Source organism: Chryseobacterium sp. CY350 (assembly GCF_027945075.1).
GTDB lineage: Bacteria > Bacteroidota > Bacteroidia > Flavobacteriales > Weeksellaceae > Chryseobacterium.
The window spans coordinates 57,672-173,014 of sequence record NZ_CP116034.1; the positions used below are offsets into that span (position 1 = coordinate 57,672).

At 35.6% G+C, this 115,343-nt stretch carries 94 protein-coding genes and 2 tRNA genes (2 of these 96 cut by a window edge); 67 read left to right on the top strand and 29 right to left on the bottom strand.

Annotation, left to right across the window (positions count from 1 at the left end; translation table 11 throughout):
- Positions 1-183, top strand: the final stretch of a protein-coding gene (locus tag PGH12_RS00225) for an adenylyltransferase/cytidyltransferase family protein (protein ID WP_050379853.1). Its footprint begins 252 nt before the window's first position; the window shows 183 of its 435 coding nt (coding positions 253-435); the start codon falls outside the window, past its left edge; the stop codon is at positions 181-183.
- A 56-nt stretch (positions 184-239) separates the two neighbouring features.
- On the opposite strand, the gene PGH12_RS00230 is transcribed toward PGH12_RS00225, so the two are convergent.
- The 5 genes from PGH12_RS00230 to pnuC all read right to left on the bottom strand — a co-directional run bounded on the left by PGH12_RS00230 (position 240) and on the right by pnuC (position 6,094).
- Positions 240-2,747 carry a TonB-dependent receptor domain-containing protein gene (locus PGH12_RS00230; protein ID WP_267597973.1) on the bottom strand — a complete coding sequence of 836 codons (2,508 nt, stop codon included), beginning with the start codon at positions 2,745-2,747 and terminating at the stop codon, positions 240-242.
- 165 nt (positions 2,748-2,912) lie between these two features.
- Complete coding sequence (gene mltG, locus PGH12_RS00235; protein WP_267597972.1) at positions 2,913-3,938, bottom strand: endolytic transglycosylase MltG; 1,026 nt, start codon at positions 3,936-3,938, stop codon at positions 2,913-2,915.
- A gap of 35 nt (positions 3,939-3,973) precedes the next feature.
- On the bottom strand, positions 3,974-4,744 hold the full coding sequence (gene dapF, locus PGH12_RS00240) for a diaminopimelate epimerase (protein WP_267597971.1): 771 nt from the start codon (positions 4,742-4,744) through the stop codon (positions 3,974-3,976).
- Between the two features lie 94 nt (positions 4,745-4,838).
- Positions 4,839-5,420 (bottom strand): hypothetical protein, encoded by a 582-nt coding sequence (locus tag PGH12_RS00245; RefSeq protein WP_267597970.1) that lies wholly within the window; start codon positions 5,418-5,420, stop codon positions 4,839-4,841.
- Entirely contained in the window at positions 5,417-6,094 is a 678-nt protein-coding gene (pnuC, locus tag PGH12_RS00250) for a nicotinamide riboside transporter PnuC (RefSeq protein ID WP_267597969.1), read from the bottom strand. The genes PGH12_RS00245 and pnuC overlap by 4 nt, the downstream gene beginning before the upstream one ends.
- 162 nt (positions 6,095-6,256) lie before the next feature.
- On the opposite strand from pnuC, the gene PGH12_RS00255 reads away from it, so the two are divergent.
- The 5 genes from PGH12_RS00255 to PGH12_RS00275 all read left to right on the top strand — a co-directional run bounded on the left by PGH12_RS00255 (position 6,257) and on the right by PGH12_RS00275 (position 12,538).
- The gene (locus PGH12_RS00255) at positions 6,257-7,900 is read left to right on the top strand and encodes an APC family permease (RefSeq protein WP_271286781.1); all 1,644 of its coding nucleotides are present in this window, start codon (positions 6,257-6,259) and stop codon (positions 7,898-7,900) included.
- Between the two features lie 50 nt (positions 7,901-7,950).
- The gene (locus tag PGH12_RS00260; RefSeq protein ID WP_267597968.1) at positions 7,951-8,955 is read left to right on the top strand and encodes a WD40/YVTN/BNR-like repeat-containing protein; all 1,005 of its coding nucleotides are present in this window, start codon (positions 7,951-7,953) and stop codon (positions 8,953-8,955) included.
- 20 nt (positions 8,956-8,975) lie between these two features.
- The gene (locus tag PGH12_RS00265; protein ID WP_267597967.1) at positions 8,976-9,872 is read left to right on the top strand and encodes a sialate O-acetylesterase; all 897 of its coding nucleotides are present in this window, start codon (positions 8,976-8,978) and stop codon (positions 9,870-9,872) included.
- A gap of 95 nt (positions 9,873-9,967) precedes the next feature.
- A complete protein-coding gene (hemN, locus tag PGH12_RS00270; protein ID WP_267597966.1) occupies positions 9,968-11,326 on the top strand; it encodes an oxygen-independent coproporphyrinogen III oxidase in 1,359 nt (452 codons plus the stop codon).
- Between the two features lie 3 nt (positions 11,327-11,329).
- A complete protein-coding gene (locus PGH12_RS00275) occupies positions 11,330-12,538 on the top strand; it encodes a hypothetical protein (RefSeq protein WP_267597965.1) in 1,209 nt (402 codons plus the stop codon).
- A 10-nt stretch (positions 12,539-12,548) separates the two neighbouring features.
- On the opposite strand, the gene PGH12_RS00280 is transcribed toward PGH12_RS00275, so the two are convergent.
- Complete coding sequence (locus tag PGH12_RS00280) at positions 12,549-13,910, bottom strand: PQQ-dependent sugar dehydrogenase (protein ID WP_267597964.1); 1,362 nt, start codon at positions 13,908-13,910, stop codon at positions 12,549-12,551.
- 215 nt (positions 13,911-14,125) lie between these two features.
- Between PGH12_RS00280 and secD the strand changes: the two genes are divergently transcribed.
- The 10 genes from secD (at position 14,126) to PGH12_RS00330 (ending at position 24,246) form a co-directional block, all read left to right on the top strand.
- Positions 14,126-17,038: a protein translocase subunit SecD gene (gene secD / locus PGH12_RS00285; protein WP_267597963.1), complete on the top strand. Its 2,913-nt coding sequence runs from the start codon at positions 14,126-14,128 to the stop codon at positions 17,036-17,038.
- Between the two features lie 132 nt (positions 17,039-17,170).
- Complete coding sequence (locus PGH12_RS00290) at positions 17,171-18,403, top strand: TCR/Tet family MFS transporter (protein ID WP_267597962.1); 1,233 nt, start codon at positions 17,171-17,173, stop codon at positions 18,401-18,403.
- Positions 18,404-18,468: 65 nt separating this feature from the next.
- Positions 18,469-19,230, top strand: coding sequence for a YHYH protein (locus PGH12_RS00295; protein ID WP_267597961.1), 762 nt, complete (start codon positions 18,469-18,471; stop codon positions 19,228-19,230).
- Positions 19,202-19,774, top strand: a complete 573-nt coding sequence (locus PGH12_RS00300) for a toxin-antitoxin system YwqK family antitoxin (RefSeq protein ID WP_267597960.1) — start codon at positions 19,202-19,204, stop codon at positions 19,772-19,774. The genes PGH12_RS00295 and PGH12_RS00300 overlap by 29 nt, the downstream gene beginning before the upstream one ends.
- Positions 19,746-20,384: an SCO family protein gene (locus PGH12_RS00305; RefSeq protein WP_267597959.1), complete on the top strand. Its 639-nt coding sequence runs from the start codon at positions 19,746-19,748 to the stop codon at positions 20,382-20,384. The genes PGH12_RS00300 and PGH12_RS00305 overlap by 29 nt, the downstream gene beginning before the upstream one ends.
- A 73-nt stretch (positions 20,385-20,457) precedes the next feature.
- Complete coding sequence (locus PGH12_RS00310) at positions 20,458-20,793, top strand: Sec-independent protein translocase subunit TatA/TatB (protein ID WP_267597958.1); 336 nt, start codon at positions 20,458-20,460, stop codon at positions 20,791-20,793.
- Positions 20,793-21,353, top strand: a complete 561-nt coding sequence (locus PGH12_RS00315) for a phosphatase PAP2 family protein (RefSeq protein ID WP_267597957.1) — start codon at positions 20,793-20,795, stop codon at positions 21,351-21,353. Before PGH12_RS00310 ends, PGH12_RS00315 begins: the two co-directional genes overlap by 1 nt.
- Before the next feature lies 1 nt (position 21,354).
- Positions 21,355-22,170 carry a tetratricopeptide repeat protein gene (locus PGH12_RS00320; protein WP_267597956.1) on the top strand — a complete coding sequence of 272 codons (816 nt, stop codon included), beginning with the start codon at positions 21,355-21,357 and terminating at the stop codon, positions 22,168-22,170.
- A gap of 32 nt (positions 22,171-22,202) precedes the next feature.
- Complete coding sequence (locus PGH12_RS00325; RefSeq protein WP_267597955.1) at positions 22,203-22,652, top strand: tRNA (cytidine(34)-2'-O)-methyltransferase; 450 nt, start codon at positions 22,203-22,205, stop codon at positions 22,650-22,652.
- Between the two features lie 112 nt (positions 22,653-22,764).
- On the top strand, positions 22,765-24,246 hold the full coding sequence (locus PGH12_RS00330; protein ID WP_267597954.1) for a hypothetical protein: 1,482 nt from the start codon (positions 22,765-22,767) through the stop codon (positions 24,244-24,246).
- Between the two features lie 39 nt (positions 24,247-24,285).
- Here PGH12_RS00330 and PGH12_RS00335 read toward each other — a convergent pair whose 3' ends face one another.
- Positions 24,286-24,759, bottom strand: a complete 474-nt coding sequence (locus PGH12_RS00335; RefSeq protein ID WP_267597953.1) for a 23S rRNA (pseudouridine(1915)-N(3))-methyltransferase RlmH — start codon at positions 24,757-24,759, stop codon at positions 24,286-24,288.
- Positions 24,760-24,855: 96 nt separating this feature from the next.
- Between PGH12_RS00335 and PGH12_RS00340 the strand changes: the two genes are divergently transcribed.
- The 3 genes from PGH12_RS00340 to PGH12_RS00350 are packed head-to-tail and all read left to right on the top strand — an operon-like array spanning position 24,856 to position 27,280.
- A complete protein-coding gene (locus tag PGH12_RS00340; protein WP_267597952.1) occupies positions 24,856-25,890 on the top strand; it encodes a DUF4421 family protein in 1,035 nt (344 codons plus the stop codon).
- A 3-nt stretch (positions 25,891-25,893) separates the two neighbouring features.
- Positions 25,894-26,922 (top strand): YihY/virulence factor BrkB family protein, encoded by a 1,029-nt coding sequence (locus PGH12_RS00345; RefSeq protein ID WP_267597951.1) that lies wholly within the window; start codon positions 25,894-25,896, stop codon positions 26,920-26,922.
- Positions 26,912-27,280: a hypothetical protein gene (locus PGH12_RS00350; RefSeq protein WP_267597950.1), complete on the top strand. Its 369-nt coding sequence runs from the start codon at positions 26,912-26,914 to the stop codon at positions 27,278-27,280. Before PGH12_RS00345 ends, PGH12_RS00350 begins: the two co-directional genes overlap by 11 nt.
- A gap of 131 nt (positions 27,281-27,411) precedes the next feature.
- Here PGH12_RS00350 and PGH12_RS00355 read toward each other — a convergent pair whose 3' ends face one another.
- The 4 genes from PGH12_RS00355 to PGH12_RS00370 form a co-directional block, all read right to left on the bottom strand.
- Positions 27,412-29,616 carry a RelA/SpoT family protein gene (locus PGH12_RS00355; protein WP_267597949.1) on the bottom strand — a complete coding sequence of 735 codons (2,205 nt, stop codon included), beginning with the start codon at positions 29,614-29,616 and terminating at the stop codon, positions 27,412-27,414.
- A 120-nt stretch (positions 29,617-29,736) separates the two neighbouring features.
- Positions 29,737-30,102: a RasGAP domain-containing protein gene (locus PGH12_RS00360; protein WP_267597948.1), complete on the bottom strand. Its 366-nt coding sequence runs from the start codon at positions 30,100-30,102 to the stop codon at positions 29,737-29,739.
- A 323-nt stretch (positions 30,103-30,425) separates the two neighbouring features.
- Positions 30,426-32,333: an acetate--CoA ligase gene (acs, locus tag PGH12_RS00365; RefSeq protein WP_267597947.1), complete on the bottom strand. Its 1,908-nt coding sequence runs from the start codon at positions 32,331-32,333 to the stop codon at positions 30,426-30,428.
- A 38-nt stretch (positions 32,334-32,371) separates the two neighbouring features.
- A complete protein-coding gene (locus PGH12_RS00370) occupies positions 32,372-32,824 on the bottom strand; it encodes a GNAT family N-acetyltransferase (protein WP_267597946.1) in 453 nt (150 codons plus the stop codon).
- Positions 32,825-33,432: 608 nt separating this feature from the next.
- Here PGH12_RS00370 and PGH12_RS00375 point away from each other — a divergent pair.
- The 11 genes from PGH12_RS00375 (at position 33,433) to PGH12_RS00425 (ending at position 43,528) form a co-directional block, all read left to right on the top strand.
- Positions 33,433-34,323, top strand: coding sequence for an aspartate carbamoyltransferase catalytic subunit (locus PGH12_RS00375; protein WP_267597945.1), 891 nt, complete (start codon positions 33,433-33,435; stop codon positions 34,321-34,323).
- 134 nt (positions 34,324-34,457) lie between these two features.
- Positions 34,458-35,531, top strand: coding sequence for a carbamoyl phosphate synthase small subunit (locus PGH12_RS00380; protein ID WP_267597944.1), 1,074 nt, complete (start codon positions 34,458-34,460; stop codon positions 35,529-35,531).
- A gap of 72 nt (positions 35,532-35,603) precedes the next feature.
- On the top strand, positions 35,604-36,050 hold the full coding sequence (gene tnpA, locus PGH12_RS00385; protein WP_267597943.1) for an IS200/IS605 family transposase: 447 nt from the start codon (positions 35,604-35,606) through the stop codon (positions 36,048-36,050).
- 178 nt (positions 36,051-36,228) lie between these two features.
- Positions 36,229-39,408 (top strand): carbamoyl-phosphate synthase large subunit, encoded by a 3,180-nt coding sequence (gene carB / locus PGH12_RS00390; protein WP_267597942.1) that lies wholly within the window; start codon positions 36,229-36,231, stop codon positions 39,406-39,408.
- A 122-nt stretch (positions 39,409-39,530) separates the two neighbouring features.
- Complete coding sequence (locus PGH12_RS00395) at positions 39,531-40,019, top strand: hypothetical protein (protein ID WP_267597941.1); 489 nt, start codon at positions 39,531-39,533, stop codon at positions 40,017-40,019.
- A gap of 115 nt (positions 40,020-40,134) precedes the next feature.
- Entirely contained in the window at positions 40,135-40,632 is a 498-nt protein-coding gene (locus tag PGH12_RS00400; RefSeq protein ID WP_267597940.1) for a hypothetical protein, read from the top strand.
- A gap of 40 nt (positions 40,633-40,672) precedes the next feature.
- Positions 40,673-41,116: an SRPBCC family protein gene (locus tag PGH12_RS00405; RefSeq protein ID WP_267597939.1), complete on the top strand. Its 444-nt coding sequence runs from the start codon at positions 40,673-40,675 to the stop codon at positions 41,114-41,116.
- Positions 41,117-41,156: 40 nt separating this feature from the next.
- A complete protein-coding gene (locus tag PGH12_RS00410) occupies positions 41,157-41,651 on the top strand; it encodes a hypothetical protein (RefSeq protein WP_267597938.1) in 495 nt (164 codons plus the stop codon).
- 158 nt (positions 41,652-41,809) lie between these two features.
- Positions 41,810-42,415, top strand: coding sequence for a DUF2911 domain-containing protein (locus tag PGH12_RS00415; protein WP_267597937.1), 606 nt, complete (start codon positions 41,810-41,812; stop codon positions 42,413-42,415).
- 11 nt (positions 42,416-42,426) lie between these two features.
- Positions 42,427-42,954, top strand: a complete 528-nt coding sequence (locus PGH12_RS00420) for a GNAT family N-acetyltransferase (protein ID WP_267597936.1) — start codon at positions 42,427-42,429, stop codon at positions 42,952-42,954.
- A 214-nt stretch (positions 42,955-43,168) separates the two neighbouring features.
- On the top strand, positions 43,169-43,528 hold the full coding sequence (locus PGH12_RS00425) for a cupin domain-containing protein (RefSeq protein ID WP_267597935.1): 360 nt from the start codon (positions 43,169-43,171) through the stop codon (positions 43,526-43,528).
- Between the two features lie 285 nt (positions 43,529-43,813).
- Here the strand turns inward: PGH12_RS00425 and PGH12_RS00430 are convergent, their stop codons facing one another.
- The 3 genes from PGH12_RS00430 to PGH12_RS00440 form a co-directional block, all read right to left on the bottom strand.
- A complete protein-coding gene (locus PGH12_RS00430) occupies positions 43,814-44,557 on the bottom strand; it encodes a dienelactone hydrolase family protein (protein ID WP_267597934.1) in 744 nt (247 codons plus the stop codon).
- 63 nt (positions 44,558-44,620) lie between these two features.
- Positions 44,621-45,802: a hypothetical protein gene (locus tag PGH12_RS00435; RefSeq protein WP_267597933.1), complete on the bottom strand. Its 1,182-nt coding sequence runs from the start codon at positions 45,800-45,802 to the stop codon at positions 44,621-44,623.
- A 14-nt stretch (positions 45,803-45,816) separates the two neighbouring features.
- Positions 45,817-46,245 (bottom strand): type I restriction enzyme HsdR N-terminal domain-containing protein, encoded by a 429-nt coding sequence (locus tag PGH12_RS00440; protein ID WP_267597932.1) that lies wholly within the window; start codon positions 46,243-46,245, stop codon positions 45,817-45,819.
- Between the two features lie 8 nt (positions 46,246-46,253).
- On the opposite strand from PGH12_RS00440, the gene holA reads away from it, so the two are divergent.
- The 16 genes from holA to PGH12_RS00520 all read left to right on the top strand — a co-directional run bounded on the left by holA (position 46,254) and on the right by PGH12_RS00520 (position 60,551).
- On the top strand, positions 46,254-47,291 hold the full coding sequence (gene holA, locus PGH12_RS00445; protein WP_267597931.1) for a DNA polymerase III subunit delta: 1,038 nt from the start codon (positions 46,254-46,256) through the stop codon (positions 47,289-47,291).
- Between the two features lie 149 nt (positions 47,292-47,440).
- Entirely contained in the window at positions 47,441-48,382 is a 942-nt protein-coding gene (gene trxB, locus PGH12_RS00450) for a thioredoxin-disulfide reductase (RefSeq protein WP_267597930.1), read from the top strand.
- A gap of 130 nt (positions 48,383-48,512) precedes the next feature.
- A complete protein-coding gene (gene crcB, locus PGH12_RS00455) occupies positions 48,513-48,884 on the top strand; it encodes a fluoride efflux transporter CrcB (RefSeq protein ID WP_267597929.1) in 372 nt (123 codons plus the stop codon).
- 139 nt (positions 48,885-49,023) lie between these two features.
- Positions 49,024-49,108, top strand: a tRNA-Ser gene (locus PGH12_RS00460).
- Between the two features lie 197 nt (positions 49,109-49,305).
- Positions 49,306-50,403, top strand: coding sequence for an XdhC family protein (locus tag PGH12_RS00465; protein ID WP_267597928.1), 1,098 nt, complete (start codon positions 49,306-49,308; stop codon positions 50,401-50,403).
- Positions 50,404-50,427: 24 nt separating this feature from the next.
- Positions 50,428-51,408, top strand: coding sequence for a GTP 3',8-cyclase MoaA (gene moaA, locus PGH12_RS00470; RefSeq protein ID WP_267597927.1), 981 nt, complete (start codon positions 50,428-50,430; stop codon positions 51,406-51,408).
- Positions 51,408-51,989: a nucleotidyltransferase family protein gene (locus tag PGH12_RS00475; protein ID WP_267597926.1), complete on the top strand. Its 582-nt coding sequence runs from the start codon at positions 51,408-51,410 to the stop codon at positions 51,987-51,989. Before moaA ends, PGH12_RS00475 begins: the two co-directional genes overlap by 1 nt.
- A complete protein-coding gene (locus PGH12_RS00480; RefSeq protein WP_267597925.1) occupies positions 51,986-53,170 on the top strand; it encodes a molybdopterin molybdotransferase MoeA in 1,185 nt (394 codons plus the stop codon). Before PGH12_RS00475 ends, PGH12_RS00480 begins: the two co-directional genes overlap by 4 nt.
- Positions 53,171-53,193: 23 nt before the next feature.
- Positions 53,194-53,928: a sulfite exporter TauE/SafE family protein gene (locus PGH12_RS00485; RefSeq protein ID WP_267597924.1), complete on the top strand. Its 735-nt coding sequence runs from the start codon at positions 53,194-53,196 to the stop codon at positions 53,926-53,928.
- Positions 53,929-53,969: 41 nt separating this feature from the next.
- Positions 53,970-54,200, top strand: a complete 231-nt coding sequence (locus PGH12_RS00490) for a MoaD/ThiS family protein (protein ID WP_267597923.1) — start codon at positions 53,970-53,972, stop codon at positions 54,198-54,200.
- Position 54,201: 1 nt separating this feature from the next.
- Entirely contained in the window at positions 54,202-55,323 is a 1,122-nt protein-coding gene (locus tag PGH12_RS00495) for a HesA/MoeB/ThiF family protein (protein WP_267597922.1), read from the top strand.
- Positions 55,307-55,747 (top strand): molybdenum cofactor biosynthesis protein MoaE, encoded by a 441-nt coding sequence (locus tag PGH12_RS00500; RefSeq protein WP_267597921.1) that lies wholly within the window; start codon positions 55,307-55,309, stop codon positions 55,745-55,747. The genes PGH12_RS00495 and PGH12_RS00500 overlap by 17 nt, the downstream gene beginning before the upstream one ends.
- 1 nt (position 55,748) lies before the next feature.
- A complete protein-coding gene (gene moaCB / locus PGH12_RS00505) occupies positions 55,749-56,657 on the top strand; it encodes a bifunctional molybdenum cofactor biosynthesis protein MoaC/MoaB (protein WP_267597920.1) in 909 nt (302 codons plus the stop codon).
- 137 nt (positions 56,658-56,794) lie between these two features.
- Positions 56,795-57,280, top strand: a complete 486-nt coding sequence (locus PGH12_RS00510) for a (2Fe-2S)-binding protein (RefSeq protein ID WP_267597919.1) — start codon at positions 56,795-56,797, stop codon at positions 57,278-57,280.
- Complete coding sequence (locus PGH12_RS00515) at positions 57,273-58,292, top strand: FAD binding domain-containing protein (RefSeq protein WP_267597918.1); 1,020 nt, start codon at positions 57,273-57,275, stop codon at positions 58,290-58,292. Before PGH12_RS00510 ends, PGH12_RS00515 begins: the two co-directional genes overlap by 8 nt.
- A gap of 21 nt (positions 58,293-58,313) precedes the next feature.
- On the top strand, positions 58,314-60,551 hold the full coding sequence (locus tag PGH12_RS00520; RefSeq protein ID WP_267597917.1) for a xanthine dehydrogenase family protein molybdopterin-binding subunit: 2,238 nt from the start codon (positions 58,314-58,316) through the stop codon (positions 60,549-60,551).
- A gap of 41 nt (positions 60,552-60,592) precedes the next feature.
- Here the strand turns inward: PGH12_RS00520 and PGH12_RS00525 are convergent, their stop codons facing one another.
- The 10 genes from PGH12_RS00525 to PGH12_RS00570 all read right to left on the bottom strand — a co-directional run bounded on the left by PGH12_RS00525 (position 60,593) and on the right by PGH12_RS00570 (position 72,537).
- The gene (locus tag PGH12_RS00525) at positions 60,593-61,726 is read right to left on the bottom strand and encodes a cysteine desulfurase family protein (protein ID WP_267597916.1); all 1,134 of its coding nucleotides are present in this window, start codon (positions 61,724-61,726) and stop codon (positions 60,593-60,595) included.
- 170 nt (positions 61,727-61,896) lie between these two features.
- Positions 61,897-62,346: a hypothetical protein gene (locus PGH12_RS00530; RefSeq protein ID WP_267597915.1), complete on the bottom strand. Its 450-nt coding sequence runs from the start codon at positions 62,344-62,346 to the stop codon at positions 61,897-61,899.
- Between the two features lie 437 nt (positions 62,347-62,783).
- Complete coding sequence (locus PGH12_RS00535; protein WP_267597914.1) at positions 62,784-62,915, bottom strand: hypothetical protein; 132 nt, start codon at positions 62,913-62,915, stop codon at positions 62,784-62,786.
- Between the two features lie 112 nt (positions 62,916-63,027).
- Entirely contained in the window at positions 63,028-63,486 is a 459-nt protein-coding gene (locus tag PGH12_RS00540; RefSeq protein ID WP_267597913.1) for an Hsp20/alpha crystallin family protein, read from the bottom strand.
- A gap of 295 nt (positions 63,487-63,781) precedes the next feature.
- Positions 63,782-65,875, bottom strand: coding sequence for a M4 family metallopeptidase (locus PGH12_RS00545; RefSeq protein ID WP_267597912.1), 2,094 nt, complete (start codon positions 65,873-65,875; stop codon positions 63,782-63,784).
- Between the two features lie 85 nt (positions 65,876-65,960).
- The gene (locus tag PGH12_RS00550; RefSeq protein ID WP_267597911.1) at positions 65,961-66,776 is read right to left on the bottom strand and encodes a hypothetical protein; all 816 of its coding nucleotides are present in this window, start codon (positions 66,774-66,776) and stop codon (positions 65,961-65,963) included.
- A gap of 17 nt (positions 66,777-66,793) precedes the next feature.
- A complete protein-coding gene (locus PGH12_RS00555) occupies positions 66,794-67,294 on the bottom strand; it encodes an RNA polymerase sigma factor (RefSeq protein ID WP_267597910.1) in 501 nt (166 codons plus the stop codon).
- 374 nt (positions 67,295-67,668) lie between these two features.
- A complete protein-coding gene (locus PGH12_RS00560) occupies positions 67,669-69,660 on the bottom strand; it encodes a PAS domain-containing sensor histidine kinase (protein ID WP_267597909.1) in 1,992 nt (663 codons plus the stop codon).
- 493 nt (positions 69,661-70,153) lie between these two features.
- The gene (locus PGH12_RS00565; protein ID WP_267597908.1) at positions 70,154-71,647 is read right to left on the bottom strand and encodes a phage tail-like protein; all 1,494 of its coding nucleotides are present in this window, start codon (positions 71,645-71,647) and stop codon (positions 70,154-70,156) included.
- A 596-nt stretch (positions 71,648-72,243) separates the two neighbouring features.
- Positions 72,244-72,537, bottom strand: coding sequence for a helix-turn-helix domain-containing protein (locus tag PGH12_RS00570; protein WP_267597907.1), 294 nt, complete (start codon positions 72,535-72,537; stop codon positions 72,244-72,246).
- 179 nt (positions 72,538-72,716) lie between these two features.
- On the opposite strand from PGH12_RS00570, the gene ccoN reads away from it, so the two are divergent.
- The 3 genes from ccoN to PGH12_RS00585 all read left to right on the top strand — a co-directional run bounded on the left by ccoN (position 72,717) and on the right by PGH12_RS00585 (position 77,836).
- The gene (gene ccoN / locus PGH12_RS00575) at positions 72,717-74,996 is read left to right on the top strand and encodes a cytochrome-c oxidase, cbb3-type subunit I (RefSeq protein ID WP_267597906.1); all 2,280 of its coding nucleotides are present in this window, start codon (positions 72,717-72,719) and stop codon (positions 74,994-74,996) included.
- Positions 74,997-75,018: 22 nt separating this feature from the next.
- Positions 75,019-75,912 (top strand): cbb3-type cytochrome c oxidase N-terminal domain-containing protein, encoded by an 894-nt coding sequence (locus PGH12_RS00580; protein WP_267597905.1) that lies wholly within the window; start codon positions 75,019-75,021, stop codon positions 75,910-75,912.
- Between the two features lie 121 nt (positions 75,913-76,033).
- A complete protein-coding gene (locus PGH12_RS00585) occupies positions 76,034-77,836 on the top strand; it encodes a hypothetical protein (RefSeq protein ID WP_267597904.1) in 1,803 nt (600 codons plus the stop codon).
- A gap of 113 nt (positions 77,837-77,949) precedes the next feature.
- On the opposite strand, the gene PGH12_RS00590 is transcribed toward PGH12_RS00585, so the two are convergent.
- Positions 77,950-79,065 (bottom strand): alkene reductase, encoded by a 1,116-nt coding sequence (locus PGH12_RS00590; RefSeq protein WP_267597903.1) that lies wholly within the window; start codon positions 79,063-79,065, stop codon positions 77,950-77,952.
- Positions 79,066-79,205: 140 nt separating this feature from the next.
- Here PGH12_RS00590 and PGH12_RS00595 point away from each other — a divergent pair, with 140 nt between their 5' ends.
- Positions 79,206-79,628: a winged helix-turn-helix transcriptional regulator gene (locus PGH12_RS00595; protein ID WP_267597902.1), complete on the top strand. Its 423-nt coding sequence runs from the start codon at positions 79,206-79,208 to the stop codon at positions 79,626-79,628.
- 31 nt (positions 79,629-79,659) lie between these two features.
- On the opposite strand, the gene PGH12_RS00600 is transcribed toward PGH12_RS00595, so the two are convergent.
- The 3 genes from PGH12_RS00600 to PGH12_RS00610 form a co-directional block, all read right to left on the bottom strand.
- A complete protein-coding gene (locus tag PGH12_RS00600; RefSeq protein WP_267597901.1) occupies positions 79,660-80,490 on the bottom strand; it encodes a phosphatase PAP2 family protein in 831 nt (276 codons plus the stop codon).
- A 338-nt stretch (positions 80,491-80,828) separates the two neighbouring features.
- Positions 80,829-82,301, bottom strand: a complete 1,473-nt coding sequence (locus tag PGH12_RS00605; protein WP_267597900.1) for a phage tail-like protein — start codon at positions 82,299-82,301, stop codon at positions 80,829-80,831.
- A gap of 232 nt (positions 82,302-82,533) precedes the next feature.
- Positions 82,534-82,938, bottom strand: coding sequence for a cupin domain-containing protein (locus PGH12_RS00610; protein WP_267597899.1), 405 nt, complete (start codon positions 82,936-82,938; stop codon positions 82,534-82,536).
- A 585-nt stretch (positions 82,939-83,523) separates the two neighbouring features.
- Between PGH12_RS00610 and PGH12_RS00615 the strand changes: the two genes are divergently transcribed.
- The 5 genes from PGH12_RS00615 to PGH12_RS00635 all read left to right on the top strand — a co-directional run bounded on the left by PGH12_RS00615 (position 83,524) and on the right by PGH12_RS00635 (position 88,917).
- The gene (locus PGH12_RS00615; protein WP_267597898.1) at positions 83,524-85,668 is read left to right on the top strand and encodes a catalase; all 2,145 of its coding nucleotides are present in this window, start codon (positions 83,524-83,526) and stop codon (positions 85,666-85,668) included.
- A 66-nt stretch (positions 85,669-85,734) separates the two neighbouring features.
- The gene (locus PGH12_RS00620; protein WP_267597897.1) at positions 85,735-86,904 is read left to right on the top strand and encodes a PQQ-dependent sugar dehydrogenase; all 1,170 of its coding nucleotides are present in this window, start codon (positions 85,735-85,737) and stop codon (positions 86,902-86,904) included.
- Positions 86,905-86,909: 5 nt separating this feature from the next.
- Positions 86,910-87,875 carry a gluconolaconase gene (locus tag PGH12_RS00625; RefSeq protein ID WP_267597896.1) on the top strand — a complete coding sequence of 322 codons (966 nt, stop codon included), beginning with the start codon at positions 86,910-86,912 and terminating at the stop codon, positions 87,873-87,875.
- 44 nt (positions 87,876-87,919) lie between these two features.
- Entirely contained in the window at positions 87,920-88,534 is a 615-nt protein-coding gene (locus tag PGH12_RS00630; protein ID WP_267597895.1) for a DUF4142 domain-containing protein, read from the top strand.
- Between the two features lie 215 nt (positions 88,535-88,749).
- Positions 88,750-88,917, top strand: coding sequence for a hypothetical protein (locus tag PGH12_RS00635; RefSeq protein ID WP_267597894.1), 168 nt, complete (start codon positions 88,750-88,752; stop codon positions 88,915-88,917).
- Positions 88,918-88,931: 14 nt separating this feature from the next.
- On the opposite strand, the gene ccoG is transcribed toward PGH12_RS00635, so the two are convergent.
- Positions 88,932-90,395, bottom strand: a complete 1,464-nt coding sequence (gene ccoG, locus PGH12_RS00640; protein ID WP_267597893.1) for a cytochrome c oxidase accessory protein CcoG — start codon at positions 90,393-90,395, stop codon at positions 88,932-88,934.
- Between the two features lie 466 nt (positions 90,396-90,861).
- Between ccoG and PGH12_RS00645 the strand changes: the two genes are divergently transcribed.
- The 12 genes from PGH12_RS00645 to PGH12_RS00700 form a co-directional block, all read left to right on the top strand.
- A complete protein-coding gene (locus PGH12_RS00645; RefSeq protein ID WP_267597892.1) occupies positions 90,862-91,128 on the top strand; it encodes a hypothetical protein in 267 nt (88 codons plus the stop codon).
- Positions 91,129-91,326: 198 nt separating this feature from the next.
- Entirely contained in the window at positions 91,327-93,885 is a 2,559-nt protein-coding gene (cphA, locus tag PGH12_RS00650; RefSeq protein WP_267597891.1) for a cyanophycin synthetase, read from the top strand.
- A gap of 145 nt (positions 93,886-94,030) precedes the next feature.
- Positions 94,031-94,864, top strand: a complete 834-nt coding sequence (locus PGH12_RS00655; protein WP_267597890.1) for a cyanophycinase — start codon at positions 94,031-94,033, stop codon at positions 94,862-94,864.
- Positions 94,865-94,976: 112 nt separating this feature from the next.
- A tRNA-Ser gene (locus PGH12_RS00660) sits at positions 94,977-95,064 on the top strand.
- 250 nt (positions 95,065-95,314) lie between these two features.
- Positions 95,315-96,538 (top strand): site-specific integrase, encoded by a 1,224-nt coding sequence (locus tag PGH12_RS00665; RefSeq protein ID WP_267597889.1) that lies wholly within the window; start codon positions 95,315-95,317, stop codon positions 96,536-96,538.
- Positions 96,539-96,867: 329 nt separating this feature from the next.
- A complete protein-coding gene (locus tag PGH12_RS00670) occupies positions 96,868-97,449 on the top strand; it encodes a TetR/AcrR family transcriptional regulator (protein WP_267597888.1) in 582 nt (193 codons plus the stop codon).
- Between the two features lie 72 nt (positions 97,450-97,521).
- On the top strand, positions 97,522-98,688 hold the full coding sequence (locus tag PGH12_RS00675; protein WP_267597887.1) for an MFS transporter: 1,167 nt from the start codon (positions 97,522-97,524) through the stop codon (positions 98,686-98,688).
- A 731-nt stretch (positions 98,689-99,419) separates the two neighbouring features.
- Positions 99,420-100,478: a ComEC/Rec2 family competence protein gene (locus tag PGH12_RS00680; protein WP_267597886.1), complete on the top strand. Its 1,059-nt coding sequence runs from the start codon at positions 99,420-99,422 to the stop codon at positions 100,476-100,478.
- Between the two features lie 5 nt (positions 100,479-100,483).
- Positions 100,484-105,001 carry an NACHT domain-containing protein gene (locus tag PGH12_RS00685; protein ID WP_267597885.1) on the top strand — a complete coding sequence of 1,506 codons (4,518 nt, stop codon included), beginning with the start codon at positions 100,484-100,486 and terminating at the stop codon, positions 104,999-105,001.
- A gap of 234 nt (positions 105,002-105,235) precedes the next feature.
- The gene (locus tag PGH12_RS00690; protein WP_267597884.1) at positions 105,236-109,540 is read left to right on the top strand and encodes a hypothetical protein; all 4,305 of its coding nucleotides are present in this window, start codon (positions 105,236-105,238) and stop codon (positions 109,538-109,540) included.
- Positions 109,541-109,774: 234 nt separating this feature from the next.
- Positions 109,775-112,666 (top strand): hypothetical protein, encoded by a 2,892-nt coding sequence (locus tag PGH12_RS00695; protein WP_267597883.1) that lies wholly within the window; start codon positions 109,775-109,777, stop codon positions 112,664-112,666.
- Between the two features lie 83 nt (positions 112,667-112,749).
- On the top strand, positions 112,750-115,343 hold the 5' portion of the coding sequence (locus PGH12_RS00700) for a DEAD/DEAH box helicase (RefSeq protein WP_267597882.1). It continues 487 nt past the right edge of the window; 2,594 of the gene's 3,081 nt are visible here — the first part of the coding sequence; it begins with the start codon at positions 112,750-112,752; its stop codon lies beyond the right edge, outside the window.

Sequence of the window (115,343 nt, forward strand, 5' to 3'; positions counted from 1 at the left end):
CTTAAATCTTTTGTAATTGATGTAAGAATCATTGGAGATGATTATATGGACAGAGATTTCACCGGAAAAAAATACTGCGAAGAAAAAGGCATTGAGATTTTTTATAATAAAAGAGATCACAGATTTTCATCAAGCGATTTACGGAAAAGAATTTATGAAGCCGAAATGGCAAAACTGAAATAACAAAATCCCGAAAGTTTACTTTCGGGATTTTTTGTGGTTTATAATGTAATTGATTACTACATAGGACCTTGCTGATCGTCTCCTGTAGCGTTCGCATTAACGTCTTTTTTTCTCTTTGGCTGCTCAATTTTTTCACCTTGCTTAAATCTGTAGGTAAGCGAAACCGCAAACTGTCTCGGCTGCCATTGCATATATGATTCTCTGCTGAAATCTGCAGTTGTAGTGGTGCTTCGCATTGCTCGGGTATTAAAAATATCCTGAATATTAAAACTCACCGTTCCATTACCATCCCAAATTGTTTTCGATGCACCAAAATTTAAAGCATACATATCGTTTCGGGTTTGGTTTTCACTTTTCTGCGCTCCTCTGTAAAATCCTTGCAACTGAAAACTAAATGTTTTGTCAATTTTAAAAGTAGAAGTCAGTCTTGCTCTTGTCGAAAAACCTGAACCTTCAAAAGACAATGGTCTGCCTGATAATTCTGGAGCATCAGATATTCCTGTAGTTTTGTAGCCGAATAAATCAACATTTCCTAAGAATTTTAACCATTTGGTAGCATCCCAATTGAAATTTAAATCTAAACCATAACGGTCATCTGAGCCCAAATTAATAGGTTTTGTATGGAAAGCACCCACCAAATCAGAATATACCAGCATCTTCACATCATCACTAGAATGTCTGTAGTATAATGTAGGATTTACCGTAAATTTCCCTTTAGAAATACTGTATCCAAATTCGTAAGAATCTACATAAGAAGGATTTAGATCAATATTTCCGTCAAAAATATTCTGGTTATCAGTATAGCTGGGATTTGGAATCAAAAACCAAGATCTAGGTCTGTCTATTCTTCTTGAATAATTCACTAAAAACTGGTTGTCTTTTGCAATTTCGTAGCTTAAAAATACAGATGGAAATATGTTATTATAAGTCTTTTTATTGTTGATATTTGGCGTATAATAATCTAAATTTGAATATTTAATGTCAACCTGAGAATATTCATTTCTAAGTCCTAACTGATATCCTAATTTTCCTATTTTGCTTTTAAATTGTAGATATCCTGCATTGAAAATTTCTCTGTAATAAGCATTGTAAGTAAATAAGTTTTTGTAGAAAAAATCGGGAGATGACGGATTTTTTTCTAAAACATCATTATCATATACGTTTTGATTTACGTCTAATCTGTAACCCGCTTCAATTCTTGAGTTTTCACCGATAGGAAGTTCGTAATCAGCTTTACCTACCAAAGTTTTGTTTTTTGTTGTCTGGTTGATAGCGTTGTCAAGTTGAAAAACATTGTCTTCAGTTTGATTAACAAAAGTATCATTATATGATCTGTTACTTTGTAGACTCACAGACAATGATAAATTCTGGCCTTTATCGTCAAACTTATGATCTAAACCAAAATCACCCTGAAACGCGAGATTGTCATTAGAACCATTATTCATTCTTGTGACAAATGAATTCGGATCTTTCAAAAATTGATAGTCGTAATTTATACTCCCGATATTTTCGCTTTCGTAAGTTCTTACGGTAGCAGAAGCATTTACCGACGTTTTGTCTGAAATATCGTACACAATACCAGATGATGCATTGTAGTTGCTGTTATTGCTGTTTGTGATCGATTCCTGACCTGTGAAAGTTCTGTCGCTATCTAACGTAGCATTGAAAAATTTTGCATTATTTCTGTTGGTGTTTTTAGACTCACGATATCCGCCACCACCGTTCAGAAACCATGTGAGATTCCCCTTTCTCCAGCTCAAATTGGTATTTAAGTTGGTCTGTGGTAAATATCCTAAAGTTCCGATTACACTACCGTTGAAACCAGTTTTTTTAGATTTCTTTAAAATAATATTTAAAATACCCGCGGTTCCGCTCGCTTCATATTTTGAGGAAGGATTGGTGATTACCTCGATTCTTTCGATCTGATCTGCGGGAATACTCTGTAATGCATTGGCGCCATCGTCAATCCCAAGAAGGGCAGAAGGTTTTCCGTTGATAAGAAATCTCACATTAGAACTTCCTCTCATTGAAACCGTTCCGTCTGTATCTACAGAAACTGATGGTACATTTGAAAGCACATCCTGAAGATTTCCACCTTTACTTACAATATCCTGAGAAGGGTCGTAGGTTCTTTTATCAAGCTCAACTTTATAAGGTTTGGTCGCAACGGTGATCGTTACACCCTGAATGTCCTGAGTTTTCAGATTGGTAGCTGAAGCTTCTGCCTCAATTGATAAAGCACCAATATTTCCGGCTGCAGTAATTTGCTTATTGGTAACGCTCTTTTTGTAATCGATTGCCTCAAGCGTAATATCGTAGTTTCCGGGAGTCAGCTCAAGTTGATATTGACCTTTTTCGTCAGTAAGGGTAGCATCACTATACAGCTTGTTGGTCTTGTTGCTAAAGGTTACAGATGCGTATGGTACAGGCTGATTGCTTTTATCAACAATAGTTCCTGTAACGCCTACTTTTTCCTGTCCGAATGCAAAAGCTGCCGCAGATAATACAAAAGTCAACCCAAGAGTTTTCTTCGTAATGATGCTCATTATTTCCGTCTGATTCATAAAATATTCTTTAAATGAAATTTTAAAATATTCAATTATAGTTACTAAATTAATAATACTGAATTTTCTAAATTTTCAATAGTTGTTTATTACTTTTAATAGATTGGTCGCGTTTGTGTGCAGAATGTTAATTATTTAATTGTTAAAAAAAGTTAAATATTTTTATTATTTAATATTTTTAGAATTTAGCCAGTCCTGATACGCTTTTGCATTAATTACATGTTGCTCGGCACTTGCTGTAAATTTGTGATATCCCATTCTTGCAGGATCTGCACACATAAAAATATATGAATTGTTTTCTGCATCCAGAACTGCATTCACAGAATTCTTATCAACCACACAAATCGGTCCCGGAGGAATTCCTGCATTCGCGTAAGTGTTGTAAGGTGAAGGAGTTGTGAGATGCTTGTACAAAACTCTTTTAATTGATTCTTTAAAATTGTTCTGTTTATTCATTGCATAAATTACAGTGGGATCAGATTGTAATTTCATACCTTTTCGGTAACGGTTTAGATATAATCCGGCAATGGTTTTCATCTCATCCGGTTTACCACCAGATTCTTTGTATACAATCGATGCTAAAGCATAAATTTGCTCTCTCGTTAAACCAGATTTTTGTTCTTTCTCTTTTCTTTCGACCGTCCAGAAATCGTTATACTGATCTTCAAATTTCTTGAAAAACTCTTTCGGAGTCACCGTCCAAAAGAAATTGTACGTATCGATGAAAAAATATTTTTTAAGATCTTCAGCATTATTGTAACCTTTTTCTCCTGCAATTTTATTTAAATCATTGACAAATTTTAAAGAATCTAGCTCTGTTTTTTTTGAAACTCTACCAACCATCTGATAAATGTCACCAAAATCACCAATTCTGAACGAATTTTCACTTTGATTGCCAGCTTTTATCATATTTACTAAGCTTGTGTTACTTGCACCTTTAGAAAAATGGTAACGTCCCGGCTTAAAATGCTGATCCATTCCCTTATCTTTTGCTACTTCCGTAAAAGATTCTTTATTGTTGACGTAAGGTGAAATAGAATCTAAGATCTGTCGAAATTCTGCACCGTGAGGAATGAGAACATATCCATCTTTCCGGATATTATTGCCGTAATATTTTTTATAAAATTTAAAACCAAAAAATCCTGCCACGGCAAGAATTATAAGGACAATAATGAGAATAGCTTTTTTCATTACAATTTAATAGGGTTAAAAGTTTTTTCTAAAAATTAAAGAATATCGATATTTCCTTTAAAAACCTGCATTGCCGGGCCTTCAAGCCAAATATTCTGAAAAGAATCTCCTTTCTTTTCGGCATAAACTTTAAGATCGCCCCCAAGCGTTTTAACTTTTATCGAAGTTAGATTGCTTTTTTCCAGAAAAGTTAAAGCAGACGCTGTAACTCCTGTTCCGCAGCTGTAAGTTTCGTCTTCAACACCTCGTTCATAGGTTCTTACGAAGATCTCATCATCAGAAATATTTTCAACAAAATTTACATTGATGCCTTTTTCTTTATAAATATCTGAATTTCTAATGCTGTTTCCTTCTGCGAAAACATTAAAATCTGAAATATCTTCTACGTATTTTACATAATGTGGCGATCCCGTATCGAGTATAGAATCATCGCCATCTCGATGTATTGTTTCTACATCACCCATCTTCAATTTAACAATGTCATCGTTGATTTCTGCTTCGTGTAAACCATCAATTGCTACAAAAACTGTCTTATTTTCTTTAAAAATTGAAAGAAAATGTGCGAATGCCACCGAACAGCGGGCTCCGTTTCCACAAAAACTTTTCGATCCGTCAGAATTATAATAGTCGACCTCAAAATCTGCTTTTTCTGCTGTATTTATTTTAATTAAACCATCAGCTCCGATTCCGAAACGTCTGTCGCAAAGTTTCTGAATATTTTCTGTTGAGATATTATTCCATTCTCCGGAACGATTGTCGATCATTACAAAATCGTTTCCTGTTCCCTGATATTTATAAAATTCCATAGTGTATCTATCTTAAAAACAACTTGCAAAATTACTACAATAAATAAGAAAAACGAACAGCCGTCGCTGTCCGTTTACATATTTAGAATGATTACTATCTGAAACCGCCGTTGGATCTCGTTGTGTTATTCTGTGGTGCAGTTTGCGGAGTTGAAGGAGTTGAAGGCGTCGTGCTTCTTGTAGAATTTGTATTATTTCTAAAACCGCTGTTGCCGTTGGATCTTGGTGCAGTCTGCTGCTGCTGTCTTTGGCTGTTGCTGTTTCCCGAATTCCTAAAACCGCTGTTACCACTGTTGCTTCTAGTGCTGTTGTTCCTGTTGGTATTTGTATTATTTCTTGGGTTCGTGTAATTTCCGTTGTTATTGTTAGGAGTATCTCTGAAGCTAGGTGCAGGCCTGTTTGATGTGCTTCTTTTTTCTACATAAACTTTAGTTCGGTTGTTACCATAGTAATATGGTACGCCGTTATCATAATAGTAGCGCATATCATCTCTGTAATAATATCCGTCGTTTCCATAGTAACCTCCGGAATTATAATATCCCTGTGGTGCGTAATATGATCCATCATTATAGTAAGGATCTCCGTAAGAATCTGCGTATCCGTTATTGTATGACATACAAGACGTTAAGCTTGCTGCAACAAATACTGAGAATGCTATTTTTATTAAATTTTTCATGACTTTACTGTATTGTTATCGTTAAAACTTTTTTTCCAGTTGACGTATCCTATGACCGCCATAATGGTAAATACCAAATATTGAACCGAAGTGATTCCTAGTTCTTTGTAAATTAACATGGGTATACAAACTAAATCTCCTAAGATCCAAAAAATCCAGTTTTCAATCCGGCGTTTCGCCATTAGCCACATTCCTACCAAAAATGTTGATGTTACCACTACATCAAGCCAGTTTGCCCAGTCCAGATGATTTAAGCCCAGGTCTGCACCGTCAAACGAAAATTGATTATCAATGAATGGTTTAAAATAATAAATGACAGTCACCATAATGGCACTTAATATAAAAAGTAGTACAGCAAACATCCATTCTCTTTTAGTTGCCCAATTGACCTCCACGTGAATATTGTCATTTGAATTTTTCGACCATAGAATCCAGCCGTATATACTCATCGACGTGTAATAAACATTGATGATGCAGTCTCCGAGCAACCCGAAATTAAAAAGTATATACACGTAAATTAAGGTAGAGATGATTCCCGTGGGGTACACCCAAATGTTTTTTTTGATCGAAAAGTAAACGCTGAGGATTCCAAAAGCAGTTCCGGTTGCTTCCAGCAAAATTTGTAAAAAGGTATATGATTCATACGGTTTTACAAAAAGGTCATATAGATTCATGTCATCAAAAATAATGAAAAAATCAGTTGTTTTGAAATGTTTTAAAACGAGTGTAAATCAGTTTTTTATATTTCGAAATATAAATTAAATGACAAAAGTTTATTAATAAATGTTAAGATCTATAAATTTTTTATATTTTCGTAAATCTTTAAATTAAAAAATATGTCTAAAATTTGGGTTAAGAAACCTATGAGCGCCTATGAAGCAGATATCCAAAAGAGTCAGCTGAAGCGCGTTCTGGGAAAATGGAGCCTTACCGCTATCGGAATCGGAGCAATCATCGGAGGAGGAATCTTTGTATTAACAGGGACTGGAGCATATTACAATGCCGGCCCCGCGTTGGCACTTTCATTTGTTATCGCGGGTATCGCCTGCGTATTTGCAGCTCTTTGTTACGCTGAATTTGCTTCAATATTACCCGTTGAAGGTTCTGCATATGCATACGCTTATGGAACAGTAGGAGAAATTTTTGCATGGATTATCGGTTGGGGACTGATTTTGGAATATGCTATGGGATCAATGACGGTTGCCGTCTCCTGGTCCGGTTACTTTGCCAAACTTCTGAAGATGTTTGGTCTTCACCTCCCGTATTGGATGACCACAGATCCAGGAACTGCAAATAAAGCATTTGGTGAAGCCACAAAACAGCTTGCAGAAGGTACACTTCCGGCAGACAAATTATTAGGTTTTCAGGAAACCATCAATAACTTTAATGCCGCGCCAGAACTTTTTGATTTCAAACTTTTCTTAAATCTTCCGGCATTGGTAATTGTTTTATTTGTGATTTGGATTTTATTGAGAGGAACAAAAGGCGCTGCAAAAGCAAATAATTTTATTGTAATTCTAAAAGTCTCTGCAATTATTTTCGTGATCATTGCAGGATTGTTTTTTATAGATACAGCAAACTGGACGCCCTTTATCCCTGAAGCCACAACGATAACAGAAAACGGAGTTTCGCACAAAGCGTACGGTATTGCCGGCGTTGTTGCAGGAGCATCTGCAATTTTCTTTGCTTATGTAGGATTTGATGCCGTGTCTACGCAGGCTGGTGAAGCGATCAATCCAAAGAAAGATGTGCCATTTGCGATTATAACATCATTGATTATCTGTACAGTTTTATACATTTTGGTATCTCTCGTACTTACAGGAATGATGCATTATACAGACTTTAATCCTTTAGGTAAGTATCCTGATGCCATTAAAGCACCTGTGGCTTATGCATTTGATATTGCAGGTCAGGCTTGGGCTGGTTACATTATTACCATTGCCGCTACGATAGGTTTAATCTCTGTATTAATGGTAATGATCATGGGACAGTCTAGAATTTTCTTAGGAATGTCTAAAGATGGTTTAATACCTTCAACATTCGCAAAAGTAGACCCAACATCTGGTGTTCCTAGAAAAAACCTAATGATATTAGGAAGCGTAATTGCAATCATAGCTTCGCTAACTCCAATTAACGATTTGGCGCATATGACAAGTTTCGGAACTTTATTCGCATTCACAATGGTTTGTGTAGCAGTTTGGGTTTTAAGAGTGAAAGAGCCAAATTTGGTAAGAAGTTTCAGAGTTCCTGCGTTACCATTGATTGCCTGTTTAGGAATCACAATTAACGTTTATCTGATTTTTAACTTAAGCAAAGAAGCACAGATGTATTCATTTGGATGGTTGATTATTGGGTTTATTATCTATTTCCTTTACAGTAAAAAACATTCGAAATTACAGAATGGTGGATACGGTGAAACTTTCAAAGCCGAGCAAGAGCCTTTGCAAGATGTAGATATAGATATCGATAATAAAAAATAATTTTTAAATTCCGCATTTTGCGGAATTTTTTTTGAGATAAAACAGTTGCTATGAAGAAATTAATTACCGGTATAATATTGTTTTTCGGAACTTTTGTATGGGCACAAAATATCATTTTTGAAACGCTCCTAAATGATAAAATAAGCATCCGTGCTTTAGAAATTTACAATCATAAAGTGTGGTACAGCGGAACCGATTCTAAATTCGGATATGTTGATTTAAAAGATTCAAAAAATCGGAAACAGATCAAATTGTCAGACGAAAAACTACAGTTCCGAACTTTAGCTCAGGATAAAAATTCATTTTATGCGATCAATATAGAAAGTCCTGCTTATTTCTTTAAAATTGATAAAGAAAAAATGATTTCTCAAATAGTTTTCACAGATCTAAGTAAGGCTGCATTTTATGATACATTTCATTTTGTAAATGAAGAATTGGCTTTTGCGTTTAGTGATACTGATGACAATAGGCTCAAACTCACAATGTATAAGCATGGAGAATGGAGTTTTTTTAAAAATAATATTAAACTAAACCCGGGTGAAGCAGCATTTGCGGCAAGTAACACCAATATTGCTTCAGGCAAAAATTATGTTTGGATTGCAACAGGTGGAAAATCATCAAGAATTTTAAAATTAAATTTGAATAATCAGCAGATTGAAGTTTTCAACACACCATTCGTTCAGGGAGAGTCTTCACAGGGAATGTATTCTATAGATTTTGCAAACGAAAAATTCGGAATTGCCGTTGGTGGTGATTATACTAAACAGGAAGCTAATATCAATAATATCGCAACGACAAATGATGGTGGACAAACGTGGCAAATTCAGGCTTCCGGAAAAAATGCAGGTTACATGACTTGTGTTAAAATAAAACCGGGTTCAAAAGGCAGAGAAATTATTGCAGTTGGAGATCAACATATCAGTTATTCTTCCGATTTTGGAAAAACCTGGAAGAAGATATCTGATGAAAAAGGGCTTTTTGTCTGTAAATGGATCGATAAAAAAACGGTAGTTTTTGCAGGCAAAGACAGAATTTTAAAAATGAATATTAATTGATCAATTTAAAAATGATTTAAATGAAAAATCTGAAAATATTTTTTTTAATTCTAATGTCGACTTTGTTTTATACACAGAAGTTTAGAGTTTTTATACTTGCAGGACAGTCAAACATGAATGGTTTTGGATATAACAAAGATCTTCCTAACGATTTAAAAACTGTGAAAGATGTTTATATTTTCCAGGGAAATTCTGTTCCCGATGGAGATTTGAATGGCGGAGCAGGAAAATGGGACGTTTTAAAACCAGGAAACGGAACCGGTTTTCAATCAAACGGACAAACAAATACGCTTTCTGACAGATTTGGTTTAGAACTTTCCTTTGCTAAAAGAATGAAAGAACTTTTTCCGAATGATAAGATCGCTTTGATAAAATATGCAAGAGAAGGAACATCAATAGATAGTCTTGCAGCGGCGAATTTTGGTTGTTGGGATGCAGATTTTACCGGAAAAAACGGTATCAATCAATATGATAATTTCCTGATAACTGTAAAGAATGCTCTGGAGGAAAATGATATTGACGGAAATGGAAAAAGAGATGAGATCGTTCCTTCAGGAATTATCTGGATGCAGGGCGAAGGTGATGCAAGTTATGGTGAAGATATTGCCAATCGATATTATGCGCATTTAAAAATATTAATGAATCAAATGCGTGCAGCTTTGCTTACCGATGATCTTCCGGTGGTGATTGGTAAAATATCAGATTCCGGAAAGAACGAAAAAAGGAGAGTGTGGCCAACAGGAGAGCTGGTGCAATATGCTCAGGAAAAATTTGTAAAAGATGATAAAAATGCGGCTATCGTACGATCTACCAAAAAGTATAATTATGGAAATGACCCTTGGCATTATGACAGCGCAGGGTATATTGACTTAGGTAAAAATTGTGCAGAAGAAGTATTTAGATTGATTATAAAATAAAACCTAACATAATTCATGGTCAAAAAGTCGTCTGTAATGGTTATTTTTGTATGATGAAAATCCTTAGAGGATTTAACTTTATATTAAATTTCAGAATGAATTCGTTAATCGACAAATATAATATTCCCGGACCTCGTTACACTTCTTATCCCACCGTTCCTTATTGGGACGAAAGTACTTTCTCACCGGAAAGATGGAGAGAAACTGTGGTGAGATCATTTAATGAAAGTAACGCAAAAGAAGGTATTTCCATTTACATCCACCTGCCATTTTGCGAGGCTTTATGTACATTTTGTGCCTGTCACAAACGTATTACCAAACAACACAGCGTAGAGATACCTTATCTTGAAAGTGTTTTGAAAGAGTGGAAATTATATCTTGAACTATTTAGCGAAAAACCAAAATTAAAAGAGCTTCATTTGGGCGGTGGAACGCCTACTTTTTTCTCGCCTCAAAATCTGAAAACATTATTAGAAGGTATTTTTTCGACGGTGGAAATTGCTGAACATCCGGAGTTTTCTTTTGAAGGTCATCCTAATAATACAACGAGACAGCATTTGCAGACTTTGTATGATTTAGGATTCAGAAGAGCTAGTTTTGGGGTTCAGGATTATGATCCGAAAGTACAAAAAGCGATCAACAGAATTCAGCCTTTCGAAAAAGTAAAAGAAGTGACTGAGATCGCCCGTGAAATTGGCTATACAGGAATCAGCCACGATTTGGTTTTCGGTCTTCCACATCAAAGCTGGGAAGCAATGGAGCATACGATCCGTAAAACAATGGAACTGAAGCCAGATCGACTTGCTTTTTATTCTTATGCGCACGTTCCATGGGTGAAAGGGGTCGGACAAAGAGGATTTGATGAAAATGATCTTCCGAGCGGTGAAGAGAAGAGACGTCTGTACGAAGACGGCAAAAGGCTTTTGGAAAGTCTGGGCTACATAGAGGTGGGAATGGATCATTTTTCTCTCGAACACGATGATCTTTATCAGTCTTTAATTCAAAAAAAACTTCACCGAAATTTCATGGGATATACTTCGAGCAATACCCAATTAATGGTAGGTTTGGGGATGTCTGCGATTTCAGATTCTTGGTATGCATTTGCTCAGAATGTAAAAACGGTAGAAGAATATCAGAAAATAGTTGAAGAAGGGGTGATTCCTGTAGTAAAAGGTCATATTTTAAATGATGAAGATTTACTTGTGCGAAGACATATTTTAAATTTAATGTGTCAGCTGGAAACTACCTTCGATGTTCATAATTCTTTCCCGGAGCTTGAAAATGCTTTTGAAATGTTGAAAGAAATGGAAAGAGACGAGTTGGTAGAAATTCACAATAATCAGATTAAAATTACCGAAAAAGGAAGAGCTTTTACAAGAAATGTCGCAATGGTTTTTGATCTTAGAATGATGAGAAATAAACCTGAGACAAGAATTTTCTCAATGACGATATAGTTTATGAAGAGTCGGTATCTTCTGGTTTTTACTTATCTGTATGCTATTGTTTTCAGTATTTTAAAAACGCTGAGGTTACCAAACGACTGGGCCGAAGCTCATTGGATGCTCGATTACCGATTCGGGTTTATAAAAAGAGGACTTGCAGGCGAGATTTTCGGATTCCTTTCTGAAAAAACAGAATTCAGTATCTTGGTGCTTTCCGGAGGTATTCTGTTAATTTTGTATTTATTTCTGATTTTTACGGCAATCAGAAACTCAATCAAAAACGGATCTGTTCAACAAGTTGATTTCTTTTTTTATACATTGTTTTTTCTATCCCAGTATATTATTTTTTCCGCGCATTTAATTGGTTATATGGATCATTTGATTTTTTTACTGACCATTGCTACTATTTATTTGATCAAAAAAAAGCTGTTTGTATTGTCTTCGGCGATAATGGCTATTGCGGTATTTATTCATGAGCTTTCTTTTTTTCTAATGATTCCGCTTTGTTTTTTTACATTTATTTATACGAATATTTCAGATCAGACACTGTCGATGAAGGATATTTTTAAAAAGATATTTACCATAAAAACAATTGGATTTTTAATTTTACCATGTGCCTCACTTATTGTTCTGTCAATATTTCAGGAATCAAACATAAATGATTTATATTCAAAAATTTACAATTATCTTGAAAATATAAAGTTCATCAGCAGAAACTCGGCAGATTCTGTGGCATCAGCGTACACAGCGAAATTTAGTTACTATTTTTGGCAAGAAAGCAAGCACTTATTTCAGCGCCTTTTCATTTCAAAATGTTCTATTTTATACGGAATTCCGATCCTTTTTATGATGTTTTTGATCTACAAAAAATTTCATAATGTGAATATTTATTTGATGATGATTTTAGGAATCTGTGTGCTTTTTCCATTATTGCTGCATTCAATTGCATATGATACTTTCAGAATATGGTCTTATCCATTTATGACATTGTTTTTAGCATTTTGGATATTAAATTCCAGCAAGAACAACATCGATTCGTCTATTAATCTTTCAAAATTCCATGTCATAATTTTTATTTTTTCTATAGCGTTAGTTTCCCTAAGTTCTAATGTTTTGTTTGACGGCGAAAAGGAGCATTTCACGTTTTTACAAAGAATTCTGCTATTTATTCCTGTTCTTGCCGCCGTATTATTTTATTTAAAAAACCCCAAAAAAATATTTTGAGGTTTATAGTTTACTTGATGATTAATTTCTGACTAAATTCTTTCTGATCATCTGATTTTATGTTGATATAATAAACTCCGGGTTCTATTCCGGTAATATCGAAGCTGTAATCGCTATCAAGCTTAACATCTTTAAGAACAATTTTTCCTTCTGTACTGATGAGATCAATTGTATGAGGCAAGTTGGTCATTCCTTCAATAAAAACTCTTTCTGATGCAGGGTTTGGATAAATTCTCATTGGTTTAAAAGTTGTTTCATCCAGTCCTAAATTAGCTGTCGTAATTTTATAAATTTTACCGTTATTTACAGCGGCAACATACAATTCTTTCATATTATCTTCGCCAAACGTCGAAAAATTGTTACCGGTAAATGCTGTCGACCACGTAATCACGTTATTAGAATCCAGACTTCCGATTTGCTGCGAACAATAATCTGCGAAAAAATAACGTCCCTGTAGGCTAGGAGACGCTGTTCCACGATAAACATATCCGCCTGTGATGGAACATTTTCCACCGGAATGATCATATACTGCAACAGGAAATGTCATCGTTGTTGAAGCCGCACAACCAGCTGTATTATATGCATCATTTCCCTCGTAGCATCTCCAGCCATAATTTAGAGCTGGTGTTGCAATAGGCATTTTGTTGATTTCTTCGATAGCACCCTGTCCCACATCTGCGATCATTGCATTGTTGGTTGTAAGATCGAATGAAAATTTCCATGCATTTCGTAATCCGTACGACCATACTTCATCGGCACCGTCAATCCCTACAAAAGGATTTCCGGATGGAATGTTATAAGCACCTGTGGAATTAATGTCAATTCTCAGTATTTTCCCCAGAAGAGAATTTTTATTTTGTGCGTTATTATTAGGATCGCCGCCACTTCCTCCGTCACCTGTTACGATCCATAGATTGCCATCCGGAGCAAAGTGAATGCTTCCACCGTTATGATTATCAAATGGTTTAGGAATATTGAGAATAATTTTTTCAGTTGTACTGTCGGCAATATTCGGGTTTCCTGTACTTACAGAATAGCGGGCAACTACGATGTTTCCGGCTGTATTGTTGTAAAATACAAAAAAATAACCGTTTGTTGCATATTGAGGATGAAAAGCCAATCCCAAAAGTCCTCTTTCTCCGCTAAAAGTTATTTTCGAACTGATATTCAGAAAATCTGTACTGTTGACAGTCCCGTTAGGTTGAATTATTTTAATTATTCCGTTTTGCTGTACGACAAACAGACGGTTATCGTTAGCGTGAGTGATCTCAACCGGATTTGAAAGTCCGGTCGCAAATTCTTGCAATACAAAACTTTGTGAGTAGAAAAGTAATGATGAGAGTAGTGTGATTGATAGTAATGATTTTTTCATAATAATTTGATATTTAGTGTTTTAAGTAATATGAAAATTTCATACCAATTCGTATTTTAAATATTCATTAAAATAGAGACTAAATTTTACTAAATCTATAATTGAAAAAGGAAGACCGAAATCTCTGAAAATAAACCATTTCTGTTCTTAAAAATTCATAAAATATCAATAAAATCATTATATTTGCCGACTTAATTTAACGTAGTTATAACAAAATGCAAGGAAAAGGACTTATTACAATTGTTGCTATTGTACTAGGGTTAATTTGCTTAAATGAGCTATTACCAACATGGTACGCCAGCAAGATTGAAAAGCAGGCAACTGCTATTGCAGGAGACAATCCGGAAAAGTATCAGAAAGAGATCGCAAGACTTTCTAAAGATACACTGAATCTAGGTTTTACAGAACTTTATTACACCAAAGCGAAAGACAAGGAAATGAAACTTGGTCTTGACCTTAAAGGTGGGATTAACGTTCTATTGGAGATCAATCAGAGAGATCTTGTGAATGATTTAACCAATTATTCTACAAATCCTATTCTGATAGAAGCTTTAAATAAAACTGACGAAGTTCAGAAAAATTCAACAAGATCTTACATCGATAATTTCTTTGTAGAATTTGATAATGTAAACAAAGCTAAAGGTGCCAATTTGAAACTTGCAGATCCTGAGATTTTTGGTAATACCAATCTTTCAGAGATCAAGTTTAATACTACTGATGCACAGGTACAGAGTATTATCAAAAAAAGAATTGACCTTTCTGTAGGTACTGCTTTTGAGGTAATCAGAACCAGAATTGATAAGATGGGAGCTGTGCAGCCAAATGTTCAGAGAGTTCCGGGTACGGCGAGAATATCTGTCGAAATGCCTGGTATGAAAGATATCGACAAGGTGAAGAAAATGCTTCAGACCTCTGCGAAACTTCAGTTTTGGGAAGTACAGCAATTCCCTGAAGTTGCACCTTATTTTCAGTCTTTAACGACTGCAATTTCAACAAAAGGAGATTCTATAGGAGTTCCTAGAAACACCAATTTCATCAATTTAATGCAAAGTGGGAAATCTGGAAATCCGAGTGCTGTCGGAAGCGTAAAGTTATCTGATACTGCTAAAATCAATAAAGTTTTAGGTAGCAAAATAGCTAAGGCTTTACGTCCGGGGAATCTTAAGTACACTCAATTTATGTGGGGATACAAACCGGAAGATTCTGATAAAGAAAGTCTGGTTTTATATGCAATTAAAGGATCTGCAAACCAGAAAGCTCCTGTAGATGGTGCCGTAGAAACTGCAAGTATCGGTTACGACGAACTGAGCAGGGTAGTAGTTGATATGCAGATGGATTCTAAAGGAGCAAAAGACTGGAAAACTTTGACGGAGAAAAACGTTGGAAGACCGGTTGCCGTTACTTTAGATAATAGAGTATATACAGCACCAAATGTTGTAGGTGCAATTCCAAATGGTAGAACTCAGATCTCTGGTAACTTCTCTCAGGAAGAAGCTAAAGAATTGGTTGATGTTTTGGGAGCGGGTAAATTACCTGCAGGTGCAAAAGTAGTTCAGGCTACTCAGGTAGGGCCTTCATTAGGACAGGAGTCTATTGATGCGGGGATGCTTTCATTTGGTATCGCATTCTTAATTATTATCGCATATATCATTTTCTATTACGGTGGAGCTGGTGTTTATGCTGTAATCGCAATGATTATCAACTTATTCTACATCTTCGGAATTATGGATTCTGCAGATGCTACCCTTACACTTCCTGGTATTGCAGGTATTGTTCTAACAATGGCAATGGCGGTAGATACCAACGTAATTATCTATGAGAGAACAAAAGAAGAACTTTTCGCAGGAAAAAGTATTCTTGAAGCATACAAAGACGGTTTTAAACATGCACTAAGCGCGATTGTTGATGGTCACTTAACGACATTATTGACTGCAGGTGTACTATTTTTATTCGGAACTGGTCCTATTAAAGGATTTGCTTTGACTTTAGGAATTGGTATCTTAATGACATTCTTTACTTCTGTATTGCTTTCAAGAGTAATGATTTTCAGTAGATTGAATAAAGGAAAACACCTTTCTGTTTGGACGGCTCCAACGAAAAATTTATTCAGAAACACCTGGATTGATTTTATTGGTAAAAGAAAATATGCATATATCGTTTCTGCTATTTTAACAGTTGTTTGTATAGCTTCAATTGCTGTTAACGGATTTAAATACGGAATTGATTTCACTGGTGGTAGAAACTATGTAGTGAGATTTGATAAAAGTGTAAATGCAGAAGATATAGAGCAGAATTTGATAAAGATTTTCAAGACTGATGATGGAAAAAACTCTTCTGTTGAGGCTAAAAGTTTCGGTAGCGAAAATCAGTTGAAAATCTCTACAGATTATTTAATCGATGATGAATCTTTGAAAGCTGACCAGACTGTTGAGCAAAAATTATATCAAGGTCTGAAAGCAGATCTACCGGCGAACATAACTTTACAGGATTTCAAAGCTGCTGATAAAGGCGATACGGGGATAATTTCATCTGAAAAAGTAGGACCTACAGTTGCTGATGATATTCAGACCCACGGTATTCTTGCTGTTGTTGCTGCTTTAGCAGGTATTTTTATCTATATTTTGGTTAGATTTAGAAAATGGCAATTCTCATTAGGTGCTGTCGCGGCATTGTTCCATGATGCAATTGTTATTTTAGGAGCTTATTCATTGCTTCACCAGATAATGCCTTTCAACATGGAAATCAATCAGGATTTCGTTGCTGCAATCTTGACGGTGTTAGGATATTCAATCAATGATACCGTAATTATCTTCGACAGAATTAGAGAGTATTTGAGAGAGAAAAAATCTCTTACTTTGGCAGGATTGTTTGATGATTCTATCTCAAGTACATTGGGTAGAACGTTCAACACTTCATTCACAACAATTCTTGTAATTTTGGCTATTTTCATCTTCGGTGGAGATAACCTGAGAGGATTTATGTTTGCTATGTTAATCGGTATCGCGTTCGGTACGTACTCATCCATATTTATTGCTTCGGCAATTGCTTATGATTTCCTGAAAGCTGGAAAAGAAGAAGATGTACACGGCAGAACTTCAACTAATAAAGAAGTTCTCGCTTCAAAATAAATTTAAACTACATTAAATAAAAAAGAGTCTTTCAGTTGAAAGACTCTTTTTTTTGACTTGATTATTAATAATTTGTCTCAAAGCGGATTTGACAATATTTCTTTTACCAATATTCCTTACTTTTGCATAATTATGGAAAAGTCGAAAAAGAAAGCAGCCATGAGCTTTATTTTCATCACCTTGCTGATAGATATTACAGGGTGGGGAATTATCATTCCCGTGGTTCCCGCATTGATCAAAGAACTGATTCATGCAGATATAAGCGAAGCGGCAAAATATGGTGGCTGGCTTGGTTTTGCTTATGCTTTTACGCAATTTCTTTTTTCACCTATCGTAGGAAATTTAAGTGATAAATTTGGACGAAGACCTATTATTTTGATCTCGTTATTCGGTTTTGCAGTTGATTATATTCTCTTAGCATTATCTCCCACAATCATCTGGCTTTTTGCCGGGAGAATAATTGCAGGAATCACTGGTGCAAGTGTAACGACAGCAAGTGCATACATTGCAGACATTTCCACAGATGAAGACCGTGCAAAAAATTTCGGTTTAATAGGTGCAGCTTTTGGTCTTGGTTTTATAATAGGTCCCGTAATTGGTGGTATCTTAGGACATTACGGAGCTAGGGTTCCGTTCTATGCGGCGGCGGTCTTATGCTTGTTAAATTTTATTTACGGATATTTCATTCTTCCGGAGAGTTTAGATAAAGACAAAAGGAGAGAATTTAGCTGGAAACGTGCGAATCCTGTAGGATCTTTTAAATTTCTAGGCAAACATCCCGAAATTTCAGGTTTAATTGTTGCTTTAATTTTAATATATATCGCAGGTCACGCAGTTCAAAGTAACTGGAGTTTTTTCACCATGTATGAATTTAACTGGACGGAAAGAATGGTCGGAATCTCACTTGGAGTTGTTGGTCTATTGGTTGGGTTAGTGCAAGGTGTCTTAATCAGGTGGACGACTCCAAAGCTGGGCGAACAGAAAAGTATTTATTACGGATTGGCTCTTTATGCATTAGGAATGTTGCTTTTTTCATTTGCCACCGAAGGTTGGATGATGTTTGTCTTTTTGATACCTTATTGTTTAGGTGGAATATGTGGTCCTGCGCTTCAGTCGGTCATCACAAAAAGTGTTCCTGCAAACGAACAAGGCGAACTTCAGGGTGCTTTGACGAGCTTAATGAGTGCTACTGCGATAATCGGGCCTCCAATGATGACACAGCTTTTTTTCTATTTTACGCACAAAGATGCGCCATTTAGGTTTTCTGGTGCGCCGTTTTTTTTAGCATTTATCTTAATGACGCTCAGTGTAATTGTAGCGTATTACGCATTTAAAAAAACGAATGCGAGTAAGAAAAATATTTAAAATAAGATAAGTTTTTTAGTTTGTTATTGCGAATTTTTCATATTTTTGATTAAAATAACATAAATATGAAAATCAATAACAAGGTGATTGTTATGCTTTGCTCTGTAATCCTTATAAGCTGCGGAAATAGTGGTGATGTCGGGAATACAGAAAGCAATAGTAACTCATCAACTGTTCCTGCGATCTACAGCAAAATTTACGCTGCTTCAAGCATTACTTCAGATGGAACCTATGTTTACATCAAGACCACAGGAGCTCCGGATCATAAAAGCGCATACTATTCTTCAAGTAACAGCTTATACGAAAATTTTTCCGGAACAACTTTTGGGGGTTATGTGTTTGCGAAAAATCCAAACTCAATATCTTCGAAAAATTATACATTTAAAATCCCATTAAATCCTGTAATGGCTTCTTTGCATGCAGCAACGCCTTTAGGTCCGATAGGGGTTTCATTAAATGGTGTTCCTTTTTTTAATCAATATGCGGGTCCCAATCAGCCGCTGAGTGGTGAGATTGTTTCGTTTGATCAATATTGGGGACATCCCGCGCAGGGAGGAGATTATCATTATCATGTTGAACCTAAATATCTTACAACTGTTAAAGCTTCAAAATCTGCTTTATTAGGTTTTCTATTGGATGGTTTTCCTGTTTACGGTCCTGAAGAAAACGGTGTTGCAGTTGCCAATGCTTCCTTAGATGCCTATCACGGCCATACTGGTGTGACCGCAGATTATCCTGGAGGAATTTATCATTACCACATCACAAATACAGATCCTTATATTAACGGAAACGGATTTTATGGCACAGCGGGTACTGTCAGCAATTAGTTTTTTATCGCTTCTGCTATCTTGTCATTCACCTGAGAAAGAAAAATTCAGATATTACAATTTCACTGAACTTCATTTAGAAAATAAAAATGGTTTCGCCGTAAATAATGGTCAGTTGTTTTCAGGAATTGTGTATTCATTGTATCCCAATACAAAAGATACAGCAGAGGTAATGGGCTTTAATAAAGGAAGAGAGCATTCTGAGTGGAGAAGATTTTTTCCAAATGGTAAGTTGATGCAGCAGCGCTACTTTCATAACGGAATTAAAGTAAAGACTTTAAAAGAATGGTGGGAAAATGGAAAGCCAAAATTATCAGCATCTTTTCTGAAAGGAGAGCAGCACGGTGAATTCAAAGAATGGAACAGAAAAGGAAGACTTGTAAAACAGATGCATTATAATTTGGGATATGAAGATGGAAGTCAGAAACAGTTCTATGATAACGGAAAAATAAGATCAAACTATGTTATGAAAGATGGTAAAAGATATGGTTTACTCGGAACTAAAAATTGTGTGAATGTTAAAGACAGTATATTTCAGAAGTAGTATTTTTTGGCTCTTAGTATTGCTTTCGTGCAAGCAGGAAAGTTCTGTTCCTTATTACAATTCTCCGGATTTTGAACCGCATTTTTTGTCACAGAAAGATGCTTCAAGACAAATTCCGCATACGATCGCTCCGTTTTCATTTACAGACCAAAATAAGAAGACAATTACCGATCAATCTGTAAATCAGAAGATACATATAGCGAGTTTTATTTTTACATCATGCGGAAGTATTTGTCCGGTAATGATCAAAAATTTAAAAATTGTAAGTTCAAAATATCAAAAAAGCGAAGATGTTGTTTTGTTATCTTTTTCGGTAACTCCATGGATTGATACCCCTCAAAAGCTTAAAGATTTTAAGGTTAAAAATAACATTACAAACCCAAATTGGCATTTTTTGACGGGCAATAAAACTGAGATTTACAAATTGGCAAGGCAGTCTTACTTTGCGGAAGAAGATCTTGGGTTTACGAGCGACAGCACAAAATTTCTTCATACAGAACATATCATTCTCGCGGACCGTGATAAAAAAATAAGAGGAATTTATAACGGAACTTTACAGACTGATATAGAACAGCTTATAAAAGATACTGAAGTTCTCAGAAAAGAATAATTTTAAAATTTAAAATTTTATTAAATCTTAAATTAGAACATTCAGATTCACATATCTTTTGTAATTTAGCATCATGGAATTAAGCATTGGAGAAATGGCATTGATCGCCATTGCGATTGTAGTTTTATTCGGACCCGATAAACTTCCACAGATTGCGCGTGATCTAGGATCAGGAGTGAGAAAAATGCGTGGCGCGGTAGAAGACATCAAAACCGAAATCATGAAGGAAACAGACAACCCTGTTTCTGAAATAAAACGTGAGATCGAAAAAGTGAAAGATGCTGCCAAAGATTTTGATCCTGCTAAAAATATCCAGAAAGACATTGTTGGTGAACCATTAGCTGATACAACGCCAAAATTGAAACCTTCAGAAGATGATACCTATGAAGGACCTGTAAGCAGATCGTAATGGAAGAAATCATTCTTGAAGATAAAAAAGCGTTTCTTTACCTTAATAATTTGGGAGATACCCCTTTTGATCAATTTTGGATGATGATTTCCGGAACGTGGGTCTGGGTTCCGCTTTATATTATTTTCTGTTATTTTCTGTACAAAAATTTTAAGCTTAAATCTTTACTTTACATTTTGCTTTTCGTAGCAATTGGTGTGACGGTTTCTGATCAATTGGCAGGTGTTTTCAAATACGGAGTTGCCAGATTAAGACCTTGTCACGACCCAAGTTTACAGTCATATATGCGTATTGTAAAATGTGGCGGGCAGTTTGGTTTTTATTCTGCTCACGCATCAAATACTTTTTTTTTAGCGAGCTATCTAAGTTTTTTGTTAAAAGATAAACTCAGATGGTTTCCTCACGTTATATTTTTATGGGCTGCAATTGTAGCATACAGCCGTATTTACTTAGGAGTTCATTTTCCAATAGATATTTTGGTAGGGGCGTTTGTCGGGATTTTATTGGGAGCTGTATTTTCTATGCTTGCGAAAAAGGTCATCAACAAACAAACTCTATAAAATGAAAAAACATCTATTCATTATCATCTTAGCAATTTCTTCTTGTCAGTCTTTTAAAGCTCAAGACAAAAAGATTGCCGAGGAATGTATGCAAAAAGCCGATTTCAAATGTGCTGAAGAGCAATATACAAAACTGGCTGAAAAAGAGCACATTCAGAAATTTCAATCAGATTATTACAATAATTTAGGAACAGCTCAGCGACGTTTGGGGAAAGTTCCTGCGGCTTTTAAATCTTACGAGGCGGCATTGCGTTCAAACCCAATGTCTCCGTCAGTTTACGCAAACTTAGGTTCTTTACACAATCAAAAAGGAAGCAAAACCAAAGCTTTAGAATATCTAAACAGCGGTCTGAAAATTGATGAACAAAATGCTGAAATGTATCTTACCCGATCAAAGGTTTATGAAAATTTAGGTAAAAAAGATCTTGCAGAAAAAGATCTCAATCAAATTCTCACATTTGCTCCCGATAATATCTTTGCACGCACCGGACTAGCGAACTTTAAGAAAAGAAACGGTGATCTCGAAGGGTCATTAAAAGACTATAATCAGCTATTGTCTGAAAAGCCAGAATCTCTTTTGTACAATGGTCGCGCCGATGTTTACATCAAACTAAAAAAGTATAAGGAAGCTCTTGTCGATGTGAATAAAGCAATTTCCATTGATCCGAAATTTTCCCAATCTTATGTTACCAAGGCTTTGATTTTATTTGATACTGCTAAAGAAAAAGAAGCTTGTGCAAGTCTGGATAAAGCCGTTGCCACAGGTTACGAAAAAGGAGCATTGGCAGATCAGTACGCTAAGTGTGTAAAAAAATAAATATTCGTTTTCTTTAAATATTCAAAGTATTCATGCTAAATATTGTTCTTGTAGAACCAGAAATTCCCAATAACACAGGAAACATCGGAAGATTGTGTGTAGGCACCGAAAGTAAACTGCATTTAATTCATCCATTCGGATTTGTGATCGACGATAAAAATCTAAAACGTTCCGGATTAGATTATTGGGTTCATCTTGATGTCACCGAATACGCAAATGTTGATGAGTGGATAAAAGTTATTCCTGACTTATCTCGTGTTTTCCTGATGAGTTCTCATGCTGAAAAATCTTACCTTGAAATTGATTTTCAGGATGGTGACTGGTTGGTTTTCGGGAAAGAAAGTGTGGGCTTAAGCAAAAATGTTTTAGATCGATTTGAAAATCATTTAACGATCCCGATGTCTAAACTTATCAGAAGTTTTAATATTGCCAATTCTGTTGCATTTGTGGTGGGAGAGGCAAAAAGACAGATAGGGTTGTAATAAATTAAAATAGCTTTTTGATTTTTTATTGCAATGGCATTGTAAATTCGCTAGACGCGGAAATTACGAAAAGACAAAATTTTTCAAATGGCTTAGTTGAAAAAATAATACGATGAAAATTTTTATTCTTACATTTTTGTTATCTCCTTTTTTTGCGTTTACACAAATAAACAAAGAACTAGAATTTGAAATAAAAAAATACGATTCTTTATCTTTGATAGATGATCACGCAATAATAGATAATTTTGATGAATTTGCATTGTTAAAAGATAAAGTAGAAAAATCAATTTTTTCAAAAACGAATAAATCGGATTTAATAAGTCTCTATGGACAGGAAATTCCTTTGACTTTCAGAAAATTAATTATTCAAAAATTATTTGCAGACAATGATACAGCTACTGTTGTTCAACTTTTTAAAGCAACCATTGGTAGAAAAGATATAATAGCACAAAGCCATACTATTAGAAGTTTTGATCCAGAAATTGGATCTATTGTTTATAACGGAGACTTGTTTGAACGCTTAACAATGGATCCCAAAACGTATGAGAGTAGAGAAAGTGCTTTAAAAGACGAACTATTAAATTTTATTTTTGCATCAGAACCATTAAATGAAAATTTGTTGTCGAATATTGAATATGCCATTCCTTTGAAGAAAGAATATTATGATGCAATTAAAAAGTTGGTCAAAGAGAAAAATTTCCCATACTTGCTAAAATATGTAGCTAAATTTAAGAAACAGGAGGATATAGAATTTATTAAAAGTTTTGGTGATCAATCTTTCTATGCGATACAGGAGTTTCCTGATGAGAAATTTATTCTATTTTTAGAGCAGTTTATTGAAAAATTTGCAGGTGATGACGATTTTTTTGTGTACCAAAACTATTTGATAACTGTTGCAGAATTTTGTAGCCCAAAAGCAAAGTTACTTGTTGAAAAAATATTTAATTCTAGTAATCCAAGAAGAAGTTTATTGATTTCACCTTTGAGTAGGAGTACTTATGATTCTAAAAACGAAGTATTTGTTGATCATTATTGCGAACTATATTATCCTTACATAAAAGAAGCCTGGATAAATGATGGAGTACTAGATAATTATGTATTTGAAAATTATACAAAAAAAATTCTCAATAAAGATGACCTTGCAAAATATCTTTATGATGGTTTTAAAAAAATTAAAATAAATGAATTTTCTACACGTGATATTGATAATGAAGAAGTTGAATTGCCTAATCTTTCTCAAACGAATATCAAGTTTTTGAAAACCCTAAATAGTACAATGTATAAAGAGATTGTAAACAAATATATTTTTGAATTAGATTTTTTGCAACATTTAGATTTTTTCATAACATTTCTTGATGATAGACAAGCAATTTTAAATGCTGAAGATGCTATAAAACTGAGGATTGATAGAGAAGAAAATTCTAATTATTTAATATATGTTGCAAAGACTTTAAAACAATTTGATTACAAAGAGTTATTTGACTATACAGTTAAAGCACTCAAAAAAATAAAATCTAAAGTAATGCAAGGAGATCACGATTACAGCAAAGAACAAATAAAAATTTTTGAAAAGCAATTTGATCTTTCTTTATAATTTTTGAATACACACAAATATTTTAGATAAAAATATATCTCAGTCATTATGATACGGTTTTCCCTGCAAAATCTGGTCAGCGCGATATAATTGTTCAACGATAAATAACCGGATCATCTGGTGTGTAAATGTCATTTTTGAGAGTGACATTTTTTCATTGGCTCTGTTGTAGATTTCCTCCGAAAAGCCATAAGCTCCACCAATGAGAATATGAATTTTTTTTACTGAAGAATTCATCCAATTATCAATCTTCTTAGAAAATTCTCTGCTGGTAAACTGTTTTCCTTTTTCATCTAAAATTGAAACCCAGTCATTTTTATCGATGTAGTTTTGAAATAATTTTGCTTCTTCCTTTTTTAAAAGTTCAGAAGAAAGGTTTTTTGCATTTTTGATATCAGGAATTTCTATAATTTCAAAATTCCAGTGCTTTGGAAGTCTTGTGAGATAATAGTTGATAAGAGAAGTGATTTCTTTATCGTCTGTTTTCCCGATGCAAAGTAGATTGATGCGCATTTTTTAGCTTTAAAATAAAGTTCAAAGATACTTATAATTAAAAAATCAAAGAATTATTTTAAATTCTGTATTTTTACAAAAACCAACACAATCACGATGAAGTTTTCTTTTTACTCATTATTGTTTTTTTGCTTTGCGGGGCTTGCTTTTTCACAGGAAGTTAGTGATTCTACAGAGATAAAATATCTTGAGGAAGACCTTAATAAAATATCTCTGGTTGCAGGAGTGAGCTACCTCAATAATTCTTTTGGATTATATTACGAAGGCCAGACATTTCTGCTAAAACCAAATGATTCTTTTTATACAGAGTTTTTTCTGCGCTATAGATGGCTTGATGCAAGTATCTCTTTTGCACCAAAATTGGTGAGAATCAATAATGATGATGATATAAAAGGTAAAACTAAATATTTTAATTTAGGTTTTTCATTTTTTTTAAATCCCAAACTTCGGCAATATGTTAATTACAGTCAGGTAAAAGGCCTTTATTTAGAAAACACAAAAAGATTTTTTGAAGCTGTTTTTGATAACGAGATCGCAGATGAATTCGGTAACGATAATATGCAGTTTCCTGAAGCAAAATATCAGTCGTTTCAGGGAGAAACAAGCTATCTCTGGGTGGGTAACAAAGATAACTACAAAAGTTACACGAATATGACTTACAAACCACTGAAAAGTGATTTTGTGATGATCACCGGATTATTTTATCAATATAATATGATGAAAGATACAGATCGTGTTATCTATCGCGGTATGGAAATTGGTGATTCCTCAAGTGGGAATTCTGTTACAAAACATATCAGAATCACTTTGCGAACGGGAGGAGGAATACAGAAAGTGATAGACAAAAACTGGTATGCAATTGTAGAATTATATCCGCAGGTTTATTACTCACATCTTCTTAACGAAAACTATAATGAGTTTAATATCGGTCTTAATTCTAATACCAGAATAGGATTTGATAATGGAAAGTGGTTTTTTGGTGGCGGCGCTCAACTCAACTGGATCAACAGTAATAATGAAAATTTTTATTCGACCACCAATTGGTTATTTAGGTTTGGATTGGGTTTTAGAATAAATTCCCCTAAATTTGTCAACCGACAGTTTGACAGGGCAGATCAAATTTTAAAATAAAAAATGGGTATTAAGGTTCCGGGTTTTCTTTTGAAAGTTCAAGATTTTTTTGATAATATACATCTTCCGGTATTGGGAATATCGCTGTGGCAATTGTTTCAAATCTATTTCGCAGGCGTTTTCAAGGGTAAAATAGGAAAGAAAGCTGCTGCAATTTCATGGAGCTTCACGCTGAGCCTTTTTCCATTTCTTCTTTTTTTATTGTCCGTTTTGCCGTACATGCCACATTACGACAAGCTTCAGTTTTATATATTTGAAGTTTTGATGCATAATATTTTCCCCTCCAATATTGAAGGCGATGTAAGAGGTTACATTGAGGATAATATAATTCCCAATATGAAGGGAATCAGTAATTTAACCATTCTTATTGCGCTTGTTTTTGCTACTAACGGTACATTTTCTATAATTAATGGCTTTAATGAAAATTCGAAAGAAAAACTTCCTGATGTTAAAGAGTTTATTCTGTCGTTTTTTATTACAATCGGGTTTGTAACGATCGTATTTTTGGCACTTTTCGGAGTTTATTATTCTGAAGTTGTTCTTAAACTTTTTACACCGACGTATAATATTTCCTGGCTCACCAATAATCTCTCGAAAATCATTGGTTTCGTCTCATTTCCTGTTTTTTTCTTCTTACTTTTAGCATTATTTTATTGGCTTGGAACTGTGAAAATTATCAGGTTCAGACAGGCAATTCCCGGAGCAATTCTTACAACGGTTTTATTTATCCTTACCACTTATCTTTTTACACTTTACGTTAAAAATGTGGCAAGATACAACGTTCTATACGGATCTATCGGCAGCATGATATTATTGATGATCTGGGTAAATGTGAATGTCTATCTACTTCTTTTCGGGAACGAACTGAATATGGCACTGAGAAAACTGCGGGTTGAAAAGCTTTTGTCAGATGAAATTAAAAAAGAAGCTGCAAACTACCGATCTACGAACGAGGAGCCAAATTTAGAGAGTGATGAAGATCATATCCGTAGTATTATAGAGGAAATAAAAAATGATAAACATGAAAACTAAATTAATAATAATTTTGGTAATGATGAGTTTACAGTCATGCGATCAGATTATGGATCAGGCTGAAGAAAAGCGCGCTCAGGAAAATTTCACCTCAGAATATATGGGTTATTATAGTGGAAGTTACACAGGCGACTACAAAGGATCGCTTAAAGTAATCGTTCGGAAAGATGCCAGTGTTCAGGTTATCAGAGGAACAGCGGGTAATCCTGATAGTTATATTACGAGTTTAATCATGTCATCCTTCAATACTACCTCAAGATCACCAGACGATTTTATGCTTATCGGAAATATGCAGACAAAAAATGGAACCTGGGAAATGGGTAATTTTAAAGGAACTTGGAGTATTATCAAAGATTAACCTTTCTGTATTTCTCTGCGATTCTCTTTATTAGCTAATGTCTACCCATTTCTACTGAATTAATTTGCTTATTTACATTAAATTTTTCGATAATATATAGAGCATTCTCTTCAAATTTCATAAAAAGTATTTTAAATCCTGATAACTTTAGAAACGCCATCAATATCTTTTAGCTTTTTAAAAGTCTCGTCTAGCTGACTTCTGTTTTTGACTTCCAGATTAATGTTCCCTACAAAAACGCCGTCGTTTGATTCGATCGACATACTTTTCATATCCATTCCCATTGCGCCACTTATCACGGTAGTAATATCGTTGATCATCCCCATCCTGTCGAGACCTTCAATTTCGATCTTAATACGGTTTTTAAAACTTTCCTCATTCACCCATTTTGCCGGAATTACTCGGTAATCGTATTGCGCTCTCAGGTTGATCGCATTCGGACAATTATCGCTGTGCACTTTTATTCCCTCAGAAATTGTTATAAAGCCAAATATTTTATCTCCCGGAATTACTGTACAGCATTTTGCGTAGCTGTAATTTAATTTTTCTTCATCCTTACCAAAAACAATCATATCAAGATTGATCTCTTTCGGCTCAATATAGTGCTGGTTTTTTGAAGGAGATTTGCGGAATCTTGAAAGCAGATTATTAAACACATTTTTACTTTCAATGTATTTTCTTAAACTGCTCGCATCCAATTCATTCGTTTGGAATTTTAAAAATAATTCCTGGGATGTCTTTAAATTAAAAAATTTCTGAAGTTTATTGATTTCTTCATCATTAAAATTAATTTTTGCGTGTCTCAGTTTTCGCTGAAGAATCTCTTTTCCTTCGTCTACCAAAGAATTTTTTTCTGAGTTGAGATACCCTTTAATCTTTGATTTTGCTTTGGAAGTAACAACAAAATCCAGCCAGTCAAACTTTGGCTTCTGGTTCTGAGAAGAAAGGATGTCAACCTGATCACCATTTTGCAAAACATACGAAATAGGTACTAGTTTACCGTTAATTTTAGCTCCAAGACATTTCATTCCTAAATCTGAATGTACTGAAAATGCAAAATCAAGAGCAGTTGCATTGGTTGGTAAAATTTTTATCTCACCTTTAGGCGTAAAAACAAAAACTTCTTTCGAATACAGGTTGAGTTTAATGTTATCTAAAAGCTCAGAAGTTGTAAGATTCTGCTGCTGTTCAAGTACTTCACGAATTTCTGTTACCCAGTTTTCAAAATTTCTGTCATCATTGGTCTGTTTATAACCTTCTTTGTATTTGTAATGAGCTGCAACACCTTTTTCGGCAATATCATCCATTCTTTCTGAACGAATCTGAACTTCTATCCATTTTTTATCCGGACCCAGAACCGTTAGGTGTAAACTTTCGTAACCAGTTGAACGTGGCTGAGTAATCCAGTCTCGCATTCTGGACGGGTTACTGTGATAGACATCTGTAACAATTGAATAGATCTTCCAGGCAAGAAATTTTTCGTTTTTTGCATCAGATTTATAAATGATTCTTATGGCGTAATTATCAAAAACTTCTTCAAAAGAAACACCTTGCTTCAGCATTTTTCTGTAAATTGATGAAATTGCCTTGGCGCGTCCTTTGATTGTCACATTCAGACCTTCATCATTTAATCGTTCGGAAACCTCTTTTTTAAATTCTTCAATATAACGCTCTCTGCTTTCTTTCGCAAGCTCGAGTTTCTGAGTAATTTCGGTAAAGACATCAGGATTATTATATTTTAAAGAAAGATCTTCAAGCTCAGATTTAATATTATATAAACCTAGTCTGTGAGCCAAAGGAGCGTAAATGTATACAGTTTCCGAAGCGATTTTTTTCTGCTTATCGGGAGCCATACTTTCCAGCGTTCTCATATTGTGAAGGCGGTCAGCAATTTTAATCAAGATCACACGAAAATCTTCAGAAAGCGTAAGAAGTAGCTTTCTGTAATTTTCAGACTGTACCGAGATATTCTGATGATTCATAATAGAGATCTTCGTCAAACCATTGACGATACTCGCAATTCTTTCACCGAAGATCTTCTTTAAATCTTCGTAGGTGTAATCAGAATCCTCAATTACATCATGCAATAAAGCGCAGGCTATTGATGTTGCTCCCAGACCGATTTCTTTAGCAACGATTTTTGCAACAGCTATCGGATGATAGATGTACGGTTCGCCAGATTTTCTTCTCTGATCTTTGTGGGCGTCTAATGCAATATCAAAAGCCTTCCGAATGAGTTTATTATTGTCCTCATCCAAAGTTCTGTATGTGTTAGAAATCAGGTCTTTATACCTCGCTAAGATTTCTTTGTTCTCTTGCTCCAAGTCGTAACTCATTTGTGTAAAAGGCTTTGTTTAGACGAAAATACGAAAAATAAAAGGATTTGTCAATCTCTAGGACTAAAAAATCCGCAGAAAAAATTCTGCGGATCTAGGTTATTAGTTTTAGTTTAATTTTTAGAATTTAACTTCAGAGTCCATTCCTGTATGTTGAGATTTCTTCTTCACATCCGGGCTGTTATGAATCTCTGCTTTACTACGAGCATCAATATATTTTTTAACGGTGCTGTAAGATGCTTCACTTATCTTCATGTTTTCAAAAACATAAGTCTTTAAGACAGAATTTCCCTGAAAAACATCATGAGCCTTTTGAGACTGTTCGTTATCCTTAATTTCTACACTCGCCAGAAATTGCGCATGATGGTGATCTTCAGTGAGGTAAACAATATAATCAGAGTTTCCAAACCCAGAATTTTCCAGTTCGTTTTCCAACCGCTTATAATCACCGTTGTGATCAAATAATCCTGCTAAAATGCTTGACATAGTAATCTTTTTTGATACTTAAAGGTAAAATTAATTTTTGAAATATCTACTATATTTTTAATGAATTTTTAATAAAAAACAATATTTATTGTTTTATCTATAAATAATAATAAAAAATTAAGAGGTTGTCTATTTTAAATTAAATATTGTCTTTCTAAACTGTATAATTATTTAGTAACCAATTTTGATTATTTAAATGTCATTATGCGAAACCTGCAAGTGATTATTCACGAATAAAAAATAATATATTTCATTTTTGAGTTTTTTGAATAAAATAAAAGCCTGTCTAAAAATTAAACAGGCTCTAAATTATTTAAATTAATCTAAATTCTTTCATTTTTAATCTCATCCACAATTTCAGGATTCAAAAGGGTAGAAGTGTCTCCGAAATTGCTGAAATCTCCTTCAGCAATCTTTCTTAAGATTCTACGCATAATTTTTCCTGAGCGTGTTTTCGGAAGTCCGGAAACAAACTGAATTTTATCAAGCTTAGCAATCGGACCGATCTGATCTGAAATCAATTGATTAATCTCTTTAACAAGATTTTCATGCTTTCTGTCTGAACCTGAATCTTTTAAAATAACAAATCCGTACAATGCACTTCCTTTGATGTCGTGCGGAAATCCCACGATCGCAGATTCTGCAACTGCCGGATGTTCGTTAATACTGTCTTCAATCGGAGCGGTTCCCAAATTGTGTCCGGAAACAATCACAACGTCATCAACTCGACCTGTAATTCTGTAATATCCAACCTCGTCTCTCAAAGCACCGTCGCCAGTGAAGTATTTTCCGGGGAAGGCGGTAAAATAAGTTTCTTTATATCGTTGATGATCTTCCCAGATCGTTCTGGCAATCCCAGGCCACGGAAAACGGATGCATAGATTCCCGGTTACCTGATTTCCGGTAATTTCGTTGCGTTTGTCATCCATTAAAACAGGCTGAATTCCCGGTAACGGTAGTGTTGCGTAAGTAGGTTTTGTTGGTGTCACAAAAGGAATCGGTGAGATCATAATTCCGCCTGTCTCGGTTTGCCACCAAGTATCAACAATCGGACATTTTTTTCTTCCGACATGATCATTAAACCAATGCCACGCTTCATCATTGATAGGTTCACCAACAGATCCGATCACTCTTAATGAACTCAAATCGTGTTTGTCTACCCATTCTGCACTTTCCTTTGCTAAAGAACGGATTGCGGTTGGCGCCGTATAAAACTGAGTAACTTTATGTTTTTCAATGACTTCCCAGAATCTGTCTGGTTCAGGGTAGGTGGGAACTCCTTCAAAAATAACGGTTGTTGCGCCATTTAAAAGTGGCCCGTAGAGAATATACGAATGACCGGTAATCCAACCAATATCTGCAGTACACCAATAGACATCATTTTCCTGATAATTAAAAACATTTTTGAATGTGTAAGCTGAGTAAACCATATATCCAGCGGAAGTATGCAGCATTCCTTTGGGTTTCCCTGTAGATCCTGATGTGTACAAAATAAAAAGTGGGTCTTCGGCATCCATAATTATAGTGACAAAATCTGATGAAGCTTTTTCGTACAGATCGGCCATCCAGAAGTCTCTCCCTTCCTTCATGCGGACTTCGTTATTAGTTCTTTTAATGACTAAAGTTGTTTCAACAGTGGGGCATTTTTCCAAAGCTTCATCAATGATCGATTTTAAATCTAAAACTTTGTTGCCTCGGTAGCTACCGTCTGAAGTGATAAGCATTTGGGCACCACAATCATTCACTCTGGAAACAACAGCAGAGGCCGAGAATCCCGCAAAAATCACCGAATGTACAGCGCCAATCTTAGCGCATGCCAACATTGTCACTGCCAGTTCAGGAATCATCGGGAGGTAAATGCATACTCGGTCACCTTTTTTAATGCCCATGTTTTTTAAAACATTAGCAGTTTTATTTACTTTTTCGTATAATTGGTTGTAAGAAATATGTTGAGCTTCTTCGTTGGGATCGTTGGGTTCCCAGATGATGGCAGTTTTTTCTCCTCTTGTAGAAAGATGTCTGTCTAGGCAGTTTTTGGTGATATTTAATTTAGCATCTTTAAACCATGTGATTTTTGCTTCATTCATATCATATTTTACCACTTTACTCCATCTTTGATACCAGACAAAATTTTGATCTGCAACCTTATCCCAGAATTTTTTTGGGTTTTTGATTGATTTTTTATACTCTTCAAAATAATGCGGTAAATCTTCAATTACATAATTTCTCATACTTTTCTTTTTAGAATTGCTTTTTTAAATAAATTCAGTTATAATTTCATTTCCATAATGGGTAAAAATCGATCTTTAATTGATGTTTCAATTTGTCCGATTTTGACGAATCCTAGGCTTTTGTAGAATCTTTCTGCATTTGGATCAGCGTCTAAGATTACTCTTTCTCTACCGATCTTCTGTACTTTTAGGATAAAATCATTCATTAATAAAGAGCCGTATCCCTTTCTGATGCTTTCAGGTGATACAAAAAAATTATCAAGCCGTACACTGTTATTTTCTATTAAATAATATGAATAATAACCTGATACAGAACCTTCTACGACTAATTTAAACACATTATTCGTCAGGATATATTCTGAACTTATCGTCAGCAGACCCGACCATTCCTCCATTTGCTTTTCACAATATCCCCAATATGCCTTCGATTTTTTTGTGATCTCAGATAAAATCTCACTATCATCAGCATTAGCTCGAATTATTTCTAACATTAAAATCTCTTTTGATAAAATTTGTCCGCAGCGTGTTCTCTGAAACTTTGCATGGTCTGTTTTTCTACTAAATTATTAAATAAGTTTTATTTAAGATCTATTTAATTAAAATTCTTTTTACAATACACAAGTAAAGAATTCTTAAGAGCTGTTTATTTTAAGTGTAGGCTTAAATCTTTTTTGCTTAAACCGTTAAAAATTACACTTTACTCCTTCCCCAAAAACTGCTAATCGGGATGATTTTCCACAACGAATTTAAATTAAAGTTTGAAATTGAAGCTTATAATAAATAGAGAACGAAAGATTTAATTTCACAATTTAAAGAATGATCGTGAAGAGTATGTATACTGGTAAACTTCTTGTGAGCATCTACGATTTTAATTCTAAAAGAAATCCTTTAAAAAAGTAATAATCATTTATGGTTAAAGTTTTTCAAATTTTTTAATTTTGACTTTGTCATGTTATGCAAATGTTATATCTTTGCACCTAATGAATAACACAGTATTTATATCATTAGAATTACCGGGCGTAGACGCCCTTTACGATATTTATTTATTTTAAGCGAAGATATTTTCTTCGCTTTTTTTATGTTCAAAAATTAAAATATTATGTTTACAATTACCGAACTAAGTACAGACAAAATCAATAAGATACTGACCGAAGCATTGGCTTTTGCTAACGGAAAAAATGTAAAAGTGGAGGGCGAAGTTTTTTGTTCAAATCTTTTTTTTGAAGACAGTACAAGAACTAAAACAAGCTTCGATATTGCTGAAAGGAAACTCGGTTTGCAGGTTGTTCCATTTGATGCCTCAAACAGTTCTGTCAATAAAGGTGAAAGTTTGTATGATACGGTAAAAACCATTGAAAGTATAGGGGTTAATCTCGTTGTAATCAGAGATAAAAAAGACCGATATTTTGACGAATTGACAAACATCAATATTCCAATTATTAATGGAGGTGACGGCACGGGAAATCACCCTTCGCAATGTATGCTCGATTTGCTTACGATTTATCAGGAGTTCGGAACTTTTGAAGGTTTAAAAATTGGGATTGTTGGAGATGTAAAACACAGCCGTGTTGCCAATTCAAATGCAGAAGCTTTAAGGCGATTAGGTGCTAAAGTATATTTCTCAGGACCTGAACAGTGGTTTGATGAAGGAGCTTTAATTAACGGAACTTATCTTTCTGTAGATGAGATGATTCACGATGTAGATGTTTTGATGTTATTGAGAATTCAACACGAAAGACACGACTCGAAGATGAGTTTCTCTGCTTCGGAATACCACAGAAAATATGGTTTGACGAAAGCCAGAGAAGAAACTATGAAGAAAGAAGCGATCATCATGCATCCCGCACCCATCAACAGGGGTGTAGAAATCGATACCGATTTGGTAGAATGTGAACGCTCAAGAATTTTCAAGCAAATGCAGAACGGTGTCTTCGCAAGAATGGCGATTCTAAAAAATGCTTTGGAAGAGAAAGGTTTTACATTTAAGTAAAAAAGCAAAGTGATAGCTATAAAATAGACGCTCACAAAATTCCCCTTTTCTGGAGGGGTGGCAAAAATTTAAAGAATTTTTGACGGGGTGGTTTAATGAGAAAGAATAAATAGAAATAAAGATAAAAAGTTAAAATGAAGAAAAAATTAATACTGGAATCCGGTGAAGTTTTTCATGGAGAAGGTTTCGGATCAGATTGGGAAACAGCAGGAGAGGTGGTTTTCAATACCGGAATGACGGGATATCAGGAATTGATTTCTGATCCATCGTATTGTGGTCAGATTGTTTGCATGACGTATCCGCTCATTGGAAATTACGGGATCAACCGTGATGATTATGAAAGTATTGAACCTGCAATCAAAGGTCTTATTGTAAAAGAAATATGCGATTTACCTTCCAATTTCAGAACACAGATTACTTTAGACGAGTTATTTAAAAAGAAGAATTTATCAGGAATTTCAGGAATTGACACCAGAAGACTGACAAGAATTCTTCGTAACTCAGGGGTTGTAAAAGGAAAAATCGTGAATGCAGATGCCGACGATAATATGACTGTTGAAGAACTGAAATCCACAACATTTCCAACTAATCAGGTGGAACAGGTATCAACGAAAACTTCTTACGCCAATCCGGGAAGAGGTCTTAAAGTAGTACTTGTCGATTTTGGATCTAAATTAGGAATAATCAGGGAATTATCTCAAAGAAACTGTGATATCATTGTCGTTTCACAAGATACAACTGCAGAGGAAATTTTATTAATGGATCCAGATGGAATCATGTTATCCAACGGTCCCGGAGATCCTGAAGATAATCAACAAGCTTTAGAAATGATCCGTGGATTATTAGGAAAAGTTCCAATTTTCGGAATTTGCCTTGGACATCAGTTGATTGGCCTTGCTTGTGGCGCAAAAACGTTTAAATTGAAATTCGGACACAGAGGAGGAAATCACCCTGTTTTGGATTTGGAAAAAAACAAAGTGGCTATTACTTCTCAAAATCACGGTTACGCTGTTGATCAGGAGAGCCTTAAAGAAACAGATTTAATAGAGACTCATATCGCATTGAATGACAGAACAAATGAAGGTTTGAAACACAAGATTCATCCTTGCTTCTCAGTTCAGTATCACCCGGAAGCGAGCCCGGGTCCTGAGGATGCGAATTATTTGTTTGATGATTTCATCACGTTGATGGAGGATTTTAAAAAGTAAATATACGAATGAACCACGAAGTGGTTCAACAGTCACAGCCCTGGATCTAATCCGTGGAAAAATAAGAAAAAAATGTCAACATTTCGTCAAATATATTATCAGATTGTCTTTAGTACGAAGCATAGAAAACCTGTGTTGAATATTGAACATGAAGATCAATTATATAAATACATTTGGGGAATTGTTAAGAATAAAAATTGCAGACTTTATCGGATCAATGGAATGCCGGATCATATTCATTTATTAACAGATCTTCATCCATCAGTTTCCTTAAGCAGTTTTGTAAAAGATATTAAGGTTTCAAGCAACTTATGGATAAAGCAAAGCGGATTATTTCCTGATTTTGAAGAATGGCAAACTGGTTATGGCGCATTCACTTATTCAGAAAGAGAAAAAGATATGATCATGAATTATATTAAAAATCAAAAAGAACATCATAAGAATGAATCTTTTGAGGTTGAATATAAGAATTTGCTAAAATCTCATGGAGTTAAATTTGATGAAAAATATCTTTGGTAAATAATATTCAACCCATTTCATGGGTTGTTGGAATGTGACAATCATCCAATCCATAGGTTTCACCTACGGCTATTAAAATTCAGCCACTTCGTGGCTGTACAAAGAGAAAGCAGAACCATGAAATGGTTCAACAATAATAGCCATGGATGCGATCCATGGAATAATAAAAAAGAAAAAAATGAAAAGAAACGACATAAAAACAATTTTAGTAATCGGTTCCGGCCCAATTATCATTGGTCAGGCAGCGGAATTTGATTACGCAGGAACGCAGGCTTGTCTTTCCTTGAGAGAGGAAGGCTACAAGGTGATTTTGATCAACTCAAACCCTGCAACGATTATGACGGATGTTGAAATCGCTGACAAGGTTTACATCGAGCCGATTTCACTTCAGTTTGTAAGTCACATCATCAGAAAAGAGCGTCCGGATGCACTTTTACCGACTCTTGGTGGACAAACTGGTCTGAACATGGCGGTCGAATTGGAAAATTCAGGAATTCTTGAAGAATGTAAAGTTGAGGTTCTGGGAACTAAGCTATCTGCGATCAACAGAGCGGAAGACAGAGATTTGTTCCGTGAACTGATGAGAGAGTTGAACGAACCCGTTCCTGAATCAGATATAGTAAACACGGTTGAAGGAGCAATAAATTTCGCTAACGAAATTGGTTATCCGGTCATCGTTCGTCCAGCATTCACAATGGGAGGAACAGGTGGTGGAATCGCTGCTACCGAAGCTGAACTGAGAGAAATTGCTGAATTGGGATTAAAATACAGCCCGGTTACGCAATGTCTGATCGAAAGATCAATCGCAGGTTTCAAAGAAATTGAATACGAAGTAATGCGGGATGCAAACGACAATGCGATTGTGGTTTGTAACATGGAAAATATAGATCCTGTTGGAGTTCATACCGGAGACTCAATCGTTGTAGCGCCATCTCAGACACTTTCTGACAGAGAATATCAGATGTTGAGAAATGCTTCCCTGAAAATCATCAGAGCTTTAGGAATTGAGGGCGGATGTAACGTACAGTTGGCTTTAGACCCGCATTCATTTGAATATTACATCATCGAGGTAAACCCAAGAGTTTCTCGTTCATCAGCTCTAGCAAGTAAGGCAACTGGTTATCCGATTGCTAAAATTGCTGCTAAAATTGCCGTAGGACTGACTTTAGATGAAATCATGAATCCGGTTACAGGTAAAACTTACGCTTGTTTCGAGCCGGCTTTGGATTATGTGGTAACTAAATTCCCAAGATTCCCTTTCGATAAATTTGAGACTGCGGACAGAAGATTGTCTACTCAAATGAAAGCGACTGGAGAAGTAATGGCAATCGGAAGAAACTTCGAAGAATCTTTACAGAAAGCGGTTCGTTCACTGGAAACAGGTTTGAGACATTTAGGTTTAAAAACAAAACAGGCTGCCGCTTTAACTGACGAAGATATCGAAAGAAGAATCAGAGTGTGTGATGACGAAAGACTGTTTATCATCTGTGATGCTTTAAGAAGAGGTTACGACTGGGAACAGATTGTAGAATGGAGTAAAATTGATAAGTTCTTCATCTGGAAATTAAAAAAATTAGTTGATTTCGAAAAAGTAATTGCTGATAATAAATTCGACAAAGAAATTTTAATTCAGTCTAAAAAATTAGGTTTCTCAGATCAGAATATCGCTCATTTGTGGGAATCTTCGCAAAGAGAGGTTTACAATTTCAGAAAAGAAAACGGAATTGTGCCGGTTTACAAAATGGTAGACACCTGTGCTGCTGAATTTGAAAGCGAAACACCATATTTCTACGGAACTTACGAGGAGGAAAACGAATCTGTAGTAACCGATAAAGAAAAAATCATAGTTCTTGGTTCTGGCCCGATCAGAATCGGACAGGGAGTTGAGTTTGACTACGCAACCGTTCACTCGGTTTGGGCTATCAAAGAAATGGGTTACGAAGCAATTATCATCAACAATAACCCTGAAACTGTTTCTACAGACTTCTCGATTTCAGACAAATTATATTTCGAACCTTTGACGGAAGAAGATGTGATGAGCATCATCGACCTTGAAAAACCAAAAGGAGTTGTTGTACAGTTCGGTGGACAAACAGCCATCAATTTAGCAGATAAATTGGCAGCTTACGGCGTTCAGATTTTGGGAACTTCACTGGAAGATTTAGACAGAGCTGAAAACAGAGACAAGTTTGAAAAAGCCCTTCAGGAAATGGGAATTCCGCAACCTTTAGGAAAAACTTCAACTTCAAAAGAAGAAGCGATTGTGATTGCAAATGAGATCGGTTATCCGGTTTTGGTTCGTCCAAGCTACGTTTTGGGAGGTAGAGCCATGGAAATTGTCTACACGGAAGCAGAACTGGCGCATTACATGGAATTCGCGGTAGATGCAAGTCCGGATCAGCCAGTTTTAGTTGACCGATATATCACGGGAAGAGAAGTGGAAGTCGATGCGATTTGCGACGGCGAAACGGTGATCATTCCAGGAATCATGGAGCACATCGAAAGAGCGGGAGTTCACTCCGGTGACTCGATTGCAGTGTATCCGCCACAGAATGTTTCTCAGGCAGAAATCGATACTTTGGTAGATTACACTGAAAGATTGGCTAAAGGGTTGAATTTGGTTGGTTTAATGAATATTCAGTACGTGCTTTTTGAAGGAAACGTGTATGTGATTGAAGTAAACCCAAGATCGTCAAGAACAGTTCCTTTCTTATCTAAAATTACGGAAGTTCCAATGGCAAATCTTGCTACAAAAGCGATTTTAGGTCAGAAACTGAAAGATTTAGGATATAAAAACGGATTGGTTCCAAAGAAAGAAGGTGTTTTCGTGAAAGTTCCTGTGTTTTCTTTCTCAAAATTAACGAAAGTTGACATCTCTTTAGGCCCGGAAATGAAGTCTACAGGAGAAGTGATGGGGAAAGACACGACTTTGGAAAAAGCATTGTACAAAGGATTGGTTGCAGCAGGAAGAAAAGTTCCGATGCACGGCTCAATTTTGTTCACGGTAGCTGATAAGCACAAGCAGGAAGCAGCTGACTTAGCATCAAGATTCCATGAAGTTGGTTTCAGAATCTGGGCAACAGAAGGAACTGCAAAATTCTTTGCAGAAAAAGGAATTCCTTGCAAAATCGGATATAAAATAGGAGAGGAGAGTGTCAACCTGATTGATTTGATTCAGAAAGGAAAAGTTCAGTATGTTGTCAACACGATGACGAAAGGAAAGCAGTCTGAACGAGACGGTTTCCAGATCAGAAGAATGAGCGTTGAAAATGGTGTTCCTTGTTTAACATCAATGGATACAGTGGAAGCAATTCTGAAAGTTATCGAAAGCATGAGTTTCAAAATGGAGACGATGTAATTTTCGGATTTAAAATATTTTTTAAAACGCATCTTTTTTGAGGTGCGTTTTTTTGTTTTAAAAATTTTCCTATTTATAATTGATAAAAGATTAAATTTAATAAACAATTACAGAAAGCTTATATGTTAAAACAAATTTTATTTTTTTTATTTTCTTTTTTACTGATTTCTTGTGTTGGAGATTTTGAAGAAAAAAAATTATTGGGCTATTCTGATAAGAATGGCAAATTGCATTTTGAAATAATTGAGAAAGATTTTAACAAAAATGATTCTTTAAATTTTAGCGAAAAAAGATTTGTAGTATTGGATTCTCAAAACCGAATAATAAACAAAAATAATTCACAATTTCTTTTTTATGGTAATCAAAATAGACTTCAGGAAATTAGATCTGTATATCGTAGAGGAGGAAAAACAAATATTGTAGTTTATAAATATTTATATGATGAAAAACAAAATCTCAGATTAATTACTTTTCAATTTAAAAAGGTAGATACAATTCAAACTTTTAAATATAATAATCTTAATCAATTGATTCAGGAAGACTATCCATTTAGAAAATTCTCTGTAAATTATAAATATAAAATGGTGAAATTTCTGAAACTAAGGAATTAGAAAATGGAATTTCTTGATGAATATTATTATGATAAAAATGACTCTTTAATAGAAAAACGGCAATATGATCGGGTTTTAAGTGAAACAGATTTTAATTATCGAGGAAAGACAACTTATGAATATAAAAAACTATAATATCAAAAAAAATATATCTTGTTATATAAAATATATGACAATAATTAATGTTATTTTCTGTGTAACATCTTGTAGTCAAACAAAAATGGAAAAAGCACACAATAATGAAACTTCAAAACCAAAAAATATTTCTAATTCTACAAATACATTAACCGGAAAAAAAGAAAATTTAGAAATTGAAACCTTAATTTTAAGCTATAATGCAATTTCCTGTTCTTGTGCACAGTGGAGTGATTCAAGATTTGATAAAAAAGAAAATCCAGATAAAAAAGATTATTATTGGCTGGAACCCGCAAATGAAAAATTAATAAATGCAGATCATATATTTAATGGTGAAAATTTGCCACTACAGATAAAAGTGACGGGGCAAATTGTAAGTGAAAATGGATTTCCTAAAGGGAAAAATCTATCAAAAATATCTGAAGATCAAGCCGGAAAAGTATTTCAGTATACTAAAATTGAGATATTAAAAAGCTGAAAAATCGATTAATAATTATTTATATCAAAGTAAATAAAATATGTCAACACAAAACTTCTCCTACAACTTTACAACTTCAAAATCTCCCGAAGAAATTTTCAATTTTTTAATGGATCCTAAAAGTTGGTGGATCGGCTTGCACAATGAAATAATAATTGGGAATTCAGGAAAATTGAATGATGAATTTACTTTCAGTGCAGCAAATGGAGTACACAATTCTGTGCAAAAATTAGTAGAATTAATTCCGAACGAAAAGATAACTTGGGAAGTTGTTGACAGCAATCTTACATTTCTAAAAACACGAAATGAGTGGACGGGAACTAAAATAAGTTTTGAGATCTTAAAAGAAGAACAGGAAATAAAAATTCTTTTCAGGCATGAAGGTTTAACACCAGAATTTGAATGTTATAATGGCTGCTCAAGTGCTTGGACGCAATATTTGGAAAATTTAGATCGAAAATTAAATTCACAGAGATTATTTTAGCAAACAGTTTTTTACGTACAATTCAATAAAAACATAAAAGATGAAATATCATGCAATAGCAGAAAAATACACCAAATTTGTACTGACGCAGAACGGAAAACAGATCGCACAACTGAATTATAAAAGCTGGTTTAAATTCAGTGCGGAAATTCAGGTTTTAAATACTAGATATCTCGTTGAGCCAAAAGGTTTTTGGGGAAATAATGTTGAAGTTCTACACGGGAACAAAGTTATACTGGAATTTACCATGAATTGGGATGGAAGCATTGTTATGAAGAGTCATTTTAACGACATGGATAAAAATTATACTTTCACTCACAAAGGTTTTTTCAGAGAATTATTTTCGCTGACCGACGAAAAAGGAAATGAACTTCTGATAATGAAGCCCAGTATTCAGTGGCGAAGTCTTAATTATGAATATCAGATAAACACTTCGGAAATTTTGGAATCATTTGATGAGAAAAATCTTCTCCTGTTGATTTCGTTGCATTGTGCTAACTACTATATGTCGATGATGATGGGAATGGGAACTTGATTGAAATATTAGTGAAATTGTACCTGAAGCCACAAATTCTATTGATAGATCAATCTTTAATTCTTCAATTATTTTGTTGAATAATATTTAACAAAATTTATAAAAGTCAAAAACTAAATTCTGACAACCGTTTTGTAATTTTATCAAAATTTAAAAAAGTGAAAAAATTATTATTCGCCGTTTGCATATCGGCTTCGGCTTTCAGTTTTGCACAGGATTATTCGGTACCGGCAGCGAGCCCGCGTCAAAAAGTAGAACAACAGTTTTCAATGTCCAAAATCAGTATCGATTACGGAAGACCTGGCGTGAAAGGAAGAAAAATATTCGGAGAATTGGTTCCTTACGGACAGGTGTGGAGAGCAGGTGCGAACTCATCTACAAAAGTGACGTTCGGGCAATCTGTGAATTTTGGTGGAAAAACAGTTCCTGCGGGTACTTATGGGTTATTTATCGTGCCGACAGAAAAAGAATGGAAAGTAATTTTAAATAAAGATTTTCAGCAATGGGGCGCTTATACATACGATCCAAAACAGGATGTAGTAGATGTCACAGTGCCTGTCAATAAATTAGCAGACAAGCAGGAATGGTTTGAAATTACTCTAAATCCTACAGACGAAAATTCCGGAAATTTGGTGATCAAATGGGACATGGCTCAAGCTGAGGTTGCTCTGAAACCTGCAAAACCTGAGGCAGTTACTAAAATCGCAGAGAAACTCAAAGAAATTAAAAAGATAGAATCAGACGCTGCAAAAGCAAAAAGCTAAGACTTATAAAGATGAATTTTTCTATTCAAACCGTTTTAGAAAACGAAAAATATCAACTGATCCCCTTACAGCAAGGGGATTTTGAGTTGTTGTATGATGTCGCATCCAACCCGAAAGTATGGGAACAGCATCCAAATAAAGACCGCTACAAAAGAGAAGTTTTTGAGAATTTTTTTAAAGGTGCAATTGAAAGCCAGGGTGCTTTTAAAATTGTAGAAAAATCCACAGGAAATATTCTAGGAAGTACGCGTTTTTATGATTTTGATGAATCTAAAAACAGCATTTTCATTGGCTACACTTTCTACGGAACTAATTCTTGGGGAAAGGGTATCAATCCGCAGATCAAAAAACTGATGATGGATTATGTTTTTCAGTTTGTGGGTAAAGTGTATTTCCATATCGGAAAAGAAAATGTGCGTTCGCAGATTGCTTTAGAAAGATTGGGCGGACAAAAGATTGCTGAAGAAGAGGTGGCTTATTTTGGTGAACCAACGAGAACTAATTTTGTGTACGAAATCAAAAAAGAAAATCATTTTTAAGTAAGTTTCATTCAGATTTTGCTGATTGAGCAGATTTTGAATGCTGAAAATATATCAGCAAAATTGCGAGAGATTTAAATTATAGCTTGTCAACAATTTATTTTATATAAAAATTTTGTGAGCTTATATAAGTGGAACGGCTTTGTTTAACTTAAAATATTTAGTAGTTAAAAAATTTTTGCGGCCTTTACGTTAAAAACTAATTAGTAATAAAATGAAAAAATATAAAATTCAGAAATCACCTTTTGTAGTTCCTACAAACGATGAAAAACTGATAGAAGAACATTGGGGAAACTCAACCAAAAACCCCAATATTTCAATTGCACACATGGTTGCGCCACCCAATTGGAGCGAACCGCATCAAACTCCTGAATTTGATGAATTTACCATTATTATTTCAGGTAAAAAGCAATTCGAAATTGACGACGAAATTGTAGTTTTAGAGAAAGGACAAAGTATTATGATTGAAAAAGGAGCAAGGGTTCGTTACAGTAATCCATTTCCAGAGATTTGTGAATATATTGCAATTTGTCTTCCTGCCTTTTCTATGGACCTAGTAAATAGAGAACAATAAATATTAAAATATGGCGATGAAAACCTGTCCTCAATGCAAGGAAAATTCATTCACTTGGTTCATTAATGAAAAGTCTGGTCTCACAAGCTGGAGTTGTTTCAGCTGTGATTATGAAGCAAAACAAACTAAAGATGAGTTGATATGTGAAAATTGTAATGAAGCATCAAAAAAGATCTTGAAAGATAAAGAAACCGAATATTTCTGGTGTTCAAACTGCAATACAATCAGTGATATATAACTAAAACAACCTCAAAAATTGAGGTTGTTTTAGTTATATTGAACAAATTATTTTAAAATTTCCTTCAAAAACATTAGTGTATGGTTCCATGCTCTTTTTGCCATCACGGGATTGTAATCTGCAGATTTCGGATCAGTAAACGTATGTTTTGAATTGGCGTAAATGATGATTTGCCAATCAGCTTTCCCATCGTTCATCTCTTTTACCAGATTATTGTAATCCTCCGGCGTCACACCTTTATCGTCTGCAGGATTTTCCACTAAAATTTTAGTTGAAATCGCTTCATTTGGTCGTGATTGATCTTTTCCAATGCTTCCGTGAATGGAAACTACACCCACAACAGGCAATTTTCCTCTTGCAGATTCTAAAGCTCCCGTTCCGCCAAAGCAATATCCAATTACTGCAATTTTATCAGCAATAGCACCGTTCTTCTTCAATTCTTCCAAAGCCAGAGAAATTCTTTTTTGGTAAGCTGCGTAATCTTTCTTGTAAAATCCTGCTGTTTTTGCTGCCGAAGCATTATCGGTCGGAATATTTCCTTCACCATAAATATCAGCGACAAATGCAATATAACCTTGTTTTTCTAAGTCTGCGGCTGCAGTTTTTGCTTCATCGTCAATTCCTTTCCAAGCAGGAAGAATAAGAACTCCGGGAAGTTTTTTTCCTGAGTTTGACGTTACCAAACCGTTCAGTTTTTGCGAACCATCCTGATAGGAAACCTTTTTTAAATTTTGACTGAAAACTGTTGCTGAAGTGAGTAGAAGTACTGACGAAAATAATAAACGTTTCATATATAACTTTTTTAGATGAATAAATATACATTGCGTATGCAAATGTTAAGCTAAAAAAAATTCCTATTTACTTAAATTTTCACTGGTAATTAATTTGTCAATCATTTCATTGAAATCCGCTTTTGTAATTCCCGAAACTCTTTTTAAGGTTTTAAAGTAATTATCCTGATCTTCCTCATTAAATTTCCCACAATTTAAAAGTTCTAAAACACCGCTAAAACTTTTTTCTTTTTTAATTTTTTTTATGATGACTGCATTAATAAAATTTTCAATGTAAAGTGGTGTTGAAGGGAGGCTGAAATTTTCTCTAGTACCGTACAGTGACAGCCAATCTGTTTTTTGAGAAACTGAATAGGCATTTTTAAAGTGAATGCATATTTGTTCCCATTTATAAACAGGATGTCCATCGTTTAGATATGAATATCCTTCCAAAACAGGTAAATACAGATTCTTTTGTGGATATTTCTTAGTTACCCTCGCTTTCCAAAGGCTGCCAAAAGAAAAATCATCCAGTATTCCTTTTTGTGTAGCGACAATCAGGATACTTTGATTATTATCTGTTGCTGAGTCAATTCCCAGAAAAAAATTATTTGGGGAGTCATCCCTTTTGTAATCAATTCCCAACAGCTTGTAAGCTTTAAAAACTCCATCTACACAATATACTTTAGTGGGAATTTTTTGTTCTTTTAGATTTAAACTCAGTTGATTGTTTTTTGTAATAAAATCTCTCAGTTTTTTTTCGTCAATATCTTTTTCAAAATAGAAACTATAATTTTCAATGGTTTTAGATTTCCAGCTAGTTAAATTGTTTTCGATTGCTGATGATACAAGATATTTGTTGTTTATTTCCTGTACCGTGATTTCAATTTTTGCTACTGAATTTTTTATTTCTTTGCCCTCGTAATAGCAATTCAGTTGAATTATAAAATTATTTTTGTTACTCACTTCAGCCGATGTAATCTCATACATCAGAGTGTATCTTGTGTTGAATATTTTACTGTTCTGCAGGTTTCGCAGCTCATCCAAAAAAAGCCACGTTTCTAATTTATTGTCAGGATTAACAATCGTTAAATCTTCATTTTGAATACCTTTCTCTAAAATAAAATGATTTAATACATCAATCATTTTATTTCTTTTCAAAGTATCTTTTACAACGTTCAGATTTTTATTAATTAAAACTTTTGACTGCGAAAAAGTAAAAATAGAGATCAGTAAGAATGAAAAAATAAATAAACTTTTAGTCATCAATTAATTAGAATTTAAGATTTATAAAATATATAGTTTCCATGTTCAAATTTTGCATTAATATGCTGCAAACCATTGGTTAAAACAATTTCTTTTGCCCCGATGATCGAGTTATATCTTGCAGTTTGTTCAAAAGTTTTTTCAGTCAGTTTTATTTGTGGAGCTTTACATTCGATCAATATAATTGGTTGTGTTTTCTCAGTAATCAGAAGATCAATTCTTTTAGTTAAACCATTGAGAACTATCTTTTTTTCTGTAATTAAAGCGGATACAGAATAAGATTTTACCGTGAGATAATAATGTATCCAATGTTGTCGAACCCACTCTTCAGGTGTGAGCAAAAGGTAAGTTTTGCGCACCAAGTCATAGATAAAAAACTTATCTTTGTCTTTCTTGAATTTAAAATCAAAAGTTTCCTGAAAATTCAGTTTGGGAAGTTCCATTTATTAAGATGAAAGAATTAGATTTAATCCTCAAAAATATTAAAAATAAAGAAGTTTTACCGATTTATTTTTTCCACGGAGAAGAACCTTACTTTATTGACGTTGCTGTAAAAGCCCTTGAACACGATTTTTTGGAGGAAGATGAAAAAGCCTTCAACCAAACTGTAACTTACGGAAAAGACACAACTTATCAGGAAATACTTTCTTTAGCAAGACAGTTTCCGATGATGGGTGACAAGCAGGTAATCATCGTAAAAGAGGCGCAGGATTTAAAATTTAATGATGAAGAAAGCAGAGCTTTAGAAGCATATGTAGAAAATCCCGTTCCGTCTACTGTTTTGGTTTTTGCCCACAAGCACAAGAAGTTAGACAGTCGGAAAAAAGTCACGAAAACTTTAGCAAAAATTAATTCTTTATTTCTGAGTGAATCTTTCAAAGATCATAATTTGCCAAAATGGATTGCCGATGAATGCCTTAGACTTAAGATAAAAACAGCCCCGAATATTTCTCATCTTCTTGCAGAATATCTTGGAAACGATCTTTCCAGAATTTCTAATGAATTGAGTAAACTGAAAATAATTCTAAAAGAAGGACAGATTTTAGACGGAACAATTGTAGAAAATCACATCGGAATCAGCAAAGAATTTAATGTTTTTGAACTTCAAAAAGCTTTAGGAACCAAAAACACAAATGCTGCATATAAGATCGCTCATTTTATGGGTAAAAATCCGAAGAATAATCCTTTTGTAATGTTACTTTCAAGTCTTTACAATTATTTTTCTAACGTGATTGTTTACAGTACAATGATTGGTCAGTCACCTCAGTTAATTGCTTCTCAAATGGGTGTAAATCCTTATTTTCTAAAAGATTACGCGGAGGCAGCAAGATTGTATCCGTTAAAACATTCTACGAGAGTAATCTCAATTCTACGAGAGTTTGATATGAAGGGAAAAGGTTTGGGAGCAGTAAATATGAGTGAAGCTGAATTGATTAAAGAATTGGTCTACAAAATTATCAATGTTGATAAAATTAAGATGAAAGTATGATTTTATGCCTTAAAACTAAAAGGATAAGACAATAACTATTGACATTTCACATATTAAATATCGAAAACTATCATTAATTTTTCTTTAATTAAATATTAAAAATAACGAACTTTGTCGTCTTAAAATTTAAATCTTTTGAATAGCTAATTATGGAGCAAAATATTTTAGATTGTATCATTGTAGGATCTGGGCCTTCTGGCTTCACAGCAGCAATTTATGCAGCAAGAGCAGACTTAAAACCTGAATTGTACACAGGTCTTGAGCCGGGCGGACAATTGACTACAACAACCGAAGTTGATAATTTTCCTGGTTATCCTGCAGGAATTACCGGACCTGAAATGATGATGGATTTGCAGAAGCAGGCAGAAAGATTTGATACAAAAGTGCATTATGAAATGATCACTAAAGCCGAGTTTTCTACAGAAGTTGGCGGTGTCCATAAATTATATGCAGGTAATAAAGAACTTTTTGCAAGAACGGTCATAATTTCTACTGGTGCTACTGCAAAATATCTTGGTCTAGACGACGAAAAAAAATATAATGGTGGTGGAGTTTCTGCCTGTGCAACCTGCGACGGATTTTTCTACAGAGGAAAAGATGTGGTCGTAGTAGGAGCAGGCGATACAGCGGCCGAAGAAGCTACTTATCTTGCAAAATTGGTAAATAAGGTAACTATGTTGGTAAGAAAAGATGAGTTCAGAGCATCAAAAGCGATGATTCACAGAGTTGCCAATACACCAAACATTGAAGTGAAATTTCATCACGAATTAATAGGCATTGAAGGTGAAAATAATTTGGTTGAAAGAGCAGTGGTGATCAATAATCAGACACAGGAAAAATCGACAGTAGACGTTCACGGAATTTTCATCGCAATTGGTCACAAACCCAACACAGATATTTTCGTCGGGCAGATTGATCTAGATGAAAACGGATACATTGCTACTGAAAAGGGTTCTACACGAACTAATCTTCCAGGAGTTTTCGCGGCAGGTGATGTTCAGGATCATATTTACAGACAGGCAATTACTGCTGCCGGAAGTGGTTGTATGGCCGCAATGGATGCTGAAAAATACTTGGCTGAATTACATTAATTATCAAATTAAAAATTTAAAAACGCACCAATTTTTGGTGCGTTTCTTATATCATAAAATCGCTGTAGATTTAAAATTAAAACTGATAAAGCTATAATTATTGCGATTTTAAAATAATAAACACCTGTATATGAAAAACATATTGCTTATTTTTCTTGGTGGCGGATTTGGGAGTATTTTACGATATTTAATCTCAACTCAAACACAAAAACTCTGGACTATCAATTCTTTTCCTGTAGGAACATTAGTGGTGAATATATTGGGCTGCTTCATAATAGGGTTTCTTACGTCATACTTTTTTAAGAATGATAACTATTTGAAATATCTTTTGATCACAGGATTTTGTGGAGGTTTTACTACATTTTCCACTTTTTCTGTTGAGAATTATTCACTTTGGCAAAATCAGCAATACGGAATATTACTTTTATATGTTCTTATAAGTGTTGTATTGGGTTTAGTAGCAGTAGTTATTGGGATGAAATCAAACATTTTGTTGTCGTAGCATTTCTTAAAAAATAATCTGCCTGATTTTTAATAGATTATTAGTCGCCAACAAAATTTAATTCAAAATTATTTTGCTGATATTGAAAAGTGTTTTATATTTGCACCACTGAAAAACAACGATATCATCGGAGTTCTTTGGAGAGATGGCAGAGTGGTCGATTGCGATAGTCTTGAAAACTATTGACTGTAATAGGTCCGGGGGTTCGAATCCCTCTCTCTCCGCTGGTTGAGATACTAAATTTAAACAAACCCTTGTTAATTAAATGATTAGCAAGGGTTTTTTGTGTTCAGTATGATCACTACATGTTAGTACATTACGATATTCATTGTTTAAGTAGCAGAAAAAGAATGATTATCAACATTGCACGAAATTTGTAGCTTACGTTCTTCATATTCTATACTAACATTATTATATCGAAATGAAAGAAATTACTGATATTTTAGAATCCTATCGCACCGCACTTCTTGAAGGGAAAAAAACAGCACTTGCAACGGTTGTTAAAGTAGAAGGTTCTTCATACAGACAGCCAGGCGCAAGAATGTTGGTTACTGAAGACGGAATTTTAACGGGAGCTATCAGCGGAGGTTGTCTGGAGGGTGACGCCTTACGAAAAGCACTTCTTGCAATACATCAAAAACAGAATAAACTCGTCACATATGATACGAGCGAAGAAGGATTGTTAGAATTTAATGTACAATTAGGTTGCAATGGCATTGTTAATATTTTATTTGAATTTATTGATTCTCAAGACCCACAAAATCCTTTAGAAATAATTCGAAAAGTTCTGGAGAAAAGGTGTGATTCTGTTATTACAACTATTTTTTCATTAAAGAGAAATGCCGTTCAGATCGGAACGGTCAATGTATTTCAGGGAGATAAAAGTTGTTATAATGACATTCATTCTTTGGAAAGTGAAATGTTAAACATTCTGGAAAAAAAATCTACACATATTAAAAATTTTGAAATTAATAGTGAGGAGCAAAATGTATTATTTCAATATATCGCCCCGCCTGTTTCTTTACTGATTGCAGGAGCGGGAAATGACGTGCAGCCGGTTGTGAAAATGGCAGACCTGTTAGGTTGGGAAGTCACGGTAGGCGAAGGCAGAGCTGCCCATTGTACTAGCAAAAGATTTCCGCTAGCTAAAAATATTGTAGTTGGAAAGCCTGATGATCTCATTCAGATTGAAATTGATCATAGAACCTATTGTATTCTGATGACTCACAATTACAAGTACGATCTTGAGGTGTTAAAATTGGTTTTAAAAACAGACTGTCCTTACATTGGAATTCTTGGTCCAAAAACAAAGCTTCACAGAATGTTTGATGATTTAAAGTTGGACGGTTTTATACTTACAGATAAAGATTATCAACGGATCTATGGCCCGATTGGTCTGGATATTGGTGCAGAAACATCTGAAGAAATTGCGTTATCTGTTATTTCCGAGATAAAAGCCGTTGTTGAAGACCGAAAAGGAACTTCTCTACGCCACAAAACCGAAAAAATTCATTCGTAAAAAAGCTTTCCAAAAATTAATTACATGATTAAAGATACTTTCGGCAGAATACACAACTATCTGAGAATTTCACTCACAGATAACTGCAACCTGCGATGTTTTTATTGTATGCCGGAAGAAAAATATGCTTTTGCACCTGCCGCAAAACTTATGCAAGTCCAAGAGATTGAGACGATTGTAAAGCTGTTTGTAGATCACGGTGTCAAAAAAATTAGATTGACAGGCGGTGAACCTCTGGTACGAAAAGACGCTCCAAAGATTTTAAAATCTCTAGGAAAGTTAAATGTAGAATTGGCAATTACGACCAACGGCATCCGCGTGAATGAGATGCTGATAGAGTTATTAGAAGCCAACATTAAAACGGTCAACGTAAGTCTTGATACACTTCAACGGGAAAAATTTTTAAAGATCACAAGAAGAGATTTATTTGATCGTGTAAGAAAAAATATTGATCTTTTATTGGAAAATAATGTTCGGGTAAAGATCAACGTAGTTATCATGAAAGGTTTAAATGATGATGAAATTTTATCTTTTATCCAATTGACAAAAAATCATAATCTGGAGGTTAGGTTTATAGAATTTATGCCTTTCACCGGAAATTTGTGGACCAGTAATCAGGTTTATACTTTGCACGAAATTTTATTGAAAGTCAGTTCGAGGTATGATATTATTCCTGTAGAACCTCTGCCAAATGATACTTCCAGCAAATACCGAATTGATGGGCACAGCGGGGCATTTGCGGTCATCAGTACAATGAGCCAGCCTTTTTGTGATACCTGTAACAGAATGAGACTCACTGCTGACGGCAAACTAAAAAACTGTCTTTTTAGTAAGGATGAAACTGATCTACTTGGAGCCTTGCGTAACGGTGAAGATATTTTGCCGCTCATAACGCAGACAATGATGTCAAAAGCAAAAGCTTTGGGCGGCCAATTTAGCGGTGTTTTTGAGGATATCGATGTCTCGAAACTTGAAAACAGAAGTATGATTACAATAGGCGGCTAATGGATACAGGAATATTGATTTTAGCAGCGGGAAATTCTTCGCGACTAGGAGAGCCAAAGCAATTATTAAAATTTAATGGTACATCGCTCCTCCGGAATGTTACTGAAGAAGCCTTAAAAACAACGCAGAATATTGTGATGGTAACAGGTTTTAATCATACTTTACTTGTTAAAGAAGTAGAAAATCTGAACGTTATTGCAGTTGAAAACCTAAATTGGAAGGATGGAATGGGGTCATCAATTAGGGTGGGAATTAATAAGCTTTTAAAAGCATTTCCAGATATTGAGAACTGTATCATTGCAGTTTGTGATCAGCCTTACATCACTTCATCGGTTTTTAATGAATTAATTCAGAAGCATAAAGAAACTTTAAAAGGAATTGTGGCATCGAAATATTCTGGAATATTGGGAACGCCAGTTTTATTTGAACAAAAATATTTCAAACACCTTCTGAATCTCACGGGAAATGAAGGTGCCAGACGAATGATTCAGAAATTTAAAGAAGACATTGCTGAAGTCAGTTTTGAAAAAGGAGCTATTGATATTGATACTCCGCAGGATTATAAAAATTTAACTTCATGAAAATGATTTCTGTAGAGGAAGCAAAAAAAATTATTTCCCAATCTGCTTTATCAAAAAGGAGTGAAGTTATTGAGCTTTCGAAAGCTTTCGGGCTGGTAACTTCTGAAGATATAATTGCATCGGTAGATATTCCAAACTTTGCACAGTCATCAATGGATGGATATGCTTTCAAATTTAAAGATAAAGATCTTTTGCTGAATGTTGTAGGAGAAATGGCGGCCGGAACTTCTCAGCAACTAACACTATATGATGGTGAAGCGGCAAGAATTTTCACTGGTGCGCCTCTGCCAAACAATTCTGATACAGTGGTGATGCAGGAAAAGATTCGCTTTGAAAATAATTTTCTTATTGTTGACGATCAGGATATTTTGCAGGGAAATAACGTCCGTCCGAAAGGCGCCGAAGTGAAAAAAGGTGAGCTGGCAATGCACAAAGGTACTCATCTTTCTGCCGCTGCGATCGGATTTCTCGCCGGAATCGGATGTTCCCACGTTAAGGTCTATGCCCCACCAAAAGTTGCGATCATTCTTACGGGGAGTGAACTGCAGGATCCCGGAAATCCTTTGGAATTTGGTCAGGTTTATGAAGCCAATTCTTATCAGTTAAAAGCAGTTTTAAAGCAAATAGGAATTAATGATATTGAGACTTTTAAAGCCAATGACGATCCAAAGGTGTTGCATAAAGTTCTTGAAAAAGCAATTGACAATTATGACGTTATTTTACTCAATGGAGGCGTAAGCGTGGGAGATTATGATTTCGTTACCCAGGTTGCGAATACTTGTGGTGTGGAAGAAAAATTTCACAAAATAAGTCAAAAACCTGGCAAACCGCTTTTTTTTGGAACGAAAGATGAGAAATTGATTTTTGGACTGCCTGGTAATCCGTCATCATCACTCACTTGTTTTTATGAATATGTATTACCTGCGCTTGAAAACATCATGGGATTGCCATCTCAATTAAAGGAAATCAAAGCCAAAGCGACTCACGACTACCATAAAAATCCGGGGCTCACCCATTTTTTGAAAGCATTTTACAACAATGGGAATGTAACACCTCTTCATGCTCAGGAATCGTTCAGACTTCATTCTTTCGCACAGGCCAATTGCCTGCTTGTTTTGCCTGAAGAATCTCTAGGCTGCAAAGTAGATGATGAGGTGACGGTTCATCTTTTGCCAATTTAAAATCAGATAAAAAGTCAAATACGATGTCTTTAGAAATATTTTATGGAATTCTTTTCTTTGTTGCCTTTCTGTACGCTGCCGTCGGACATGGCGGTGCGAGCGGATATTTAGCCTTAATGGCGTTATATGGCGTCGCCCCGGAAGAGATGAAACCCACCGCGTTGATGCTTAACCTTTTTGTTTCTCTCACCTCGTTTATTCAGTATTACCGAGGTGGATATTTTTCTAAAAAGCTATTTATTCCTATAGCGGCAGCATCTGTTCCTATGGCATTTCTAGGTGGAATGATCACTGTTGAAGAGAACATCTATAAACGAATTCTAGGGTTGTTGCTCCTGTTTCCTGTTATCCGTTTTTTCTTTTTTAAAAATGTGAATGATGATGACCTTAAATCTCACAATACAACGGTCGCTGCTGTTACCGGCGGAGTAGTAGGATTACTTTCAGGGATGATCGGCATTGGAGGCGGAATTATTCTTTCTCCCATTTTGCTCCTTCTGCAATGGACGAACCAAAAGCAGACTGCGGCAATAAGCGCAGCATTTATCTTCGTAAATTCTGTGGCAGGATTAGGAGGAATGTTGACGCAGGGAATATCTTTTACCGCAAATATGATGATGTACATTATTGTCGCTTTCTGCGGTGGAATGTTAGGAGCTTATTTCGGCTCAAAAAAATTCAATCAGAATATTTTAAAATACGTTTTGGCTACCGTTCTGTTGATGGCTTCCTATAAATTGTTGTTGACAAAAGCATGATAATTAAGTTTTTAAGTATTTTTAATTAAAGTGACATTGTTATGAAAATAAAAATATTAGCATTTGGACAGATTGCAGAAATTACAGGAAAAGAATTTGCAATAGAAGCTGAAAATCTGGCTTCTTTAGAAAGACTTTTAATTCAAAAATTTCCCAATCTTACAGATAAGAAATTTGCATTCGCCGTTAATAAAAAACTGGTGAAAGATCATGCAACTGTTTTGAATGAAAATGATGTTGTGGCTTTAATGCCGCCTTATTCAGGAGGATAGTATGGAAAAATATAATGAAAGATATGCCCGACATTATGCGCTGTCTGACTTTGGTTTTGAAGGTCAGCAAAAAATGATGGAGGCAAAAGTTTTGGTAATTGGTGCGGGCGGTCTGGGTTGTCCGGTTTTGCAGTATTTGTCCGCAGCAGGAATTGGAGTGATCGGGATTGTAGATCATGACCATGTTTCTCTCAGTAACCTTCAAAGGCAGACCCTTTATACCACTGATGATATTGGCAAGCAAAAATCTGAAGTTGCTGCTTCCAGACTGGCTCTTATGAATCCTGAAAATGAGATAGTTAATTATTCAATCGAACTAACGTCAAATAATGCATGGAAAATTATCTCAGAATATGATATCGTTGTAGATTGTACTGATAATTTTGCATCGAGATACCTGATCAATGATGCTTGTGTTTTGTTAAATAAACCTTTAATATTTGGCGCGATTTATAAGTACGAAGGTCAGGTTGCCGTATTCAATTTATCCTCAGAAAAGAAAGACAGAGTCCACTATCGACATCTTTTTCCTGAGTCCCCGAAGCCTGATGATGTTCAGAATTGTAACGACGTGGGAGTCCTCGGTGTACTTCCGGGAATGATCGGGATGATGCAGGCCAATGAGGTTATCAAAATAATTACAGGTTTAGGCGAAGTTTTAGATGGAAAACTTTTGACTTTTAATATGCTCACTTACGAAACTTATATCCTTGATATTTCGATTGAGCAGTCAGCCGAAAATTTGATTCCCAACAATAGAAAAACTTTTGAAGCAACAGATTACAGCATCCTTTGCGGAATTTCTAAAACAAATATCAATGATTTAAGTCCAGATCATTTCACTGCAATGATTTCTTTTGATGATACTTTAACGATCGACGTCAGGGAACTTAATGAGCTTCCGGCAGTTGATTTTAAGCATATTCAAATTCCTCTTTCGCAGCTGAATGAGAGATTATCTGAATTAAAAACCTTCAATATTGTACTCTTCTGTCAGAGTGGGAAAAGAAGTTTGAAAGCGGCGGAGATTTTGATGAATCATTTCGGGGATACCAAAAAAATCAGCCATCTCAAAGGTGGCATTACAGCATTTAAGCAAGAAAAAAATGAACAGAAAGATTAAAAATATTTTTACAAACGGTGCGATAAGTCCGGCTTTTATTGCTGAAAGCATCGCTAAGCACTCATCAAAAAAAGATATAGGCGCACACAGTATTTTTCTTGGTCAGATCAGAGAAGATATTATCGAAGGCAAAACCGTACAGGCCATCGATTATACAGCTTACGAGGATATGGTTTTAGAAAAAATGCATGAAATAAGAGAAGAGATATTCCTTAAATATGATCTTACCTGTATGCACATTTACCACAGTCTTGGTATTGTAAAGTCGGGTGAAATCTGTCTTTTTGTTTTTACATCTTCAAAGCACAGAATTGCGGCAACAGAAGCTTGTAACGAAATTGTAGAACGCATAAAATCTGAACTTCAAATTTGGGGAAGAGAAATTTTTAATGATGAATCACACCAGTGGAAAGTAAATAAATAATATGGTAGACATTACACACAAATCCTTCACGCTAAGAAAAGCCATTGCGACGGCAACGGTAAAAACCTCTTCAGAGAAAACCATTTCTGCGATTGAAAACCGAACGGTTCCAAAAGGAGATATTTTTGAATTTTCGCGTGCTTCTGCTTTATTTGCTGTGAAAAAAACCAGCGATGTCATCCCGGATTGTCATCCTTTACCGGTTGAGTATACATCAGTTACTTTTAAAATTAAAAATCTGTCGGTGATAATTTCTGTGGAAGTTCACACCATCTATAAAACCGGAGTTGAAGTAGAGGCGATGCACGGCGCTTCTGTTGCAGCATTGGTAATGTACGATATGCTGAAACCTATTGATAAAAAAGTAGAAATAGAGAATATCCGTTTAGTAGAGAAACAGGGAGGCAAAACCGATCTTAATAAATTTCTAAACAATGAATTGAAAGTTGCTGTTGTAGTATGTTCCGATTCTGTGTCTAAAGGTTTAAAAGAAGATTCATCTGGTAAAGCGATCTGTGACGCTTTAGAAAAATATCAGATTAGCAATGTTGATTATCAAGTCATTCCAGATGATTTTGACACTATTCAAAAAACTTTAAAAAAGCTCAAAGACAATGATCACGATCTTGTTATCTTCACGGGCGGAACAGGACTTTCATCACGAGATCAGACTCCCGATGCAGTTTCGCCAATGATTGACCGACCTATTCCCGGAATAATGGAGACCGCCAGAAATTACGGACAGCAGAGAATTAAAACAGCGATGTTGTCGCGAGGCGTTGCAGGTTTTTCGGGACATACACTCGTAATTACCTTGCCGGGTTCCAAAAAAGCGGTGGAGGAATCAATGGAGGCTCTTTTTCCTCAGATCCTGCATGTTTTTCAACTTAATGACAATAAGATTCATTAGAAAAAATCAAAATTTACGTTCTATTTACTCTTAAATGGTTTGATTATAAATTAGGTCTAAATGATACCACAATATCCGTTATGTCAGCATAACGGCTTTTTTTTTGTAATAGAAGACTCAGACCAAATCTGAACATTATGAATACCACCGAAAAAAAATCCATCACACTTAACGTGAATGGTCAGGATTATAATCTTGAAATATTGCCCTGGGTCTCGCTCTTAGATGCTTTAAGGGAAAAAATACATCTCACAGGTACCAAAAAAGGCTGTGATCACGGGCAATGTGGTGCATGCACGGTTTTGATTGATGGTAAAAGAGTACTTAGTTGTCTCAGCCTTGCGGTAATGAAGGAACACACCGAAATAAAAACTATTGAAGGTATTGCAGATAACGGGAATTTGCATCCTATCCAGCAGGCATTTATTGATCACGACGCTTTTCAGTGCGGCTACTGTACACCCGGACAGATTTGTAGTGCAATCGGACTTCTAAATGAAAATAAAGCTACTACACGAGAAGAAGTTCAGGATCTCATGAGCGGTAATCTCTGCCGTTGCGGTGCCAACAGAGGAATTATTAACGCTGTAATGGCAGTAAAAGAAAACGCATCACATGAATAATTTTGATTTTACAAAAGCTGCAGACGTTGAAACAGCCATTGCTTTAACAAAAGAGAACAAAGGAAATAAAATTATTGCCGGCGGTACAAATATCATTGATCTGTTAAAATATTTTATCACCGAAGCAGACACTTTGGTTGATATCAACTCATTGTCAGGAATCAATGATTTAACTGAAATTCCCGGAGGCGGAATACGACTTGGAGCATTAATGACTAATGCCGACACAGCTTATCATCCGACGATAGAGCAGAAATATCCTCTGCTATCGAAAGCAATTTTAGCAGGAGCGTCGGCACAGATAAGAAATATGGCCACAAATGGTGGGAATTTACTACAGCGTACAAGATGCTATTATTTTTATGATATCCACACTCCGTGCAACAAACGTGAGCCGGGTTCCGGCTGTTCAGCGATTAAAGGATACAACAGGATTCACGCAATTTTAGGTCAAGATGAAAACTGCATTGCGGTTTTTCCGTCTGATATGTGTGTTGCTCTCGCCGCTTTAGATGCAGTTGTGAATGTTTCCGGACCGGAAGGAGAGAGAAAAATAAGCTTTACAGAATTTCACAGATTGCCGGGAGATCATCCAGAGATCGATAATACCCTTAAAATGGGTGAAATTATTACGGGTATTGATCTTCCAGAGAAAGGATTTACAAAAAATTATTCTTACTTAAAACTTCGGGACAGAGCGTCATATTCTTTTGCTCTGGTATCTGTAGCTACAGGCTTGGAACTGCAAGATAACAGAATTAAAGAGGCGAGAATTGCTTTAGGAGGCGTCGCTCACAAACCTTGGCGCGTTCAGGAAGCAGAAGAATTTTTAGTAGGAAAAGAAGCGAACAAAGAAAATTTCTCGAATGCTGCCGAAATGATTTTAAAAGGTGCCATAGGTTTTGAGCACAACAGTTTTAAAATAGATTTAGCTAAAAAAGCAATTGTAAGAAACTGTATGATGGCACTAGATCCTTCTACACAGCGTCCCGGAGCAAAACCATCACTATAAATCACGATCAATCACAAGAATATGGAAAATACACCATCAATAGGAAAGCCGATCAGCCGTCTTGAAGGTCAACTGAAAGTAACCGGAAGTGCAAAATACGCAGGAGAATATTATGCAGAAGATTTACTTTACGGATATGTAGTAAACAGTACCATTACGAAAGGAAAAATTAAATCAATTGATACGTCTGAGGTGAAAAAAATGAGTGGAGTGATTGAAGTTTTCACACACGAAAATAAACCGTCCACTGCTTGGTTTGATTTCAGATATGCAGATATGGATGCGCCACCGGGTACTGTTTTTAAACCCTTAAAGGATAATGATATCAGGTACAACGGTCAGCCAATAGCATTAGTAGTTGCAGATACATTCGAAATGGCGAGGTATGCGGCCACCAAAATCAGCATTGTTTATGAAGAAGAAAGTTTCGAAACAGATTTAAAAACTAATGTTGAAAAACAAAGAGATCCCAAAAAAGGTCTCGCATCGATGTTGAAACCTCCTCCACCTCCTCCAAACGGTGATTTTGAAAAAGAATACCAAAATTCATATGTAAAAACTGACAGCAAATTCACTCACGGTACAGAACACCATAATCCGATGGAAATGTATGCCTCGACTGTAATTTATGAGGGAAAAGGAAAACTTAAAATATACGATAAAACACAGGGAACTATCAATTCTCAAATGTATGTAGCCAATGTTTTTGGCTTGAAAATGAAGAATGTGCAGGTGATCTCGCCTTTTGTAGGTGGTGGTTTTGGATCTGGTCTTCGTCCTCAGCATCAGCTTTTTATGGCAGTTATGGCTTCTTTAGCTTTAAAAAGAAATGTGAGAGTAACTTTGGATCGCGCACAGATGTATATGATCGGGCATCGTCCGCCCACATTGCAGCACACAAAGTTTGGAGCAGACCAAAATGGAAAAGTAAATGCTATTTACCATAAAGCAACGGGAGAAACCTCAAGATTCGAAGATTATGTAGAAATTGTTGTGAATTGGGCAAATATGCTTTATCCTGCGGAAAATACTTTGTTGCAACACCAGATCGTTCCTTTGGATGTTTACACGCCTTTGGATATGAGAGCTCCTGGTGGAAGTACAGGAATGCATCCTATCGAAGTAACGATGGATGAAATTGCCTATCAACTGAATATGGATCCTGTGGAGCTGAGGCTAAATAATTATTCAATGATTGACAAAAGCAGTGACAAAGAGTATTCTAGCAAGGAACTGAAAGAATGTTTTTTGCAGGGTGCCGAAAAATTCGGATGGGATAAGCGAAATCCCGTACCAAGAAGTATGAAACGGGGAAATAAGTTGATAGGATACGGAATGGCTACCGGAATGTGGGACGCCAACAGAATCTTTGGGCGTGCGGAAGCTATCATGACAGCAGACGGAAAAGTGGAAATAAAAAGTGCTGTGACGGACATTGGTACAGGAACTTTTACGATTATGACACAGATTGCTGCTGATGAGCTGGGTTTACCAATTGAAGATGTGACGTTTTCTTACGCAGACAGTAAATTACCTTTTGCGCCCATTCAGGGTGGATCATTTACTACGGCAACAGTTGGCCCAGCCGTACAAAATGCTTGTCAGGCTTTAAATAAAAAATTATTTAAACTAGCTAAAAATTTAAAAGATTCAGTTTTAAAAGATGCCAAATTCAAAGATGTAAACTTTAAAAACGGTTTAATAACACTTCGTAGTAATCCCGAAATTAGCATGAGTGTAAAAGATATAATAGATGCTAATGAAGGAAAAGCAATAAAAACGACAAACTCTGCAATGCCTAATCCTCTCACCTATGGAAAAAAGGCTAGAGCTGTTCACAGTGCAGTATTTGTAGAAGTTGAGGTAGACGAAGAGCTTGGAATGATCGAAGTTAAACGAGCAGTGACAGCTGTAGCGGCGGGCAAAATCATCAATCCGAAGACTGCAGAAAGCCAGGTTTTAGGCGGAATGGTTTGGGGCATCAGTAAGGCACTTCACGAAGAGACAATTTTGGATCATCAATTTGGGAAATATATGAACGCGAACTTAGGTGAATACCATATTCCTGTTCACGCAGATATTCAGGATCTTGAGGTGATATTTGTGGAAGAAAATGATCAGTTTGTAAATGATCTTGGTGTGAAAGGTGTAGGAGAGATCGGTGGAGTAGGAATTCCGCCGGCGATCACAAATGCTGTTTTCCATGCCACAGGAAAGAGAATTTATGATCTGCCAATTCATTTTGATAAACTTTTATAATAAATTCAAACGACAATCCCACTCAATATCGGTGGGATTTTTTATGCTTTAAATTGACGAATCAATTCTTTTACCCTCGTAATTGTATAATTAATTTCATCTTCGGTAGTAAATCTTCCTAAACTAAATCTTATAGAACATAATGCATCATCGTCTGACATGCCTAAAGCTTTCAGAACGTGTGATGGTTCTGAAGTTACCGCTGAACAGGCAGATCCGCTCGACACCAAAATTTTAGCGAGCGATAAAATAAGCTGCTCAGACCATACTCCGGGAAAACAGATGTTTGAGGTATTATAAATTCTGTTTTCGACAGATCCATTGACAAAACTTCCATCAATTTTCAGTAGTTCCATTTCGAGAAAATCGCGAATCTTACGGATTCTTATCTCGTCTTTTTTCATCTCAGCTTTGGCAATTTCGCAGGCCTTTGCCATTCCGATTACTCCTGGGACATTTAAAGTTCCGCTACGGAGATTTTTTTGCTGACCGCCTCCGTGCATTTGAGTATTTAGTTCGGAAATTACGTTTCGAGACACATACAGAGCACCAATTCCCTTCGGTCCGTAGAATTTATGGGCAGAAATAGTCATCATATCAATTCCTAAGTCTGAGACATCAATAGGAATTTTGCCGACCGCTTGCGTAGTATCACAAAGTAATAATGCGCCTTTTTGGTGAGCAAATTCAGAAATTTTTTTTACATCATGAAGCGTTCCAGTCTCATTATTGCACATCATTGCAATTACAAGATATGTATCTTCCGTAATAGAATTTTTCAGGAGATCATCATCGATTGTACCGTCGGATTGTACGGGAAGATATTCCACATTTAATCCTTTACTCTCCATATATTTACAGGTTTCTAAAACTGCCTTATGTTCTGTTGTAAAGGTGATAATTTTATTTCTGTTTACATTCGCTAAACCTTTGATAGCCAGATTGATGGCTTCCGTTGCTCCGGATGTAAAAATAATTTCTTTTTCATTTGCGCCAATTAAATCTGCGATCTGCCATGTAGCATCTTCTACAGCTTCAGTTAAAGAAATTCCTGAGATATGAGAACTGTTCGCATTGGCATAGTAATCAGTGAAGTAAGGCATCATACTCGCCAAAACTCTGGAATCTATTTTAGTCGTTGCATTGTTATCAAGATATATGTAATCATCTGCCATTACTGAAATTTGTCTTTAATTTAATCATTAAAATTACACATAATTTTTCTGCAGAATGATATTCCAAATCATATCACCAAACTTTTAACAATTTTCAAGATGCAATAAAACCCCAATCTCAATAGGGACTGGGGTCTTAAATAATATGATGTTAATATGGTGTCGATTTTTTAGACTGATCTTAAATTATTTTGTGAAACAACAGATAACAGTGATGAAGATATCTTCTCTCTCTGCTGATAACTGAATCCCAAAAGTTGAATCTTAATCGCAAATTTCCTGTTGCTTTTAGATCTCATCTTAAGTATTAAAGATTCCTGTAACATATTGTGTCTAAAGTTGTAATCTCTGATACTATTTTGAGGGAACTCAATTTCGGGAGCGATAAATCTTTTAAAAGTAAAAGGATGAGTTTTCCTAATTGTGATACAGCCGCCTGAAAGTTCATAAATTACTACTTTTAACTTAAAAAAGATGACCGCTAAAAGTGCAATCATTAACAGAAGCAGCGCGTTGATTAACGCCTGATGGATGAACGCAGTGCTGAAGAGCAAAATGACTCCAAGAAAGACCAGCACAATTGCTGCAGCCTTGATTGTGTTGTAATTTGAAATTTTCATTTTGGATAGTGAATGATTTGAATAGTTTATTTATAGTTTAGTATTCCGACCAATAGAAATCATTAGCCTTCTATTCAAAGCTACGTGACTTTTTGCATATTTCACTAAATAGGTTTAACTAATTTTCAATTATGTTGTAAGTATTTGTAAATTTTTACAAATATGAAGGATGTAAGTGTAATGGTATTCAATTATTTGTATGTAATTAATAAAATTGTCAGTAATCTTCTTAATTATATTTTTATTACTTATTTCTTCTTCTAAAGAGTGACCACATGCTTTAAGTAAGTATTATTCTGCTCAAATTATACAAAATAATTACTACAATATCTATTATGATGCTTCGTGACATACCCAAAAAATACCTTCGTTCTTAAGAAGAATAAAAAAAATAGATCCTGATTTTCGGTCAGGATCTATTTTTTAGTTTGTTTAAATTAATCACCTTTCTTATGTTTATGCTCCTTTAATGAAGGTTCATTTTGAGGTGTCTTTTTATTGTCTCTTTGTCGCTTGTCTGGTTCACCGGTAGACTCTGCGGTTTTTTTTGGTCCTGGCTTAATTCCCATAATCGATAAATTTTTGGTTAACAATATTGTAGCATAATTACTACAAAATTGATTCCGAACTATAGATTTGAAGCATAAAAAAAGGTTTTCCAAGACAGGAAAACCTTTTTTGTTATTGAATTTCAATAAGCCTTGCAGACTGTTTTGTCGTACTCTCTTTTTTAGGAATGATGATTCTCAAAACACCATTCTCATACCTCGCCTCAATTTTTTCATCATCTACCACGTCTTTAGTAAGCTCGAAACTGCGTTGAAAAGATTGATAATTAAATTCTCTGCGGTGATAACTACCATTGTTGTCCTCATGCTGATTTTCTTTTTCAGATGAAATGGTCAGTGTGCCGCCATCCAAAGTGATGTTAAAATCTTCTTTCTGTAATCCCGCTGCTGCTACTTCCACCTCAAAAGCTTCATCAGCTTCTCTGATATTCACGGAAGGGAGAGTAGTGCGGGAAGCAGAAAAGTTATTATTACCCCAATTAAAAAGTTCGCGATTAAAAAAATCGTCAAACAGAGAACGTTGATTGACAGGGAGTAAACTGCCATTTGTTCTTTTTACGATAGTTGTCATAACAAACAAATTTTAAAAAGTTAAACAATAAATTAAATGATCACTTTTTCATAAACAAATAAAATACCTGTGCTATTTGTAAGAAAAATTGTCTTATTGTGGAATAATAATATTTCAAAATGTCATAATAGTTTGCTAATGTTGAAAAATTGTCATATTAAAGTATTGAATAACATGTGTTTAAGAAAAGAATTTTCAGGCTGTTTTTTGAGTTTTTTATACTCTTGAAATCATTCTTGTATCAAAAAACTCCCGAAATAAATTTCGGGAGCCATCATTTGTGTTTTTAGAATCTTTAATAACTGACAATAATTTTTTTAGAAATAGTTTTGCCTTCTATTTTTATCTTTACGATATACACGCCTTTTTGTAATTCTCTTGTGTTAACCGTCACATTTCCCTTTTCTAACTTTTCTGAAGATCGTATCAGTTTTCCTGAAAGGTCATAGATTTCATACGTTCCATTTCCTTTCGAATCTGTTTGGATAGTAAATTGTCCGCTGGTAACAGGATTCGGATAAATTTTAATATTATCTGAATCAGACTTCACGGTATCCGATACTGAAAGCAGGCTAGCACAATTGCCAATTCCTACTGCACACCACGCATTTTCAACCTGTTGCAGCTCGCTTGACCCGGCTCCGTATAAATCGACTGTCGCTTGTTTGGATGCAGTATAGGCGTTGGTATACTGACTGTTTGCGGTGAGATAAGTTGCCAAAGTTCTGTAAGCAATTTTTTCAGCTTTCTGAATGGTAATTCCTGTTACGTTATAATTGGTTCCCGAATCATTGGTTCCTGTTCCTCCCACAGATAACAAATAAAACCAGAAATTTCCTACACCGCTATTGGTATGTATACCGCCATTATCCGCAGATCCTGTTGCTGTAGCTGCCCAATATGTCCCTAGATAAGTGTCAGGCTGCTGTGAACCCAGCGCTGCCGGACCCGAATTGGGATTCGACATGCTTCTTAAAAACGTAAAACCCATGGCAGAGTTGGGAATTCCTTCGCCAATATTCCAATTGGGTGAAATCCCTGAATAAAATTCAATAGAAGCTCCGAACATATCTGCAAACGCTTCATTCAAGGCTCCAGATTCCCCCTGATAGGCAAGATTGGCTGTTCTGCTCACCATAATATGAGAATATTCATGACCGGCAACATCGATTCCTACAAAAGGACCGAAAAAGCCTGCCTGGCCTTGATACATACCGTTTCCGTAAAGCATGCCTACTACAGAGAAACCTTGCTGTGTAACGTCAAATGCAGCGGCATTGGCACCGTTTTTTGGCTGAAGTGGCGCTCCCGTAGTGGCATCAACATTAAAATTGATATCATAATAGTTCTTGATGATAGATCCATTACCGTCGTAGCTGTTTCTATTATGTCTTGCAATGTAATAATCTTTAGCTTTTTCCATCGCCCAATGCGCTTCTACGGGTGCTTTTGTCGTTGCAGATGTAAAATTTGCTGCGGTGCTTGTAATTTCTGTAATATTTCCTGTTAATTCATTAGTTGCAAGATTTGCACTTCCGTCCCATCCTGATCCATTTCTTGTATGGATGTTTTTATTATTGTCTTTTAATCTAAAGCTATTATTGTTAGAATCTACTGTCACGTTTTGATTTCCTTTATAGTAAGTTGCACTCGTAGAAGGTGTATCAACAAAGAAAGGACTGTAGTCAAAACTATTTATAATTTTTCGTGCAGGCAAATTCAGTTTCAATTGAAAATCTGGACTATAATCATAAATTTTAGAAATCTTATTTACGATTTTTCCTGTTTTATCATCGATATAATAATCAAAAGCTTTCAAAGCACCTAAAGCAGCAGCCTGAACTTTCGTTGCCGTGTAAAGATGAATTCCTTCTCTGTTGCTTACTTTAGCGATCACATGTTCAAATTCGCCAAAGGTTGTTTTCTTGTTTTTGATATCTGCGAATATGATTTCTTTTATTTCGTTTTCAGGTAAAGGTTGAGAAATGTTTATCGTAATATTGCTAATGATTTCTCCATTTACGTAAGTCACTTTTCCATCTTTTTCGTGGATGTAGATTATATCATCGTTGACTTTGATTCCTTTGTATAAATGCTGATAAATATTTCTTTTAAAGCCAAGTTCGTCAACAGAACTTTTTAAAAATTGATAGCTGTGATCTGAGTTTGTCTGCAACCATTTTCCAAATTGGTTTACAAGGGCTTCAGCAGAAATATTTTTTCCTTCAAAACTTACCTGAAAATTTCCCATTGCAGAGGTTGTTGTTATTCGTGGCAGATCTTGCAATGAAATTTCTGTCCGATGACTCTGTGCTGTCAAATTCTGAGAAGTGATTCCCATAGTCAACACAAAAGCTAAAGTTTTTACAATTGTAACTGTCTTTTTCATATTATTTTATTTGATGAATACGACAGTTAGTATAAAAAACAGGAAAATGTTACAGTATTTGTTATTTTTTTTCTTTTACTGCAAATTAATGAAAGGTAGCGAGTGTCTGTTTTAAGGTCTCAAGATCGATTAAATTCATTTTAACTCCAATAAAGATAATAAGCAAAATGCTGATCAGGAAAAAAAGAAATATAAAGCAGTAACCGAGAATGAACCATATGATTGTATTAATTACATTTCCGATAATTCCTAACTTTTTTATCAGGAATTTCTGACTGTTCTCAAACCATGATTTTCGCCTTGGTTTCCGTGGCTGCATTTCTCTGTCATTAAGTTCATCGATTATGTGTACCACATCGTCTATGTATTTTCCGTACATATAAAACAACCAGTACTTTAAGATAAATGAGATGACTAGAATAGTGATTACAAAAGAGGAAATGAATACTGCGAGATTATATTTAATATCGAATTGAAAATTTATGTGAATTAGTGATAACAGAAAAGCTAAAGGAATATACGATATATAATACGATATGTAGATCTGCTTTGAAACCAGCAATTGTGTTTTGAGATTAAAGAGATCATAATTTGTATTGGTATTTTCACTTTTCAGAAGCTTGTACAGCTTTCGAAATCTGGAGTAATAATATATGATGATCATCAACGTTAATATCGAAACCAGAATAGAAATGATTCTGATATTCTGATCGTCTGTTACAGAAGGAAGTCCGGTGAAAATCATTGGTGTCGAAATGATCATAAGCCAAAATTCCGTCTGCATATTTATTTTCAGCATCTGTAGCGGCGAGTGAATTTCATTTTGCCTTTCCAGAGATATTTCGGGTGGATTCTGGCTGTTTTCTTTTTTCCAGAGGTCTTTAAAGTTATCTAACTCCATGATTGCAAATTAACTTTTTAAATAATCTTCTTTTTATCAATAATATCCTTCAGCTTCGATTTTGCCCGGTTGAGCTTTACTCTCGCATTGACCTCTGTGATACCGAGTTGTACTGCAATTTCCTTTCCCGAAAAGTCTTCCAGAAAGAAGAAAATTAAAGCCTTGTCTATAGCACTGAGTTCATGAATGGCTTCATACATTATTTTCATATTTCTGTCATCATCTTCATTATAGGCTTCATGGTTAACTGGCAAATGCTCAATACGTTGATTCTGTATAAAGCTACGTTTTTTTTCACTTTTTAAAAATACAATTGCAGTATTAAGGGCAGTTCGGTAAAGCCAGGTTGAGAAATCACTGTTGCCTTTAAAATCTTTGTAGGATTTCCATGCCTGATAGATGATCTCCTGATAGAGGTCATTCTGATCGTCGAAATTATCCATGTACATTTTTGAAATCTTGAAAATCACACCTTTATGTTTTTCAATTTTTTCCAAAAAATCTTTTTCCTGTGACATTGTGTGCTAGGCTCTGACGGTTAGTATCGTTTTTTACTAAATGTTACAGAATATCGAAAATTTTTCTCTTGGATAATCTTGATTTTACTACTTTAATTTAAATAAATACTTAAATGAATGTTCAAAATCTGACAGAATCTATTATACGGGACAAAAATCTTGTTAAATCAAATTAGTAATCAATAGGAATAAAGAATAAAGAATAAAGAATAAAGAATAAAGAATCAAGAATAAAGAATAAAGAATAAAGAATAAAGAATAAAGAATATTAAGCCAAACCACAATAATATTTTAATTAAATACAGCTGAGTAGAAGACAAGATCAAATAATGATTTTAAGCATAAAAGTGATTCAGGAAAAGGTAATTTCCAGATTACTTAATTTGTTTTTTCCCGTCAATGGGTAAGATTACTGAGAACATAGTTCCTTCGTTTTTAGTACTTTTTACATTAATTTTTCCGCTGTGAAGATCAATGATTTCCTTGCAAAGATAGAGGCCGATCCCGAAGCCGGCTATGGATCTGCTGTTTTGATCTTTCACGCGGTAATATCGGTCAAATATCTGCTGTTGATCATCCTCAGGGATTCCAATACCATAATCCTGAACAGAAATTTTTAAGTCGTTCCCATCGGTTGCATATTCCACAGTAATCACTGTATCAAATGGAGAATACTTGATGGCATTACCGATAAGATTATGCAGTACCTGCGATATTTTATCGCGATCCGCCGTTAAAGAAATGTCGTCTGATTTTCTAAAAATAAAATTCCGCGAATGGTTGGTGGAGAGTATTTCGTCTTCAATCTCCGAGAATAACAACTTGAAATCGAAAACTGTTTTTTCAATATGCATTTGTCCGGAATCCAGTCTGGAAACGTTGAGAAAACCATTGATCATACTGTTCATATAATCTACCTGCTTTACAGATTTTTCAATGATAGTATGATGCATCGTACTTTCTGTTTGTACGCCTTTTCGTTGCAATAGCTGTAGATATGCCTTTAGAGAAGTTAATGGTGTTTTAAGCTCATGGCTTACCATTCCCATAAAATCATCTTTTCTTTCTTCTTCTCTTTTTTGTTGCGTAATATCTCTTAAAGTTCCATTAAGGCTTAAGGCATTTCCATCCTGATCATAAAAAACTCTTCCGTTAGCCTGTAGGAGCCGTATTTTATGATCTGCTTTATTTTGAATTTTATATTCAATGAAATAATTTCCATCAGAATTTGTTGCGAGTGAATTTGCAATTGCTGTTGAAACACGATCCCTGTCTTCCGGTAAAATGGCAGAGATGGCAACAGAAAGGTCTAAATTCTCATCAGAAGCTAATCCGAACCAAGATTTGAGAAGATTATTTCCTGAAAAAAGATTGGTCGCAGGTTGGTAATAGAAAGTAGCAAGTTCACCAGCGTCGATTGCCAAAGCCAGCATAGATTGGTCATTTTCATTTTTTCTCCGTGCTAAAACCTGCTCAGTGATCTCTTCGATAATCATCAATACACCAGAGATTTCGCCATTAGAAGAGAAGAAAGGCTGATATATAGAGTTGACGATCGCCTCTCGTAAACCATCATTATGTCGAAGTTTTACTGTAAACTCAGTATTAATTTTTGGTTTGCCACTTTGATAGACATCTCTCAACCAGTTGTTGACGGGCTGATCTCTTAATTCCGGCCGTGCAGTTTCATGCGGATATCCAATGACTTCCGACTCAGTGCGACCCCAGATGGAAAGTATAGCAGGATTGGCGATCTCAATAATATGCTCTGGTCCTTTCAACATTGCAATTCCGACAGGTGCCTGTTCAATAATCGTGCGAATGTACTCTTTACTTTCAGCAAGCTGTCGAAGGGAACTGCTAAGTTCTTCGTTGGTTGCCGTCAGTTCTTCAAGTGTCGCGGCCATTTCTTCATTCAGTGAATGCTCTCTTTCTTCCTTCTCCTTTATCTGCTGCAAAAATTCACGACGAGCGGTTACCTCAAGTGCTGTATTGAGAATACACCATGTTTTATTGTTTTCGTCTGTGATCGCTTTATATTCGTAATCAAAAAAATCCAGCGTTTCAATTCCATTTTTGATAAGTTTTGCCGGAGCCTCATGTACTGAGTAATCTTTACCGGTTCGCCAGACTTCCCGGAGTAAAGCTAAAAATGGTTGTCCTTCAAGCTCTGGAAGTGCTTCCATCAAAGTTTTTCCTATCACAGACGAATCTTTGCCCCAAAGTGCCAACATGCCTTCATTTGCAAAATGGATGAGCATATTTTCATCTGAATAAATGGCAGCGGGAGATGGTGATAAAGCTAATGCCTTGATCAGTAAATCTGCGCTAAAGCTTTTGTCGGACAAAGTTTCTTGGGTGCTCATAGATAAAACAAAGATAGTAAAACTCTTGTAGTTGCCGTCAAATCGTGGTATCTGAATTAAAGAAAATTTATAAACCGTATCGCGACGGAAATATACTTCTTTAATTTAAAAAGTACAAATATGATATTTAGAATATAATTTTTTTGCTATTATCGCTTTTATCAGATTCAATTTCCAGATGTAGCATGAACCTGATGAATAGTATTTAAATATATCAATAAACACGAGAGTTAATCTTAAATCATTTTGAAACTAAAAATCTTGATATTTATAAATTACATTTTGCTGTTAAACTATTCTTTTCGATTTAAATTATGACATTTAGTATTTAAATTCTTTTTATAAATTGGGAAAGTCCGCTAATGGTTTTCATGAAAGATTTTTATCAAACATAATAATTATAAAAGGTTTAGAAAAATTATCAATAGAAAAGCCACTCGAAAGAATGGCCTTGTGATCAATATTATTATGATTAATTGTTGAGCATTTTATATTATTTAACCGTAATCGACATATTCGGGACAACAATATCTCCTGTAGATCCGGAGTAACGTTGCGCAAATATTTCTACATAATCATTATTTGTGAGTTCTGTAGTACCGTTGATTGGGATGACGACAATATCGTTAATCGCCGATCCTCTGCCGTATACCTTAGACGTACCCAACACAGTTCCGTTTTTAGCAATATATATAATGTAAGTACCTGCTGCAGGAACCTGAAAAGATACCGAACCCGTGATCTGAAATATCCTTCTGTTTTTTCCCAAGTATTTTAACCGGTTAGGAACTCCGTCGGTTGAAAATCTAAATAAGTTAGTGGAAGTAGAGATTGATGTGGTGGTACCGATTTTTACAATATTACTTGGGTTACTGTTGTTGAAGCTAACTCCAATGCCATTTCCCACAGCATAATCCACAGTGAAATCTCCTACAGCCACGTTGTCGGATTCTGTAGGGATGCCAGAAGATCTTACGATCCAGTTGTTGTTAAAATTATAGCCGGGAAATGTTCCCGAAGTATATGGTTTAATGTAACCTGCGGTATTTGTGCCTGTAAAAACTACCGATTCCAGAATTCCGCTTCCTACTGCTAAACCGGCTGTCGAAACATCAAATCCGGTTGCTGACGCACTTTCTACATGAGTAAATCCTCCTTGTTTTTCAATAAGGCTGAAAGTACCGGAAAATTTTTCATAAGTACCCGAATTATTAGCAAACCAACCTAGGTTGCTGAGCAGCAACTGAGAGATATTGTTGTAAGTAATTCCGGCCGTGTTTCCGGTAAATTGTACAATGCTTAAGAATACAAGTCCAAAACCGGAAATAGTTCCTACTGAATTGGAACCAGCGACCACACAGTCTCTAAAGATAAGATTTTGCGCTGCGGTGCCACTAAGGTTGAAAACATTTCCTCCTGAAGCAGTCAGTGTAACATTTTTGATGCTTCCACCCGTTGCGCCGTCGAAAATATTTCCTGTCGGCCTTCTAATGATGTCATTATTGGTGTCAATTCCTTGAATATAAGAATTATTGATGTCAATCGGAAAGTCAAACTGCACAGAACCATTAATTTCATACAAGGTGTCTGCATTCATGACATATTTCGATCCTCCGCCTGCTGCTAATTCGGCAGCTAAAACTGTAGCCAAAACGTCAGTTGACTTAATACGTTTAAAATTTGATCGTGCTGTAAGACCGCTGTTTACTGCAGACCATGCTGAGGTTGAAGTTGAGTAATAATGGAAAAGTTTCAATGTGGTATCGTAAACGAGAAGTCCGTCAGCGGGAGCCGTTATAGCATTTCTCTGCGCTGTCGTCATTCTGGGAGCCAACATTCCTTTTGTTGTAGAGCTGAGATCCAATATAGAACTGGCATCCGGAGTTGCGGTACCAATTCCTACCTGAGATTTTACTGAAGTAAAGCAAATAACGAATATCAGCAGTAAAATAGTCTGGAAAGTCCGGAATTTTAGAGTTTTGGTCATAATAGATGTAATTTAATTATTAAATATCACGGCAATTTTAGTCCGATATGGTCTTGACTATTCTTTAAAATCTAATTATTGAATATCTACTATCGGTGTAAAGAAATTTACTTTTCCTACTTATGTGATATTTTCAAAGTTACTACAATTTTTTAATTATAACTATTTATAGTAATGAAATAATTATTTATAAATTTTTATTATTGAATTATTAATAATTATGATTACTAAATTTTGATAATTTAGCAAATTCAATGTTACTAATGAAAGATGAAAAGATGGTTTATTTACTTAGAATTTCAAGCGTGGTAAAGCTTATGTTTTAAACTGTATAAGAAGAATTATGGAAATTCTTCTCGGTCATAGCTGGTAATTCCCTGCAATCTTGAAGGTACGTTTGTAACATTTTCTTAAAAATACATTAATGATTAAAATAGAAATAGATCATTTTTTGTGCTGATTACATGAACATGTATTTATAAATTGCGGAAGAATCGCTAAAATCTTTTTGTGATTATGCGGTTTTTTACAATAAGTAAATTGATAGTAAAGCGATAATTTAGATAGAAAAGGTAATTATATTTCGGATCATGTGATTACAAATGTCCTTCAGGCAACGGAAGATTATTTTTTTTGATAAAGTCTAGTAACTCATGATATTTTTTGGCGAGATCGCCTTCTGCGCATTGGTCTGAAATACTGCAGACTTCAGAAGGTTTTATCTTTAGAATAGAAGATACTTTAGTCAGAATTTCGAGATTGATTTTTACTTTAGAATTTTCGATATCCGAATATGCTTTTTGTGAAATTCCCATTTCGAAAGCCATATATTCCTGAGTAAGATCTCTTTCTCTTCTTATTTTTCTGATGCTTTGTCCACAAACTTTCATCGGCTTTTCTTTAGTAGTTTTTGGTATATTTTAGAAGCTTTGCTAATAGTTCCAGACAAAGTTACACATTACCTTTGACAAATCATTGAAGGGTTCAGATGACATTTTTCTCAGCCTCTTTAACGAATTTATTTTTTAATATTTCTGGGAAACAGACATTCTTACAACAAACTGGAATTATGAACACGCAACAATTTCACTATGACAATAATATTGTCAGGGCATTTATCTATGCCACGCTCGCATTCGGAATTATTGGTTTTATTTTAGGACTTACAGCAGCCTTAATGCTGTTTTATCCTGAATTACCCGAATTTTTATTCGGAACCGACGACACAACGATACAGAGTCTACGAAGCGGAAATATTCAGGGACTGATCAATTCGCAGGGAGCCTTCGGATTTGGTAGAATCAGAATGCTTCATACGAGCGCGGTTATTTTTGCATTTGTCTGTAATTCATTCTTTTGCGGAGCTTATTACAGTATGCAAAGATTACTGAAGACCAGAATGTACAGCGATACATTATCGTGGGTTCATTTCTGGACCTGGCAAATCATGATCATTGCCGTTGTTATCACTTTTCTTATGGGAATCAATACCTCAAAAGAATACTCTGAACACGAATGGCCGATTGATATTCTGATTACTTTTTCGTGGGTAATCTTCGGAATTAATATGTTTGGAACTATTGTCAAAAGAAGAGTGCGACATCTTTATGTTGCGATTTGGTTCTACATCGCAACTTGGATCGCGGTAGCGATGCTTCATATTTTTAATAATCTGGAAGTTCCATTATCATTTACAGGCTGGAAATCTTACTCAGCATACGCAGGCGTAAAAGATGCTATGGTTCAATGGTGGTACGGTCACAACGCAGTCGCCTTCGTTCTTACAACACCTGTTTTGGGATTAATGTATTACTTCATGCCCAAAGCTGCGGATCGACCTGTATTTTCGTATAAATTATCTATCATCCACTTTTGGTCTCTCATCTTCGTTTATCTTTGGGCAGGACCTCATCACCTTCAATATACCGCTTTACCTGCTTGGGCTCAGGCAGTTGGAACAGGATTTTCTATCATGCTGATTGCGCCCTCATGGGGCGGAATGCTCAATGGACTTTTGACTTTAAGAGGAGCATGGGATAAGGTAAGAGAGAACCCTATCCTCAAATTTTTTGTTGTTGCCGTTACCTGCTACGGAATGGCTACTTTCGAAGGACCTTTATTAGCAACGAAATCTTTAAATAAAATTGGTCACTATACCGATTGGGTCATTGGTCATGTACATTTAGGAGCTTTAGGATGGAACGGTTTTATGGCATTCGGGGTGGTATATTATCTGGTTCCGGTGATGTGGAAAACAGAAATTTGGTCAAAGAAACTGGCGAACTGGCATTTCTGGCTGGGGACATTAGGAATTATTTTCTATGCGGTTCCGATGTACATTGCAGGATTTACACAGGGATTGATGTGGAAACAATTTAATCCGGACGGTACTTTACTCTGGAAAAACTGGCTCGATACCGTGACGGCAATCATTCCTTATTTTAAATTAAGATTTTTAGGAGGTCTTTTCTATCTGGCTGGAGCTATACTAATGGTTATCAACGTTGTGAAAACAATAAAAGCAGGTTCGTTCCAAAAAAACGTTGCCGCAGAAGCGCCCGCATTGGCAAACATAGGTACCGCAAGGAAACAGGGCGAAGGCGTACATCTTTGGTTAGAAAGAACACCGCATCTGTTATCAATTTTAGCTTTTTTAGCGATAGCAATTGGTGGATTGGTAGAAATAGTTCCTACTTTGACGGTGAAGAGTAATTTACCTCAAATCTCAGCAGTAAAACCCTACACGCCTCTTGAATTGGAGGGAAGAGACCTGTATATCCGCGAAGGTTGTAATTCCTGTCATTCACAAATGATACGGCCTTTCAGAGACGAGGTTATGCGATTCGACGGTAAAAACGGACAGTATTCTAAAGCGGGAGAGTTTGTCTACGACAGACCTTTTCTCTGGGGATCGAAAAGAACAGGACCGGATTTGCAGAGAGAAGGCGGCAGAAATCCGGATTCCTGGCACTTCAAACACATGTACAATCCAAGAATTACTTCAGCAGGATCAATTATGCCCCGTTTTCCGTGGCTGATTACCAATCAACTGAACCGTGATCAGATGGTTGATAAAATTAAAATGATGAAAAATACTTTCGATATGCCTTATACAAAAGCACAGATCGATTCTGCAGATCGGTGGGCAGATAATCAGTCGAGTGCGATTGTGAGAAGAATCTATGCAGAAGCTGCCGACGTAAAAGAGCAGATGGAAAAAGAAAAAAGCGTAAAAAGAGATGCCTTTATTCCCCTCGAAAAAAGAGAAATCATTGCTATCATCGCTTATCTGCAAAGATTGGGTACAGACATCAGAACAAGTGATATTAAAACTGCGAGCACGCAATAATCGATCGTAAAATTTAATTAAAATGAAAAAAAGAGCACCAGTTTCAATACACATTTTTGTAACATTCGGTTTGTTAATCATGGCTTTCGAAATGTTTGCAGGTGATTCAGATTATTTGTCATCACCGCTTTTCTGGACATTGATTCTCATAGTAACCATTCTTTTGTTGATTATGAATTCAATTGAAGATTTGGTAGAAAATGAAAATTTTAAAAAACTCTCAGAAGAGGAGAAGCAGCTGTTTTTAAAAGATAAATCAACGGTATATTTTGAGAAGCTCTGGAATTCGGCCTTCAAAAAACAATCTCAGTCCGAAGAAAAAGATATTTTGATTGATCATGGTTTTGACGGCATTACCGAACTTGATAACGCTTTGCCCAGATGGTGGATCGGTCTATTTTATTTTGGAATTATTTTCTGCGCCGTTTATATGACCGCATTTGCTTTTACTGATTACGCTCACCCCGATGCTGAATTAAATGAAGAAACAAAGATACAGCTCGCCTCAATCAACGAATATGAGAAAAATACACCGGCTATTGATCTTCAAACTGCAAAGTACAATGCAGATTATATTACGGAAGGTGAGCAACTATTTAAAGCCAACTGCGTGAGTTGTCATTCCGAAGGTGGAAAAGGTGGTATTGGTCCCAATCTGACAGATAAATACTGGATCAATATTAAAGAAAAAACAGTATTCAGAAATGTTTTCTGGATGCTTGAAAACGGCTCGCCCAATAATCCTGCCATGAGACCATTCATCAAAGAAGGAACCATTACAGGGAAAAATGCGGAAAAAATAGCTGCATATATTCATCATATTAATCAGGAAAAAGCTCCGATTTCGGAGGCTTTGGGCGGCGCCGCTCCTCAGGGTGAACCCGCAAAGTGGGAGCAGATTAGTTCTGCAGAATGACAAATCAACTTTAAAAAAAATTGCCCTTATCGATTATAACTTTTTTCTATTCACTTTTTATCTCCATGAGTTAAGTGATAAGGGCATTTTAAATTCAAATAAAATTTATTAAAGACGACTAATGAATACTAAATCAGTACACACTTTTCATATTCCGGTAATGGGATTAGCTTATACTATAGATACGCCCATTCGCCTTGCCCACTACGGAATTTCTTCTGTAATTTCTATTGTAGACGACGAGATCATTGAGAAAATGAGAATTTTTTACAGTGAAAAATTTAAGTTAAAATGGAAACCTATTTCTACGAAAAATTCGGATTACCGCGCTGAAAGAATAACTGCATATCTTAATCTGGTGGATGATATTGTGAATGAGAAATTTACTGCATTTAAAAAAGATCTTGTCAGGAACAACGAAGTTTTGCAAAAGTTTATCGGGATGCTTCCGGATTTTACACCTGTAAAAACAAGATTACTGCAATTTATTTCTCAAAATAGTACGGATACACAAACATTAAACGAATATGTGAATACCAATCTCTCACCCGGAAGTATTGATGTAAATATTATGACTAAAATTGATAAAGAAAATTTTAGAAATGGCGAACAATTAAAAATTGATTATAACGACGCACATGCTTCTTTGCGCGGTTTTGCAAAAAGTAAATTATCTTCGTCAGTGGTGCTTTCTGCAGGTTTTAATCCTAAATTATTAAGCTACATAGAACAATTTGAAGATTTTTACCAAGATCGTAATAATGAATGTAAGAAAAAGATTATTATCAAAGTCAGCGATTTCAGATCTGCAATGGTTCAGGGAAATTTTTTAGCAAAAAAAGGTTTGTGGGTTAGTGAATACAGAATTGAATCAGGATTAAATTGCGGCGGACATGCATTTGCCACAGACGGTTTTTTACTGGGGCCAATTCTTGAAGAATTTAAACAGAGAAAAAGCGAGTTGATTGCATCGGCTTTTGCGTTGATGGTTAATGCATTACAGCATAAAAACAAATCTATTCCCGTAGAACCTCCACTGATGAAAATTACCGTACAGGGTGGAATTGGCACTGCGGAAGAACATCGTTTCCTCTTAGAAAACTATGATGTAGACAGTGTCGGCTGGGGTTCACCATTTTTACTCGTTCCTGAAGCAACTTCCGTAGACTCCGAGACCAGAAAATTATTGGCACAGTCACAGGAAAATGATTTTTACCTCAGTAATATCTCTCCGTTAGGTGTTCCTTTTAACACCATCAGGAATTCTTCCAACGAAACTATTATGAGATCAAAAATCCTTAAAAAGAAATACGGCAGCTCGTGTCCTAAAAAATTTCTGGCTTTAAACAAAGAATATTCTCAGCTAGGTCTTTGTACGGCTTCTAAAAAGTATCAGGATCTGAAACTTGAGGAGCTGCTCACGACGGAAAATCATGTAAATCCGGAAGAAAGCGCAAAAGATCAAGAGAAAATTACTGAGAAATCTTGTCTGTGTGTAGGTCTTGTAAATTCGGCTTATATAGAACAGGGGATCGAAATAAAGGGTGAAAAACAGGGGGTTATAATTTGTCCGGGACCCAATTTAGCTTATTTCGACAAAGAAATACCTATGTCAAAAATGATACATCATATTTACGGCCACACTAATATTCTTTCTGATTTTTACCGACCTCATTTTCTCATTAAAGAACTGAATTTATATGTAGATTACTTTTTAAAAAGCGTTGCTGGTTTATCGGGTTTAAATTTGCCGGAACAAAAAAAATGGAACCGCTTCAGGCAAAATATCCTAGACGGAATTGCGTATTATGAAGATTTGTTTAAACATTCTCCATTTTTTAAGCTTCAGTCAAAAATTATTTCTGGCGAACTTCAAAAATATAAACTAATAGTAGAGGAAAACTGCAGTACAAAAATCAATTAGTACAGCTTTATCATTACCAATTTAAAGATTTCATAGAATCCTGTTTTAAATTTTATTTAAAAGATAGATCATTTCATTAGAAAGATCTATCTTTTTACAAACGGTAATGTTTCTTAATCTGGATAGGTCGCTTTAGGATACGTGGTGTATCCGTTTTCTCCTCCGGAATAAAAGGTTTCCCGATCGCTTAATGATAAAGGCAAATTATATCTGAACCGTTCAGCAAGATCAGGATTGGCAATAAACGGCTCTCCAAAAGAAACAAGAACTGCGTCGCCTTCTTCAAGAATTGCATTGGCGCTGTCTTTTGAAAAACCTAAATTAGCTAAGATTCTTCCGCTGTAATTCTTCCGGAAATGAGAGAAATAATTTTCTTGTAATTCTCTAACCGGAGTATCTGATAAGTCTTCTGATGGCCCCACAACGTGCACAAAAGCTAAATTGTACAGGCTAAGTTTGTTTAAAATATATTTAAATAAAGCGATCGTTTCAACATCAGGCTTTACAATTCCCACACTGCTAAGCATCACTGGACTGAATTTTATCGCAACTCGTTCAGAATCCCAAACTTCCGTGACGGCATCCAGAATTTCAAAGATAATACGGGAGCGGTTTTCAATACTACCGCCATATTCATCAGTACGTATATTGCTAGCGATACTCAGAAATTGTGGAATAAGCATTCCGGCAATTGCGTGAATCTCAACGCCATCAAAACCAGCATCTTTTGCATTTTGAGCAGCTGTTTTATAGTCCTGAATAGTTTTTTTTATTTCGTCAACAGTAAGTTCGCGTGGCGTAACGGTACTTTTGAAACCCTCCGGAGTAAAAGATTGCGATTGTATATTGATGGCCGACGGTGCGACAGGAATTTCTCCGTTTTGCAGATCCGGGTGTGCTCCGGCGCCAATATGTCCCAATTGAGAAAAGATCAATCCACCGTTAGCATGCACAGCTTTTGTTACTGTTTTCCAACCTTCAACTTGCTCCCGAGTATAAATTCCGGGAACATTTATAAAACCTATAGATTGAGGATTTACCCAGGTTCCTTCCGATAATATCAATCCTGCGGTAGCTCGCTGGGCATAATATTCTGCCATTATTGCCGTGGGAACCAAACCGGAATTTGTAGCTCGCGCGCGGGTGAGTGATGCCATCACAATTCGGTTTTTTAATGTTAAATCTCCTAACTGATATTCTTCTAAGAGCAGCTGTACTATATTGTTCATTGTTATTTATTTAAAATTGATTTTGCAAAGTTCATTCAATAACAACAAAATAACAATATGGGTAAAATTAAGACCATGGGGATAAATTTCTCCCTATGATTCTCAAAAAATATAATGTATTTTTGTTTAAATATCAAGTTATGTACGAAAGAAAAATCCCTCTTACTATTGATTGTGGTCTGCATCTTACGAGAGAAATCCTCAACGGAAAATGGAAACCTGCGTTACTCAATGCGATCTCTATGAACGTAAAGCGGCCAAGCGAAATGCTGAGAGTTCTACCAGAGGCCACGCGCAGGGTGATCAATGTACAATTAAAAGAACTCGAAGAGCACGGAATAATTGAGAAAAAGGTTTACCATCAGTTGCCTCCCAAAGTAGAGTACTCGCTTACTGAATTAGGATGGTCATTGATGCCGATTATTGATGCAATGAATATTTGGGGTGATAAAAACAGGAATTTTCTTGAAAAAGTAATTGCTCAGGATCCCAAAACCAAAGAGGTTTCAAAATCTCCTTGTGAACTCATTCAGCCAAAAAAAATCAACGAACATTCAAAATAGATTATATCTTTTTCAGCGTCAATGTTCACGATTAGTTTTTTCTTAGCTGACGAATATTTTGTTTAATTCTTAAAGCAAAAATAGAAGGTATTTTTTGGTTCTTCTGATATAGAAAACCAATGATGAATGTAAGTAATGCGGGTATAAAAAGTAGTAAACCCTGTCTGCCAATAAATTGATTCAAAAATAATGCGGCTGAAATGAAGATCCATCCAGACAGAAAATAATAATTTGCTACCCTGTGATTTTGATGTTCTAAATTATTTTTTCGGTAAGGAATAGCGATAAAGCTAATGTGCGCAAGTATTGATCCGTTTAAAATATCAATAAAGTGATGTTGATATGTAGTTAAAGTTGAAATTCCCAAAAGTATAAGCCAAACCAATAAGAAAATACGCCACTTGGGAAGGTCTTTGAAAACCGTCCAAAATACAAAAGCAAAAGCGATATGCAGTGACGGCGATTGATTGAATGGAGAATCAAAAACTTTCAGAAAAAGGAAGGGTAGATTTAGAATATTATCCGACACTTCAGGTTTTGTAAATGAAAATCGCAGCGGAATGGTAATGAAAAATAGTCCTGCTAAAAAAATCACAAAAAGCATTCGCCATGTTAATATTTTAAGTTGATATTTATCTTTGCAAGCAAAAAAAACTAAGCAGAAGAAAACTCCGCTTGCCATGTAAGGAATGATCGACAGTGGCAAAAAAGGGATTGCTTCTTCAAAATCAAAAGTAAATGATGGCACTTCACTTAAAGAAGAGGCATACCACGTTGAAAAATTGTAAACAGCCATGAATACAATCGTACAAAGTGATAAAGCAAATGCCTGCTGCCGGATTTTCAATTTCTTCTCAGTCATTTATTTTTTATTTAACATAATAATTAACACTGCAAACAAAAGACCTGTTGTTGAATTCACAGTATTTAGAATTAAAAATCTCTGTTATTTGTTGTGTAGTAAGCTTTGAAAATGATTTCTATGCAAGTTTAAAGCCATTTTATAAAAAACAAAAAAGGATTGTAGCACCAAAGATTTTAATAAATATCTAAATATATCCAGATGATCTGAATGAAGTTCATCTTCAGTTTATGTGATAATTTAATTATTTACTTTAATTTTAATAAAATAAGCAGCCATAAAATCTTTTTATCGATACTGGCTGCTTTATTTTAAATGTCGTTCAGAAAAAAGACTAATTATCTGGCCGTAAGATTAAGTGACACAGTCTGCATATCACCACTTCCGGAAAAACGTTCTGCCCATATTTCAATATAATCGTCTTTCTTTAATTGTATGGTTCCTACGACCGGCAAAGCGATGATTCCCGACTGTACAAGAAAACCGGTTGTTCCTTTTCCGTACACTTTTGTCTGTGTGATCACAGATCCGTTTCTGGCAATATAAAGAATGATTGTCAAATCGTTGGCTCCCTGATATGAAAGAGAGGCTGCAACCTGAAAATATCTGGTTTTGTTTCCTCTGTAGGTAATTCTATTGTTTAAATTGTCGGTCGAGAATCTAAAAAGGTTGTTGGAACTCGTTGTTCCGCTCACTTTTGTCCGGCTTGCGGTACCTGTTCCGCTAAATGTGGTTGCGATACCTGCGGCAACTTCAGCGTTAAGGTTAATGTCGCCGGTTGCCTCACTGTCACTTTCTCTCGGAATACCGGGAGAATCTATGGTCCAAACATTATTAAAGTTGTAACCAGGATACGTTCCTGTTGTATAGCCTTTGATATATCCGGAAGGCGCCGTTGTAACGCCTGAAAAAACAGTCCCCTCGATAACACCAGTGCCGACGTTTAGAGTATTGCTGCTTACATCCACCGCTATGTCTGAGCTATTCACCGTACTGAAGCCACTGGCTTTCTGAACAGAACCGATATTGCCGGAAAAAGTTTCAAATGTACCGTTGTTAGAATCTAACCATGCCTGGGTATTCAGAAGTAAATTTCCTATGTTTGAATAAGTGATTCCGTTTGCATTGTTGATAAAATTAATCACATTTCCAAAGTACAGACCAAGTCCGGAAATACTTCCTACACCTATCGTTGTATTTTGTATGATGGTGTTTTGTATTAATAAGCTGGAATTAGTTGCAATTCCGGGTCCGGTAATCTCAAAAGCTTTTCCACCTGTTAGCGTGATGTTTCTGATGCTTCCTCCGGTATTGCCTTTAAATAAAACTCCACCCGGAAAAGAAAGAATATCCTCATTTGCATCCAGACCAGATAAATAGGCATTATTTAAATTAATAGAATACGCAAGTGTTATGTTTCCGTTGATTTCATAGTAGGTGTTGGAAGTCAGAAGGTAAGAATTTCCGCCACCTGCATTGAGTTCTGCCGAAAGATCAGCTGCTGATTTAATCAGCTTATAATTGTTACGGTTCAGACCAGTATCATTAGCAAGTTTTACCCAGGAAGTGCTGGCTGTATTGTAAAAGAAAAATGCTTTTTCTGTCGTATCAAACACTAAAAGACTTTCTGCAGGGCTAGCAATCCCAAGTCTCTCTGCGGATGTCATTCTTGGGGCTAAAAAACCTTTCGGCGAATTACCAGATTGTATATCTAATGATGAAGACGGATGAGGCTGACTGGTGTTAATTCCCACCTGTGCTGTCGTTGATATTGAAAGAATAACGCATAAGAAAATAATAATTTTGTTCATACTATACATATTAAATTACAACCAAAATCCAAGTACTGTTGGGTTGGATTTGGAAGTGCAAAATTAATATGTCTTGCTTGTTTTTTATATGACCTGAATCATGTAAGTATTTATAAATCAATATTTTGATTACAAGTTGAAAAAGGCTGCTGTAACCTATTTTCAGCAATTTTTATGATTTTATTAGCATTTTGCGGAATTTTATTCAGAATTGAATATGACTAATTCACCTTTAATCAATACTGATTTTATTTATTTGTGTAAGTAATAAAAAACTATCTTTTACTGCTTTTACGCTGTGAAAAATATCTTTTTGTACGGCAATCATTTGGTTTGTTTTGACAGTACATTCCTTTTGTTCGCTTATAAATTCTATACTTCCTTCGACGACCGTTATGGTAAGTAAGCCATCTGCTTTATGTGGTTTTAATTCTGCCTGAGCCCGCAATCCGATAAGTACGATCGTCATAATTTCAGATTTAAAAATGGTAACAGAATTGCGGTCACTATCCTGCCATGCAGATTCGCTTTTAATCTGTTCTTTAAATTCATTGAGATTCATTTCTACAACCGGCGCATTCAATATCCGATCGCCTTCCGTACGTAATGGCGTTGCGTCATTTGATTTAATTTCCATAATAATATCTTTTTAACTATAAAATGCTGTGCGATGTTCCTAACACTTATTCAAACATAATAAAGGCGGAATTATTTTCTTATGATTCCGATCATTACAATATTATTGATGTTTCTAAAAATATAAAAATCGCTAATTCTATACTATTAAACGCTATTTCATTTCTTTTTTAGATCATTTTATTAAGACTTAGAAAACAGCTTTGGTGGAATCATTTTTAAAAAAATACTAAAATTTTTAGTGATTATTTAGCGATGATGACCATAATCATAACATTGAATTTTTATTGTTATTATTTTTGAAATACACCAAATAAACGAATATAATGCGCGACAATCATCCCGGAGGCAAGAAAGCTGTCCTTTCATTTCATTATAAGAAATCAGATCGATTCCTCTTATTTCATCATTATTTCTCCATTTCAATCTCTGAGTTTAAAATTTAAATTCAAAAAAGCTTAGGTCATAAACAGTTTTTTTTAATGATACATTTTGAAAAGAGGATTCCAAATTAGGCACAGTTTCAATAAACACTCAGGAAACAATCGCCTCACAATATAAGAAATCAACCAAATTATAAATAAATATGAAAAACGAAAAATCAGGATCAACATCGAAGAATGATCAACTTCAGGAACATACCACTGATAACAGAAATGAAAAGCTCACAACCAACCAGGGACTTTTGATTAACAATAATCAGGACTCGCTTAAAGATGGCGAGCGTGGAGCTACTTTGCTGGAAGATTTTATTTTCAGGGAGAAAATGACTCATTTTGACCACGAGAGAATTCCAGAAAGAGTGGTACATGCAAGAGGTTCCGGTGCTCACGGTATTTTTAAACTCAATAAGAGCCTGGAAAAATATACCAAAGCAAAATTTCTAAACGATGTAGATACAGAAACTCCTGTTTTTGTGAGATTTTCTACGGTGGCAGGAAGCCGCGGAAGTACCGATCTTGCAAGAGATGTGCGTGGTTTTGCCGTGAAGTTCTATACTCAGGAAGGTATTTATGACTTGGTAGCCAACAATATACCTGTCTTTTTTATTCAGGATGGTATCAAATTTCCTGATCTCGTACATGCGCTAAAACCAGAGCCTGACCACGAAATTCCTCAGGCATCTTCTGCCCATAATACTTTTTGGGACTTTATTTCTTTGATGCCGGAAAGTACGCATATGATTATGTGGCTGATGAGTGATCGTGCGATCCCACGTAGTTACAGGATGATGGAAGGTTTTGGGGTTCATTCTTTTAAATTCATTAATGAGGAAGGAAAAGTGCATTTTGTTAAGTTTCATTTTAAACCAAAACTTGGAGTGCATTCTGTTGCCTGGCCAGAGGCACAGAAAATTTCAGGAAATGATCCGGATTTTCATCGGAGAGATTTATATGAGGCAATCGAAAATATGGCTTTTCCGGAATGGGATTTCGGAGTGCAGGTGGTTCCGGAAGAAGATGAACATAAATTTGACTTTGACCTGCTGGATCCTACCAAGATTATTCCGGAAGAGCTTGTTCCCGTAGAAATCGTTGGTACGCTTACTTTAAATAGAAATCCGGATAATTTTTTTGCCGAAACCGAGCAGATTGCTTTTCATCCCGGACATATCGTTCCCGGAATCGACTTCAGCAATGATCCGCTTCTGCAAGGCAGACTGTTTTCGTATACAGATACGCAGCTAATTCGTCTTGGTTCCCCAAATTTTCATGAAATTCCGATCAACAGATCTTTAAATACTGTTCATAACAACCAGCGAGACGGCCATATGAGACAGCAGATTGTGAAGGGAAAAGTAAGTTATGAGCCGAACTCTATTGGTGGTGGATGTCCTTATCAGGCGATGATAAAAGAAGGTGGTTTCTCTAGCCATCAGGAAAGAGTTTCCGGTCAGAAAGTGAGAGCAAGAAGTGAAAGTTTTGTAGAGCATTATTCTCAGGCTAAACTTTTTTATAACAGCCAGGCGCCCCATGAAAAACTACATATTCAGAACGCCTTTATTTTTGAACTGTCGAAAGTTACCATTCCTGCAATCAGGGAGAGAATGGTGGGTCAGCTTGCATTTGTTGATATGCTTCTCGCAAAAGCTGTTGCAGATAAAATAGGTGTTGAGGTGAAACCTTTATCTCAACCCAATCACAGCATACCTGCAGATGCAGATCCTGCTGCATTGCAGAGTGAAGAGAGAGAAGGGAAAATATTAATTTCTGAAGCTTTGAGTATGGCAAACACCATTAAGAATACTATCGACAGCAGAGTTATCGGTTTCATGATGACTCACGGTGTGAATGCTGCAGCAACTGATTTGCTTAAAGAAAGACTGATCAGCAACGGCGCAGTTGTTCAGATCATTTCAGAAAGTACAGCACCTGTTCTAGCTTCCGATGGACAGACGTATATTCCTGATCATTCGCTTTCCAGTACATCCAGCGTGTGTTTTGATGCATTATTTGTCTGCCCAGGAGACGAATCTGTCTTAGGATTACTAAAACCTGAAAACCTCAATATGACTGTTGATTTTATAAATGAAGCGTACAGACATTGCAAGAGTATTTATTTCGGGCAGGGAAGTGAGCCCATTATGTCGATTTCTGATGTTGGAAGAAAGAAGCATCCTGATCCGGGCATCATTGTCTCAGATGATTTAGATGCTGACGAGTTGTTTGTCAATGCAATAGCAAAACACAGAGTTTGGGAATTTGAAAAAGAAAGAAATGGAATACGATAAATAACAGCGGATAATATAACTGAATTTAGAAATGCAGTATGGATATCAATCAATAATAATATAAGTATGAATAAAAATTTTAAAATAGTTCCTTTGTTAATAACGCTTGTATTTTCCGGTATTTCTGCACAAAGGGGAATACCTCCGGGAGATATTACCAAAGTTAAACATGTAACAAACTATCCTGAACATCTGGATTTTTTGCCAGAAATGGTTAATCTTCTTAAAGTTCCCGCAGGATGGGAAGTTGAAATTGCGGCTTCAGGATTGGGAAAACCACGAATGCTATATCATACAGCAAACGGAATGTATGTCACCAGAAGAGATACAGGAGATGTGCTGCTTTTGCAAGATAAAAACAGAGATGGGAAGTTTGAAGATGCGAAAACGGTAGTTGCAGAATTTAAAGGAGTTCACGGCATCACTACGAAAGACGGCTGGCTCTACCTCTGTAACAACAACGAACTTCGCCGATATAAAGTGAATACTGATGGAACTCTTACGGATAAGCAAATGCTTTTTAATGACATGCCGAGCGCAGGGCAACACCCAAACAGAACCATGGATTTTGGCCCAGACGGAAAACTGTATATTTCTATAGGAACCATGTGTAATGACTGCAAAGAGTCTGACCGCGAAGCAGCTACGATCGTTCAGGTAGATCCATCTACGTGGTCGCGAACTATTTTCGCTTCCGGTCTCAGAAATAATATTGGTTTTGACTGGCATCCGCAAACAGGCGAAATGTGGGGGGTGGATAATGGTGGTGATGCAAAAGGTGACGACTGGCCGCCTGAAGAACTAAACACCATCAAGCAGGGTAAAAATTATGGTTATCCTTTCGCCTACGGTAAAAGGGAGGTAGACAGAAGTCGTGAAGATCCTGCGGGAAACAGCAAAGACAAATGGGTAGAAAATACCGAACCTTCTGTGATGGAATTTCAGGCACATATGGCTCCTATAGCTTTTCAGTTTTTTCCGGAAAACTCTATGTTTAGCGGAGATGGAATCATCTGCTGGCACGGATCATGGAACAGAACCAAGCCGGTAGGATTTAAAGTGCAGCGAATAAAGTTTGTGAACGGAAAACCTGTAGGCGCAGAAGATTTTTTGACCGGTTTTCTTAAAGGAAAAACCAGATTCGGAAGACCGGCGGGCGTGGCAATTACACCCGCAGGAACGGTATTTATTTCTGATGATGCCAATGGTGTTATTTACAGTGTTAAACAAAAATAAAATGTATGAAAAAATTAATCTTATGTTTTTTAATGGCAGGTTGTGCGTCTGCGATACCAGATCAGCCGACTGCGAGAATAGAGTTTCTCGCGCCCGAAACGTACCCGGAAGGTATTGCTTATGACAGTATTTCAAACAATTATTTTGTTTCTTCAGCACGACTCGGGAGCGTGGGGAAGGTAAATCCTGCCGGAATTTACACATCAGTTTTGAGCGATCCGTCATTGAAATCAACGTACGGAGTAAAAGTACATCCTGACGGAAAACGATTATTTGTCTGCGTAGGCGATGCCAATTATAGCAAATATACCTCGCCTGAGACACGGAAAAAAATGGCAAGATTGATCGGTATCAGTTTGACAACAAATAAGATCACAGATGATATTGACCTCTCAAAATTAGTTGAAGGCAAGCATTTTGCGAACGATCTTACATTCGACATTGAGCAGAATGCTTATGTAACAGACAGTTTTTCGAATGTTATTTATAAAGTTTCTCCTAAAGGTGTTGCATCAGTTTTTGCGGACAGCCCACTATTTAAAACCGAAGGAATAGGACTGAACGGTATTGTTTATCATCCCTCAGGATATCTTTTGACGGTGAGCAGCGGGACCGGTGCGATTTATAAAATTGATCTTAAAAATCCCAAAAATGTAACGAAGGTAGCAACTGAACAATTCTTCATCAACGGAGACGGACTTCTTTTATCGGGAAATCAAAAACTTGTGGTGGTACAGAATGGCGGAAGTGATAAAATTTATGAGCTTACGTCAGAGGACAATTGGTCTTCTGCAAAATTATCTGCATCCACTTTAGTAGCAGATCGTTTTACTTATCCTGCAACTGCCACGATGGCTAAAGATAAGATCTGGATCATGAATGCAAAATTTTCAGAACTTACAGACAGTACTTCAGTTCCTTCTGCGAAATTTGCCATCCAACATGCACGGTTGATGCCGCTGCCGAAATAGAACTCAAATTTAATTTAAGAAAATATCAAACCTAAAATTTTATTATGAAAAAAACAATTGTAATGCTTTTAGCAATCACCTGCGCAGTCGCCTGTAGCAAAAATAAAGCGAACGAACCCACCAATCATCCGGCAGATCATACCGAAATGTCGTCATCTTCAAACCCAGCAGCATCCACTGCTGATTCTGTAGAACCATCCCAAACATCGCCGGGAGATTCTTTACTTAGTGATCAGGATAAAAGATTTGCTGATGCTGCCGCAAAGGGCGGAATGATGGAAGTAATGACTGGTGAACTTGCCATAAAAAAAGGGAACAGCCAGACCGTGAAATCGCTAGGACAAATGATGGTAAAAGATCATACGAAAGCTAATAATGAATTAAAACAGTGGGCTTCAGCCCATTCATATACGCTGCCAGCAAGTCTGGATGCTTCTCAACAGAAAAAATACGACGAGCTACAAGCTGCAAAAGGTGCAGAATTTGATCGCTTGTACACCAACCAAATGGTAATTGATCATCAGAAGACAATTGCAGATTTCAGACAAGAGGTTGCTCAAGGTTCTGAAAAATCGCTTAAAGAATTCGCTGGAAAAAAAATTCCGGCATTAGAACATCATCTGATGGAATCTGAAAAAGCAAAAGAAGCAGTGAAGTAGAAATTTGCTTAGTAACTTGATTGAAATTATTTTTCAGCAAAAACACTATGAAAGTTTTAGATGTCAACTTTGGTAAGCCTGCTCAAAAGGCAGGTTTACTATTTATCTGAAACTAAGGTTGCAATTTTTAAAGATGCTTGTTGTGTATGTTATCTGTATGGTCAAATAATACGATTCTTCGACATGCAGCATTTAGTAAAATAAATATTTTAATTATGAAACCGAATAAAAAAAATAAGAACAGACCACCCGTTTTGATCATCGTTTTATTTGCGCTGATACCACTTACTGTACTGATTTACTTTATCTTGCATATGATGTTTCCTTCATTGTTCCAAAGTCTTCCCACTGGAGAAATACAGCCTGTACGTCCGGATAACTAGCCTCAAGATCATTTTTAGTTGAGGTTTAACAGTTTAAATGGTCCTTCAAAGTACGTTTCAACTGAACTGAGAAGAATACCGCGGTCATCAAAAATACCAATCCGGATATTCTGCTTTGAAAGGGTGATGTTTTTTCTTGGAAAACGAATATTGATCGTCCCTTTTGTAATATCATCCTTATTGAGGATGATATTTTTGCTTCCGCTGGATGTTACTTCACCATAGGAAGGATCTAAAACTTTTAAGGTTATTTTTTTCGCATCGCTTTTATTAATGATGGTATAATGGTAAGAATTGATTATTTTATCATCTCTGAAAAAGAACGAGGTGCCGTCAGGCTTTACGAGCCTTGCTTCGACACTATTATCATTACTTACTATAAATAATAGTAGAAACTGGAGAGCAATGAGAAGAGTTACAGATGTTTTTTTTGTTTTGATGAACGGAATATGCTGTTGAGTTTCAATTTCTTTTTCTGATGAATATCGTATAAGACCTTTTGGTAAACCGGCTTTATCCATCACCTCATCACATGCATCTATACACGCTGTACAGTGTATACATTCAAGTTGTTGGCCATTTCGAATGTCGATTCCCATTGGGCAAACCGTAACACATTGTTTGCAATCGATACAATTTCCTTTTCCGGCAGCTTTGCGGTCTTCACTTTTATTCCACGGCGATCGGTTTTCTCCTATTTTATAGTCATAGAATACGTTCATCGTGTCACGGTTGATCACAATTCCCTGAAGAATTCCGTACGGACAGACTAAGGTACACACCTTTTCTCTTAAAAAAGAAAAAACATAATAAATAACTCCTGCTAACAGAAAAATTGTTGCAAAATATGTAGGGTGGTCAAATGGCGCGTCATTAATAATTGTAAAAACTTTTCTGAAATCTAAAAAATACAATGATGTAAAGATAGAAAGGGTAAGCGAAACCATAAAAAAAACCGTCCATTTCAGACCTTTTTTCGAAATTTTTTCTAAATCCCAATTTTGCTGATTGAGCTTAATTTGCTGTAACCTGTCTCCTTCGATACTATATTCAATTTTTCGAAATACATTCTCCATCATAATGGTCTGAGGACACATCCACCCACAAAAAACTCTACCAAATGCAATTGTGAAAATAATAATACTCATTAAAAAAATGATCGCAGCTAGAGTAAGAATAAAAAAATCCTGTGGATAAAAATGTTTCCCTGCGATAAATAATTGCCGATCTTCAACATCAAATAATAACACCGGATTTCCATTTATTGCTAAAAACGGAATAGCAAAAAATAAGATTAGAAAAAAATATGCGACGAGACTTCTGTATTTCGTAAAACTTCCTCTCGGTTTTCTGGGAAAAAGCCGATTTTGGCTGTTTGGTTTGCTGGTATTTTTCGCATCTTCCTCATTCACCTGTTGTTTGCAGATGTGTTTTATTCGTAATCTGTTATGATCTGACTTTGCATCTGGATTTTGCATACCGGTTATTTTTAGAATTAAAAATTTCTCTTTTAGAATGATTATATTACTCCTAATCATTTAAAATAATGATCTTCAATGTTTTTTTAAAGGAGACTACTAAGTTGGATATATGAGGTTCAGTCTTTATTCCAAAGCTAAAAAATTGGAACATCGGAGAAAATGACTATAGTCACAGCTGACAATTTTTTTTTATTTGAATTTTAATTGAAACTTAATCTCTAAGCATTTTCAAAGAGCTTAACGAATGGAAAATTGTTGCTTTTCAAAATCATTGGTTGACTTGAAATTTAAGTAGATTTTTTAAATGAGGATTTCTTAAAAATAATCAGATACATTTTAAAATTACTTATTCTTATGAAAATTTTGTTATGAATCTTATTGAAATTTTGATCATTATGCTCTAAGTCATATTGTACTTCAAGTGATAGCAATAACTTTGAAGATACCATAAACAATTATTTATATGAAACTTAATATCATAACTGTCATCGTACTTTTTTGTATTCTTTCAGGCTGTAAGAAAAATGGATCTGCTGATCAGTCAAATAACACAGATTCTGTAACTGTGAACGACAATCAAGATGTGCCTACCAGTAATTCTTCATCAATGTCAACAGACAGCATCCATACGGAATCACAGAATGCGGCCATACAGAAGGCACCAGCACAGCAATCGTCACAAAATAATCAGGGAGATTCTACGGCAACAGGTAAAATAGATCAGGATTAAACTGAATATTTTCTGTTCAGGATAAGCTGTACGGTCAACTCATCATTTTACTTCAACGACTAATTGTCATTAGATCAATTTCTTCTGACGCAAAATTCTTACGGCAATGATAACAACGGATCCTTTTTTTAATAAGAGGGAGCTTACATGTGTTCAAGCCATTGAAAATTTAATCTTATTTTAACAACCTTCATTGATATGATTACAAGTGAAATCAGAATCATGCGAGGGCCAAATATGTGGTCACGCAATCAACATCGTCTTATTGTCATTAAGTACGATTCTGCTGCAATATCAAAGATAGATTCTGAGAAGCAAAGGTTCATCAGCGATTATTTTTGGTCAGAGTATCAAATTACGTCTTTGTATAGTGATTTTTTATATTGTCTGGCAGATTATAGCTTAAAATTAGCCTCCATTTTACAGGGATCGTCTCTTGATTATCATATCATTTCGCCTGCGCCCGATATTTTATACGGAATCTTACATTATGAAACTGAAGAGGTCGCCTCAGAAGCAATTAAAATTGCTACAGAAATCATACAGTCACTCATTAATAATGAAAATCCGGTAAATTTTAGCGAAGCTCAGCAACTCGTAAAAATTGTTAGCCGTAAGTACAGTGAAGGTCCTACAACTGCAATGATTATTCAGGCAGCAAGAGATCGAAAAATCCCAATAAGTAAAGGACCTGCAGGATTTACTGTTTTAGGATACGGCAAAAAGCAGAAAAAAATAAGCGCAGCAATTACTCAACAGACATCTTGTATTGCGGTAGAAATTGCCTGTGATAAAGATGATACCAAAAAATTCTTGAAAAGCGCCAATCTGCCGATTGCAGATGGAAAATTAGCAAGCGATGAAAGTGAACTTTTAAATATTGCAGAACAGGTAGGATATCCTTTAGTTACAAAGCCTTACAACGGAAATCAGGGAAAAAGGGTGACTTGCGGTATAAAAAATATGGAAGACCTCATCTCGGGATTTCGGTATGCATCAGAAATTTCGAAGCCTGTCATTGTAGAGAAACAAATTATAGGATCAGATTATAGAATTCTTGTGGTTGGTCATCGATTTATTGCAGCTTCACTAAGACAGCCTGCTTCAGTTTTCGGTGATGGAATATCCACAATTTCTGAACTTGTAGAAACCGAAAATTTTAATCCTTTACGAGGTGAAGGTCACGAAAATGTCCTCACGAAAATTAGTCTTGATGCTTGCACGCAGGCCCATCTTGAAAAGCAGGGATTGCAATTGAATTCGGTTCCTGCAAAAGGACAGCAGATATTTTTGAGATCTACAGCAAATTTAAGTACCGGTGGAACAGCTGAAGACGTTACGGACATTGTGCATCCTTCCAATATTTTAATTGCTGAAAGAGTTTCCAGAGTGATTGGGCTCGACGTTTGCGGAATTGATATCATCAGTCAGGATATTACCAAGCCTCTTTCAGAAAATGGAGGAGCAATCATTGAAGTTAATGCAGCTCCAGGATTACGAATGCATAAATTTCCCACCAAAGGAAAACCCCGTGAAGTTGGCGAGCCTATAGTAGAACTCATGTTTCCAAAAGGAGATAACGGTAGAATTCCAATTGTAGCAATCACCGGAACAAATGGTAAAACTACAACTACCAGACTCATGGCACATGTGGCTAGTCATTCAGGTTACAGGGTCGGTTTCAGCTCGACGGATGGTATTTATGTAGGTAATGAGATGATCAATTCTGGAGACTGTTCCGGTCCGCAAAGTGCGCTCACTATATTGCATGACAATGCCGTGGATTTCGCCGTGCTCGAGTGCGCGAGGGGTGGAATTATTAGATCAGGACTGGGATTCGATCAGTGTGATATTGCTATCGTTACAAATGTTGCTGCGGATCATTTGGGATTAAAAGATATTTTTACGGTTCAAGATCTTGCTAAAGTAAAAGCTGTAGTTCCCTGTGCAGTAAAGTCAGAAGGCTGGGCAATTTTAAATGCTGCAAATGAACACGCCTACAAAATGAAAGATTTTGTGAAATGCAATGTTGCCCTTTTTTGTTCTGATGAAAAAAATACTTACCTGCAGGAACATATGAGCAAAGGAGGAACTGCTGTTTTTGCTGACATCGAAGGCAATATTTTCATCTGCAATGATCTCTGTAAAACTTATGTTTTTAATCTTACTGAAGCACCTGTTACCCGTAATGGCAAAGCGAAATTTATGGTCGAAAATTTACTTCCTGTTGTCTTAGCAGCTTACTTTTCAGGAATTCAGATAGAGGAGATCAAGCGTGCCTTGACGGGCTTTAATCCTACCGCAGAGCAAACGCCTGGGAGAATCAATGAGTTTGAAATCAATGGAATCAATCTCATTGTAGACTATGCCCATAATCCTCACGGTCTCAAAGCGCTGGCAGAATACCTCAAGCATTATTCAGGAAAAAAAACAGGTATTATTGCTGTTCCGGGAGATCGCAGGGATAGTGATATCATTGAGTTTGGCGAGATTGCAGCAACAATGTATGACGAAATTATTATAAGACTTGATCGTGATACAAGAGGACGAAGTGAAGAATCAATTGTGAAATTTTTAAAAGAAGGGATTCAAAATGTAAAGCCAGGTTTCGACTGTAAGGTGATTGCAGACAGCACATCTGCAATACATTATGCGATTGATCGCGGACAAAAGGGTAGTACTGTTGTTATTTGTGCAGAAAATGCTCTGGAAACTTTAGAAATTACAAAAAATATTGCTCAGCTTTATCAGGTTTAAATTTGAACTTATAAAAAGAACTTTAATAAAAATTTCAAATTAAAATTGTTTTCATTAACAAAAAATATGATGTTATGATTAGTCTCATATAGTTTTGCGCTTTTCCTCTTTAATTTTAAGGTAACATATTTAAAAAAAAATTTTTATGAGTCCAAAGGGGAAATTATTGATTATTGGTGGTAATGAAGATCGAGCTGATAATGAAGTTGAAATGAAGGAGAGCAACCAAGCTTTTTTAAACGATGAAATTCTTAAATTACTCGTCAATTCTAAAGATGACAGAATAGAAGTGATTACCATTGCAAGTTCAGAACCGGCGAGCATGCGTGATACCTATCAGAAAACTTTTGACGATATTGGGTATACAAATTTTGGCTTTCTCCATGACACGGAAGAAACGCCCATTGCTGACTATCTGAAGCGGATAGCAGACTCAAAAACAGTGTTTTTTACGGGTGGCGACCAGTCAAAAATTTGTCAGCATTTTGAAAATTCAGATATTCAACGCGCTCTACAAGAAAAATATCAGAATGATGGAGACTTTATCATTGCAGGAACAAGTGCCGGAGCCATGAGCATTCCTCAAATCGTAATATGTGAGGCAGAGAACGGCGAGGCAATTTTAGCAAATGATATTAAACTGGAATCTGGGTTGGGTTTGATTACCAACCTCATTGCAGATACCCATTTTGTAAGCCGTGGCAGATTCGGAAGGCTCACACACGCTGTTCTTCTTCATCAGGATCTGTATGGCGTTGGGCTCGGGGAAGATACAGCTCTATTAATAAAAGATGGAAATAAAGCAATCTGTAAAGGATCAGGTATGGTAATCATGATCAGCGCAAAAAACGTTGAAAATACAAACATAAGTGCAGCAAAAGATGGATGTCCTGTTTACGCTGAAAATCTTACAGTTCATATATTAACTGAAAATTGCACCGTAGATCTGGAGACTGGAAATATAGAAAAGACTGATTAATTTTAATTGATTTTTATTTAAAAGGTAAGAAACGTTAAATATTATTTTGAAGATTAAAAAAAACATTATATATTTGCACCACTGAAAAACAACGATACGATCGGAGTTTTTTGGAGAGATGGCAGAGTGGTCGATTGCGATAGTCTTGAAAACTATTGACTGTAACAGGTCCGGGGGTTCGAATCCCTCTCTCTCCGCCAGTTGGGAAACCAAAATAAGCTAAAACGCTGTAAACATCAATGTTTACAGCGTTTTTTGTTTTAGCGATAGTATCAAAAAAAATCAAAATAGGTCACGATTTTTATGACCTATTCCGTGACCCATCCTGAAAATTTGAAAATAGGTCACGAAAAACTCAGGGAAACCCGACCAATAGGCAGTCTAACGATTGTACATCTTGCAGAAAGTGGTAACAAAAAGTAAATTATTAACAATTAAAGTTACCACACTATGAACAAAACATTCAACCTGTTATTCTTTATAAAAAAGAATAAAATCCGAACAAATGGAACTGCTCCCATTTACTTACGAATCACGATAGATGGCAAGGCAGCGGACATTGCCGCTAAAAGGTACATCGACCCACAGAAATGGGATGTTAAAGCACATAAAGCAGTTGGCAACTCTCAGGAGGCGAAAACGCTTAATGTCTATCTTAAAACTTTGGAACAACAAGTTTACGATTCTCATTACCTGATGCTGAAAGAAGAAGACTTTGTAACATCAGAGAGTTTAAAATCTAAACTACTTGGAACCGATGTTTCCACAAGAATGCTCATTCCTATTTTTCAGGATCACAATGATAAAGTAGAAGCACTGGTTGGTCAGGATTTTGCGCCCGGAACATTGGAGCGTTATAAAACATCGTTAAAGCATACGCAGGAATTCCTGATCTGGAAATATAAAACTTCTGATATTGACATTACAAAGATCGACCACGCTTTTATTATGGATTATGACTTCTGGCTTCGTAGCGTACGTAAATGCGCTAATAATACCGCGGTAAAGTATATCAAGAATTTCAAAAAGATCATTCGGTTATGTATAGCAAATGGGTGGCTCACCAAAGATCCCTTTTTGGGCTACAAAGCAAAACTAAAGGTAGTGGAACGTCCATATCTTACCAAAGAGGAAATTCAGACGATCTATGAAAAGGAGTTTGCCTCAGACAGACTAAACCAAGTACGTGATATTTTTCTTTTTAGTTGCTATACAGGTTTAGCGTATATTGATGTAAAGAAATTGTCCAAATCTCACGTCAATATTGGAATAGATGGCGACCAATGGATATTCACACATCGTCAGAAAACGGATACCTCAACTAGAGTTCCGTTACTGCCTTTAGCCCAAGAACTGATCTTGAAGTATGAAGACCATCCGGAATGTGTAAATTCAAATGTCTTGTTTCCCGTACTCAGTAATCAAAAAATGAATTCATATCTCAAAGAAATTGTGAACGTCTGTGGAATCAATAAAGAATTGACATTTCATATTGCAAGGCATACATTCGCCACAACGATTACACTCTCCAATGGCGTACCTATTGAAAGCGTAAGTAAAATGCTCGGTCATACGAATATCAAAACCACTCAGCATTATGCGAAAATTTTGGACAAAAAGGTGAGTGATGATATGTCGAATTTGAGAAGTAAACTACAGAATATAAATAACTAGAATATTATTGAATTTTTTTATAACATAATAAATATAAGAATCAGGATATAAGAGATTGCTATAAAATCTAATTCTCGCATCAAAATACTTTAAAAAGATTAAATTAAATAGAGTCCTGTCTTGTGAACATGACAGGACTCTATTCAAACCATTTATTAGCAGATATAGATAATATTTTGAAGGTCTTAAGTAGTATATAAGTTACACTATTCAATATTATTTAAACTTGAGATATTGTTAAAGATGGTTCTTTGGTAGGTTTATACAATCTAAAAATAATCAAATATTTATTTTAAACTGACCAGTTTATTATTTACCTTTGCAACATTATGGGAAGGAACAAAGAATTTGATTACGAGCAGAAATTGGACGTTGCACTAGAACTTTTCTGGAAGCAGGGATTTCATTCCACATCTATCACAGACCTTGAGAATGGTATGGAAATAAACCGAAGCAGTATTTATCCAACTTATGGTGATAAGAAAGCGCTGCTCATTAAATGCCTGACCAAGTACATGAAGTCTAAAGTTTCAGAGTATGAAAGTGTATCAGATGATCCTAAATCCCATACTATTGAAACATTAAGAAAGACCTTACGGCTGGCAATTGACCAGAGCATCAACGAAGAACGAACGTGCTTGGCTGTTAAGATAGCATTTGAAGTAGCCTTGACAGATGAAGATATCAGAACGTTGTTGGCTGGCAATGAGAAGAAAATCGAAAAGATTTATTTTGAAATTGTAGAGAAAGGGCAGGAGCAAGGTTGTATAAAAGGTGATCTCGATCCAAAATTAACTGCTGCTTTCCTTGCTGGTTCTTCCAGCGCACTTTTCAAAAATTATGCTTTGAATAAAAACCGAAAAACCATCTATGATATGATTGAAAATTTAATCCAAATGATCAAAGTCTAATTATTACAGCATCTTCATGTAACTAATAACAAACAATATTTTTTTAACCTTTTTTAAACCGTTCAGTTTAATATGAATTTAAATCTCAACAAAAAGATAGCGTATATGGGATGTCTCGGCGTTATCGGAATTATCAGTACAGAATTTGGTGTGATCGGCATCTTGCCTCAGATCGCTGACTATTATAAAATCAATATTGCAACAGCAGGCTATTTACTGAGCGCATTTGCCTTAACGATTGCGCTTACAGGACCTTTTATGGTTTTGTATCTGTCAAAATTTGACAAAAAGAAAGTGATGATCTGTGCTCTTGGATTGTTCTTGATCTCGAATGTGTTCTCAAGCTTTAGCCCCCCGTTCTGGTTGCTGATGATACTGCGGATACTGCCGACATTTCTGCATCCTGCATTTTTTTCTATGGTGATCGCTGCTGCGACTAAAGATGCTTCTCCTCAAATGCAGATGCGATTGACCAGTATTATTATCGGTGGAATTGCACTTGCTCAGGTAACATTAATTCCTTTCACCACATTTGTTGCAAGTATCTATTCTTGGCAGTGGAGCTATGTTATTCAAGGGTTATTAATTTTGATAACACTGATCACCATCTATAAATATTTGCCTTCAATGCCTACCAACGAAGTGAAGTCTTTTAAAAATCAATTGAGCATCCTTATGAGACCCAAGTTTATCGCTGGAACAGCTGTAAATCTATTTCTCATCACTGCGTGGTTCTGCTCCTACAGTTATTTTGCAGACTATCTTTCGAAAGAGAAAGGATTAAGTACACAGGAAATCAGTTACATGCTTTTACTATTTGGTGTGATGGGTGTAATCTCCAACTTTTTGGCAGGTCGCTTATTAGGGAAGTATATGATCTGGACTACTTTGTTTTTCCTTGCCGGTACGTTTCTTCTTCCATTTGCATTTCAATATACCGATGGCTCAATTCTCAGCATAGCAGTCGTGGTCGGATTTTGGGGAATTATGTACGGACCTTGTTTCCTGATAGGTGTCGGGCATATGGTCTCGGCAGCGTCAGATGCAAAGGAATTTGCTAATAGTTTGCAGACCTCATTTGGAAATCTAGGTGTTTCATTAGGTACTGCTACCGGAGGTTGGTTTATTAGTCAATATGGAATATCCGTTACACCTTGGGTGGGTGTTGGATTTGGTCTACTGGCGCTTATTGTAATTTTTTGGAGAGCCTGGCTTGATAGATACGTAAGTGAGAAATAGGTGTCATTTACTAAAAATTATTCTTTTTGTGTTTCGAACAAAAATGTATTAAAGTAATAAAAATGCTAATTCGGCTTATTCTGGAATCAAAAACAAAAAAAATGGCTCAATTTGGATTAAATTGGAGCCATTTGGATGGTTGTGAACTTAACAGGACTCTATTCAAACCATTTACTACAAGACATAGATAATATTTTGAAGGTTCTAGATGGTATTTAAGTTATACTTTGATATATTAAAAATCATAAGAATACCAAATTGTATTCAGGATTTGTCTCATTTAGTGATAGGAGCGATGGCTGGATGTTTTTACCTTGGCTGCATTTTTATCCGTTTCATATTGAAAAACTTCCTAATCCAGTTATCTAATCAATCAACAACTGGTATATGCGGCATGGAATTAACTGGCTGATTATTAGTTAGATTGTGCCGTTCGTTTGGATTAGTGTAGTAGATTGCCAGTAGTTTACGGACAAATCGATTATATTGTATAGGTAAAATCCTTATTTTTATAAAAAACTAAAAACTCTCAACTATGAAACTACAAATTACCCAGATGTTCAATCGGGGCAAGCATGATTATGAGAAGGTACTGATCAATACCTTAGATAATACGAGTCTCCTTCTTTCTATACATCAGGATCATAAAAACGATTCCAGAAAATCACTTTGCACATCTAAGATTAAAACAAACCTTTAATTTAAATCGACACAAATACGCCAACTATAAAATGAGTTTATTGATAAGGATTTTACAGACAAAATGTGGTGATTCCATACTTATAAAATTAGGTAAGGCACCTGTTCAAAATATATTGGTTGATTCGGGTTATGTGGATACCTATAAAACCGCGCTAAAACCACAGATGAATGAATTTGACAAACCAAGTGAAAATTTTAAACTATGGATTCTAACCCATCTTGATGCGGACCATATCAATGGATCTGTTGCTTTTTTTCGTGACAAAAAATTCGCACCCTCCCGAATGCCGGAAGAAATTTGGTTCAACTGTTTCAACCGCTTCAACATCATTGAGAAATCGTCTGCAAAAAGTGTAGAAAAAGGTATCGAAATCAGAGACTTTCTAAAGGGTACCAAAACGCTATTGAACAATGAAGTCCTTGCAGAAAAACAATGGGAGATTAATGGACTAGCAATAGAGGTAATTGCGCCAGGAAAACCCCAATACGATTTGCTGGGGGAAAAATGGGAAAAAGAGGAAGCAGCATTTCATAAAAAAAACTCCAACAAGCTTAAAGCTGTAGAAGAGAGTGACTACAAATATCCGATAGAAGAACTAGTTAAAAAATCCGATAGGAAAGAGAGCAAGAAGGATATTAATAACTTGAGCAGCATAGCGTTTATATTAACCTACGATGGTAAAAGGATCTTGTTTCTAGGTGATGCAACCCCAACAACAATAAAGCAGGGATTACAGGAATATCTGAACAAAAGCGGTGAGCAGAGGATCAAGTGTGAATACGTAAAGTTGCCGCATCATGGAAGCATCTATAATTATAGCGAATCGCTCTTTGACCTGATCGACTGCAACCAGTTTGTTATCTGTGCCAATGGGGATAACTCGCATAAACTTCCAAACAAGGAGACGCTCTCGAAGATTTTATGCCACCCTAAAAGGAATATAGAAGAGAAAATAAATTTCATATTCAATTACAGTAATCCGACGTTAAAATCGATATTCAAGGTTGATAAAAGCGCAAGTAAAAAATACAATTTTGACTGTTCGTTCCCTAAAGGATCTGAAAAATACTATGAAATAAAACTTTAGCGCTCATGGGAAATGGGAATTTAATTTCAAAAGTTGCGGTTAGGATAAATTCTAAAGATAAATATACCGGCAGTGGTTACGTTTATCTACCCAACGTGGAATCTGAATGGATTTACATTATTACAGCTAAACACTGTATTTACGGTAAAGCATTTAGGGCCTTGCCTGACGAGAATAGGATTAAAATATCAAGAAAGATAGGGGATTCGGATGGACTTGTCTCTTATCAGTTAACAGACTCCGATTCAATTATTGTAAAGAAACAAAATAAACCGGATATTGTTGTGCTCCGAGTGTGGCGTAAAAGTATAGAAGCCGTTTTAGGAAAATTCCCGGTTACTTATCTTTCAAATTTTGAGCAGGAAGAGCTTAGCGGTGTTTTCAAAGGTTTTCCTTCGCTGACCAACAACGAGATTCCTTGGACTGCCAATGTTAATATTATCGCTCCAGATAGTGAAGGGGCGAATATCCATGGGCAATGCAGTATAGATTTCAACGATGAAAATACTTCTGGGGACTACAATGTAGAAGGCTTTTCCGGAAGTGGTTTATGTATTGAAGTCAATGGGAAATTATTTTTAATAGGTATAGTATCTGAGTACCACGAAGCAGGGCGCCGTTTCGTAGCCGGTAAAGTGGCTCCTTGGATAACAGATCAAATTAAGGATATGGCCATAGTTAGTGCTAGGGCTGAACGTGTTCTTCCATCAGAAAATGTGCTACAGCATAACAAAAAGGCTATTCGCTCCCTTGGACCGCGATATTCACCCGATATAAATGTAGAAGTTCCGATCCTTCGAAATTTTGAGTCACTTGCAGCAACCAAAGTAAAAAGTGAAGAACTACAGCAGGCCTTAAAAACGGTGACTAATGCCTATACAAGACTACTGGATCCCTATTCAAAATTGATAAAGACTGAACGGACTCATTTTAATAGGAAACGGGTGACTCTATCCTTCTCTGATGACCCATCTGTTTCGGTAAGCGGTAAAGGAATTATCATTGCCATCGGTGAATTTATATCATATTTTTCAAAAGCATTTAAATCCGAAAGACTGCTTGAGCTTGACTGGTTAGAGCTCGCTAAGAAGCGACGTAGAATGTATGATTTCAGTTCGAGACTTTATAGCATGATCTACTCAAATCGTAGCTCTAATATATTTACGGCCACGGTTGTATATGAGGATTTTGAAAAAGCTTCTTCAAATCTGTATCAGGAGTCAGAAATGTTTCTTGGAGCGGGGTATGGGTACGGCGAGCAGGTCATCGTCCTAGATGGTGAGCCGGGATCCGGAAAGTCACATCTTCTGGCAGACATCGTGACGAAAAGAGCGATAGAAAATAAATTTACCCTGTTTTTCCTCGGGCAGAATTTTGATGGAAAAAACGAGCCTTGGAATCAGATACTGACGCAGCTCAACTTCAGTTGTGATCTGCAAACCTTTTTTAACATTGTTAATGAAAAAGGTAAAATTATAAATGAGCGGGTCTTAGTAATGGTTGATGCCATTAATGAAGGTGAAGGAGTTGTTGCCTGGAAAAGTGGTTTTCGGGAGTTTATCGAACATATAAAACCATATCCATACATGGGACTCGTTATCAGTTACAGGACAACGTATAGGACATTTATGTTTGGGGATGATAATTTTTTAGGCATCCGTACAATCCATCATTCTGGCTTTTCTGGCTTTGAGCGTGAAGCATTTGCCTCTTTCGCAAAACACTATGGTGTGCCTGTTGATAGTATTCCGGTTCTTACCAAGGAATTTGGTAATCCATTATTCTTGAAACTATTATGTATTGGGCTGAAAAGGGATACAAGCAATATCAGAAATTTGAAGAAAATTGGTATTGACAGGATATTTAGATACTACATTGAACATGTTAACCGTGAAATAGGACAAGGAAAACACTTTAAGTATGCGTGGCATAAAATAAACCATGTCAGCCGTGTTCTTAAGCGTTTTACTTCTACTGTTGTGGTTGATGGTGAGCGTGACATCGAATATGAGAAAGCCTTTTTGCTTACTGAGGATGTTGTGCACCGTTTTTTGGGAAAACCCCAGTTTTTGGATAAACTTATAGAAGAAAATATTTTTATCGACAGCATCAGATATACATCACCAAAAGAACTAGGTTATTGCGTTACCTATGGCTACGAAAGGATGGGAGATCACCTGATAGCGACAGAACTTATAGCCGGTCTTCAATTTCCACTGGCATCGGATTGGCACAAGGTAGGAATGTTTGGTAAAATTCTTTTAGATCGTAATTCAAGAATAGAGAATCAGGGATTAATCGAAGCCTTAAGTATCCAGTTTCCAGAACAAAAGCAGACTGAATTTTTTGAAGTCCTACCTGACAACTTACGATATGATCTATCAATCGTAAAGGGTTTTTATACTAGTTTTTCTTGGCGTGTTGTACAGGTCGACACCAACAAACTCGAAACGTTTACCGAAGGTTATATAGAAAACCAAGGTCTATCGAATACTTCATTCTATGACGAGATCGTTGGCATGTGTTTAGAGACGGATCAGCCTTTCAATGCCCATTTTCTGCATAGAATGCTGCTTGGTTTCTCATTGGCTGACCGTGATGCATCATGGACAATTTATTTAAGTGACAAACATACTAATGGTTCAGAAGATAATGAGATAAATGCGGTATCAAGGCTTTTGAAATGGGGCTGGGGGATTAATGATGGATCTGTTTATGACGATGAAACAATAACACTTGCGGTGACAACGATTGGTTGGTTTCTGACCAGTACCAATAGAAGCCTGCGGGATATATCGACCAAAGTCCTGATTTATATTTTCCTGACCTACCAGGATCACCTGCTTGATTGGATTGAAAAGTTCAGGTCTGTCAACGATCCATATGTAACCCAGCGTGTTTTTGCAGTTGCATATGGATGTGCCATAAAATCCTCCGGGGAACGTCTAAAATCAATAGCAGATTTAGTTTACAATAAATTCTTTAAAACTACAGAGGTTAATCCGGATATACTCGCCCGCGACTACGCAAGAAGTATAATTGAATACGCTGTCTTCCGCAAAGTAGGTGTTTATGAACGTGATAAAATGCGTCCCCCATACAAGAGTTATATTGAAACCACACTTCCATCCAATAAAGAAATCTCTGCCTTGGAAGAAGAAGTGAAAAATGGTACTGGAAGTGAATTTAATGGCGCTACCTTAATTTTCAATTCGATGGTGACAGAGAAAGGTAGAAGCGGTAGAATGTATGGAGATTTTGGGCGTTATGTTTTCCAGAGTGGTCTACGGTCATGGCGTAATATAGATTTTCAGGGACTAAGCAATCTTGCGGTAAAGTATATTTTTGGAAAGCTAGGCTACGACGTTGAGAAACACGGTTCCTTTGACCGATCAGTCGGATATAACAATCCCCGGATGGGCAAAAAAAATAACGAAAGAATCGGTAAAAAGTATCAGTGGATTGCATTTTATGAAATTCTAGCACGTGTTGCGGACAATGAATTGTCCTTCAACTATAATGGCCCGTGGGAACCGTATGTCAGAGATATTGATCCCACTTTTTTAGAAAACCACGAGAAAAGCAAGAATCGCACTTTCATTGATTTCCCAGACTATACGCTTTGGAAGGAAGTGCCTGATGATGAATGGATGACTTCGCCAGCCCACGCATTCGACCCCTTGTCCGTTATCTTATTTAAAGAAAAAGGCAATGCATTTCGGGAATGGTTGGTCCTTGAAGCAGGTGATAGTTATACAACATCTACCGACTCCAAAGGCTTTGACTTTTCGGCTCCCTATCAGGATTTTTACTATCAGCTCAGAAGCTATTTGGTCAAAGAGGATTCTTACGATTCTATTGTAAATAATTTACAGCAAACTAATTTTTTAGGACGCTGGATGCCGGAAGCTCATACCATTCATGAATTGTTTAATAGGGAATTCTACTGGTCACCAGCATTTAAGGATTTTTTAAAAGAAAATCCGGAGTGGGAAGAAATTAAGGTCAATGGCAAAAATATAGGTAAAGTGGCACCGACCGCTCTTGATTTTCTTTGGGAAGAAGAATTTGACAATAGCCAGAACAATGTGCCCCAATTCTTTAAACCCTCAAAATTAATGTTCGATGCGCTCGAACTGGAGTATGGTAAAAAAGAGGGTGAACTTGTAAACAGCAAAGGGGACGTTGTCTGTTTTGATGCGAATGTTAATTACAATAGTGAAAATCGTTTGATTGTAGAACGGAAAACTTTGGAACGGCAGCTAAAAAAAAAGGGACTCAAGGTGTTTTGGACAATTATGGGAGAAAGGAAAATTGTAAACGGTTCAATTGAGCCTCACCAGTATTCTGGCTTAATTATTTTTGATGGGGATATGTTGAAATTTTTGCCAACTCTACCACAGGTTCCTGAGCAAAAAGAAAATCATCCAATAGCCAACAACAAAGATTTAGAAGATTCAGATGATTTTTTAAGACAACTTCTGAATAGTATCTCTAAGGAGCAGGATAAAAAAAGAAAATAAGAAAATTGAAATCATTTTGCCTTTCAAAGTTAGTTTAGTGAGTCCAGAACCTGAAATAGTTAGAATTAATTCTAAAGATAATTGAGACTTCGATAATGAAATTCGTTGATTACAAATACTTAAAATTATCTTCAAAAACAGAGATATTTCTTTTAATATCAGACACATTATTCCTATGATAAGAAATCTAATTTAATTTCTTAAATTTATTGAAATAACCAGTAATCTGTATAAATGATTTGGAGTAAGTTTTTAACGTACGGATATGATTCAAATGCCGCATTTGAAACACTATGTAATCATCTTTTTGAAAATTATCTTATCCGCACTGAAAAGGAGAATCTTTTGAAGTTCCGCGTTGTAAATGGAGCGGCGGGAGACGGTGGGGTGGAAGCTTATGGTTTGCTTGGTGACGGAAAAATACTAGCAGTTCAAGCAAAGTGGTTTAGAGATTCATTGGGAAAAGACCAGTTTAAGCAAATAAAAAAGTCCATCGATACAGCATTAACACTCCGTCCCCAAATTGTTAATTATATAATTTGTATTCCACGAGACATTGCATCTGTTAAATTTGGAAGGGGAGCGAAAGGGGAGCAAAAAAAACCAATTGCAAACCATGAAGATAGTTTTGTCGATGATTTTAATAATGAAATTAAATCTCTTTATCCAACACTAAGTCTTACATGGTGGTTTGATCACGATATAAATTCACAGCTTTTACAACCAGGTAATGAAGGGATTCGGAAGTTTTGGTTCGATAGAGAATTAATTTCTTTACAAGAACTGAGAAAATTATTTGAAATGGCTAAGATTGGTTGGCTGCATCAACGATATATTCCAGAGCTACACGCACAAGGTGTTATACATGATGCAGTCGAAGAGATAAAATTTTCGCAAAGTTTTCGTAATCCTCTGCAATCACAATTGTTGTTACAAAAACAACAGTTGCAAAATAATACAAAAATAATCGAAGAATTTATAAACAGTGGGCTTTCAAATGATACAACTGAACACCATCTTAATCTTTTTTTAAACAACATTGAGCTTGAGTGTGACAATCTTAAAAATGTTATTGATGCCTTGAAAATTGGAAATGATCAATTTGTTCCGGAAATAATTCCAGACTTCGATCGTACTATTTTACTGGCAGAATTAGAAAATATGAAGCCAAGAAATGGTCAATACAACACACTGTTAAATTTAGAAAACTCTTTAGATTATTACGCTCAATTTAAGAAGCAAAAACTTTGTGCTATGTTTCCAGGGGCAGTGCGTTTGATATTGGGAGATCCGGGAACTGGAAAAACCCACGGATTGGCCAATGCCGTTGATCAACATATTGAACAATCAACCCCCGCAATAATTATACAGGCAAAAAATGCAAATAATAAGGGATGGACAGAATTACTTTCAAGCACCCTCTCTCTTCCAGGATGGTCAAGCAACGAGATTTTAGGAGCACTGCAAGCCCTTACTATCGCATCAGATCATCAAAAAGCAAAAGAATTAAAAAAAGGTGAAGAACTGTCAATGGAAAACTCAAAAGTTTTAATTTGCATTGATGGAGTAGAAGAGGATATTGGAAAAGAACAAATATGGTACACCCGAATTCGTGAATCCGTATTACTATCTAAAGAATTTCCAAGGATTAGGTTTGTATTTTCTGGCAGAAATTATTTTCATAAAAGTAATCAAGATCCTACCGATTATTCCTTTGCAGCAGTTCTTCTTCCTCAAGAAGGTGATGTTCCTGTATGGAGTGTTGCACAGAAGTATTTTAGTGAAAACAACTTCAACATTAAAATTGGAAATCTTAACAGGATTCGAGGAATTGATTCCCTTTTTGCCTTACGTCTTTTCTGTGATAAGTACGAGGGGCAAACTTTGAATGATGACGAATTAGTACTTACAACAACATATGACTTGCTACAGTCCAAGATCAATATGATGGAAGAAGTTTTTGTTGAAACCTCAACATCAAGAATAAACGGCGGTGTAACTCCGATCTTTGATACTCTTCTCTCGTTATCAGACTGTTTTTTTATTGATAAAGAGATTTCTCATGAAAGAGCTAGTGCTATTGTCAAAGAAACGGTTGGAAATTATATACCGACCCATAACGAAATATTAGATTTTCTTGTTAATAATGGGCTTCTGATTCGTCAACAATATATTCAAAAGATTCATGGCTTGGAAAAGAGAGTATTTTCTTATACAATGATCAACAATTCAGCCATTGAACTAATCATTGCCAGCAGACTTGCTAACGAAATTTCATCAGGAAAAATTGAAGATATTCCAAATATTTATCTTATTGAAGACTCTAAAGGAAATACTTCTGCAAATCTCGTATTGCAGACCGCAATTGACCGTATTTTTCTACTTTACAATAAACTTGCAGGAGATGAGGGATTTGTTTTGAAGGGCGTTGATGAAGATAGTGTTTTGGAAATGAGATTAAAGGCCTTGACTCATTCCAGTAGAGAGCAATTTAATAAATATGCAGATGAAATAAAAACGATGGTGCTGTCAGGAGGCCGTAGTCAAGCTTATGCACTTCAATATCTCATTTTACCATCAAGTCGTTATAATCAAAACTTTTTTGGAGGAATTTTTATGCATGAAATATTATATGAATTGGACAATGTTTTTTCAAGGGATCAAATTTGGTCCGGGCTAGACGAAAATGAAAAGCGTTCATCTGCAAAAAATCAAAAAATTGTTAATCCAATAAAATTTGCGCTGCTTAATTTCTTGGGTTCTGATCTAACACTTTCTCCTTATGCTCTGTTTGACGAAACACCTTTGATTTTGGCATGGTCTCTTTCTAATCTAGATCAGGAATTTAGAGAAAAAGCTAGAAATTCTTTGGCTGTGTGGGCATTACAACAACCAACAGAATTTAAAAAGTTGCTAGATCTAATATTTAAAAATAATGACCCCCAAATTCAAGCGGATTTGTCATCTGTTATGATTGCACTTGCTGCTAATCTAAAGGATCCAGATGCTATCCAAGAATTGGCTAAATCGTCTCTACAAAATGTTTTTTCCCAAAAGCAACAATATAGAAATGTGCTTATAAGGCAAGGAATGAGAGCAATTGTAGAAAGAGGCTATCAATTCAGACTAATTACATCCGGAGAAGTTGAAATATGCAGACCTAAGTTAATTGAAGAAAAAGAGTTATTGCTGCTTGATAGAGATGCTATGGATGGTGGCGAAGAATTTTACCCTATCGTTCATGATCTTGCATGGTATGTGCTGAAGAAATCTTTTGAAAACTTTTTGGAGTATCCAAGTTCCCGTGGAGAGGATGAGTTAATAGATAATGATAGCAAATCAGCTAAAGCATTGATGGAATTATATCGCCAACGTGAAAATGATAAAGAAATATTTGCATATACTTGGGCAATGGGTGCAGCCATTTCATATATCAAAAGTTTAGGATTCAATAGAACAAAAGGTAATGGCTTTACTGAATCCTCGCATGGTAGTAAAAGCAGGTTATTTACCTGCGAAGAAAAATATACCTGGCTTGCTGTATATTATCTCCAAGGATATTTAGCAGATTATGTTTCTTTCAATGACTATGGAGCTGAACGATTAGTTACGGACTATTCTATTTTAACAGCTATACCAAATCCTGCTGAATCTAAAATCTTTCAAAAAGCTATAGTTCAGGAGGACTATTTTCCTAATTGGATCATCAAAGGTAAGCTCGTCGGTGAAATTGAAAATGACAAAGATGTTGGATCATTTATAAAGTCGACCGTTAATAATGAACCTAATTTAGATTTTAACGAATGGATTAACTTTAAACTTTCAGATTTCTATAATTCAGCTGATGAGTCTGACTTTGTTGCGCTATATAACTCAACAACTGTCCATGACTCCAATGAGTACGTTTTAGGTAAGATTTCTGTTACTGCAGGGATAATAAAGAAGGATGTTAATAATAGCATTTCAGATCCTCGAAAACAAATTTCGTGTGCTGATAATTTAAAAGATTTGCATGCTCGACCGGATACAGACATATATAGCAACCCTTCCAGCTTAATGTGGATGGACTGGATAGAAGAAACAGAAAGTGACCAAGAATTTATATCTGCTAATGATTATCAATGTCAAATACTATCTTGTGTTACAAGTGTTACAAGTGAGACAGTAGATGGTGAAGAATATAATGAAATACCTTCAAAAGAGGTTAGAAAAAGATTAGGTATAACTAACTTTATCGGTCAAAAATTTTTAAACACCGAAGGGCGAACTGTCGGATTCCTACATAAGAAAAGAGATGAACGTTACAATTCACAGGAAATTCTCGTTGTAGAAAAAGAAACTTTGTTTGAAACTCTCGAACGTGATAATCTTGAATTAGTCTGGTTTATTGAATATTTTCAAAGAACAAATAACAGCAACCCTCGGGCAAATCAAACTGCATTTACACAAAAGACAAGAAAGTACTTTATAAAACAAAGAGATGGGCTTTTTCATTCTGTAAAGTTTTGGGATGCTATTTTTTCTAACAGAGATAATTAACAGGTATTTAATTTACTGAGTTAATAGCCAAGTTTTCCCAATTATTACATTAAATAATATTTCAGTAAAATTATTAGCTACTTCATCCTTTTTAAAATCTCGAATAGTTCAGTAAATACTAAAGATGAGGAATTTCTATCCACACTAGAAAAGAAAATAGTATAGGAGGTCAATGAATCTAATTTTTAGTCAAAATATATTTGCAATATGTATTTTTGTTTTAACAAGTAATCCATGATGAATAAACCTATTTTCCCCGAATTCTTTATAAATAAGTTTTTGTATGATTTTAAATTATCTGCTGTGCCCAATATTCGGAGAATAAAAAATCTCGTTGAATCACTTATTAGAGAGTTGGAGTCTGGAAAGTTCGGTAGTTTAAAAGAAGAGGAGATAAAATCAAGATTTGTTACTACTTTTTTTGGAGATATCTTAAACTTCAATTACGGAAATGCTCACACGTGGATGTTGCGGGAAGAGAAAAAATCGTTAACAGACGGTACCAAGCCCGATGCGGTTCTAGGTTATTTTTATGCTGATAAAGAGAAAGATGAAGTTAGAGTTGTCATAGAGGTAAAGGATGCAAATACTAATCTGGACGAAAAACAAAAACGGGAAAAGAGTATTTCGGCAGTTGAACAGGGATTTAATTATGCACATAAGACCGGTGGGGACTGTAAATGGGTTGTTGTTACCAATATTAATGAAATCAGGTTCTACAGATCACAAGATAGTTCGAAATATCAGGTTTACCTTTTAAAAGAATTAAACAATGAAGATAAACTGAAGGAACTTTTATTTCTATTTCATAACGATAGATTTATAAAATATGACCTTACTAAGAGATCTAATACAGATACGCTGTTCGAACTTTCAAAAGATCAATCAAAAACTGAAAGTGAGAACCTTAATATTATTGATAAAATTTACTATTCACTTAAAAGGTTTGAAGAGTTTGGTTTTGTAAGTCCAGATTATCTTGCTTCTATAAAGCCTTTTAATATTTTGGATGAATATGTATGGCATTACCATGATGATAAGCTTTTTACGATCAATCCAGATATTTATACACTATTGACCAAAATTTCTGTGGATGGAAGAGAGATTAGTTTCTCGGATTCTTTAATAACAGAATTGGAAGGAATAGATATTAATGAAGCGATGGAAAGATTAAGATGGTCGTTCAAATTTCTGAATAAATGTATGATAACTGAAATTCACGCAGTTCGTGACTATCAGTTAGAATTAAGACGGAAAAAAGGTGTTATTGGGGTTTCAAAGACTCATATTTTCAGCTGTGAGGATGACAATATAGTAGAAGTAGGTATTGATTTAAGTGTTGATGACACTGTCTGTGACTGCATGATTTGTAATTACAGAAATTTTGATTTTGACAAACTTATTAGAAAACTAAAGCAGGCCGATGGAAACTTGGATTACCTTACAATGGAGTATGCCTTTGGAAATTTTTTGGTATCTTCGAATAACTACAGAACATCCTATTTTATTTTAAATGAAATAAGGAATTTGACAAAAATTAGTCCTGAAAAGGGAGTGACATATTTTCTAGCTGCGCTGAATACCACTTTTTTATATCACCTGATTCAGATGTCATCATTGGAAGATACGAAAGAAATCCGAAGCAACATGAGAGCAATCGATATGGATAAGTTGCTTTATAATGAGTTGGAATTTTATATCGAAAGGGATGTGCTAGATTACTTAAAGAAAGTGAAGGATGACGATCTTATTGATAAAAGTCTGGATACTGTAAATAAGCTCCTCGAGCAAGTTATTGCATTAAAGAAACTGATTGATGACGGAGGGTCTCAAACAGGTCCAGACTATGCGTACAATCTGCTTTTAAATTATGAGAAATGCTTCAGGCATCACTATGGCAATTCCATTTTTTATGTGAAATTTGATAAATACAAGAAGATCACTGCGCTCACTCTGCAGGCTTTAATGATCAGCTATAATACTGCGGGGTATGGACTTCAATATTTCAATGATTTTATCCTGACAGAAAGTATATTACATATCCCTTCTGCTAAACTACGGGAAATACTTTCTAAACAGGATATGATAGAAGTTGATCAGAAAAGCATAGATAAGCTGCTATTAAAACTGAACAATCTTTTGAGCAGTTTTATAAAAGATGGTTTCTTTAGTGATTTTGCTAAAAATGAAATTGTAGCGATTCAACTTGAAAATTGGAATTTTGGGCAACAATACAATACTATTTTTACAAATATTTTCACCGTTCTTTCAAGATTAGATCTGAAGAAAGAACAATTTGCACCACTGATCAAAACTTTAACAGGTTTCTTGGATGTAGAGGACAATCTGGCTCATTATAATATAAAAGAGCTCGAAAATTTTATAATCAAGCGTGGAGATTTATTTGAAGAAAAAGATCTGGAATCTATTTTAAATATTGCGATCAGAAGGGATAAAATTCATAATCACAAGTATGAAGGTCTAATAAGAAATATACCGAAAGCCTTTTTAAGGCATAAGCCACAATACAAATACTCCAACATAAATTTAATTAACAGACTGCTTTTGAATTGTCAACGAGAGGATGGAACATTTAAGAATTTCAGAAAAGCTATTAATTTGGCTCAAATCGTAGATGATTCTTGTAAGAAAATTTTATACGGTGCATTCACGGATTTTCTTGACATGCAATTTGATGACGAATTCTATAAATTATTGCTACATGCTGGAGTAATTAAATTTGATGAAGGAGATTATTTTGAGATGTATCTTAATTATGTCAATAATAGAATAGGTTACAGAGATTTTAAGTTAGAGTCCGTAGAATCAATCAATTTGTCTTTTCTGAATTTTATTCTTCTTATATCCAAACTTGAAATTGACGTTGAGTTAGTATATTTTGAAAAATTAATAGGTTTAAGCATTTTTGAAAAGTGGCTTTTGAATCCGAAGAAATTTGATTATCAATTTTTTGACTCCAATTGGCTAATATTGGTTGTTGAATATCCGAATTTTCTTAAACGTTTATCAGATATTCCTGATATTGCTATTGCTATTGAACAACGACTAGAAAGAGATTTTCATTCATCTTTGGCGGAAATTAAGTACAAATTTTTAAAAAAATGAGAGAAACCGTAAATTAATGTATTTTGGTTTTCGTTATATTTGTATGAATAGTGGTATATTAAATACTATTCCTTTATATTCAAATGAAAATCCACGGTATATTTATAGGCATTGATAGGTTTCAATCCCCTTCAATAAATTGGCTTTCTTGCGCAAGACGAGATGCAGTTGCATTATATTCTTTATTTTCTGATAACCTTCAGGGAAATTTTCATTTGATGTTCGATGAAAATGCAACAAAAGATTCGATAGAATACCAAGTTAAAGAGCTATCCAATTGTGCAGAGGACGATATTGTAATATTTTCTTTTTCAGGACATGGTACAAATACCCATGAATTAGTAACCTATGATACAAATATTAACGATATCGGCTCAACGACAATTGCTCTGGATACTTTAGCAGAATGGTTTAAAAATATTCCCGCAAGACAATTAATATGTATTATTGACTGCTGTTTTTCAGGAGGAATGGGAGCAAAAGCATTAGAGGTGAATTTTGCTTCAAGAGAATTTAAATCTGGAGAAGAACTAATAAAACAGTTTTCAGGTAGTGGCAGAGTTATTTTAACTGCCTCAAAGGCTACCGAACCTGCATGGGAAAATGGAAAGTTAGGCCATGGTTTATTGACTTACCATCTGCTAGAGGCACTTCAAGGAGCAAATGAAGTAAGAAAAGATCAAAAAATCGGCATATACCGTTTATTGGAGTATGTTACATCCAGTGTTAAGAACTCTGCTGGTGAATTAGGAGTTGAGCAAAATCCCATGTTGTTAGGACAAATAACAGAAGAGATTAGTTTCCCTGTCTTTAAACCAGGTAAACTTTACAAAGAAGCCTTTCCAGAAAGAAACCTTTCATTGGTGGATGCAAGTATCGAATCCTTGCTGGAGTTTGGATTCCCTAGTGGCATTATAGAAGCATGGAAGTCTAAGATACCATCACTAAATCAATTGCAGGTAGATGCAATTAATGATTATGGTATTCTTACGGGTAACCATCTTGTAGTTTCCGCACCTACATCTTCTGGTAAAACAATGATAGGAGAGCTTGCTGCTATATATGGAGTTTTACAAAGAAAAAGAGCTGTATTTCTTCTTCCTCTAAAAGCATTGGTAAATGATAAGTTAAGGCATTTTGACGAGACATATGCATCTTTTGATATTAAAACAATCAAAGCTACAGGAGAAAGTGTCACTGATGATATTATACCATTGATGAGAGGACAGTATGATATATGTCTAATGACTTATGAAAAGTTTGCAGCCATTATATTAGCTAATCCTTATGTCCTTAATCAAATTGGAACTGTCATAGTAGATGAAGCTCAAATGATAGCTGATAAAAACAGAGGTTTAAATTTAGAGTTTATATTAACATTATTAAAACTCAAGCGTAGAGAAGGTACTGAACCTCAGATTATAGCTTTGTCAGCAGTAATTGGTGACTTAAATGGATTAGAAAGGTGGTTAGGTGGTCGTCTTTTATTACATACTGAAAGACCAATTCCTCTAAATGAAGGAATTATAAAACTTAATGGCGATTTTCGATATATTGAATCTGATACAAGGAATGAAGGTACAACAAACCTGATAAGACCCAGTTTTAGGAAAGGATCTAGTCAGGATATTATAATCCCTTTGGTTCAGAAGTTGGTTAACGAAGGTAAAAACGTTATTGTTTTCCGAGAGACAAAATCAGAAGCACAAGCTTGTGCGATGTACTTGGCTAATAATTTAGATTTACGGCCAGCTTCTGATGCAATCGATTCATTACCACAAAATGACCCTTCTGTTTCCACTCAGAAATTAATACAAACATTAAATAATGGAGTTGCTTTTCATATTTCGGATCTTGACGCTGAGGAAAGATCTGTTATAGAAGATCAATTCAGAAGCAAAGAATCAGGGTTAAAAGTAATAGTAGCTACTACAACTTTAGCTATGGGAGTTAATACTCCAGCTGAAGCGGTTATCATTTCTGGTCTAACTCATCCGGGTAATATTTCTTATTCAGTTTCTGAATATAAAAATATTATAGGTCGAGCAGGTCGATTAGGATTTGCTGATAGAGGATACTCTTTTTTGATTGCAACAACTTCAATAGCAGAACATACTTACTGGCAAGACTTTGTTTTGGGAAATCCAGAAGATATGCAATCTAATTTTGTTTCAAAAAAGACAGATAGTCGCTCGTTGGTATTAAGAGTACTGGCTGCATCCAAGTCCAAAAGAGGAATGAGCAGGTCTGAAATTATTGGATTTTTAACAGAAAGTTTTGGGGCTTATCAAGAGAAAATAAAATATAACACATGGGACTGGAGCTCAAGAGATATTGATGACGCCTTAAATGAACTTACCTATCATCAGCTAATCGAAATGGACGATGAAAGCTATTTTCATACCACTGCAATAGGAAAAATAGCCGGAGATTCAGGAATTGAAGTTGAATCTATTATCCGTATTATTAGTACTTTGCAACAAATCCCTTCAGAGCTTATTTCTGATCCTGTATTATTGGGTATCACTCAACTTACTATAGAGTTACAGCAGGTGTATATGCCTATAAACAAAAAAAGCATTTATAAAGAGCCACATACATGGAGTGACGCCATACAAAGACAGCGAATTCCTTCTCAGTTGATAAATGCATTTTCAAGATATTCAAAGGATAATAT

Excerpts from the sequence above, each read along its gene's own strand:
- PGH12_RS00230 (WP_267597973.1), bottom strand. The coding sequence starts at position 2,747 with ATGAATCAGACGGAAATAATGAGCATCATTACGAAGAAAACTCTTGGG.
- mltG (WP_267597972.1), bottom strand. The coding sequence starts at position 3,938 with ATGAAAAAAGCTATTCTCATTATTGTCCTTATAATTCTTGCCGTGGCA.
- dapF (WP_267597971.1), bottom strand. The coding sequence starts at position 4,744 with ATGGAATTTTATAAATATCAGGGAACAGGAAACGATTTTGTAATGATC.
- PGH12_RS00245 (WP_267597970.1), bottom strand. The coding sequence starts at position 5,420 with ATGAAAAATTTAATAAAAATAGCATTCTCAGTATTTGTTGCAGCAAGC.
- pnuC (WP_267597969.1), bottom strand. The coding sequence starts at position 6,094 with ATGAATCTATATGACCTTTTTGTAAAACCGTATGAATCATATACCTTT.
- PGH12_RS00255 (WP_271286781.1), top strand. The coding sequence starts at position 6,257 with ATGTCTAAAATTTGGGTTAAGAAACCTATGAGCGCCTATGAAGCAGAT.
- PGH12_RS00260 (WP_267597968.1), top strand. The coding sequence starts at position 7,951 with ATGAAGAAATTAATTACCGGTATAATATTGTTTTTCGGAACTTTTGTA.
- PGH12_RS00265 (WP_267597967.1), top strand. The coding sequence starts at position 8,976 with ATGAAAAATCTGAAAATATTTTTTTTAATTCTAATGTCGACTTTGTTT.
- hemN (WP_267597966.1), top strand. The coding sequence starts at position 9,968 with ATGAATTCGTTAATCGACAAATATAATATTCCCGGACCTCGTTACACT.
- PGH12_RS00275 (WP_267597965.1), top strand. The coding sequence starts at position 11,330 with ATGAAGAGTCGGTATCTTCTGGTTTTTACTTATCTGTATGCTATTGTT.
- PGH12_RS00280 (WP_267597964.1), bottom strand. The coding sequence starts at position 13,910 with ATGAAAAAATCATTACTATCAATCACACTACTCTCATCATTACTTTTC.
- secD (WP_267597963.1), top strand. The coding sequence starts at position 14,126 with ATGCAAGGAAAAGGACTTATTACAATTGTTGCTATTGTACTAGGGTTA.
- PGH12_RS00290 (WP_267597962.1), top strand. The coding sequence starts at position 17,171 with ATGGAAAAGTCGAAAAAGAAAGCAGCCATGAGCTTTATTTTCATCACC.
- PGH12_RS00295 (WP_267597961.1), top strand. The coding sequence starts at position 18,469 with ATGAAAATCAATAACAAGGTGATTGTTATGCTTTGCTCTGTAATCCTT.
- PGH12_RS00300 (WP_267597960.1), top strand. The coding sequence starts at position 19,202 with ATGGCACAGCGGGTACTGTCAGCAATTAGTTTTTTATCGCTTCTGCTA.
- PGH12_RS00305 (WP_267597959.1), top strand. The coding sequence starts at position 19,746 with ATGTTAAAGACAGTATATTTCAGAAGTAGTATTTTTTGGCTCTTAGTA.
- PGH12_RS00310 (WP_267597958.1), top strand. The coding sequence starts at position 20,458 with ATGGAATTAAGCATTGGAGAAATGGCATTGATCGCCATTGCGATTGTA.
- PGH12_RS00315 (WP_267597957.1), top strand. The coding sequence starts at position 20,793 with ATGGAAGAAATCATTCTTGAAGATAAAAAAGCGTTTCTTTACCTTAAT.
- PGH12_RS00320 (WP_267597956.1), top strand. The coding sequence starts at position 21,355 with ATGAAAAAACATCTATTCATTATCATCTTAGCAATTTCTTCTTGTCAG.
- PGH12_RS00325 (WP_267597955.1), top strand. The coding sequence starts at position 22,203 with ATGCTAAATATTGTTCTTGTAGAACCAGAAATTCCCAATAACACAGGA.
- PGH12_RS00330 (WP_267597954.1), top strand. The coding sequence starts at position 22,765 with ATGAAAATTTTTATTCTTACATTTTTGTTATCTCCTTTTTTTGCGTTT.
- PGH12_RS00335 (WP_267597953.1), bottom strand. The coding sequence starts at position 24,759 with ATGCGCATCAATCTACTTTGCATCGGGAAAACAGACGATAAAGAAATC.
- PGH12_RS00340 (WP_267597952.1), top strand. The coding sequence starts at position 24,856 with ATGAAGTTTTCTTTTTACTCATTATTGTTTTTTTGCTTTGCGGGGCTT.
- PGH12_RS00345 (WP_267597951.1), top strand. The coding sequence starts at position 25,894 with ATGGGTATTAAGGTTCCGGGTTTTCTTTTGAAAGTTCAAGATTTTTTT.
- PGH12_RS00350 (WP_267597950.1), top strand. The coding sequence starts at position 26,912 with ATGAAAACTAAATTAATAATAATTTTGGTAATGATGAGTTTACAGTCA.
- PGH12_RS00355 (WP_267597949.1), bottom strand. The coding sequence starts at position 29,616 with ATGAGTTACGACTTGGAGCAAGAGAACAAAGAAATCTTAGCGAGGTAT.
- PGH12_RS00360 (WP_267597948.1), bottom strand. The coding sequence starts at position 30,102 with ATGTCAAGCATTTTAGCAGGATTATTTGATCACAACGGTGATTATAAG.
- acs (WP_267597947.1), bottom strand. The coding sequence starts at position 32,333 with ATGAGAAATTATGTAATTGAAGATTTACCGCATTATTTTGAAGAGTAT.
- PGH12_RS00370 (WP_267597946.1), bottom strand. The coding sequence starts at position 32,824 with ATGTTAGAAATAATTCGAGCTAATGCTGATGATAGTGAGATTTTATCT.
- PGH12_RS00375 (WP_267597945.1), top strand. The coding sequence starts at position 33,433 with ATGTTTACAATTACCGAACTAAGTACAGACAAAATCAATAAGATACTG.
- PGH12_RS00380 (WP_267597944.1), top strand. The coding sequence starts at position 34,458 with ATGAAGAAAAAATTAATACTGGAATCCGGTGAAGTTTTTCATGGAGAA.
- tnpA (WP_267597943.1), top strand. The coding sequence starts at position 35,604 with ATGTCAACATTTCGTCAAATATATTATCAGATTGTCTTTAGTACGAAG.
- carB (WP_267597942.1), top strand. The coding sequence starts at position 36,229 with ATGAAAAGAAACGACATAAAAACAATTTTAGTAATCGGTTCCGGCCCA.
- PGH12_RS00395 (WP_267597941.1), top strand. The coding sequence starts at position 39,531 with ATGTTAAAACAAATTTTATTTTTTTTATTTTCTTTTTTACTGATTTCT.
- PGH12_RS00400 (WP_267597940.1), top strand. The coding sequence starts at position 40,135 with ATGAATATAAAAAACTATAATATCAAAAAAAATATATCTTGTTATATA.
- PGH12_RS00405 (WP_267597939.1), top strand. The coding sequence starts at position 40,673 with ATGTCAACACAAAACTTCTCCTACAACTTTACAACTTCAAAATCTCCC.
- PGH12_RS00410 (WP_267597938.1), top strand. The coding sequence starts at position 41,157 with ATGAAATATCATGCAATAGCAGAAAAATACACCAAATTTGTACTGACG.
- PGH12_RS00420 (WP_267597936.1), top strand. The coding sequence starts at position 42,427 with ATGAATTTTTCTATTCAAACCGTTTTAGAAAACGAAAAATATCAACTG.
- PGH12_RS00425 (WP_267597935.1), top strand. The coding sequence starts at position 43,169 with ATGAAAAAATATAAAATTCAGAAATCACCTTTTGTAGTTCCTACAAAC.
- PGH12_RS00430 (WP_267597934.1), bottom strand. The coding sequence starts at position 44,557 with ATGAAACGTTTATTATTTTCGTCAGTACTTCTACTCACTTCAGCAACA.
- PGH12_RS00435 (WP_267597933.1), bottom strand. The coding sequence starts at position 45,802 with ATGACTAAAAGTTTATTTATTTTTTCATTCTTACTGATCTCTATTTTT.
- PGH12_RS00440 (WP_267597932.1), bottom strand. The coding sequence starts at position 46,245 with ATGGAACTTCCCAAACTGAATTTTCAGGAAACTTTTGATTTTAAATTC.
- holA (WP_267597931.1), top strand. The coding sequence starts at position 46,254 with ATGAAAGAATTAGATTTAATCCTCAAAAATATTAAAAATAAAGAAGTT.
- trxB (WP_267597930.1), top strand. The coding sequence starts at position 47,441 with ATGGAGCAAAATATTTTAGATTGTATCATTGTAGGATCTGGGCCTTCT.
- crcB (WP_267597929.1), top strand. The coding sequence starts at position 48,513 with ATGAAAAACATATTGCTTATTTTTCTTGGTGGCGGATTTGGGAGTATT.
- PGH12_RS00465 (WP_267597928.1), top strand. The coding sequence starts at position 49,306 with ATGAAAGAAATTACTGATATTTTAGAATCCTATCGCACCGCACTTCTT.
- moaA (WP_267597927.1), top strand. The coding sequence starts at position 50,428 with ATGATTAAAGATACTTTCGGCAGAATACACAACTATCTGAGAATTTCA.
- PGH12_RS00475 (WP_267597926.1), top strand. The coding sequence starts at position 51,408 with ATGGATACAGGAATATTGATTTTAGCAGCGGGAAATTCTTCGCGACTA.
- PGH12_RS00480 (WP_267597925.1), top strand. The coding sequence starts at position 51,986 with ATGAAAATGATTTCTGTAGAGGAAGCAAAAAAAATTATTTCCCAATCT.
- PGH12_RS00485 (WP_267597924.1), top strand. The coding sequence starts at position 53,194 with ATGTCTTTAGAAATATTTTATGGAATTCTTTTCTTTGTTGCCTTTCTG.
- PGH12_RS00490 (WP_267597923.1), top strand. The coding sequence starts at position 53,970 with ATGAAAATAAAAATATTAGCATTTGGACAGATTGCAGAAATTACAGGA.
- PGH12_RS00495 (WP_267597922.1), top strand. The coding sequence starts at position 54,202 with ATGGAAAAATATAATGAAAGATATGCCCGACATTATGCGCTGTCTGAC.
- PGH12_RS00500 (WP_267597921.1), top strand. The coding sequence starts at position 55,307 with ATGAACAGAAAGATTAAAAATATTTTTACAAACGGTGCGATAAGTCCG.
- moaCB (WP_267597920.1), top strand. The coding sequence starts at position 55,749 with ATGGTAGACATTACACACAAATCCTTCACGCTAAGAAAAGCCATTGCG.
- PGH12_RS00510 (WP_267597919.1), top strand. The coding sequence starts at position 56,795 with ATGAATACCACCGAAAAAAAATCCATCACACTTAACGTGAATGGTCAG.
- PGH12_RS00515 (WP_267597918.1), top strand. The coding sequence starts at position 57,273 with ATGAATAATTTTGATTTTACAAAAGCTGCAGACGTTGAAACAGCCATT.
- PGH12_RS00520 (WP_267597917.1), top strand. The coding sequence starts at position 58,314 with ATGGAAAATACACCATCAATAGGAAAGCCGATCAGCCGTCTTGAAGGT.
- PGH12_RS00525 (WP_267597916.1), bottom strand. The coding sequence starts at position 61,726 with ATGGCAGATGATTACATATATCTTGATAACAATGCAACGACTAAAATA.
- PGH12_RS00530 (WP_267597915.1), bottom strand. The coding sequence starts at position 62,346 with ATGAAAATTTCAAATTACAACACAATCAAGGCTGCAGCAATTGTGCTG.
- PGH12_RS00535 (WP_267597914.1), bottom strand. The coding sequence starts at position 62,915 with ATGGGAATTAAGCCAGGACCAAAAAAAACCGCAGAGTCTACCGGTGAA.
- PGH12_RS00540 (WP_267597913.1), bottom strand. The coding sequence starts at position 63,486 with ATGACAACTATCGTAAAAAGAACAAATGGCAGTTTACTCCCTGTCAAT.
- PGH12_RS00545 (WP_267597912.1), bottom strand. The coding sequence starts at position 65,875 with ATGAAAAAGACAGTTACAATTGTAAAAACTTTAGCTTTTGTGTTGACT.
- PGH12_RS00550 (WP_267597911.1), bottom strand. The coding sequence starts at position 66,776 with ATGGAGTTAGATAACTTTAAAGACCTCTGGAAAAAAGAAAACAGCCAG.
- PGH12_RS00555 (WP_267597910.1), bottom strand. The coding sequence starts at position 67,294 with ATGTCACAGGAAAAAGATTTTTTGGAAAAAATTGAAAAACATAAAGGT.
- PGH12_RS00560 (WP_267597909.1), bottom strand. The coding sequence starts at position 69,660 with ATGAGCACCCAAGAAACTTTGTCCGACAAAAGCTTTAGCGCAGATTTA.
- PGH12_RS00565 (WP_267597908.1), bottom strand. The coding sequence starts at position 71,647 with ATGACCAAAACTCTAAAATTCCGGACTTTCCAGACTATTTTACTGCTG.
- PGH12_RS00570 (WP_267597907.1), bottom strand. The coding sequence starts at position 72,537 with ATGAAAGTTTGTGGACAAAGCATCAGAAAAATAAGAAGAGAAAGAGAT.
- ccoN (WP_267597906.1), top strand. The coding sequence starts at position 72,717 with ATGAACACGCAACAATTTCACTATGACAATAATATTGTCAGGGCATTT.
- PGH12_RS00580 (WP_267597905.1), top strand. The coding sequence starts at position 75,019 with ATGAAAAAAAGAGCACCAGTTTCAATACACATTTTTGTAACATTCGGT.
- PGH12_RS00585 (WP_267597904.1), top strand. The coding sequence starts at position 76,034 with ATGAATACTAAATCAGTACACACTTTTCATATTCCGGTAATGGGATTA.
- PGH12_RS00590 (WP_267597903.1), bottom strand. The coding sequence starts at position 79,065 with ATGAACAATATAGTACAGCTGCTCTTAGAAGAATATCAGTTAGGAGAT.
- PGH12_RS00595 (WP_267597902.1), top strand. The coding sequence starts at position 79,206 with ATGTACGAAAGAAAAATCCCTCTTACTATTGATTGTGGTCTGCATCTT.
- PGH12_RS00600 (WP_267597901.1), bottom strand. The coding sequence starts at position 80,490 with ATGACTGAGAAGAAATTGAAAATCCGGCAGCAGGCATTTGCTTTATCA.
- PGH12_RS00605 (WP_267597900.1), bottom strand. The coding sequence starts at position 82,301 with ATGAACAAAATTATTATTTTCTTATGCGTTATTCTTTCAATATCAACG.
- PGH12_RS00610 (WP_267597899.1), bottom strand. The coding sequence starts at position 82,938 with ATGGAAATTAAATCAAATGACGCAACGCCATTACGTACGGAAGGCGAT.
- PGH12_RS00615 (WP_267597898.1), top strand. The coding sequence starts at position 83,524 with ATGAAAAACGAAAAATCAGGATCAACATCGAAGAATGATCAACTTCAG.
- PGH12_RS00620 (WP_267597897.1), top strand. The coding sequence starts at position 85,735 with ATGAATAAAAATTTTAAAATAGTTCCTTTGTTAATAACGCTTGTATTT.
- PGH12_RS00625 (WP_267597896.1), top strand. The coding sequence starts at position 86,910 with ATGAAAAAATTAATCTTATGTTTTTTAATGGCAGGTTGTGCGTCTGCG.
- PGH12_RS00630 (WP_267597895.1), top strand. The coding sequence starts at position 87,920 with ATGAAAAAAACAATTGTAATGCTTTTAGCAATCACCTGCGCAGTCGCC.
- PGH12_RS00635 (WP_267597894.1), top strand. The coding sequence starts at position 88,750 with ATGAAACCGAATAAAAAAAATAAGAACAGACCACCCGTTTTGATCATC.
- ccoG (WP_267597893.1), bottom strand. The coding sequence starts at position 90,395 with ATGCAAAATCCAGATGCAAAGTCAGATCATAACAGATTACGAATAAAA.
- PGH12_RS00645 (WP_267597892.1), top strand. The coding sequence starts at position 90,862 with ATGAAACTTAATATCATAACTGTCATCGTACTTTTTTGTATTCTTTCA.
- cphA (WP_267597891.1), top strand. The coding sequence starts at position 91,327 with ATGATTACAAGTGAAATCAGAATCATGCGAGGGCCAAATATGTGGTCA.
- PGH12_RS00655 (WP_267597890.1), top strand. The coding sequence starts at position 94,031 with ATGAGTCCAAAGGGGAAATTATTGATTATTGGTGGTAATGAAGATCGA.
- PGH12_RS00665 (WP_267597889.1), top strand. The coding sequence starts at position 95,315 with ATGAACAAAACATTCAACCTGTTATTCTTTATAAAAAAGAATAAAATC.
- PGH12_RS00670 (WP_267597888.1), top strand. The coding sequence starts at position 96,868 with ATGGGAAGGAACAAAGAATTTGATTACGAGCAGAAATTGGACGTTGCA.
- PGH12_RS00675 (WP_267597887.1), top strand. The coding sequence starts at position 97,522 with ATGAATTTAAATCTCAACAAAAAGATAGCGTATATGGGATGTCTCGGC.
- PGH12_RS00680 (WP_267597886.1), top strand. The coding sequence starts at position 99,420 with ATGAGTTTATTGATAAGGATTTTACAGACAAAATGTGGTGATTCCATA.
- PGH12_RS00685 (WP_267597885.1), top strand. The coding sequence starts at position 100,484 with ATGGGAAATGGGAATTTAATTTCAAAAGTTGCGGTTAGGATAAATTCT.
- PGH12_RS00690 (WP_267597884.1), top strand. The coding sequence starts at position 105,236 with ATGATTTGGAGTAAGTTTTTAACGTACGGATATGATTCAAATGCCGCA.
- PGH12_RS00695 (WP_267597883.1), top strand. The coding sequence starts at position 109,775 with ATGATGAATAAACCTATTTTCCCCGAATTCTTTATAAATAAGTTTTTG.